At 71.8% G+C, this 115,343-nt stretch carries 93 protein-coding genes, 2 tRNA genes and 1 riboswitch (2 of these 96 only partly in view); of the genes, 37 read left to right on the forward strand and 58 right to left on the reverse strand.

Annotated elements, in window-relative coordinates; all coding sequences use genetic code 11:
* The 3 genes in view from H4687_RS19390 to H4687_RS19400 are tightly spaced (at most 51 nt apart) and all read right to left on the reverse strand, a layout consistent with a single transcriptional unit that may run on beyond the window.
* On the reverse strand, positions 1 to 272 hold the start of the coding sequence (locus H4687_RS19390) for a dipeptidase (RefSeq protein ID WP_107082321.1). Its footprint begins 916 nt before the window's first position; only the first 272 of its 1,188 coding nucleotides appear in the window; the start codon lies at positions 270 to 272; its stop codon lies beyond the left edge, outside the window.
* Positions 273 to 323: 51 nt separating this feature from the next.
* Positions 324 to 848, reverse strand: coding sequence for a 5-(carboxyamino)imidazole ribonucleotide mutase (purE, locus tag H4687_RS19395; RefSeq protein WP_046914459.1), 525 nt, complete (start codon positions 846 to 848; stop codon positions 324 to 326).
* Complete coding sequence (locus H4687_RS19400) at positions 845 to 1,984, reverse strand: 5-(carboxyamino)imidazole ribonucleotide synthase (protein WP_046914460.1); 1,140 nt, start codon at positions 1,982 to 1,984, stop codon at positions 845 to 847. Before H4687_RS19400 ends, purE begins: the two co-directional genes overlap by 4 nt.
* 263 nt (positions 1,985 to 2,247) lie before the next feature.
* On the opposite strand from H4687_RS19400, the gene H4687_RS19405 reads away from it, so the two are divergent.
* The gene (locus H4687_RS19405) at positions 2,248 to 2,790 is read left to right on the forward strand and encodes a GtrA family protein (RefSeq protein ID WP_046914461.1); all 543 of its coding nucleotides are present in this window, start codon (positions 2,248 to 2,250) and stop codon (positions 2,788 to 2,790) included.
* Positions 2,791 to 2,875: 85 nt separating this feature from the next.
* On the opposite strand, the gene H4687_RS19410 is transcribed toward H4687_RS19405, so the two are convergent.
* Positions 2,876 to 4,144 carry an ATP-binding protein gene (locus tag H4687_RS19410; RefSeq protein ID WP_046914462.1) on the reverse strand — a complete coding sequence of 423 codons (1,269 nt, stop codon included), beginning with the start codon at positions 4,142 to 4,144 and terminating at the stop codon, positions 2,876 to 2,878.
* A 202-nt stretch (positions 4,145 to 4,346) separates the two neighbouring features.
* Positions 4,347 to 5,024 (reverse strand): response regulator transcription factor, encoded by a 678-nt coding sequence (locus tag H4687_RS19415; RefSeq protein WP_050398378.1) that lies wholly within the window; start codon positions 5,022 to 5,024, stop codon positions 4,347 to 4,349.
* 729 nt (positions 5,025 to 5,753) lie between these two features.
* Here H4687_RS19415 and H4687_RS19420 point away from each other — a divergent pair.
* Entirely contained in the window at positions 5,754 to 7,298 is a 1,545-nt protein-coding gene (locus tag H4687_RS19420; RefSeq protein ID WP_046916576.1) for a peptide MFS transporter, read from the forward strand.
* A gap of 63 nt (positions 7,299 to 7,361) precedes the next feature.
* Here the strand turns inward: H4687_RS19420 and H4687_RS19425 are convergent, their stop codons facing one another.
* The 4 genes from H4687_RS19425 to H4687_RS19440 form a co-directional block, all read right to left on the reverse strand.
* A complete protein-coding gene (locus H4687_RS19425) occupies positions 7,362 to 8,558 on the reverse strand; it encodes a hypothetical protein (protein WP_050398369.1) in 1,197 nt (398 codons plus the stop codon).
* 13 nt (positions 8,559 to 8,571) lie between these two features.
* Complete coding sequence (locus H4687_RS19430; protein WP_046919208.1) at positions 8,572 to 9,306, reverse strand: hypothetical protein; 735 nt, start codon at positions 9,304 to 9,306, stop codon at positions 8,572 to 8,574.
* Between the two features lie 352 nt (positions 9,307 to 9,658).
* Complete coding sequence (locus tag H4687_RS19435; RefSeq protein WP_020115596.1) at positions 9,659 to 10,174, reverse strand: ATP-binding protein; 516 nt, start codon at positions 10,172 to 10,174, stop codon at positions 9,659 to 9,661.
* 480 nt (positions 10,175 to 10,654) lie between these two features.
* Positions 10,655 to 11,023, reverse strand: a complete 369-nt coding sequence (locus H4687_RS19440) for an STAS domain-containing protein (RefSeq protein ID WP_005485726.1) — start codon at positions 11,021 to 11,023, stop codon at positions 10,655 to 10,657.
* A gap of 234 nt (positions 11,024 to 11,257) precedes the next feature.
* Between H4687_RS19440 and H4687_RS19445 the strand changes: the two genes are divergently transcribed.
* Entirely contained in the window at positions 11,258 to 12,172 is a 915-nt protein-coding gene (locus H4687_RS19445) for an RNA polymerase sigma factor SigF (protein WP_046920016.1), read from the forward strand.
* A 296-nt stretch (positions 12,173 to 12,468) separates the two neighbouring features.
* Positions 12,469 to 14,703, forward strand: coding sequence for an RICIN domain-containing protein (locus H4687_RS48080; protein ID WP_050398368.1), 2,235 nt, complete (start codon positions 12,469 to 12,471; stop codon positions 14,701 to 14,703).
* A gap of 32 nt (positions 14,704 to 14,735) precedes the next feature.
* Here the strand turns inward: H4687_RS48080 and hutI are convergent, their stop codons facing one another.
* The 4 genes from hutI to hutU are packed head-to-tail and all read right to left on the reverse strand — an operon-like array spanning position 14,736 to position 20,345.
* A complete protein-coding gene (gene hutI, locus H4687_RS19455; protein WP_050398367.1) occupies positions 14,736 to 16,037 on the reverse strand; it encodes an imidazolonepropionase in 1,302 nt (433 codons plus the stop codon).
* The gene (locus H4687_RS19460; protein ID WP_046912846.1) at positions 16,034 to 17,383 is read right to left on the reverse strand and encodes a formimidoylglutamate deiminase; all 1,350 of its coding nucleotides are present in this window, start codon (positions 17,381 to 17,383) and stop codon (positions 16,034 to 16,036) included. The genes hutI and H4687_RS19460 overlap by 4 nt, the downstream gene beginning before the upstream one ends.
* On the reverse strand, positions 17,380 to 18,684 hold the full coding sequence (locus H4687_RS19465) for an allantoate amidohydrolase (RefSeq protein WP_046912847.1): 1,305 nt from the start codon (positions 18,682 to 18,684) through the stop codon (positions 17,380 to 17,382). Before H4687_RS19465 ends, H4687_RS19460 begins: the two co-directional genes overlap by 4 nt.
* Complete coding sequence (gene hutU / locus H4687_RS19470) at positions 18,681 to 20,345, reverse strand: urocanate hydratase (protein ID WP_046912848.1); 1,665 nt, start codon at positions 20,343 to 20,345, stop codon at positions 18,681 to 18,683. The genes H4687_RS19465 and hutU overlap by 4 nt, the downstream gene beginning before the upstream one ends.
* 156 nt (positions 20,346 to 20,501) lie before the next feature.
* Here hutU and H4687_RS19475 point away from each other — a divergent pair, with 156 nt between their 5' ends.
* The 6 genes from H4687_RS19475 (at position 20,502) to H4687_RS19500 (ending at position 25,715) form a co-directional block, all read left to right on the forward strand.
* Positions 20,502 to 21,995, forward strand: coding sequence for a type III PLP-dependent enzyme domain-containing protein (locus tag H4687_RS19475; protein WP_046912849.1), 1,494 nt, complete (start codon positions 20,502 to 20,504; stop codon positions 21,993 to 21,995).
* 391 nt (positions 21,996 to 22,386) lie between these two features.
* A complete protein-coding gene (locus tag H4687_RS19480) occupies positions 22,387 to 22,785 on the forward strand; it encodes a hypothetical protein (protein WP_037692967.1) in 399 nt (132 codons plus the stop codon).
* Positions 22,782 to 23,795 carry a hypothetical protein gene (locus H4687_RS19485; RefSeq protein ID WP_050398366.1) on the forward strand — a complete coding sequence of 338 codons (1,014 nt, stop codon included), beginning with the start codon at positions 22,782 to 22,784 and terminating at the stop codon, positions 23,793 to 23,795. The genes H4687_RS19480 and H4687_RS19485 overlap by 4 nt, the downstream gene beginning before the upstream one ends.
* Positions 23,796 to 23,832: 37 nt before the next feature.
* Complete coding sequence (locus H4687_RS19490) at positions 23,833 to 24,429, forward strand: roadblock/LC7 domain-containing protein (protein ID WP_050398365.1); 597 nt, start codon at positions 23,833 to 23,835, stop codon at positions 24,427 to 24,429.
* 13 nt (positions 24,430 to 24,442) lie between these two features.
* Positions 24,443 to 24,817: a roadblock/LC7 domain-containing protein gene (locus H4687_RS19495; RefSeq protein WP_005485738.1), complete on the forward strand. Its 375-nt coding sequence runs from the start codon at positions 24,443 to 24,445 to the stop codon at positions 24,815 to 24,817.
* Positions 24,818 to 24,995: 178 nt separating this feature from the next.
* Complete coding sequence (locus H4687_RS19500; protein ID WP_046918888.1) at positions 24,996 to 25,715, forward strand: lipoprotein; 720 nt, start codon at positions 24,996 to 24,998, stop codon at positions 25,713 to 25,715.
* An 89-nt stretch (positions 25,716 to 25,804) separates the two neighbouring features.
* Here H4687_RS19500 and H4687_RS19505 read toward each other — a convergent pair whose 3' ends face one another.
* The 3 genes from H4687_RS19505 to H4687_RS19515 all read right to left on the reverse strand — a co-directional run bounded on the left by H4687_RS19505 (position 25,805) and on the right by H4687_RS19515 (position 28,958).
* Complete coding sequence (locus H4687_RS19505; RefSeq protein ID WP_192781695.1) at positions 25,805 to 26,371, reverse strand: hypothetical protein; 567 nt, start codon at positions 26,369 to 26,371, stop codon at positions 25,805 to 25,807.
* 116 nt (positions 26,372 to 26,487) lie between these two features.
* Complete coding sequence (locus H4687_RS19510) at positions 26,488 to 27,348, reverse strand: MurR/RpiR family transcriptional regulator (protein WP_046918886.1); 861 nt, start codon at positions 27,346 to 27,348, stop codon at positions 26,488 to 26,490.
* On the reverse strand, positions 27,348 to 28,958 hold the full coding sequence (locus tag H4687_RS19515) for an aromatic amino acid ammonia-lyase (RefSeq protein WP_050398364.1): 1,611 nt from the start codon (positions 28,956 to 28,958) through the stop codon (positions 27,348 to 27,350). The genes H4687_RS19510 and H4687_RS19515 overlap by 1 nt, the downstream gene beginning before the upstream one ends.
* A 285-nt stretch (positions 28,959 to 29,243) precedes the next feature.
* On the opposite strand from H4687_RS19515, the gene H4687_RS19520 reads away from it, so the two are divergent.
* On the forward strand, positions 29,244 to 29,696 hold the full coding sequence (locus tag H4687_RS19520) for a hypothetical protein (RefSeq protein ID WP_050398363.1): 453 nt from the start codon (positions 29,244 to 29,246) through the stop codon (positions 29,694 to 29,696).
* Between the two features lie 527 nt (positions 29,697 to 30,223).
* On the opposite strand, the gene H4687_RS19525 is transcribed toward H4687_RS19520, so the two are convergent.
* Positions 30,224 to 31,612, reverse strand: a complete 1,389-nt coding sequence (locus H4687_RS19525) for a cystathionine beta-synthase (RefSeq protein WP_046918796.1) — start codon at positions 31,610 to 31,612, stop codon at positions 30,224 to 30,226.
* A gap of 157 nt (positions 31,613 to 31,769) precedes the next feature.
* Here H4687_RS19525 and H4687_RS19530 point away from each other — a divergent pair, with 157 nt between their 5' ends.
* The 3 genes from H4687_RS19530 (at position 31,770) to H4687_RS19540 (ending at position 35,568) form a co-directional block, all read left to right on the forward strand.
* Complete coding sequence (locus H4687_RS19530) at positions 31,770 to 32,861, forward strand: SGNH/GDSL hydrolase family protein (RefSeq protein ID WP_179860102.1); 1,092 nt, start codon at positions 31,770 to 31,772, stop codon at positions 32,859 to 32,861.
* A gap of 388 nt (positions 32,862 to 33,249) precedes the next feature.
* Positions 33,250 to 34,467 carry an acetyl-CoA C-acetyltransferase gene (locus tag H4687_RS19535; RefSeq protein WP_046915605.1) on the forward strand — a complete coding sequence of 406 codons (1,218 nt, stop codon included), beginning with the start codon at positions 33,250 to 33,252 and terminating at the stop codon, positions 34,465 to 34,467.
* Positions 34,468 to 34,785: 318 nt separating this feature from the next.
* On the forward strand, positions 34,786 to 35,568 hold the full coding sequence (locus tag H4687_RS19540) for a hypothetical protein (RefSeq protein WP_046915604.1): 783 nt from the start codon (positions 34,786 to 34,788) through the stop codon (positions 35,566 to 35,568).
* Positions 35,569 to 35,587: 19 nt separating this feature from the next.
* On the opposite strand, the gene H4687_RS19545 is transcribed toward H4687_RS19540, so the two are convergent.
* A complete protein-coding gene (locus H4687_RS19545; RefSeq protein ID WP_028797029.1) occupies positions 35,588 to 35,899 on the reverse strand; it encodes a hypothetical protein in 312 nt (103 codons plus the stop codon).
* A gap of 103 nt (positions 35,900 to 36,002) precedes the next feature.
* On the opposite strand from H4687_RS19545, the gene H4687_RS19550 reads away from it, so the two are divergent.
* On the forward strand, positions 36,003 to 36,233 hold the full coding sequence (locus tag H4687_RS19550; protein ID WP_046915603.1) for a DUF4287 domain-containing protein: 231 nt from the start codon (positions 36,003 to 36,005) through the stop codon (positions 36,231 to 36,233).
* 99 nt (positions 36,234 to 36,332) lie between these two features.
* Here the strand turns inward: H4687_RS19550 and H4687_RS19555 are convergent, their stop codons facing one another.
* Both H4687_RS19555 and H4687_RS19560 read right to left on the reverse strand, forming a co-directional pair.
* The gene (locus tag H4687_RS19555) at positions 36,333 to 37,214 is read right to left on the reverse strand and encodes a Bax inhibitor-1/YccA family protein (protein ID WP_046915602.1); all 882 of its coding nucleotides are present in this window, start codon (positions 37,212 to 37,214) and stop codon (positions 36,333 to 36,335) included.
* Positions 37,215 to 37,505: 291 nt separating this feature from the next.
* Positions 37,506 to 37,588 (reverse strand) — tRNA-Leu (locus H4687_RS19560).
* A 643-nt stretch (positions 37,589 to 38,231) separates the two neighbouring features.
* Between H4687_RS19560 and H4687_RS19565 the strand changes: the two genes are divergently transcribed.
* Together H4687_RS19565 and H4687_RS19570 are read left to right on the forward strand one after the other, a co-directional pair.
* Entirely contained in the window at positions 38,232 to 39,002 is a 771-nt protein-coding gene (locus H4687_RS19565) for an ABC transporter ATP-binding protein (RefSeq protein WP_020115605.1), read from the forward strand.
* A gap of 83 nt (positions 39,003 to 39,085) precedes the next feature.
* The gene (locus tag H4687_RS19570) at positions 39,086 to 41,623 is read left to right on the forward strand and encodes an ABC transporter permease (protein ID WP_046915601.1); all 2,538 of its coding nucleotides are present in this window, start codon (positions 39,086 to 39,088) and stop codon (positions 41,621 to 41,623) included.
* 103 nt (positions 41,624 to 41,726) lie between these two features.
* Here H4687_RS19570 and H4687_RS19575 read toward each other — a convergent pair whose 3' ends face one another.
* The 15 genes from H4687_RS19575 to H4687_RS19645 all read right to left on the reverse strand — a co-directional run bounded on the left by H4687_RS19575 (position 41,727) and on the right by H4687_RS19645 (position 60,336).
* Positions 41,727 to 43,028, reverse strand: a complete 1,302-nt coding sequence (locus H4687_RS19575) for an SAM-dependent methyltransferase (RefSeq protein WP_050398362.1) — start codon at positions 43,026 to 43,028, stop codon at positions 41,727 to 41,729.
* 299 nt (positions 43,029 to 43,327) lie between these two features.
* Positions 43,328 to 44,710, reverse strand: a complete 1,383-nt coding sequence (locus H4687_RS19580) for an NAD(P)/FAD-dependent oxidoreductase (RefSeq protein ID WP_050398361.1) — start codon at positions 44,708 to 44,710, stop codon at positions 43,328 to 43,330.
* 438 nt (positions 44,711 to 45,148) lie between these two features.
* A complete protein-coding gene (locus H4687_RS19585) occupies positions 45,149 to 46,090 on the reverse strand; it encodes a Ppx/GppA phosphatase family protein (protein ID WP_046913106.1) in 942 nt (313 codons plus the stop codon).
* Positions 46,087 to 46,629: a DUF501 domain-containing protein gene (locus H4687_RS19590; protein ID WP_046913107.1), complete on the reverse strand. Its 543-nt coding sequence runs from the start codon at positions 46,627 to 46,629 to the stop codon at positions 46,087 to 46,089. The genes H4687_RS19585 and H4687_RS19590 overlap by 4 nt, the downstream gene beginning before the upstream one ends.
* Positions 46,630 to 46,657: 28 nt before the next feature.
* Positions 46,658 to 47,170 (reverse strand): FtsB family cell division protein, encoded by a 513-nt coding sequence (locus tag H4687_RS19595; protein ID WP_005485763.1) that lies wholly within the window; start codon positions 47,168 to 47,170, stop codon positions 46,658 to 46,660.
* 127 nt (positions 47,171 to 47,297) lie between these two features.
* Positions 47,298 to 48,578 carry a phosphopyruvate hydratase gene (gene eno / locus H4687_RS19600; RefSeq protein ID WP_013003053.1) on the reverse strand — a complete coding sequence of 427 codons (1,281 nt, stop codon included), beginning with the start codon at positions 48,576 to 48,578 and terminating at the stop codon, positions 47,298 to 47,300.
* 423 nt (positions 48,579 to 49,001) lie between these two features.
* Positions 49,002 to 49,706, reverse strand: coding sequence for a LysM peptidoglycan-binding domain-containing protein (locus H4687_RS19605; protein ID WP_046913108.1), 705 nt, complete (start codon positions 49,704 to 49,706; stop codon positions 49,002 to 49,004).
* Positions 49,707 to 49,710: 4 nt separating this feature from the next.
* A riboswitch (cyclic di-AMP (ydaO/yuaA leader) is annotated at positions 49,711 to 49,910 on the reverse strand.
* Positions 49,911 to 50,092: 182 nt separating this feature from the next.
* Entirely contained in the window at positions 50,093 to 51,151 is a 1,059-nt protein-coding gene (locus H4687_RS19610) for a LysM peptidoglycan-binding domain-containing protein (RefSeq protein WP_046913109.1), read from the reverse strand.
* Between the two features lie 227 nt (positions 51,152 to 51,378).
* Complete coding sequence (locus tag H4687_RS19615) at positions 51,379 to 52,644, reverse strand: cytochrome P450 family protein (RefSeq protein ID WP_225967661.1); 1,266 nt, start codon at positions 52,642 to 52,644, stop codon at positions 51,379 to 51,381.
* Between the two features lie 180 nt (positions 52,645 to 52,824).
* A complete protein-coding gene (locus tag H4687_RS19620) occupies positions 52,825 to 53,964 on the reverse strand; it encodes a nucleoside triphosphate pyrophosphohydrolase (protein WP_046913111.1) in 1,140 nt (379 codons plus the stop codon).
* A 102-nt stretch (positions 53,965 to 54,066) separates the two neighbouring features.
* Positions 54,067 to 54,744, reverse strand: coding sequence for a SurA N-terminal domain-containing protein (locus H4687_RS19625; protein ID WP_046913112.1), 678 nt, complete (start codon positions 54,742 to 54,744; stop codon positions 54,067 to 54,069).
* A 193-nt stretch (positions 54,745 to 54,937) separates the two neighbouring features.
* Entirely contained in the window at positions 54,938 to 55,804 is an 867-nt protein-coding gene (locus tag H4687_RS19630) for a glycoside hydrolase domain-containing protein (RefSeq protein WP_046913113.1), read from the reverse strand.
* Between the two features lie 141 nt (positions 55,805 to 55,945).
* On the reverse strand, positions 55,946 to 57,439 hold the full coding sequence (locus tag H4687_RS19635; protein ID WP_264086539.1) for a serine/threonine-protein kinase: 1,494 nt from the start codon (positions 57,437 to 57,439) through the stop codon (positions 55,946 to 55,948).
* A gap of 44 nt (positions 57,440 to 57,483) precedes the next feature.
* The gene (locus H4687_RS19640; protein ID WP_046913114.1) at positions 57,484 to 58,089 is read right to left on the reverse strand and encodes a hypothetical protein; all 606 of its coding nucleotides are present in this window, start codon (positions 58,087 to 58,089) and stop codon (positions 57,484 to 57,486) included.
* Between the two features lie 219 nt (positions 58,090 to 58,308).
* Positions 58,309 to 60,336 (reverse strand): N-6 DNA methylase, encoded by a 2,028-nt coding sequence (locus H4687_RS19645; RefSeq protein WP_046913115.1) that lies wholly within the window; start codon positions 60,334 to 60,336, stop codon positions 58,309 to 58,311.
* A 212-nt stretch (positions 60,337 to 60,548) separates the two neighbouring features.
* Here H4687_RS19645 and H4687_RS19650 point away from each other — a divergent pair, with 212 nt between their 5' ends.
* The gene (locus H4687_RS19650) at positions 60,549 to 60,695 is read left to right on the forward strand and encodes a hypothetical protein (protein ID WP_167358631.1); all 147 of its coding nucleotides are present in this window, start codon (positions 60,549 to 60,551) and stop codon (positions 60,693 to 60,695) included.
* 119 nt (positions 60,696 to 60,814) lie between these two features.
* On the forward strand, positions 60,815 to 61,549 hold the full coding sequence (locus H4687_RS19655) for a lipoprotein (RefSeq protein ID WP_046913116.1): 735 nt from the start codon (positions 60,815 to 60,817) through the stop codon (positions 61,547 to 61,549).
* A gap of 33 nt (positions 61,550 to 61,582) precedes the next feature.
* On the opposite strand, the gene H4687_RS19660 is transcribed toward H4687_RS19655, so the two are convergent.
* Entirely contained in the window at positions 61,583 to 62,305 is a 723-nt protein-coding gene (locus H4687_RS19660) for an HNH endonuclease family protein (protein ID WP_046913117.1), read from the reverse strand.
* A gap of 161 nt (positions 62,306 to 62,466) precedes the next feature.
* Positions 62,467 to 66,000: a transcription-repair coupling factor gene (mfd, locus tag H4687_RS19665; protein ID WP_050398360.1), complete on the reverse strand. Its 3,534-nt coding sequence runs from the start codon at positions 65,998 to 66,000 to the stop codon at positions 62,467 to 62,469.
* A gap of 197 nt (positions 66,001 to 66,197) precedes the next feature.
* Here mfd and H4687_RS19670 point away from each other — a divergent pair, with 197 nt between their 5' ends.
* On the forward strand, positions 66,198 to 67,658 hold the full coding sequence (locus H4687_RS19670; RefSeq protein ID WP_046914319.1) for a DUF2079 domain-containing protein: 1,461 nt from the start codon (positions 66,198 to 66,200) through the stop codon (positions 67,656 to 67,658).
* Between the two features lie 106 nt (positions 67,659 to 67,764).
* On the opposite strand, the gene H4687_RS19675 is transcribed toward H4687_RS19670, so the two are convergent.
* Positions 67,765 to 70,344: an ABC transporter permease gene (locus tag H4687_RS19675; RefSeq protein WP_046914318.1), complete on the reverse strand. Its 2,580-nt coding sequence runs from the start codon at positions 70,342 to 70,344 to the stop codon at positions 67,765 to 67,767.
* On the reverse strand, positions 70,341 to 71,129 hold the full coding sequence (locus H4687_RS19680; RefSeq protein ID WP_028797030.1) for an ABC transporter ATP-binding protein: 789 nt from the start codon (positions 71,127 to 71,129) through the stop codon (positions 70,341 to 70,343). The genes H4687_RS19675 and H4687_RS19680 overlap by 4 nt, the downstream gene beginning before the upstream one ends.
* 547 nt (positions 71,130 to 71,676) lie before the next feature.
* Between H4687_RS19680 and H4687_RS19685 the strand changes: the two genes are divergently transcribed.
* The 3 genes from H4687_RS19685 (at position 71,677) to H4687_RS19695 (ending at position 75,754) form a co-directional block, all read left to right on the forward strand.
* Entirely contained in the window at positions 71,677 to 73,458 is a 1,782-nt protein-coding gene (locus H4687_RS19685; RefSeq protein ID WP_404819313.1) for an MFS transporter, read from the forward strand.
* Positions 73,459 to 73,628: 170 nt separating this feature from the next.
* Positions 73,629 to 74,099: a DUF485 domain-containing protein gene (locus H4687_RS19690; RefSeq protein WP_046914316.1), complete on the forward strand. Its 471-nt coding sequence runs from the start codon at positions 73,629 to 73,631 to the stop codon at positions 74,097 to 74,099.
* Positions 74,096 to 75,754, forward strand: coding sequence for a sodium/solute symporter (locus tag H4687_RS19695; RefSeq protein ID WP_046914315.1), 1,659 nt, complete (start codon positions 74,096 to 74,098; stop codon positions 75,752 to 75,754). The genes H4687_RS19690 and H4687_RS19695 overlap by 4 nt, the downstream gene beginning before the upstream one ends.
* 288 nt (positions 75,755 to 76,042) lie before the next feature.
* Here the strand turns inward: H4687_RS19695 and H4687_RS19700 are convergent, their stop codons facing one another.
* From H4687_RS19700 to H4687_RS19710, 3 genes are all read right to left on the reverse strand, one after another.
* Entirely contained in the window at positions 76,043 to 76,918 is an 876-nt protein-coding gene (locus H4687_RS19700; protein ID WP_046917029.1) for a V-type ATP synthase subunit E family protein, read from the reverse strand.
* A gap of 307 nt (positions 76,919 to 77,225) precedes the next feature.
* Positions 77,226 to 79,910 (reverse strand): SUKH-4 family immunity protein, encoded by a 2,685-nt coding sequence (locus H4687_RS19705; RefSeq protein ID WP_046917030.1) that lies wholly within the window; start codon positions 79,908 to 79,910, stop codon positions 77,226 to 77,228.
* A 7-nt stretch (positions 79,911 to 79,917) separates the two neighbouring features.
* Entirely contained in the window at positions 79,918 to 80,928 is a 1,011-nt protein-coding gene (locus H4687_RS19710) for an SMI1/KNR4 family protein (RefSeq protein ID WP_005485797.1), read from the reverse strand.
* Between the two features lie 324 nt (positions 80,929 to 81,252).
* Between H4687_RS19710 and H4687_RS19715 the strand changes: the two genes are divergently transcribed.
* Both H4687_RS19715 and H4687_RS19720 read left to right on the forward strand, forming a co-directional pair.
* Positions 81,253 to 81,753, forward strand: coding sequence for a YwqJ-related putative deaminase (locus H4687_RS19715; RefSeq protein ID WP_046917031.1), 501 nt, complete (start codon positions 81,253 to 81,255; stop codon positions 81,751 to 81,753).
* A gap of 214 nt (positions 81,754 to 81,967) precedes the next feature.
* Positions 81,968 to 82,462 carry an SUKH-3 domain-containing protein gene (locus H4687_RS19720; protein WP_046917032.1) on the forward strand — a complete coding sequence of 165 codons (495 nt, stop codon included), beginning with the start codon at positions 81,968 to 81,970 and terminating at the stop codon, positions 82,460 to 82,462.
* Between the two features lie 266 nt (positions 82,463 to 82,728).
* On the opposite strand, the gene H4687_RS19725 is transcribed toward H4687_RS19720, so the two are convergent.
* Complete coding sequence (locus H4687_RS19725; RefSeq protein ID WP_046917033.1) at positions 82,729 to 84,072, reverse strand: sensor histidine kinase; 1,344 nt, start codon at positions 84,070 to 84,072, stop codon at positions 82,729 to 82,731.
* 499 nt (positions 84,073 to 84,571) lie between these two features.
* Between H4687_RS19725 and H4687_RS19730 the strand changes: the two genes are divergently transcribed.
* From H4687_RS19730 to H4687_RS19755, 6 genes are all read left to right on the forward strand, one after another.
* Positions 84,572 to 84,646: transfer RNA gene (locus tag H4687_RS19730), tRNA-Gln, on the forward strand.
* A 122-nt stretch (positions 84,647 to 84,768) separates the two neighbouring features.
* Positions 84,769 to 86,217, forward strand: a complete 1,449-nt coding sequence (glmU, locus tag H4687_RS19735; protein WP_078907209.1) for a bifunctional UDP-N-acetylglucosamine diphosphorylase/glucosamine-1-phosphate N-acetyltransferase GlmU — start codon at positions 84,769 to 84,771, stop codon at positions 86,215 to 86,217.
* A gap of 110 nt (positions 86,218 to 86,327) precedes the next feature.
* Positions 86,328 to 87,302: a ribose-phosphate diphosphokinase gene (locus H4687_RS19740; RefSeq protein ID WP_005485805.1), complete on the forward strand. Its 975-nt coding sequence runs from the start codon at positions 86,328 to 86,330 to the stop codon at positions 87,300 to 87,302.
* A gap of 220 nt (positions 87,303 to 87,522) precedes the next feature.
* On the forward strand, positions 87,523 to 88,113 hold the full coding sequence (locus H4687_RS19745) for a 50S ribosomal protein L25/general stress protein Ctc (protein ID WP_046917035.1): 591 nt from the start codon (positions 87,523 to 87,525) through the stop codon (positions 88,111 to 88,113).
* A gap of 73 nt (positions 88,114 to 88,186) precedes the next feature.
* Positions 88,187 to 88,789: an aminoacyl-tRNA hydrolase gene (gene pth / locus H4687_RS19750; RefSeq protein WP_046917036.1), complete on the forward strand. Its 603-nt coding sequence runs from the start codon at positions 88,187 to 88,189 to the stop codon at positions 88,787 to 88,789.
* A 90-nt stretch (positions 88,790 to 88,879) separates the two neighbouring features.
* Positions 88,880 to 89,401 (forward strand): hypothetical protein, encoded by a 522-nt coding sequence (locus H4687_RS19755; protein ID WP_225966745.1) that lies wholly within the window; start codon positions 88,880 to 88,882, stop codon positions 89,399 to 89,401.
* 179 nt (positions 89,402 to 89,580) lie between these two features.
* Here H4687_RS19755 and ppc read toward each other — a convergent pair whose 3' ends face one another.
* Positions 89,581 to 92,322, reverse strand: coding sequence for a phosphoenolpyruvate carboxylase (gene ppc / locus H4687_RS19760; RefSeq protein ID WP_046917038.1), 2,742 nt, complete (start codon positions 92,320 to 92,322; stop codon positions 89,581 to 89,583).
* Between the two features lie 380 nt (positions 92,323 to 92,702).
* Between ppc and H4687_RS19765 the strand changes: the two genes are divergently transcribed.
* Entirely contained in the window at positions 92,703 to 93,737 is a 1,035-nt protein-coding gene (locus H4687_RS19765; protein WP_046917039.1) for an acyl-CoA desaturase, read from the forward strand.
* Positions 93,734 to 94,411, forward strand: a complete 678-nt coding sequence (locus H4687_RS19770) for a TetR/AcrR family transcriptional regulator (RefSeq protein WP_020115615.1) — start codon at positions 93,734 to 93,736, stop codon at positions 94,409 to 94,411. The genes H4687_RS19765 and H4687_RS19770 overlap by 4 nt, the downstream gene beginning before the upstream one ends.
* 227 nt (positions 94,412 to 94,638) lie before the next feature.
* Here the strand turns inward: H4687_RS19770 and H4687_RS19775 are convergent, their stop codons facing one another.
* From H4687_RS19775 to H4687_RS19790, 4 genes are all read right to left on the reverse strand, one after another.
* The gene (locus tag H4687_RS19775; RefSeq protein WP_046919023.1) at positions 94,639 to 96,732 is read right to left on the reverse strand and encodes a glycosyltransferase family 4 protein; all 2,094 of its coding nucleotides are present in this window, start codon (positions 96,730 to 96,732) and stop codon (positions 94,639 to 94,641) included.
* 518 nt (positions 96,733 to 97,250) lie between these two features.
* Positions 97,251 to 98,117, reverse strand: a complete 867-nt coding sequence (locus H4687_RS19780; protein WP_046919022.1) for a PaaX family transcriptional regulator — start codon at positions 98,115 to 98,117, stop codon at positions 97,251 to 97,253.
* A gap of 117 nt (positions 98,118 to 98,234) precedes the next feature.
* Complete coding sequence (locus H4687_RS19785) at positions 98,235 to 99,596, reverse strand: MFS transporter (RefSeq protein WP_050398359.1); 1,362 nt, start codon at positions 99,594 to 99,596, stop codon at positions 98,235 to 98,237.
* A gap of 145 nt (positions 99,597 to 99,741) precedes the next feature.
* On the reverse strand, positions 99,742 to 100,575 hold the full coding sequence (locus H4687_RS19790; protein WP_050398358.1) for a trans-aconitate 2-methyltransferase: 834 nt from the start codon (positions 100,573 to 100,575) through the stop codon (positions 99,742 to 99,744).
* A gap of 129 nt (positions 100,576 to 100,704) precedes the next feature.
* On the opposite strand from H4687_RS19790, the gene H4687_RS19795 reads away from it, so the two are divergent.
* Complete coding sequence (locus H4687_RS19795; protein ID WP_046917448.1) at positions 100,705 to 101,202, forward strand: MarR family winged helix-turn-helix transcriptional regulator; 498 nt, start codon at positions 100,705 to 100,707, stop codon at positions 101,200 to 101,202.
* On the opposite strand, the gene H4687_RS19800 is transcribed toward H4687_RS19795, so the two are convergent.
* Positions 101,161 to 101,943 carry a response regulator transcription factor gene (locus tag H4687_RS19800; protein WP_046917449.1) on the reverse strand — a complete coding sequence of 261 codons (783 nt, stop codon included), beginning with the start codon at positions 101,941 to 101,943 and terminating at the stop codon, positions 101,161 to 101,163. The genes H4687_RS19795 and H4687_RS19800 overlap by 42 nt on opposite strands.
* A gap of 249 nt (positions 101,944 to 102,192) precedes the next feature.
* Here H4687_RS19800 and H4687_RS19805 point away from each other — a divergent pair, with 249 nt between their 5' ends.
* Entirely contained in the window at positions 102,193 to 102,648 is a 456-nt protein-coding gene (locus H4687_RS19805; protein ID WP_179860291.1) for a GNAT family N-acetyltransferase, read from the forward strand.
* A gap of 45 nt (positions 102,649 to 102,693) precedes the next feature.
* On the opposite strand, the gene galK is transcribed toward H4687_RS19805, so the two are convergent.
* The 9 genes from galK to H4687_RS19850 form a co-directional block, all read right to left on the reverse strand.
* The gene (gene galK / locus H4687_RS19810) at positions 102,694 to 103,854 is read right to left on the reverse strand and encodes a galactokinase (RefSeq protein WP_046917451.1); all 1,161 of its coding nucleotides are present in this window, start codon (positions 103,852 to 103,854) and stop codon (positions 102,694 to 102,696) included.
* 101 nt (positions 103,855 to 103,955) lie between these two features.
* Complete coding sequence (gene galE, locus H4687_RS19815; RefSeq protein WP_046917452.1) at positions 103,956 to 104,918, reverse strand: UDP-glucose 4-epimerase GalE; 963 nt, start codon at positions 104,916 to 104,918, stop codon at positions 103,956 to 103,958.
* Entirely contained in the window at positions 104,915 to 105,976 is a 1,062-nt protein-coding gene (galT, locus tag H4687_RS19820; protein WP_046917453.1) for a galactose-1-phosphate uridylyltransferase, read from the reverse strand. Before galT ends, galE begins: the two co-directional genes overlap by 4 nt.
* A gap of 198 nt (positions 105,977 to 106,174) precedes the next feature.
* Entirely contained in the window at positions 106,175 to 109,558 is a 3,384-nt protein-coding gene (locus tag H4687_RS47535) for a S8 family peptidase (protein ID WP_046917460.1), read from the reverse strand.
* Positions 109,559 to 109,651: 93 nt separating this feature from the next.
* Positions 109,652 to 110,662 carry an ABC transporter permease subunit gene (locus H4687_RS19830; RefSeq protein ID WP_046917454.1) on the reverse strand — a complete coding sequence of 337 codons (1,011 nt, stop codon included), beginning with the start codon at positions 110,660 to 110,662 and terminating at the stop codon, positions 109,652 to 109,654.
* Complete coding sequence (locus H4687_RS19835; protein WP_046917455.1) at positions 110,659 to 111,606, reverse strand: ABC transporter ATP-binding protein; 948 nt, start codon at positions 111,604 to 111,606, stop codon at positions 110,659 to 110,661. Before H4687_RS19835 ends, H4687_RS19830 begins: the two co-directional genes overlap by 4 nt.
* The gene (locus tag H4687_RS19840) at positions 111,603 to 112,121 is read right to left on the reverse strand and encodes a GntR family transcriptional regulator (protein WP_078907208.1); all 519 of its coding nucleotides are present in this window, start codon (positions 112,119 to 112,121) and stop codon (positions 111,603 to 111,605) included. The genes H4687_RS19835 and H4687_RS19840 overlap by 4 nt, the downstream gene beginning before the upstream one ends.
* A gap of 700 nt (positions 112,122 to 112,821) precedes the next feature.
* The gene (locus H4687_RS19845; RefSeq protein ID WP_046917456.1) at positions 112,822 to 113,712 is read right to left on the reverse strand and encodes a hypothetical protein; all 891 of its coding nucleotides are present in this window, start codon (positions 113,710 to 113,712) and stop codon (positions 112,822 to 112,824) included.
* A 32-nt stretch (positions 113,713 to 113,744) separates the two neighbouring features.
* Positions 113,745 to 114,161, reverse strand: a complete 417-nt coding sequence (locus H4687_RS19850) for an ATP-binding protein (protein ID WP_046917457.1) — start codon at positions 114,159 to 114,161, stop codon at positions 113,745 to 113,747.
* A 221-nt stretch (positions 114,162 to 114,382) separates the two neighbouring features.
* On the opposite strand from H4687_RS19850, the gene H4687_RS19855 reads away from it, so the two are divergent.
* Together H4687_RS19855 and H4687_RS19860 are read left to right on the forward strand one after the other, a co-directional pair.
* Positions 114,383 to 115,234, forward strand: coding sequence for a helix-turn-helix domain-containing protein (locus H4687_RS19855; RefSeq protein WP_046917458.1), 852 nt, complete (start codon positions 114,383 to 114,385; stop codon positions 115,232 to 115,234).
* An 8-nt stretch (positions 115,235 to 115,242) separates the two neighbouring features.
* On the forward strand, positions 115,243 to 115,343 hold the start of the coding sequence (locus H4687_RS19860; protein ID WP_046917459.1) for a DUF397 domain-containing protein. Its footprint extends 103 nt past the window's final position; the window shows 101 of its 204 coding nt (coding positions 1-101); it begins with the start codon at positions 115,243 to 115,245; the stop codon falls past the right edge of the window.

Below are 115,343 nucleotides of genomic sequence, written 5' to 3' on the forward strand. Positions count from 1 at the left end.
CGTACGCAGTCGATCTGTTCGAGGGTGGCGGACACCGCTCGGGGCAGGAACGCCGTGTCCGAGGGCACGTAGACCGACCAGAACTGCGCACCGACCCCGCCCGCGCGCAGCCGCGCCAGGTCGGTGTGCAGGAACGCGCTCTGGTCGATGGCGATGTCCCGCGCGTCGAGGTCGTAGCGGACCTGCTCGCGCAGCGCCCAGGGCAGGTCGTTGTGCCCGTCCGCGACCGGGAACTCCCGCAGCAGCTCCCGGGCCGCCTCCAGTGATGCCATGTCCATGCCCCTATCCCCCGTGTCCCCCGTGGTCCCCGTCATCCCTGGTGTCTACTTCCCGAAGCCGAAACCGCCGCCGGCTCCCTCGACCTTGCTGCGCAGGCGCTTGCCCTTCTCGGTGGCCTGGTCGTTCAGCTCCTGCTGGAACTCCCGCATGCGGCCGAGGAGTTCCTCGTCCTGCGTGGCCAGGATGCGCGCGGCCAGCAGACCGGCGTTGCGTGCCCCGGCGACGGAGACGGTGGCGACGGGCACACCGGCCGGCATCTGCACGATCGACAGCAGGGAGTCCATGCCGTCGAGGTACTTCAGCGGCACGGGCACGCCGATGACCGGCAGCGGGGTCACGGACGCGAGCATGCCGGGCAGATGGGCGGCACCGCCCGCACCCGCGATGATCACCTTGACGCCCCGGCCCGCGGCCTCCTCGCCGTAACGGATCATCTCGCGCGGCATCCGGTGCGCGGAGACGACGTCGACCTCGTACGCGATCTCGAACTCGTCGAGGGCCTGCGCGGCGGCCTCCATGACGGGCCAGTCGGAGTCCGACCCCATGACGATGCCTACGACCGGGCTCATTCTGTGATCGTGCCTCTCAGGTAACCGGCGGCGTGACGGGCGCGCTCCAGCACGTCGTCGAGGTCGTCGCCGTAGGTGTTCACGTGACCGACCTTACGGCCGGGCTTCACGTCCTTGCCGTACATGTGGATCTTGAGCTTGGGGTCGCGGGCCATGCAGTGCAGGTACGCGGAGTACATGTCGGGGTAGTCGCCGCCGAGGACGTTGACCATGACGGTCCACTTCGCGCGCGGGCGCGGGTCGCCCAGCGGCAGGTCGAGGACGGCCCGTACGTGGTTGGCGAACTGCGAGGTGATCGCGCCGTCCTGGCTCCAGTGGCCGGAGTTGTGGGGGCGCATGGCCAGCTCGTTGACGAGGATGCGTCCGTCGCGGGTCTGGAACAGCTCGACGGCGAGGTGGCCGACGACGTCCAGTTCCTTGGCGATGCGCAGGGCCATCTCCTCGGCCCTGAGGGCGAGTGCCTCGTCCAGGTCGGGGGCGGGCGCGATGACGGTGTCACAGACGCCGTTCACCTGCCGCGACTCCACGACCGGGTACGCGACGGCCTGGCCGTGCGGCGACCGTACGACGTTGGCGGCCAGCTCCCGTACGAAGTCGACCTTCTCCTCCGCGAGGACCGGGACGCCGGCGCGGAACGGGTCGGCGGCGTCCTCGACGGAGCGGACGACCCAGACGCCCTTGCCGTCGTAGCCGCCGCGGACCGTCTTGAGGATGACCGGAAATCCCTCGCCCTCGGCGGCGAACGCGGCCACGTCCTCGGGGTCCGCGACGATGCGGTGCCGTGGACAGGGCACGCCGATCTCCATGAGCTTCGCCCGCATCACCCCCTTGTCCTGGGCGTGCTGGAGCGCGTCCGGGCCGGGGCGCACGGGGATGCCGTCCGCCTCCAGAGCCCGTAGATGCTCGGTGGGTACGTGTTCGTGATCGAAGGTGATCACGTCGCAGCCCTGCGCGAACGCACGCAGCGTGTCGAGGTCGCGGTAGTCGCCGATGACGACATCGCCGACGACCTGCGCCGCGGAATCCTGAGGGGTGTCACTGAGGAGCTTGAACCTGATGCCGAGCGGGATGCCCGCCTCGTGTGTCATACGAGCGAGCTGCCCCCCGCCGACCATGCCGACTACCGGGAACGTCACGCCCCCAGGGTATCGGCCATGGAATCGGCCACTCCCGGGTGCCCGATTTCCCCGCCCATTTCCCCACCGGACCGCCCCAGGACCGGCCCCGGACCTCCTCGGCACCCCGGCTGTGAGCTTCCGCACAGGCATTGCCCAGGGGCGCTGGTTAGCATGACTGAACCAGTGGATTTCGACCGAAGATCAACTCATTTCGGACGGGGCAGCGACCGGCTGACCACCGGCACGACACCGACCGGACCGAATGACGGGGGCCGCACACGATGGGAAGTACCAGCTCGGGGCCTGATACGAAGCCCCGCGGCGCCCTGCGCCGCCGGATCGACCTGCTCGTACGCGAGGTCGCCAAGTTCGGCGCGGTGGGCGGTGTGGGGCTGCTGGTCAACCTCGCGGTGTTCAACCTCGTACGGCACACCACCGACCTGCAGGTCGTCCGGGCCAGCGTCATAGCCACGGTCGTCGCGATCGCGTTCAACTACGTCGGGTTCCGTTACTTCACCTACCGGGACCGCGACAAGAGCGGCCGTACGAAGGAGATGTCGCTGTTCCTGCTGTTCAGCGCGGTCGGACTGGTGATCGAGAACGGCGTGCTCTACACGGCCACCTACGGCTTCGGCTGGGACAGCCCGCTGCAGTCCAACGTCTTCAAGTTCCTCGGCATCGGCGTCGCGACGCTGTTCCGGTTCTGGTCGTACCGCACCTGGGTGTTCCGGGCGCTCCCGGCCCGCGAGGCGGTGGCGAGCGCGGAGTCGTTCCTGGAGGCGGAGGCCACCCACCCGCCCGCGGTCACGGGCAAGCGCCGCTGAGACCACGGAGGGCCACCGAAGGCCGCTGAGACCGCCGAAGGCCGTTGAGAGCCGCCGAGGGGCGCACCCGAGCGGGCGCGGCGCCCTACCGCACCGGCCGGTCGTCGCCGGACGGCGTGCGCACCGGCGTACGGGACAGGAACAACCCGAAGACCGGCGGCTGCGCCTGGAGCATCTCCAGGCGCCCTCCGTCGGCCTCCGCGAGGTCACGCGCGACGGCCAGCCCGATGCCCGTGGAGTTGCGGCCGCTGATCGCCCGCTCGAAGATCCGCGCCCCGAGGTCGGCGGGCACGCCCGGCCCCTCGTCGGTGACCTCGATCACCGCCTGGTTCCCGATGACGCGGGTGCGCAGGGCCACCGTGCCGCCGCCGTGCATGAGCGAGTTCTCGATCAGCGCGGCCAGCACCTGCGCGACCGCGCCCGGCGTGCCCACGGCCTGCAGATGCCGCTTGCCCGAGCTGACGACGGCCCGCCCGGCGCTGCGGTAGGCCGGCCGCCACTCCTCCAGCTGTTGCTTGATCACCTCGTCCAGCTCGAAGGAGACGGCCGAGCCGTTGCGGGGGTCGCGGGAGTTGGTGAGCAGCCGTTCCACGACGTCCGTGAGGCGCTCGACCTGGGTGAGCGCGATGTGCGCCTCCTCCTTCACCGTGGCGAGGTCGTCGGTGAGGGTGATCTCCTCCAACCGCATCGACAGCGCGGTCAGCGGCGTACGCAGCTGGTGGGAGGCGTCCGCCGCGAGACGCCGCTCGGCGGTCAGCATGCGGCCGATACGTTCGGCGGAGGCGTCCAGGACGTCCGCGACCCGGTCCAGCTCGGGGACGCCGTACCGCTTGTGGCGGGGACGCGGGTCGCCGGAGCCGAGCCGTTCGGCGGTCTCGGCGAGATCGGTGAGCGGGGAGGCGAGGCGGTTGGCCTGGCGTACGGCGAGCAGGACCGCGGCGATGACGGCGAGCAGGGCGACCGCCGCGATGATCAGCAGCGTACGGCCGACCTCACGGCTGACCGACGAGCGGGACTCCTCGACGGTGACGGTCTCGTCCTTCTCGCCCCGGGCCTCGTGACGGATGACGTCGCCGACGGGCTTCTCGCCGATCTCGATCGTGCTCTGGCCGGGAATCTCGATGCGGGCGTAGCGCTGGTCGCCGACCTGGTCCCGCAGGACCTCGGCGGTGATCCGCTCGTCGCCGATGATGCGGCTGTCCACGATGCTCGTCAGCTGCACCGCCTCGGACTCCACCCGTTCCTGGGCGCTGTTGCTGATGGTGCGGGTCTCGACGATGACGAGGGAGACCCCGAAGACGGCGATGACGACGAGGACCACGGCGAGGGTGGACTGGATGAGACGGCGGCGCACGGTGCCCTCCGGACGGGGCGGGGTGTTTACGTGGTCCGATGTGCCGCTGCCTTGGGCGGCACCCGGGCCGGGGGCGGGGGCTGGACGGGGGCGGGTGGCGCCCACCGGCGGGGACGGGGTGATGCTCGCGCCCCCGTGGCGCCCCGGCGACGCGCGGGCGCGCGGCCGGGACGACGGGGTGGGCGTCCGCCCCGTCCGGGTCTCAGTTCTTCTCGAACCGGAACCCGACGCCTCGCACGGTCGCGATGTACCGCGGATTGGCCGCGTCGTCGCCCAGCTTCTTGCGCAGCCAGGAGATGTGCATGTCGAGGGTCTTGGTCGAGGACCACCACGTGGTGTCCCAGACCTCGCGCATCAGCTGGTCGCGGGTGACGACCCGGCCCGCGTCGCGCACGAGCACCCGCAGCAGGTCGAACTCCTTGGCCGTGAGCTGGAGCTCCTCGTCGCCCATCCACGCCCGGTGCGACTCGACGTCGATCCGCACCCCGTGGGTGGCGGGCGGCTGCGCCGGCTCCGCGGCGCCGCGCCGGAGCAGGGCCCGGACACGGGCCAGCAACTCGGCGAGCCGGAAGGGCTTGGTGACGTAGTCGTCGGCGCCCGCGTCGAGGCCGACGACGGTGTCCACCTCGTCGGCGCGCGCGGTCAGGATGAGGATCGGCACGGTGTGGCCCTCGGCGCGCAGCCTGCGAGCCACCTCCAGGCCGTCCATGCCGGGCAGCCCCAGGTCCAGGACGACCAGGTCGACGCCTCCTTGTATACCGGCGTCCAGCGCGGTGGGGCCGTCCTCACGGACCTCCACCTCGTACCCCTCCCGGCGCAGTGCGCGAGCCAACGGCTCCGAGATGGACGCGTCGTCCTCGGCGAGCAGTACACGGGTCATGGGGTGATGGTAGTCCGCCGAGAACCGCAGGTGGAGGGTGATCGGCAAGCACGATTCACACCTTGCCCGAGGGTTCTCTTACCTGCCCCGGGCATGATCCACGGCGGCGGGCGTTTCGTCCCGCGATCGCATGAAGATCCGCACCGCCGCGCGGCGTCGCGTGCAGGGTGTACGGCGTCGCGTGCGGAGCGCGTGGCGGCATGTGCAGGATGCGTGGCATCACGTGAAGGGTGCGTGGGGTCATGGGGAGAAGGCGCCCGGACCCGGTGCGGATCACGCGCCGATCTTGTGGGGATGACACCCCGGCGCCACCCGGTGTCCGGCCTCAGCCTGCGTCTGCGCGCCCCCAACCCTGCCATGACCTTCGAATGGCCTCGCACGGTTGCGTTCTTACCTGTGATCCGCCTCTCAGGCACTTCCGTTTCCCGCAGTCTTCTGACGTATGGTGACGGAACGCCTGTAGCAACACGAGGGGACCTTTGGCGGCATATCCGTGCTGAAGGTCTCCTTCCTGTGCGTAATGACCTGTGGCCGGGCCCCTCACACGCGGGACGCGTAGACGCGTCAACGCGCGTAGAGGGGCGTGGATCCCGGTGGTCGCCGTCCGCCGCCCCGTGACCCGGGGCGGACTTCCCCGGCTCGGGGCGGACGTTCCGGCCGACCGGTGCCGGCCGCCCCTCCACCGGGCGCGCGCCCCACGTGCGCCGTCCCGACCTGCAAGGAACGACCATGGCGTCCAGCCTGACGAAGGACTCGGCCGGCCGGGGAACCCCCGGCACCGAGGGCACCTTCTTCGGCCACCCCCGCGGACTGGCCACTCTCTTCATGACCGAGATGTGGGAGCGGTTCTCCTACTACGGCATGAAGGCCCTCCTCACCGTCTACCTGCTCTCCGGCGGCCCCGACGCCGGCAAGGGGAGCATGGGCGGCGGCCTGGCCATGGACCTGGCCACCACCACCACGATCGTCGCCGTCTACTCGGCGATGGTGTACCTGCTCGCGATGCCCGGCGGTTGGCTCGGCGACCGGGTCTGGGGTCCCCGCAGGACGGTGGCGATCGCCGCCGTCACGATCATGTCCGGGCATCTGGTGCTCGCCCTGCCCGGCGGTCAGGCACCGTTCTTCGCGGGCCTGGCGCTGGTCGCGGCCGGTTCCGGTCTGCTGAAGGCCAACATCTCCACGATGGTGGGCCACCTGTACGACGGCCCCGGTGACCCGCGGCGCGACGGCGGCTTCACGATCTTCTACATGGGCATCAACGCGGGCGCCTTCTTCGCCCCGCTGGCCATCGGCACCGTCGGCCAGGAGGTCAACTGGCACCTCGGCTTCGGCCTGGCGGCGGTCGGCATGGCCATCGGTCTCGCCGTCTTCCTCGCCGGCAGCCGGACCCTGAGCCCCACCAGCGACCTCGTCCCCAAGCCGCTGGCGGCCGAGGAGCGTGCCGCCTGGCTGCGCAAGGGTCTGCTCTGGCTGGCCGTCGCGGCCGTCTTCTACGGCGCCGTGGGCCTCAGCGGGCACTTCACCCTGAACTGGGCGATGATCCCGCTCACGGTCATCGGCCTGGTCGTCCCGGCCGGTGTGCTGCTGCGCATCAAGCGGGACAAGGAACTGACCACCGCCGAGCAGTCGAAGATGACCGGCTACATCTGGTTCTTCGTCGCCGCCGCCGTGTTCTGGATGATCTACGACCAGGGCGCCTCCACGGTCCAGGCCTTCGGCTCGAACGACCAGAAGGTGGCCGGCTCACTGCTCGGCTTCGAGTTCCCGACCTCCTGGTACCAGTCGCTGAACCCGCTGTTCATCATGGCCCTGGCCCCGGTGTTCGCCTGGCTCTGGCTGTGGCTGAACCGGCAGGGCAGGGAGCCGAGCACGGCCGTGAAGTTCGCGATGGCGCTGGTGCTCATCGGCGTCTCGTTCTTCTTCTTCCTCATCCCGCTGGGGATGGCGGCGGACGGTACCCTGGCCGGCCCGATGTGGCTGGTGGGCATCTACTTCATCCAGACCGTCGGTGAGCTGTGCCTCTCCCCGGTCGGCCTGTCGGTGACGACGAAGATGGCCCCGGCCAAGTACGCCAGCCAGATGATGGGCGTGTGGTTCCTCGCCGTCACCGCGGGCGACTCCATCACCGGCCTGCTCTCCAACCCGGCCGTCGGCGGCTTCGACCTCAGCGGCACGGGCATGGTCGCCGTCGAGGCCACGCTCGCGGTCCTCGCCGGTCTCGCGATCTACATGTACCGCAGGAAGGTCAGGGCCCTCACGGGCGACGTCAACTGACCCCGCATCGGCCGATCCACGGAAGGGGCCGCCGCACCTCCGGGTGCGACGGCCCCTTCCGTGTCACTGACGTGTCGCCCCGGGGCGGATGGCCGTGCCGGCTTCGGTTTCCGTGCCGGCTTCGGTTTCCGTGCCTGTGCCTGTGCCCGCGCCCGTGTCTGTGCCCGTGCCCGTGTCCGTGTCCGTGTCGGGTGTGAACCATGGCAGGGCCGGGGTCGGGGTCGAAGCCGGGGCCGTACGTGAGGGGGAGCGCGTGCGGGGGTGTGCGTGGGCGGCGGTCGAGGGGCTCGGCCGGGGCACCCACGCGGGGAGCCTCGGTCGGCGCCTCCGCCCCTCGGGAGCCTTGCGCGCCGGGCGTGCCCGGTCGACCGCCGCCATCCCGATCCGGAACAGTGTCGCCGGGACGACGAGGCAGAGCATCAGCCAGAAGAGGGTGACGCCCCAGGGGCGGCCCACGGTCCACGGCTGTTCGGCGAGGACCCTGCCGCCGTACTTGAGGGAGACGGCGTAGTCACCGTGCGCTCCGGCGGCGAGGTCGACGGGCAGGGTGATCCGGGCCTTGCCGCCCGGCCGGATCGTCCCGCGCCAGCGCTGTTCCTCCCAGCGTGGCGCGAACACGCCGTGGGAGGTGCCGACCTGGAAGACGGGGTTCCTGACCGGTGAGGTGCCGACGTTGCCGACGGTGAGGACCAGTTCACGGGCGGGCGGCGCGCCGAACCAGGTCAACAGCCCGCCGGAGCCCCTCAGTCGAGCCTCCCTCAGCAGCGAGAGCTGTCCGCCGGTCGCCTCCCTCGGCAACGGTTCGACCGAGTGCCCGGCGACCTGGAAGGCAGCGTCGGCCGCCGCCTTCGGGCCCGTGATGGTGGAGACGTGCACGACGCACGGACACGGCACCGGGGGCTCGGACACCGGCAGTTCCCGGCGGAAGCGGCCCTCGTCGTCGGCGGTGACGGCCCGGCCGTCGGCGTTGGCACAGGAGTCGGTGCCGTCGGGCACCCCTCGCGCCGGCGTGGACCGACCGCAGATCAGCACCATCAGGATCGCCTTCGGCCGCCAGCCACCACCGGTCACGGTGACCGAACCGCCGGTCCCGGCCTGCGTCCTGGACAGCTTCACGGTCGGCTTGTCCGCGGCCTGCGCGCTGCCGCCGAAGGGCGCCAGGAGCACGACGACGAGGGCGAGCACCACCGTGAGCGCCGAGATGCGCGGGGTGGGGTCGTGTGTCGGGTGCGCCGCCGTGACCGGCCGCCTTCTGATCACGTTCCGGCTCCCGTCAGCGACGTACCGCCTGGTTCCTGCGTGTCACCCACAGAGCCCCCGCCGCGCCCGCGAGCAGCACCGTGCCGCCGAGCGTGCCGAGCGCGACCACGGAGTCCAGCGGGCCGGTCTGCGGAAGCTCACCGCCCGAGCCCCCCGTACCGCCCGAGCCGCCGGTGGCGGACCCGCCCCCCGTACCGCCCGAGGTGCCCCCGCTTCCGGCGGTGACGTCCAGGGTCAGCGAGGGGCCGGGGTCGTTGCCCGGTGTGCAGGTCGTCACCGTGCCGAGGGCCTTGATGGTGAGCACACCCGCGGTGAAGTCGACCTTGCCGGTCTTCTTCGGGGTGTACGTACCGCTCAGGTCATTGATCTTGATCGGTGTGTTGGCCGGGATCGCCTCCTGGTTCGCCGGCCCCGTCACCGTGAGCGTCCCGCTGTCGGCCCCGCCCAGCACGATCGTGGCGCTCGGCGTCATCGCGCCCTTGCCCAGCTCGACCGGGCTGGACGACACGCCCTTCTGCCACGACATCGTGATCTTGTAGCCGTCGCCGCTCTCGACACCCTTGATGTCGATCGGCGACACCGCGGACTTGTCCCCGATGGGCGTCTTGCAGTTGTACTCGACGTCCACGACCTCGGCATGGGCCACCGGGGCGGCCATCAGCACCGCTGAGCCGACCAGGGCCGCGAGGGACGCGAGCGCGGCGGTTCGTTTCTGGTACGTCCGGTACGACACCTCGGCACCCCACATTTCTGACGGAACATCAGATCGGCGGCTCAAGGTACGCCGGGGCCCGTGGAGAAGGAAGACACACGCAGGTGTCGGATGAGTGTCGATGAACCGGGGAGGCTCCACGCCGAAGAAAGTCCGCCGGTTCACCGGGGACGGGTTCGCCGATCCATGGCGACGGGCTCGCCGACCCGTGGCTTCACCGATCCATGGCGACGACTTCACCGAACCACGGGGACAGGTTCGCGGGTACGCGGTGACGGGTCGGCAGGTCCACGGGGGTGGACTCGCAACGCCCTACGAGGCGCCCCGCGCACCGATCGCCGACCCCCACGACCTTCGCGGCCGCCGGCGCGTCACACCCCCACGGCGCTCAGGCCGGCGCCCCCAGCTCCGCCCACACCGTCTTCCCGGACTCCCCGGGGGCCCGTACGACCCCCCAGTCCAGACACAGCCGCTGCACGATGAACATCCCGTGCCCACCCGGGCGGCCCGCCCGGTGCGGCGTCCGGGGCGCCGGATTGCCCGCGCCCCGGTCGGACACCTCGATCCGCAGCACCTTGTTGTCGCACGCGATCCGCAGCTCGGCCGGGCCCTCCGCATGGAGGCACGCGTTGGTGACCAGCTCGGACACCACCAGCAGGACGTCCTCCGCCGCCGCCCGCTGGTCCGCGGTCGCGGCGGGCAGCCAGCCCCACTCGTGCAGCGCCTGGCGGGTGAAGTCACGGGCGAGCGGCACCACCCCGCTCTCGCCCTCGAAGCTGAGCCGACGGGACTGACGACCCGTGGAGGGGGCAGCGGGCGGGTCCGCCCCGGGCACCCCCGAAGCGCCGCCGGCACCCGGTTCCGGGCCGCGGTCGCCCGGCGAGAAGGGCCGGGTGGTGCTCATCAGCGCTTCACCTCACCGATTCACCGGTACACGATTCAGGACTCATCAAGGGTGCGGGGCGGGGCCCCGCGGTACGTGCTGTCTTCTGCTGTCATCCGTTGCGCCATCCGTACTTCCCGTCACACTTCGCCGTACTGCCGAGCCGTCGTCGGCTCTCCGCCGCGCCGCCGTCGGGTCTCCGCCGGACCGTCGCCGGGCCGCTGTCGGAGCACCGCCGTCCGCCCCACCGCCCGTCCACGCCGCCCCGCCACCGAGCCTCCCGGGTCACGGCCGACCCGTTCGCCGACACGTTCAGGATGTCTCCTGCCCGAGCGAACCGTCAGAACACCCATGTTTTCGGCACAGAAGCTGTGACGCGAACAACCAACGGGTGGGGACGGGAGCCCGGGGCCGACCTCGCAGGCCGGACGGGCCGGTCCGACGGCACCGGCGACCGGAGCGACGGACCCCTTGGACAGGAGCGCGGCCGACAGGCCCGGGCTAGTCGCCCAGGGCCGCTTCGAGGGTGTCGTGCACGGTGAACACCGCGTCCGCCCCGGTGATCTCGAAGACCCGCGCCACCGCCGGGAGCATGCCCGCCAGATGGACGCCACCGCCCCCCGCCTCCGCCCTGAGCCGCACGCCCAGCAGGACGTTCAGCCCGGTGGAGTCGCAGAACTCCAGCAGTGAGCAGTCCACCACCAGACGCGTGAATCCCTTTTCCAGGCAGCTTTCGAGTGGCTCGCGCAACAGATCGGCGGTGTGGTGATCCAGCTCACCCGCCGGCGTCACGACGGCACTGGAGCCCTCTTCCCGCACCTCGACCCGTAGCCGGCCCGACTGTGCGCTGCCGACCGTCCCACGGTCCATGCCGTCTCTCTCCCGACCGTTGTGACTGCTGACTCGGCCTCGAACACTACGCCTTCTCCACACTCTCCGACACCCGAACAATCCCCCGAAAAGGGACATTTCAGTACACCACGCACTTGCGACGACGTCCTGAAACCGGGTAGGGCTAGTAGTGCACCAAACGACACGGCCGGCTTTGGAGGCGCCGCACACCGCAGTGCACGTACAGGCATCGGCGGCCATATGCCGAGAACGATGGAGGACATCATGTCACCCCGGCTCGACGCATCGCATACCCAGAGGGCGACGTCGGCATCCGCCCCGGAAGAGGCTCAGGACGACCTCGCCCACGATCCGGGCGACGGGCTCGCCGACCTGCCGGAGATCCCCCCGTTCGACGAGGTGGGCCCGGTGGACGCTCGGGCGCTGTCCAAGACCCTCTTCGAGCGGCTGGAGTCCCTCGAGGAAGGCACGTACGAGTACTCGTACGTGCGCAACACGCTCGTCGAACTCAACCTGGCCCTGGTGAAGTTCGCCGCCTCCCGGTTCCGCTCCCGCAGCGAGCCCATGGAGGACATCATCCAGGTCGGCACGATCGGCCTCATCAAGGCGATCGACCGCTTCGAACTGAGCCGTGGCGTCGAGTTCCCCACGTTCGCGATGCCGACCATCGTCGGTGAGATCAAGCGTTTCTTCCGTGACACGAGCTGGTCCGTGCGGGTGCCGCGCAGGCTGCAGGAACTCCGGCTGGACCTCGCCAAGGCCGGCGACGAGCTGGCCCAGAAGCTCGACCGCGCCCCCACCGTGGGCGAGCTGGCGGAGCGTCTGGGGCTGACGAACGACGAGGTCGTCGAGGGCATGGCCGCGTCGAACGCATACACCGCCTCGTCGCTGGACGCCCAGCCCGAGGAGGACGACTCCGAGGGCGCGCTGGCGGACCGGATCGGCTACGAGGACCACGGGCTCGAAGGCATCGAGTACGTCGAGTCCCTGAAGCCGCTGATCGCCGGACTGCCGCCGCGCGACCGGCAGATCCTCTCCCTCCGCTTCGTGGCCAACATGACGCAGTCCGAGATCGGGGACGAGCTGGGCATCTCCCAGATGCACGTCTCCCGGCTGCTGTCCCGCACGCTGGTACGGCTGCGCAAGGGACTGACGCTGGAGGAGTGAGCGCGGGCGGGCGCCACCGCCGACGAGCACGATGACCGTGACCGTGACCGTGACCGTGACGGCGACAGTGGCAGTGGCAGTGGCAGTGGCAGTGAATGAAGTCGGCCGGGTGCGGCAGGAGTTCCGACACTCCTCCCGTACCCGGCCGAACCGTTTCCGGCCTGCCCACTCTCTCGCCCCCTTACCGCAAGAAACCCCTTCCCTTCGGTTCACCTTCCGTCACTATGGTCACGCGCCAGACTGTTCGGTATCCCAGAAGCCGACTGGCGGACACGGGGGTGCGAGGAGGCACGAGGATGACTCGGGCTCGGGACGAGCGCCCCGACGACGACAGCCATGAGAACCGGCAGGGCACCGGCGCGCCGGGCGCACGCCCCGACGACGGGTCCGAGCACCGGCACGCGAACGCGTCCGACGCGCGGCTCACCGCTCTGTTGCGCACCGACTCGCCGATCGCCTACACGGCCCTGCGCGAGCTGCGCGAGCGCCACCACCCGTCGGTCCTCGCCTATGCCCGGCTGTGTGCGGCGAGCGAGTCCTCGGCCCGGGAGCTGGCGACGCAGGCGTTCACGATCGCCACCCGGGAGACGGCGCGCGGCTCCGAGGCGGCCGTCCCCTGGCGCCATCAACTGCTCCTGCTGACCGTCCGGGTGGCCGCCACCTGGACCACGGACGAACACGCGACCGGTCTCGCGCCCGCCCTGCGCCCCGTGCTGGCCACGGCGGGCCCCGACGGCCCCGTCCCGCCCCTGCTCGCGGCGTTCCGGTCCCTGGCGACCAGGCCCCAGGGGCTCATCTGGTACGGCGTCGTGGAGCAGGAGCCGGAGAACCGTACGGCCGTGCTGCTCGGCCTCACCGCCGACGACGTGACGTACATGCGCGAGTCCGCGCTCCAGGCCCTGCGCCAGGCCTGTCTGCGCGGGCGTCTCGCCGCCTCCGACGACCCGCGCTGCCAGGACTTCCGGCGGCTGATCGAGGAGTCCGTACGGCCGGACTCCCCTCGCCACAGCACCGATCTGCGCGCCCACATGGAGCACTGCCCCTACTGCTCGGGCGCGTACGAGGAGCTGTGCGCCCTGCGCGACAGCCCGCGCGCGACGCTCGCGGAGGGGTTGCTGCCCTGGGGCGGTACGGCGTACACGCGGGGCGGAGTCGGCGGGCGGGCGGGCGCCGGCGCGGCGGCGGACTTCTCGGAGCCGGAGAACGGTGCGGACGGCACCGGCGGGGCGACCGGCGGGACTTGGGGGGGCTCCGGAGCGGGCGGGTGGGCGGGAGCCTCCGCCGCGACCGCCACCGCGGCGGGGACCTGGACGGGGTCCGGCCCGGGCGACGGGTCCGGCGGGGGCGGGGCGCCCGGGTCGGGCATGGGGTCCGGCTCCGGCTCCGGCCCTGTCGGGTCAGGGTCCGGCGCCGACCGCGGCGGACCCGGTGCCGGTCCCCGTTTCGGATCCGGTGCCGGTGCCGGTGCCGGTGCCGGTGCCGGTGCCGGTGCCGGTGCCGGTGCCGGGGATCGTTCCGTGGACGGGGCGGCTGCGGAGCCTTCGGGCGGCGCGTCGGCCTGGGCGGAGGCATGGGCGGGGCCCGGGGACGGGGCCTGGGCAGGGGCGGGGGACGGAGCCGGGGCGGCAGCCGGGGCCGATGGGGAAGCCGTGGCCGGGAAAAGGGGCGGGCCGGGAACGGCCGCCGGGTCCTGGGCGGCGGGACCCGAGACGGAGTCCTTCGCCGCGAGCGGGGCCGGGCCCGCCACTGGGTCCTGGGCGGCGGAGGGCGGCAGTGGGGGCCGGGTGGCGGGGGCCAAGTGGTCCCGGTCCCGGCGGATCGTGCTCACCTCGGTGGCCCTCGGGGTGGCGCTGGCGCCGCTGCTGGCCTTCCTGGTGTTCTCGGGGTCGGTCGGCTCGTCGTCCTCCGACGACGCGGCCGGTTCCGGCGGCACGCCCGCGGCTCCGCCGTCGGGGGCGGTGACCCCCACGGTCCCGCCGAGCCCGACGCCGTCCCCGACCCCCTCGGAGACCGCGAGCCCCTCGAAGCCCCCGCGGAAGGAGAAGCCGACGCGGAGCCCGAGCCCGAGTCCGTCCGACACGGGCTCGCCGACGCCGTCGTCGCCGTACGGGCCGCCGCTGAGCGGTGCCTACACGCAGGTGGTGAACATCGCCTCGGGGCTGTGCCTGGACATCCGGGGCGAGCTGGCGAAGGGCACCGACGTCGTCACTGCCACCTGCTCCTCGCGCGCCACCCAGCGCTGGCGTGTCGACTCCGGGCGCGACGCCCTGCAGTCGTTCGCCGACCCCGACCTGTGCCTCGACAGCCGTGGGGCGATCGACGACGGCGTGGGCGTCTGGGAGTGCGACTCGCTCGACGGGGACAAGGGCGACAACCTCAGGTTCGAGGTCGACTCCCGGGGAGTGATCCGCCCGGCGATCGCGGGGCGGTTCGCCGTGACGCCGGACGCGCTCGGTTCCGTCGGCTTCGCCGTGGCGTCGGGGCGCGACGGGCAGCGGTGGCGGGCCGGGTCCGGACCGGCCTCTGCCTGAGACCGGTCCGAGCCTCCTGCGCTCCGTACCGGTCAGACGACGCGGACGCCCCTGCGCCACACACCCGTGACCAGCGGCACGCCGGGCCGGTAGGCGAGGTGGACGTGGCTGGGCGCGTCCAGCAGGGCGAGATCGGCGTACGCGCCCGGCGTGAGCCGGCCGACGTCATCACGGCGGAGCGCCCGCGCGCCCCCCGCCGTGGCCGACCAGACCGCCTCGTCCGGCGTCATCCCCATGTCCCGCACGGCGAGCGCGACGCAGAAGGGGACGGACGAGGTGAAGGACGACCCCGGATTGCAGTCCGTGGAGAGGGCGACGGTGACGCCCGCGTCGAGGAGCCGGCGCGCGTCCGGCCACTCGGCGCGGGTGGAGAACTCGGCGCCCGGGAGGAGGGTGGCGACCGTCCGGCCGTGCGCGAGGGCGTCCACGTCTGCGTCGGTGAGGTGGGTGCAGTGGTCCGCGCTCGCCGCGTCCAGTTCCACGGCGAGCTGGACGCCGGGGCCGTACGACAGCTGGTTGGCGTGGATGCGCGGGTGCAGACCCCTGGCCCGGCCCGCCGTGAGGATCGCGCGGGCCTGGTCGCCGTCGAAGGCGCCCTTCTCGCAGAAGACGTCGATCCAACGGGCGTGGGGCGCGCAGGCGTCGAGCATCTCGCCGGTGACGAGGGCGACGTAGGCGGCGGGGTCCTCGGCGTGGTCGGGGGAGACGATGTGGGCGCCGAGGTACGTCACCTCGTCCGTGTGCCGGGCGGCGATGCGCAGTGCCCGCGCCTCGTCCTCGACGGTCAGGCCGTAGCCCGACTTGGTCTCGAAGGTGGTCGTGCCCTGACGGAGTGCCTCGCGGAGGTAACGGGTGAGGTTGGCCTCCAGTTCCTCGTCGGTGGCGGCGCGGGTGGCGGCGACGGTCGTACGGATGCCGCCCGCGCTGTAGGCCCGGCCGGACATGCGGGCGTTGAACTCGGCGGTCCGGTCGCCCGCGAAGACGAGGTGGGAGTGGGAGTCCACGAAGCCCGGGATCACCGCCCGTCCACCGGCGTCGACCCGATTGTCAGTGGCGGGTGCTTTGCTCTGATCACCGGTCCACGCGATGCGGTCGCCGTCGATGACGACGGCCGCGTCCTGGACCAGTCCGAGGGGGGAACCGTCGCCGAGGGAGGGGTCGTTGGTGACCAGGGCAGCGATGTTGGTGATGAGCGTGCTGGCGGTGCTCACCGAGTGGGCGGGGCTGTCGGTCGTCGGGCTGCTCATGGCGTCCTTGGTTGCCTGGTCGGCGGTCGGTTCGGGATCGGGGTCCGGGTCGGGGGCCGGGCGCGCGGGTGGTCGGGCGGGTTTCATCCGCGCAGTGCCGCGACGGCGTCGGCGAGGGCCTTCGGCACATCCGGTACGAGCGTGTGCGCCCCGTCCCGTACGACGTGCCGACCTCCCACCACCGTGTGCGACACGTCCGCTGCCGACGCGGCGAATACCGCCGTCTCCGCGCCCAGTCGTGGCAGCGGCCCCGCTGTCCTGACCGAGTCGAGCGCGATCGTGGTGAAGTCGGCGAGCGCGCCCGTCTCCAGGGTGCCGGCGTCGTCCCAGCCGATCGCCGCGTGGCCGTCGGCCGAGGCCGCCCGCAGGAGGGCCGCCGCCGTCCAGTGACCGCGCGTACGGGTGCGCAGCCGCTCGTTCAGCTCCATCGCGCGCGCCTCTTCGAGCAGGTCGATGACGGCGTGGCTGTCGGAGCCGAGGGAGAGCGGGGAGCCCGCGCGTTGCAGGGCGACAGCCGGTCCGATGCCGTCCGCGAGGTCCCGTTCGGTCGTGGGGCACATACAGGTTCCGGTGCCGCTGTCGCCGAGGAGGGCGATGTCCTCGTCGGTGAGGTGGGTGTTGTGGACGCCCGTCGTACGGGGGCCCAGCACACCGTGGTCGGCGAGGAGCTGGGCGGGGGTGCGGCCGTGTGCCGCGTGGCAGGCGTCGTTCTCCGCCGTCTGCTCCGACAGGTGCACGTGCAGCGGGGCCCGCCGCTCCTCGGCCCAGCGCGCCACGGTCGCCAACTGGGCGGCGGGGACGGCCCGGACGGAGTGCACGGCGGCGCCGATCCGCGCGTGATCCCGGTCCTTGAGAACTGAACAGCGTTCCGCCCAGGCCTCCGCCGTGCCGTCGGAGAAGCGGAGCTGGTGGTGGCCGGGCGCCTTGCCGAAGCCGGCGGAGAGGTAGGCGGTGTCGAGGAGGGTGATCCGGATGCCCGCCTCGGCGGCCGCCTGGACGAGCGCCTCGCCCATGGCGTTCGGGTCGGCGTACGGGGTGCCGCCGGGGGCGTGGTGCACGTAGTGGAACTCGCCCACCGCCGTGATCCCGGCCAGCGCCATCTCCGCGTACACGGCCCGCGCGAGGGCGAGGTAGGTGTCCGGGGTCAGCCGGTCCGCCACCCGGTACATGACCTCGCGCCAGGTCCAGAAGGTGCCCGAGCCGACCTGGACGGTGCCGCGCAGGGCCCGGTGGAAGGCGTGGCTGTGGGCGTTGGCGAGGCCGGGCAGGGTGAGGCCGCGCAGGACGACCGCGCCCGGGGGCGGGGTGGGCGTCGAGGTGCGCACGGCGGTGATGCGGCCGTCGGAGCCGCCGGTGGTCACCGTGAGGGTGACGCCCGGCTCGACGTGCGTGCCGAGCCAGGCGTGTTCGAGCCAGTAGGTCGTCTCCGTCACCTGCGGGCCAGCCCTTCCAGTACGTCGGCGAGCGCGGTCACCCCGGCCAGGCAGTCGTCCTCGGCGGCGTGCTCGGCCGGGGAGTGCGAGACGCCGGTGGGGTTGCGCACGAACAGCATGGCGGTCGGGACGGTCCCGGAGAGGATCCCGGCGTCGTGTCCGGCTCCGGTTCCGAGCACCGGCACCTTCAGATCGGCCGTGTCCCGGCCCAGGATGCGGGCGATCTCGTCGCGCAGCGCGTGTTCGAACTCGACGACGGGCGTGAAGGACTCCCGGACGACGTCCAGTTCGATCCCGTGCTCCTGGGCGTAGTCGCGGGCCGCCTCCTCGATCGCGCCGACGACCGTGTCCAGCGTCGCCTGGTCCTCGGCGCGGGAGTCGAGCCAGCCGCGCACGAGGGAGGGGATGGCGTTGACGCCGTTCGGCTCGACGGAGATCTTGCCGAAAGTGGCGACGGCGCCGGCCAGCCGGGCCTCGCGGCGGGCCGCGAGGACGGTCTCCGCGTACGACAGCATGGGGTCCCGGCGGTCGACGAGGCGGGTGGTCCCGGCGTGGTTCGCCTCGCCCCGGAAGTCGAACCGCCATCGCCCGTGCGGCCAGATCGCACTGGCGATCCCGACGGCGTCCCCGGACAGGTCCAGGGCCCGCCCCTGCTCGACGTGCAGTTCGACGAAGGCCCCGATCCGCGCGAGGCGTTCGGGATCGGGCCCGATGCCGTCCGGGTCGTAGCCGGCGGCCTCCATCGCCCGGGGCAGGGTGACGCCGTCCCCGTCGGTCAGCCGTCCCGCCTGCTCGGCGGTCAGCTGCCCGGTGGCCAGCCGTGAGCCGACGCAGGCCAGCCCGAAGCGCGCGCCCTCCTCGTCACCGAAGTTGACGATGGCGAGCGGTTTGTCGAACCGGGCGCCCCGGGCGCGGAGTTCGTCGAGCGCGGCGAAGGAGGACACCACGCCGAGGGGCCCGTCGAAGGCCCCGCCGTCGGGCACGGAGTCGAGGTGCGACCCGGTGACCACGGCGTCCCCGGCGGCGGGGTCGCCGAGCCAGGCCCACTGGTTGCCGTTCCGGTCGACCTCGTGGTGGAGTCCCCGGTCCCGGGCCTGCTCCTCGAACCAGGCCCGGCAGTCGGCGTCGGCGGCGGTCCAGGCGAAGCGGCGGTAGCCGCCGGAGCCGGGGTGGCGGCCGATGGGCCCGAGGTCGCGCCACATCTCGTGGAAGGAGGCGCCACCGGTGACGGGCCGGGGGGAGCGCTCGGCGTCGGTCCCCGTCGGGGTGCTGCCGCCGCGCCCCCCTGCGCGCTGGGTCACGCGTCCTCACCCTCGCGCATCGGCACGCGGACGCCCCGGTCGTCGGCGACGGACTCGGCGATGTCGTAGCCCGCGTCGACGTGCCGGATCACGCCCATCCCGGGGTCGTTGGTGAGCACCCGGCGGAGCTTCTCGCCGCCCAGCTTCGTGCCGTCGGCGACCGTGACCTGCCCGGCGTGGAGGGAGCGGCCCATGCCGACGCCGCCGCCGTGGTGGATCGACACCCAGGACGCGCCGGAGGCGACGTTGACCATGGCGTTCAGCAGGGGCCAGTCGGCGATCGCGTCGGAGCCGTCGAGCATGGCCTCGGTCTCGCGGTAGGGGGAGGCGACGGAACCGGAGTCGAGGTGGTCGCGGCCGATGACCAGCGGGGCCGCCAGCTCGCCGCTCGCCACCATGTCGTTGAACCGCTCGCCGGCCTTGTCCCGCTCGCCGTAGCCGAGCCAGCAGATGCGGGCCGGCAGGCCCTGGAAGTGGACGCGCTCGCCGGCCATCCTGATCCAGCGGTGGAGGGACTCGTTCTCCGGGAACAGGTCCAGGAGTGCCCGGTCGGTCTTGGCGATGTCGGCGGGGTCGCCGGAGAGGGCGGCCCAGCGGAAGGGGCCCTTGCCCTCGCAGAAGAGGGGCCGGATGTAGGCGGGGACGAAGCCGGGGAAGGCGAACGCCCGCTCGTAGCCCGCGAGCTGGGCCTCGCCGCGGATGGAGTTGCCGTAGTCGAAGACCTCGGCGCCGGCGTCCTGGAAGCCGACCATGGCCTCGACGTGCCGGGCCATCGACTCACGCGCGCGGGTGGTGAACCCGGCCGGGTCCTTCGCCGCGTAGGACGCCATGTCGTCGAAGTCCAGGCCCGTGGGGAGGTAGGACAGCGGGTCGTGGGCGGAGGTCTGGTCGGTGACGATGTCGATGGGGGCGCCCATCGCGAGGAGCTGGGGGACGAGGTCGGCCGCGTTGCCGAGGACGCCGATGGACAGCGGGCGGCGGGCGTCACGGGCCTCGACGGCCAGCTGGAGGGCGTGGTCGAGCGAGTCGGCCTTCACGTCGAGGTAGCGGTGCTCGATGCGGCGGTCGATGGCGCGCGGGTCGCAGTCGACACAGATCGCGACGCCGTCGTTCATGGTCACGGCGAGGGGCTGGGCGCCGCCCATGCCGCCGAGGCCGGCGGTGAGGGTGATCGTCCCGGCGAGGGTGCCGCCGAACTTCTTGGCGGCCACGGCGGCGAAGGTCTCGTAGGTGCCCTGGAGGATGCCCTGGGTGCCGATGTAGATCCAGGAACCGGCGGTCATCTGGCCGTACATGGTCAGCCCGAGCTGTTCCAGCCGGCGGAACTCCTCCCAGTTGGCCCAGTCGCCGACGAGGTTGGAGTTGGCGATGAGGACACGGGGCGCCCACTCGTGGGTCTGCATGACACCGACGGGGCGGCCCGACTGGACGAGCATGGTCTCGTCCTGCTTGAGGGTCCGCAGGGTCCGGACCATGGCGTCGAAGGAGCGCCAGTCACGGGCGGCCTTGCCCGTGCCGCCGTAGACGACGAGCTTGTCGGGGTGCTCGGCGACCTCGGGGTCGAGGTTGTTCTGCAGCATGCGCAGGGCGGCTTCCTGCTGCCAGCCCAGGGTGCTGAGTTCCGTACCACGCGGCGCTCGGACGGGGCGGGGTCCTGACACGGTCTGCCTCCTCGCTATACAGCAACTATTCACATCCTGACTTGCTGAATAGAGCTAGTCAATACAGCCGTAGGGCCAGCGACGGCACGCCAGGGGTGTTTGGCTGGAGACAGTGGCCCTCTGGGCTCGGACGACGACACGACAGCGGGGGACGGGATGGGAGACGTGACGAACGGGACCGGTGGGGAGAGGCCCACCACCCGGCACGAGGGGGCGGCGGGGAGCCGCCCCCGGCACCGGAGCGAGGCACAGGAGGAGCGCATCGACGGGCAGGACGGGGACGGCGAGCCGACGCTGCGGCTGTTCGACACCGACGGCGAGCGGGCCGCCCGGCGGGACGAGGCCGTGCGGGCGGCCGTGGAGCAGGGGCTGCTCTCCCCCGGCACCCCGGTCGTCGCGCTCCTCGACGTCACCGGGATCCGGGCCTCGGCGGGAGCGCTGCGCAGGGCGTTCGACGCGGTGACGGCACCCGGGACGCCCGTGCTGCACGCGTTCGCGGTGAAGGCGACGCCGCTGGTGCCCGTGCTGCGGCTGCTGCGCGAGGCGGGCATCGGCGCGGAGGTGGCGAGCGCCGGGGAACTGGCCCTGGCGCGGGCGGCCGGGGTGTCGCCCCGGCACACCGTGCTGGACTCACCCGCCAAGACCCCGGCCGAGCTGCGGGAGGCGCTGGCGCTGGGCATCGCGGTCAACGCCGACAATCCGCAGGAGCTGGACCGGATCGACGCGCTCGTCCGGTCGGCCCCCACCCGCTCCCCCGTCGGCATCCGGGTGAACCCGCAGGTCGGCTCGGGCGCGATCGACGCGTTGTCCACGGCGACGGCCACCTCCAAGTTCGGCGTGGCGCTCCGGGACGAGGGCGCCCGGGAGTGGGTCGTCCAGGCGTGTCTGGACCGGCCCTGGCTGAGCCGGCTGCACGCGCACAGCGGGTCCCAGGGGATGCCGCTGTCGCTGATGACACGGGGGATCACCGAGACGTACGAACTGGCGGAGGAGATCAACCGGCGGATCGGGCGGCGGCAGATCGACACGATCGACATCGGCGGCGGGCTGCCGGTGAACTTCGCGTCGGAGGCGGCGACACCGACGTACGAGCAGTACGCACGGCTGCTGGCGGAGGCGGTGCCCGGGCTGTTCGACGGGCGGTACGGGCTGGTGACCGAGTTCGGGAGGTCACTGCTCGCCAAGCACGGGACGATCGTGGCCCGCGTCGAGTACACCAAGCGCGCCGGCGGGCGCGCCATCGCGGTCACGCACGCCGGGGTGCAGGTGGCGACGCGGACGGTGTACGCGCCCGGCTCCTGGCCGCTGCGGATCGCCGCGTACGACGCCAAGGGCCGGGTGAAGAGCGGGCCGGTGGCGGTGCAGGACGTGGCGGGGCCCGCCTGTTTCGCGGGGGACCTGCTGGCCGAGGGGCGCTCGCTGCCGTTGTTCGAGCCGGGTGACTACGCGGCCGCGCTGGACACCGGCGCGTACTACTTCGCGCACCACTACGCGTACAACTCCCTGCCCCGGCCCGGGGTCTACGGGTACGCCCCCGGGGAGCCCGGGGAGGGGGAGACGCGGTTCGCGGTGGTGCGCCGGGCGCAGACCGTGGAGCAGATCGTGGCCGAGGCGGGCGGAGCGGAGCGGTCGGGGCTGCTGGGGCTCTGACCGGCGCCCGCCGGCTCGGATGACCGTGGTGCGGCAACCGCGCGGGCCGGCCGTGGCGATCGCGCGGTCCCCCGCGCCCCTGGACCGCCCGGGGATACCTGGGGGTGCCCGGCCGAGAGTCGCGCACCCGCTCGTGCGCCCCTCACGCCCCCCAGAATGAGGGATGCCCGGCGCCTCGTCCGCGCCCCGCATGCGGGCCTGCCGCATAGGCGCACCTCAGCGCACCGGCGTACCGCCCGGCTCCCAACAGCGGTGAAAAGCAGGCAAGTCGACCCACCTTAGTGGCCCCTCCGCATGTTCCGCTGGAAAATGCCAGATCGCTCACCCCTCGCGCACACGTTGCGTAGCGTCTGCGTCACTCAGCCGAACCGCAGGCAGGAGGGGAGCCACGGTGCCCGGAATCGACGAGTGTCTGGTGGAGGCCATGAGGCTGCCCGGTGCCCTGGGCGCCGCGGTGGTCGACTGGACCAGCGGGCTGGCGCTGGGCACGGTCGGGGAGGCACCCGGCGGTGACCACGAGACGACCGCGGCGGAGGCGGCGGAGCTGGCGCGGCTCGCGGCGGAGCACCGGGCGTTCGCACCGGAGGAGGGTTCGGACTGGTCCGGGGCGGATCTGCCGGTCGAGGACCTGATCGTCAGCAACCGGGACACATACCACGTGCTGCGGTTCGTGCGGACGACCTTCGACAGCAGTGTGTTCCTGCACCTGTGGCTGGCCCGTTCGGACGGCAACCTCGCGCTGGCCCGGATCCGGCTCGGCGAGATGGCGGGACGGCTGGTGCTGGCATGAGCGTGATCACCACACCGGCGCCGCCGCTGCCCGTGCGCGGCGAGCACTTCCGGCAGGCCGTCTCCCCGATGCTGAGCCGCCTCGCCGCCGAGCGGGCCACCGGCGTACTGCTGCGCGAGACCGGCTCGCTGTACCTGTCCGAGGGGGAGGTCGTGCACGCCGAGAGCCCCCGCTCCCCGGGCCTCGACGTGCTGCTCGCCACCGGCGGCGTCCTGGACCGTGACGGCTGGCGGGAGGCGGTCGACACGGCCGGGGCCGGGCTGCAGGTCGGGCGCTTCCTCGTGGACAGCGGCCGGGTCGCGCGGGGCGCGCTGGAGCTGTGCCACATGGGGGCCCTCTTCGACGCGGCGTACTTCGTGCTGGGCCCGAGCAGCGCGCCGGCCAGCTTCCGCTACGGGGCCGCGCACTGGCTGGGGCCGATCCGTCCGGTGCCGGTGGCCGCCGTGGAGCGCGAGGCCCGGCGCCGCCGTGACCTGCTGCACCGCATCTGGCCCGACCCGGAGACGGACGACGCCCCCCTGACCAGGGCCGCCGACCGGCACGTCCCCCCGGTCCCGGCCCGCCAGGGAGCCGTACTCGGCCAGGTGAACGGCCTGCGCACGGCCGCCGAGATCTCCCTCACCCTGGGGCGCCCGGCCTTCCACACCCTCGTGGACGTCCGGCGGCTGGCGGCCGCGGGGCTGATATCCGCGACCCGGGACAGCCCGGCGAGAACCCCACCGGTTCCGGCCGACCCGGACCACCCCACCCGCATCGGCCACCCCGAGCACTCCCCCACCGCCCACCCCGCCCACACCACCGCGCAGCCCGGCCCGGACCACCTCGCCCCGCCGCTCGGCCCGGCCGGCCCGGACCACCTCACCCCACCGATCGACTCCGGCCGTCACGCGGCCGCCGGACCCGCGGCCGTCGGCGAGATCCCACCCGTCGCCCCACCTTGGCCCCTCACCACCACAGACCCCGACGTGGCTCTACTGCAAAGGCTCAGGGATGCGCTGGAGGCCCTTTGAGCGGCAGCGGGAGCGTCCCGCCGAGAGGAGACTGCTCATGGCCGCGGAGGCCGAAGTCCTCGACGAACTGCACCGGTTGAGGGCTCGTGTACCCCAGCTGACCGGCGCCCTCGCGGCCAGCGTGGACGGGCTGGTCCTGGCCCACGACACCCCCGGCGTGGAGCCGGAGGGCCTGGCGGCGCTCACCGCCGCCGCGCTCGGCGTCGCCGTGCGGATGACGGACACCGCCGGCCGGGGCGAGCTGCGCGAACTGCTGCTGCGCGGCGACCACGGCTATGTGGCGACGTACGCGGCGGGCTCCTCCGCGGTGCTGACCCTGCTGGCCCAGGACCGGGTCAACGTGGGCCGGCTGCACCTGGAGGGCCGCCGGGCCGGCGGCCGGATCGGTGAGCTGATGGACGCCGCGCCCCGGCCGGACGAAACGGCCACGACCGAAGCCCGGCCGGTCACCAGGAACCCGGCCCGTGCGGTGGCCCGGACCACGAGCACGAGCGCGGCCACGGCCGCCGCCTCGTCCGCGACACCGGCCAAGGCCACGGTCAGGTCGACCATGCCCCGCCGCACCCCCCGTGCCACCCCCTCACGCACCACCCCCCGAACCACTCCCAACGCACCTACCACCACTGAGAGTTGAAAGGACACACACCATGGCCAACACCGAGACCGCGCTGAAAGAGGCCCTCGCGTCCATCGAGGGCGCGACCGGCGCCGCCCTGGTCGACTACACCAGCGGCATGGCACTGGGCACGATCGGCGGCAGCAAGGGGTTCGACCTCACCGTCGCCGCCGCCGGGAACACCGACGTCGTCCGCGCCAAGCTGCGCACCATGGAACACCTCGGCCTCAAGGGCGAGATCGAGGACATCCTGATCACCCTGTCCGACGCGTATCACCTGATCCGACTGATCACCGGCCGCGGCGGCAACGGCCTCTTCCTCTACCTGGTCCTCGACGCCAAGCGGGCCAACCTGGCGATGGCCAGGCACCAGCTGAAGCGGATCGAGGCGGAGTTGGAGGTCTGACCCGGCCGACCCTGCCGACATCGGGCTCCGGCGGCGCACCCCACCCGGGGAGCGCCGCCGAGCACGTTCCCGGGCGGCGGCGAGCCGCCACCGCCCGGGCCCACCTCATCCCGCACACCCGTGCGAACACCGCCCGTCCCTCTCCGTTACCGTGTCCGCCCTGGACCAGGAGAAGAGGATGACAGTGGGTAGAGCGGTACGGGGGACGGCGCTGGCACAGTGGGCGCTGCTGGCCGGAGTGCTGACGGGGTGCTCGGACTCGGCGGGGGACGGCGGCGAGAAGCCGTCGGCGAGCGCCGGCAGGTCGGCGGACGCGGGGTCCGAAGCGGGGGCGGAGTCGTCGGCGGACGCCGTCGAGAGCGGCGGCAGCGTCGGCGCGGCCGGTTCGGCCTGCGCACTGCCGGTCACCTTCGAGACCGCCGAGAAGTGGCGGCCGGAGGCCGTCGAGACCGGCGCGCCCGACGGTGGGAGCGGCTCCGAGGAGGACGAGCCGGCGGCCGAGCTGGCCGAGGGCCTTCTGCATCAGGGCCCGTTCACCGCCGCGTGCGAGATCGACGCCAAGCCCGCCGGGAACATCGGCTTCATCCGCGTCTGGACCGGCGAGGCCGGTGCGAAGGGCGGGGACGCGGAGGCGCTGCTCAAGAAGTTCGTGGCGGCCGAGGGCGACACCAGCAAGGCCCGGTACCGCGCGTTCTCCTCGGACTCGGGCGTCTCCGGCGTCGAGGTCGAGTACCTCTACACCAGCGAGGCGCTGGAGGAGACCAAGAAGGAGCGGGCCTTCCTCACGGTCACCCCGAAGGGCCCCGTCGTCGTCCACCTCGGCGGCCTCGACACCGAGGAACACGAGGAGATGCTCCCGGCGTACGAGCTGGCCAGGCGGACCCTGAGCACCGGCTGACGAGCCGCCCGGGGGGTTTCGGGCGGAGCCGCGGCGCGGCGCGTCCTGACACCCGGGTCCGGGCCGGGTGGGCGCCCAGCGGGAGCGGTCTACCGCCGCCCGCCGCCGGGCGCCGCGTCACCCGCGCCGAGCCCGGTGACCCGGTATCCGCCCACCCGGGCGCCCGTGGGCCTGCCGCCCCGCGCGGACAGCCGGTCCACGGGCACCCAGTGGAGCCGGCCCGCGGCGAGTTCACGGCGGCCGAGCCAGGCCGCCTTGAGGCGGAGGCCGGTGCCGAGTCCGGTGAGGAGCAGGCCGCCCGCCGCGGGGAGCGCGAAGGACGAGCCGAGGGCGAGCGCGAAGGCGAGCAGCAGCCACCAGCGGTGACCTCGGCGCCAGTTGCGCAGGGTCACGGCACGGTCCTGGAGGACGTCGTGCTTGCCGGCGCGCACGGCCGCGCGCTCCGGCGCGAGATACCGGCCGCGCCGGGCCCACGCCACCGCGCCGGCGGCGACGAGGAACAGCGCCGCCCCGGCCAGCACACCGATCCGCCGGCCGCTCAGCCCCGGCGGCACCACCCCGGCCCCCGCCGCGACCACTCCCAGCCACCACAGCGGCGCCGCCCCGGCCCGCACCACCACGGCCACCCGACCAAGCCCCTGCCCTCCGCGCGCCACGCTTCCCCGCCTCCCGCGAACCCGACGTCGTACGACAATCGCCGGCACGCTATCCGGCGAACGTGAAACACGTCTGAGAATCGCCGGAATCTCCCGGCCGGGAGCGGCCGGGAGGGCTACTCGACGAACAGGCCCCTGCTCGCCGCCCTCGCGTCGAACTCCTCCAGCCGGGCCTGGGCCTCCGGCAGGTCGTCGCACATGGCCTCCAGGAGCACCCGACCCAGCAGCATCGGGGCGCAGGCGGTGTCGAAGGCGAGCCCGGTGCCGACGGCGGCGGGCAGCAGCAGGTCGGAGACCTTGGCGACGGGCGCGAACGCGGAGTCGGCGACGGTGACGACGAAGAGGCCCGCCTCCTTGGCGTACGCCAGGGTCTCGACGACCTCGCGCGGATGCCGGGGCAGCGCGAAGCAGAGCAGGGCGCTCGCGCCCGCGCGTACGGCCGCGTCGATACGGTCGTGCAGCATGCTGCCGCCCTCGTGCAGCAGCCGTACGTCGGGGTGGACCTTGGCGGCGAAGTAGCCGAAGCCGTACGCCTGGGAGGCCGCGGCCCGCAGTCCGAGCACCGGCAGCGGGCGGGACGCGGCCAGCAGACGCCCGGCCCGCGCGACCGGCCCGGGGTCGGCGAGCACCTCGGCCAGATGCCGCAGGTTCTCGATCTCGGCCTCGACGGCCTGCTGGTACTCGTTGTACGCGGTGGTGTCCGGGGCGGGCTCGGCGGGCGCGACGTCCCGCAGGTGCCGGCGCAGCGCCGGGTAGCCGTCGAAGCCCAGCGCCACCGCGAAGCGGGTCACGGACGGCTGGCTGACCCCGGCCAGCTCCGCCAGTTCGACGCTGGACAGGAACGGCGCGTCGGCCGCCCGTCGCACCATGCTGTGGGCGATGCGCCGCTGCGTGGGCGTCAGCCGGTGGCCCTCGAAGAGCGCCTGCAGCCGCGCGGCGAGACTGTCCGTCACGCCCGTGCCCTTGTCCGCGCTCATCACGCGCTCCCCCTCGGTGGATCCGCCTGGACGTCCGTCCAGATCTCGGTGAACCGGTCGAGCAGTACGGCCGCCGCGCTCACGTCGGCCGTCAGCGGCCGGTCGGCCGGGTCCGCGTCGAGCACGGTCTCGGCCAGTTCCAGCGCCCGTCCGACGGGCAGTGCGGGATCAGGCCGCAGGTCCCGTTGGCGCAACGCCCGCACCGCGGCGACCAGTTCGCAGCCGACGACCAGCCGGTACGCGCCGCACGCCCGCAGCGTCTGCCGGGCGGCGAGCGAGGCGAAGCTGGCCTGTTCCTCGACGCCCCGGGAGAGTACAGCGTGCCCGAGCGACGCGGGAGCGGAGAAGGCGCGCAGATCACCGAGGGCGGCTCCGGCGGCGTACTCCAGGATCATCACGCCCGAGGAGGCGGGCTCGTGATCGGCGAGGAAGGGGCGCAGCCGGGTGTAGGCGGGCTCGTTGAGCGAGGAGAGCCGGGAGGTCGACAGCCGCGCCACCTGTGTCACGGCGAGTCTGAAGTGGTCCAGGGCGAGGGCGAGTTGGGCCTGGTAGAAGCCGCCGTGGTGGTAGGCGGCCATGTCCTCGGGGCAGATCAGCGGGTTCTCCGCCGCCGCGTTGATCTCCACCTCCAGGACGCCTTCCAGCGCGTCCGCCGCGTCCAGCGCGGGCCCGTGGATCTGCGGGAGGCACCGGAAGCCGTACGGGTCCTGGATCCGGCCCAGCGGGGGCGTGGGCCGGTCGGACGCCCCGATCAGCTCCCGCATGCGCCGGGCCACTTCGCGCGACCCCCGGTGGGGGCGCGCGAGGTGCACGGGCGCCGCGTACGCCTCGTGCGAGCCGTCGACGGCGAGCAGCGACAGCGCGGCGACGACCTGCGTGGCGGCGATCAGGCCCCGCAACTCGTGGAGCGCGAGCGCGGCCTGTCCGAGGGTGAGCGCGTTGCTGCTGATCAGCGCGAGGGCGTCGTTGTTGTCGAGCGGCTGCGCCTCGGGCACCCCGGAGCCGGCCTCGAACCGCGCCCCGGCCGCCCCGCCCGCCCGCGCCCCGCCCACTCCCGGCCCGCGCCACGGATGCTCCCCCGCCAGTGCCAGCCCCATCTGGGCCAGCGCCGCGATGTCCCCCGTACCGACGGACCCGAACTCGTTCACCACGGGGTACGCCCCGCTCTCCAGCGCCTCGCAGAGCGCCGTGACCACGCTCGGCCGCAGCCCGGCGCCGCCCGCGAGCAGCTGGTTGGCGCGGACGGCGAGCATGGCCCGGACCTGCCGGGCGGGCAGCTCCTCCCCGATGGCCCCCGCGTGGCTGCGCAGCAGCCGCAGACCGTGTTCGGCGGCGGCCTCGGTGGGCACGTCCTCGCTGCGGTTGGCGCCGACGCCGGTGGAGCGGCCGTACACCCGTCCGGTCGCCGCGATCTGCCGGGCCGCGTCCCAGGACTCCTCGACCCGGCGCATCGCCTCACTGCCGGGCACGGGCCGCGCGCTCCCGTCGGCGAGCCGGACGATGTCGGCGACCTTGACGGCATGCCCGTCGAGGACGACGAGACCGGCCGGAACGGCCGCCACGGCGACGGCGGGGGCGTCCGACGCGCCCACGATCGGAGAGGACTTCACCGCAGCCTCCAGCCCCGTACGGACACCGGGCGCCCAGACGCCGGATATTCAGACACTGAGAACTCTGCATGAGGCTATACAGGCTGGGCAAGAGATGCCGGGCAGTGATTGCCGGACACCAGGAACCCGGCACAGGGACGGGCGCACAGGAAACGGGCGGGGAGGGACGGGCGGGAGCGACGACGCGCCGGGAGGGCGGGGCCGGGGCCACGGCGGGAGACCGGTGCGCCAACAGGGGGGCTAACCCCAGTGCCAGGCGCCCCCCGGCTCCCTACCGTGAAGAGCATGACCGGTATGGATGCTCGTGACACCCGGCTCGGGGACACCGAGCTGAAGAAGGAACTCTCCGCCACCCTGCACGCCCGCCGGGAGCTGGGCGAGGACTACGAGTCCGCGCTCGTCGACTCGTTCCTGGAGAAGGTAGACCAGCGCATCGACGCGGTGGTGGACCGCCGGGTCCGGCGTCAGGTCGCCGAGCAGCAGATGGTGGTGGCCCGGGGCAGCGGCGCCCCCAAGTCGACGTCGACCGACGGCTGGGGCGAGCGCTACGGCTTCGGGGTCGTCTCGCTCGTCGTCGCCATCCCCCTGTCGGGCATCGGCGGCGGCGTGGCCGACCTGCGCGGCCTCTTCGTGACCTGGGCGGGCATCGTGGGCGTGAACCTGGCCTGGGCGCTGCGCGGTTCGTCGGTCCTGCGCCGGCGCGGAGGAAAGGGCGGCGACCCGGACTGGGAGGGGTGACCCGCACAGGGTTTCCGGAAGAGCCCGGAAGAGATCTGCGCGGGGACCGCCGCACCCCCGTGTGACGGGGGGCGGGACGACGGCGGTCCCCGCGGGGGACGCGGGCCGGGTCAGGACCGGGCTTACGCGTCCGTGGCGTCCATGGAGGTCCGGGAGCCGCTCCGGAGGTCCTTGACGCCGTTTCGGTCGTCGGCCGGGGCGGGGAGCCGCTCCCGCCCTGCCGACACCCACCAATGTGCCGGACCCGTGTTAAGCGAGTGCTGCGCGGACGTGACGCGCTCGTACCACTTCTGCGAAGTCAAACCCTCACCTCGCAACAATTTTCGACACAGGGGGCCCTTTGCGGGCATTTCGCCTCCGCGGCCGGGGTTCGGCACATCCGGCGTCCGGCGTCCGGCGTCCGGCACGTCCCGCGTCCGGCGTCCGGCGTCCGGCGTCCGGCACGTCCCGCGCCCGGCGTCCGGCACGTGGGGCGTCGGGCGTCCGGCACGCCGCCGCCGACGCAGCCGCCGGCGGCGCTCCTGCCGCTACACCCCGCCCTTGGCGAGGAACGCGAGCAGGTCCTGCCGGCTGACGACACCGGTCGGCTTGCCCTCGACCAGCACGATCGCCGCGTCCGCCCTGCCGAGCACGGACATCAGGTCGCCCACCGGCTCACCGGAGCCGACCTGCGGCAGCGGTGCCGACATGTGCTTCTCCAGCGGGTCGTCGAGCGAGGCGCGCTGGGTGAACAGGGCGTCCAGCAGCTCCCGTTCGACGACGGACCCGACCACCTCGGCGGCCATGACGTCCGGGTGACCGGCGCCCGGCTTCACGATCGGCATCTGCGAGACGCCGTACTCGCGCAGCACCTCGATGGCCTGGCCGACTGTCTCGTCCGGGTGCATGTGGACGAGAGAGGGGATGGCGCCGTGCACCTTGTCGTTCAGGACGTCGGCGACGCGCGCGCTCGGACCCTCGTCCTCCAGGAAGCCGTAGTCGGCCATCCACTCGTCGTTGAAGATCTTGCTGAGGTAGCCGCGCCCGCTGTCGGGCAGCAGGACGACCACGACGTCGTCCGGGCCGAGCCGCCCGGCGACCTCCAGCGCGGCGACCACGGCCATGCCGCAGGAGCCGCCCACGAGCAGACCCTCCTCCTTGGCGAGGCGGCGGGTCATCTGGAACGAGTCCTTGTCGGACACGGCGACGATCTCGTCGGCGACGGTCCGGTCGTAGGCGGTCGGCCAGAAGTCCTCACCGACGCCCTCCACGAGGTACGGCCGTCCGGAGCCGCCCGAGTACACGGACCCCTCGGGGTCGGCGCCGATGACCTGGACGCGGCCGTCGCTGGCGTCCTTCAAGTAGCGGCCGGTGCCGGAGATGGTGCCGCCGGTGCCCACGCCCGCCACGAAGTGCGTGATCCGCCCCTCCGTCTGCTCCCACAGCTCAGGGCCGGTCGAGTGGTAGTGGGAGAGCGGGTTGTTCGGGTTGGAGTACTGGTCCGGCTTCCAGGCGCCGGGCGTCTCGCGGACCAGCCGGTCGGAGACGTTGTAGTACGAGTCGGGGTGCTCGGGGGCGACCGCCGTGGGGCAGACCACGACCTCGGCGCCGTAGGCCCGCAGCACGTTGATCTTGTCGGTGCTCACCTTGTCGGGGCACACGAAGATGCACTTGTACCCCTTCTGCTGGGCCACGATGGCGAGCCCCACGCCGGTGTTTCCGCTGGTGGGCTCGACGATCGTGCCGCCGGGCTGCAGCTCCCCGCTCTTCTCCGCCGCCTCGATCATGCGCAGCGCGATGCGGTCCTTCACGGAACCGCCGGGGTTGAAGTACTCGACCTTGGCCAGGACGGTCGCCTGAATGCCCTCGGTCACGCTGTTGAGCCTCAGCAGCGGGGTGTTGCCGACGAGGCTGATCATCGAGTCGTGAAATTGCACCGTTGTCTCCGGAGCCGCAAAAAGGGATGGTCGTAATGTTCCGCCAGCCTAAGCCCCACCCTCACTCTTCTCCTCCCTGTTCACCCGTCGTCGGGATTGACCGAGGGCCGGTACGGGGCAATGAGTGGGTACGGGTACGAGGAGGTGGCGGCGACGCATGACGAGCATGTCGAGAGCACGGGTGGCCCGCCGCATCGCGGCGGGCGCGGCGTACGGCGGGGGCGGCATCGGGCTGCTGGGCGCCGCCGCCGTGGGCGTGGTGCTTGCCGAGGTACGGATGGCCAAGCGGGTCGTGGGCAACGGGCACAGCCCCCACCCGCCGAGCGCGGAGGGTGTGTACGGCCACACGCACGGCAGCCGGTACGGCCGCGCCTACGGCTACGACTCGTACGGCAGTTCGTACGACGCCCCTGACGATCCCCCGCTCCGCCTCGTCATGCTCGGCGACTCCACGGCCGCCGGCCAGGGCGTGCACCGCTCCCGGCAGACTCCGGGGGCCCTCATCGCCTCGGGGCTCGCGGCGGTGGCCGAGCGGCCGGTGCGGCTGCGGAACGTGGCCCTGCCGGGTGCCCAGTCGGACGACCTCGACCGCCAGGTCGCGCTGGTGCTGGAGGATCCGGCCCAGGTTCCCGACGTGTGCGTGATCATGATCGGGGCCAACGACGTGACCCACCGGATGCCCCCGACCCGGTCCGTCCGTCACCTCTCGGCGGCGGTACGGCGGCTGCGGACGGCCGGGGCCGAGGTGGTGGTCGGCACCTGTCCCGACCTCGGCACGATCGAGCTCGTGCAGCAGCCGTTGCGCTGGCTCGCCCGCCGGGCCTCGCGGCAGCTGGCGGCCGCCCAGACGATCGGAACCGTCGAGCAGGGCGGCCGCACCGTGTCGCTGGGCGACCTTCTCGGCCCCGAGTTCGAACAGAACCCCCGGGAGTTGTTCGGCCCCGACAACTACCACCCCTCCGCCGAGGGCTACGCGACCGCCGCGATGGCCCTGCTGCCGACGGTGTGCGCGGCGCTGGGCCTGTGGCCGGCGGACGAGGAGCGGCCGGACGTCAGCCGCCGCGAGGGTTTCCTGCCGGTGGCCCGCGCGGCTGCGGAGGCGGCCTCCGAGCCCGGCACCGAGGTGACGGCCGCGATGCCCACGGGGCCGCGTGGGCCATGGGCTCTGCTCAAGCGGCGGCGTCGGCGGCGGGTGCCGGTGTCGGACCCGGCGCCGGACGCCACGGCGGAGGCGCAGCCGGGCGCCTAGTGGGTCGGGGCGCGCGCGGTGGCCGGGCAAGTGCGGTGGCCTGGCGCGCGCGGTGGCCGGGCGAGTGCGGGTGCGTGGGGGCTTCTCGCGCAGTTCCCCCCGCCCCTGAAGGACCAGGCCCCTGCGGGCCTGAAAGCATCAGGCCCGGTCGACCTGAAAGCACGGGGCGCAGCCCCTGCTTTTCAGGGGCGCGGGGACTGCGAGAAGCCCCACCGGACCCGCGCCCGCCGACGAACCCGCACCCCCGAGCCATGAGGCGCCCCAACCAAAAAAGCAAGCGCTTAGAAAAGTGCGGTCGGAGTCACACCCGACTACCCGTGACCCCGCCCATACGTACGGGTAACTTCCCCCACAGCCCTGCTTTCCGTCGCATGCCAATGGAGCCGTGATGCCCGAAGCCGTGATCGTCTCAGCCGCCCGCTCCCCCATCGGCCGTGCTTTCAAGGGCTCGCTGAAGGACCTGCGCCCGGACGACCTGACCGCCACGATCGTCGCCGCCGCCCTCGCGAAGGTCCCGGAGCTGGACCCGAGGGACATCGACGACCTGATGCTCGGCTGCGGCCTCCCCGGCGGCGAGCAGGGCCACAACCTGGGCCGTATCGTCGCCGTACAGCTGGGCATGGACCACCTGCCGGGCTGCACGGTCACCCGTTACTGTTCCTCCTCGCTCCAGACCTCCCGCATGGCCCTGCACGCCATCAAGGCCGGCGAGGGCGACGTCTTCATCTCCGCGGGCGTGGAGGTCGTCAGCAGCACCGCGCGCGGCACGAGCGACATCCCCACGGCCCGCAACCCCCTCTTCGCCGAGGCCGAGGCCCGCACGGAGGCCGTCTCGAAGTCGGTCGGCGCGTCCTGGCACGACCCGCGCGAGGACGGCCTGCTCCCCGACCCGTACATCGCGATGGGGCAGACCGCCGAGAACCTGGCCCGTCAGTGGGGCGTGACCCGCGAGGACATGGACGAGTTCGGCGTCCGCTCGCAGAACCTCGCCGAGGAGGCCATCGGCAAGGGCTTCTGGGAGCGCGAGATCACCCCGGTGACCCTGCCCGACGGCACGGTCGTCAGCAAGGACGACGGCCCGCGCGCGGGCGTCACCCTGGAGGCCGTGCAGGGCCTCAAGCCGGTCTTCCGCGAGGACGGCCTGGTCACCGCCGGCAACTGCTGCCCGCTGAACGACGGCGCCGCCGCGCTGGTCATCATGTCCGACACCAAGGCGCGGGACCTCGGGCTCACCCCGCTCGCCCGGATCGTCTCCACCGGCGTCTCCGGCCTCTCCCCCGAGATCATGGGCTACGGCCCGGTGGAGGCGTCGAAGCAGGCCCTGTCCCGTGCGGGTCTCACCGTCGGCGACATCGACCTGTTCGAGATCAACGAGGCCTTCGCCGCCCAGGTGATCCCCTCCTACCGCGACCTGGACATCCCGCTGGACAAGCTGAACGTGAACGGCGGCGCCATCGCCGTCGGCCACCCCTTCGGCATGACCGGCGCCCGCATCACCGGCACGCTCATCAACTCCCTCCAGTTCCACGACAAGCAGTTCGGCCTGGAGACGATGTGCGTCGGCGGCGGTCAGGGCATGGCGATGGTCATCGAGCGCCTCAGCTGAGACCGGCCCGCACCTGAGACCGGCCCGCCGCCCGCACGCGGAGCCGTGACCGTTCGAACGCGCACCGCGATGCCATGGCCCGGAGTCCCGATGTCCCAAGGGCTCCGGGCCGTTTTGTGATCCAATCTCCCCCAGGATGTGACCTATCTCCCTTCGGGGAGGGATTTACGCAGGTCAGAGTCGTTTCACCACCAAACATCGAGCCCAGATTCCTGCCCGATTCGTGACGTTACGCACTGACAGCTGGTTAGTCCGCCCTTCAAGCTGATGTAGGAAGTCGGGGGTCGACTTTGAACCGGGAGTACGTCAGTGAGCGCTATGCCGATCGCCTTGCTGCTCACCACGGCCGCCACCGCGGCCGTGGGCGTCGCCGTCCTGCGCAGCCTCACGGGGCTGCGCCGACAGGTCGCTGCCCTGCGCACCGAGCTGGCCGAGAGCCGGGCCGCCGGGGTGCGCGCGCCGGTGCCGGCCGCCCGGCCGGCCGGCGACACGGAGGAGATACGCGCCGCCGTCGCCGAGGCACTCGCCGAGGAGCGGGAGCGTGAGCTGGCCGAGGCGAGGGCGTTCTGGGCCGCCCAGGAGTCCCGTGACGTCTCCGACGCGCCCTCCCTGCTGGGACTGCCCGACAGCGACCTGTTCATGCCTCGGCAGTCCGACTTCGCGGGCCTGGAGCACCTGGAGCCGGTGATCGAGCAGAGCCTGGAGGGCGACGAGTACGCCCCGGACTCGGCGGAGCTGGCCGCGGCCCGCCGCCGGCACCCCTCGCACCCCGACTTCGTGCCGGTGCAGTCGCCCGTCACCAACGACCACGAGCGCACGGTCGCCTGCCTGGAGGACCTCGCCGCCTCCCGCACCGAGCTGGCCGACGTCCGTCCCGGCCCCCTCGGCACCCTCGACGTCTACGTCTTCGCCGACGGCACCACGCTCTGCATGACCCCCGGCCACCGCGAGACCGCCGAACGCCTGGCCACGGCCCTCCAGAGCGGTGCCACCCCGGTCCTTCTGGGCGGCTCGGGCATCTCGGGCGCGTACACCCTCACGTTCGAGTGCGGCGACGACATGGTCTACATCCTGGCGGACCGGGTCATCGCGTCGCTGTAGAGGGCACCGCGCCCGCGCCTCACACCCCGGCGCGCCGCTGAGCCTCCTCCACCAGCGCCACGGCCTCCGCCACCGCGTTCTCGTCGCCGAGCACCAGCGCGAGATCGTTCCCGGCGACCATGACCTGATCGGCCGCAGCGAACATCCCCACGTCCGGCATCTGGCGGGCGTCCGTGCCCGGTGCCTCCAGCCGCTGGGCCCGCAGCGCCATCTCCCGGGCCAGCGCCAGCGCCTCCGCGGCGGCCCCCCGCTGCAGCCGGCTCTGCGGCGCTGCCCGCAACCGGTCGGCGAAATGGTCCACGGCACGGGTCAACGGCGTCGTATCAAGCACGCCGCGAGAGTACGCGCCCTCACCGGACTGTTGCCAACAGGCCGCCACTCAGGCAACGTGACCTGAAGGACCGGCTTACATTCCCTTTCGTCCGGAGGCGCCGATGTCCCAAGTCTTCTCCGAGGAGACCCATCGCAACCTGCTCGCCCGCATCCCCCATTGCACCGGTCGTGAAGTCTCCGACTGGCTCCGCAAAGTCGACGAAGGCCCCGCTCTCCCCAACTTCGAGGAGAAGGTCAGCTGGCTCCGGCACGAGTACGACCTCGCGTACGGGCACGCCAAAGCGATCGTTCACGAGTACGACCTGAGGAGGGCCGCGCGGAAGCTCCGTTGAAGCCGCCGAGAACCTGTGAAGGGCCCCCGAACCGGCTGGTTCGGGGGCCCTTCGACGCGCGGGTGGGGACGGATCAGTCCCGGCCCCAGAGCGTCACTCCTAGTCGTCGCCGCTGAAGATGGCGACCAGGCGGAGCATCTCGACGTAGATCCACACGAGGGTCATGGTCAGGCCGAACGCGGCCAGCCAGGCCTCCTCGCGCGGGGCGCCGTAGGCGATGCCGTCCTCGATCTGCTTGAAGTCGAGGGTCAGGAAGAAGGCGCCGAGCAGGATCGCGAGGATGCTGACGGCCGCGCCGAGCGCGCCCATGTTGCGCAGTCCGCCGTCCGGGGCGACCCCGAAGACGACGAGCAGCAGGTTGACCGCCATGACCAGCACGAAGGCGATCGCGATGGTCATACCGATACGGGCGTACCGCGCGGTCACCCGGATCCAGCCCGCCCGGTAGACCAGGAGGGTGGCGCCGGAGACGGCCATGGTGCCGAGCACGGCCTGGAAGGGCGCGCCGTTCCACCGCGAGTTGAACATCTCGCTGAGCACGCCGAGGAAGACACCCTCGAAGGCCGCGTAGGACAGGATCAGCGCGGGCGAGGCCTTGCGCTTGAAGGACTGCACCATCGCCAGGACGAAGGCGACGAGCGCGGCGCCGATGGCCAGGCCGTAGCTCGTGGACGACACCGGCAGGAGGGCCCAGGCGAGGACCGCGCCGACGACGACCGTGCCGAGCGTCATGGCCGAGCGCATGACCACGTCGTCCATGGTCATGGCGCCCGTGCGGGCCGGAGCCTGCGGCGGGACGCCGTGCTGCACGTCCTGCTGGGCGTACGGGTTGGTCGCGTACGGGTTGCCGCCCTGCTGGGCGTAGGGGTTGCCCTGGGTGCCGACAGCTGCTCCCCCGGCCTGCGGCGCGGTGTTGAAGCCCGCGTAGCCGTTGTCGCGGCTGAACCCCCGTCGCGAGAAGACCGGGTTGCTGCTCCTCATTTCACTCCTCCATGGCCACCCTGCGTGGCCTTGGCTCAAGAGTAATAGGTAGGCAAAGGATTGACTCTACTGCTTGGGGAGGATCTTTCCCTGCCCTTGTCATCGAACACGCTACGCGTCCAGGTGATTCCCCGGCCCGCCCGCCCTCACCCATGACCAACCCGGTACGGGCCCGCAATCGTCCGGAGATCAACCACGGACGCGCCCACACCGTCACGCGCCTCCCGGGCGCGGCCCACCCGAGGGCGGCATGTGAGGATATGAGCGAAAATGTGCGATTTTGGTCGGAGGTGCCCGGAACCGGACTTGAACCGGTACGCCCGCGAGGGGCAGCGAGGTTTAAGCTCGCCGTGTCTGCATTCCACCATCCGGGCAGGCCATGGGCTCCGCGCTGAGCTTCCGAGCCTATCGGGAGGCTTCCCCCGAACAGTCGACCGGCGGACCGATGTTGTCTTATTTTATTGACGTCTGAGGGTGCATCAGCCCACGGAACGCGCCATCCGCACTTGCCAGTAGCCTTCCCGACGGTCCGACCGGGCGTATGCGGAATGACGGAATTTCACCGCCCGAACGAGCGCCCCACCGAGGACACGCGCGGTGACGCGACGACTCTGGTCGGTCATGACGGTCCGCGAACGGGATCTGACGGCCCCTCGAATCGGACACGAATCCCCAGCGGGCCGGCCACAGCGGCCCGGCGGCGCGTCGGCCAGGTCACAGCGGCCCGGTCACAGCGGCCCGGTCACAGCCGCCCGGCGCGCGCCGGTGGTCACGGCGGACGGCCCGCTCTCCGGTCGGACCCGGCCGTCATCCCCAGGTATGACGCGCCGCCCGGCCGTCCGTCAGAAGTCTGCCCCCGGAACCAGGACAGCGGCTGACTACACGGCGCCCTCGCGTCGGGACGATGGAGGCATCACGAAGCGAACGGCTTCCGGCATGCCGCGCGGCACGACCCGGCGCGCGCCGGCCGTCTCTCCGCCTCCTCGACCGTCGCCGCCCCGCAAGGAGTTCCCACCCGTGACCACCACTCCCCTCGCCGACCGGGCCACCGTCGTGGCCGCCCGCGCCACGGAACTGTCGAAGGTCTACGGACAGGGCGAGACCCGGGTGGTCGCGCTGGACCAGGTCTCCATCGACTTCCGGCAGGCCCAGTTCACCGCGATCATGGGTCCCTCGGGCTCCGGCAAGTCCACGCTGATGCACTGTGTCGCGGGCCTGGACACCTTCTCGGCCGGGTCCGTCCGCATCGGCGACACCGAGCTGGGTTCGCTGAAGGACAAGCAGCTCACCAAGTTGCGTCGGGACAAGATCGGCTTCATCTTCCAGGCGTACAACCTGCTGCCGACGCTGACGGCGATGGAGAACATCACCCTCCCGATGGACATCGCGGGCCGCAAGCCGGACAAGCAGTGGCTGGACACCGTGATCCGGATGGTGGGCCTCGCCGACCGGCTGAGCCACCGGCCCGCCCAGCTCTCCGGCGGCCAGCAGCAGCGCGTGGCCGTCGCCCGGGCGCTCGCCTCCCGCCCGGACATCATCTTCGGGGACGAGCCGACCGGGAACCTCGACTCGCGGTCGGGTGCCGAGGTGCTGGGCTTCCTGCGCAACTCCGTACGGCAGTTGGGGCAGACCGTGGTGATGGTGACGCACGACCCGGTGGCCGCGGCGTACGCGGACCGGGTCGTCTTCCTCGCCGACGGACGCCTCGTGGACGAGATCCACGAGCCGACGGCCGACTCCGTCCTGGACCGCATGAAGAAGTTCGACAGCAAGGGCCGTACGAGCTAGGGGAGTTCGGAGAGTCCGCCCGGCGGACAGCGCTCGACCACACCCCGTCCTCACCCCTCCGACCCCTGACAGGGAACCCACTCATGTTCCGTACCGCCCTGCGCAACGTGCTCTCGCACAAGGCCAGGCTTCTCATGACCGTGCTCGCGGTGATGCTCGGCGTCGCCTTCGTGTCGGGCACGCTGGTCTTCACGAACACCATCTCGGACGCGCTGCAGAAGAGTTCGGCCAAGGGCTTCGACCACGTGGACGTCGCGGTCCAGTCGGGGTACCGGCCGGACGAGGGCGACACCGTCGCCGAGCAGCCGAAGCTCACGCCCGAGCTGCTGAAGAAGGTCGAGGGGGTGCCCGGCGCCGAGTCGGCCATCGGTGTGGTGAGCGGGTTCGCCGCCCTCGCCGACAAGGACGGCGAGCTGATCGGCGGCGGCTTCCAGTCGCAGGGCGGGAACTTCTGGGGCACGGACGACCCCCGCTATCCGATCGAGGACGGCGCCGCGCCCAAGGGCGCGGACGAGGTCGCCATCGACGCGGAGACCGCGAAGCGGGCCGGCTACGAGGTGGGCGACACCATCCGGATGTCCGTCGACGGTCCGGTCCTCACCCCCACCGTGGCCGGGATCTTCACGACCGACGACGGCAATGTGGCGGCCGGCGGCAGCCTCGCCCTGTTCGACACGGCGACCGCGCAGAAGCTGTTCCACGACGAGGGCGAGTACGACGAGATCGCCGTCACCGCGGCGGACGGCACCAGCCAGACCCAGCTGCGCAAGGCCATCGACCAGGTGCTCCCCGAGGACACCGCGTCCACCATCACCGGCCGGCAGCTCGCCGACCAGCAGGCCACGCAGATCGCCGCCCAGATGAGCGGCATGAAGAACGCGCTGCTGGTCTTCGCCGGGATCGCCCTGTTCGTGGGCACGTTCATCATCGCCAACACCTTCACGATGCTCGTCGCCCAGCGCACCAAGGAGCTGGCGCTGCTGCGCGCGGTCGGCGCCTCCCGCCGCCAGGTGACGCGGTCCGTGCTGATCGAGGCGTTCGTGGTGGGCACGGTCGCCGCGGTCACCGGTCTCGCCGCCGGTGTCGGCATCGGCGCCGGGATGCGGGCCCTGATCAGCACGCTCGGCGAGACCGTCCCGGACGGCCCGCTGGTGGTCTCCCCCGGCACCGTCGTCACCGCCCTTCTGGTCGGCGTACTGATCACCATGGTGGCCGCCTGGCTGCCGGGCCGCCGCGCCGCGAGGATCCCGCCGGTCGCCGCCATGAGCAGCGTCCACGCGAAGGCGACGGCCAAGTCGCTCGTCGTGCGGAACACGATCGGCGCGCTGCTGGCGGGCGCGGGCGTGGCCACCGTCCTGTACGCCACCACGATGGACGGCTCGGACGGCCAGGCGCCGATGGGCATCGGCGCGGTCCTCCTGATCATCGGTGTCTTCGTCCTCACGCCCCTCCTCTCCCGCCCGCTGATCGCCGCCGCGGCACCCCTCATGCGGGTCTTCGGGATCTCCGGCAAGCTCGCCCGGCAGAACTCCGTGCGCAATCCGCGCCGCACCGCAGCGACCGCCTCGGCGCTGATGATCGGCCTGACGCTGATCACCGGGATGACGGTGATGGCGGGCAGCCTGCAGCAGGCCATCGCCAGGATGGCCGCCGACGCGATCAAGGCGGACTACGTCGTCTCGATGACCAGCGGCAGCTTCCTCTCCCCGGACGTGGAGAAGAAGCTGTCCGCCACCGAGGGCGTCACCGCCGTCTCCCCGCTGCGCAACGCCGAGTCCCGCATCGGGGACGAGACCGAGTACCTCACGGGCGTGAACGGCGCGGCCATCGGCAAGGTCACCGACCTGCCCGTCGACGAAGGGACGTTCAGGGTCGGCGGCTCGGACGTCGTCGTGGACGCGGACACCGCCGCCCGGCGCGGCTGGAAGGCCGGCTCGGAGTTCACCGCCGGCTTCGAGGGCGGCGAGAAGCAGAAGCTGACGGTCGCCGGGGTCTACGAGAGCAACGAAGTGATCCGGGGCATCCTCCTGGACAACGCCACGCTCTCCGGGCGGCTGCCGGCCTCCGCCGACCCGGCCGACATGATGGTCATGGTCAAGACCTCGGCGGGCGCCTCCGACGCCACCAAGGACCGGCTGGAGAAGGCCCTCGGCGAGAACCCGGCGATCAAGGTCCAGAGCGGCCAGGACCTCTCCGACGACATCGCGCAGATGTTCACGCTGATGCTGAACATGCTCTACGGCCTGCTGGCCATGGCCGTGATCGTCGCCGTCCTCGGGGTCATCAACACCCTGGCCATGTCGGTCTTCGAGCGTTCGCAGGAGATCGGCATGCTCCGCGCGATCGGTCTCGACCGGCGGGGCATCAAGCGGATGGTCCGTCTGGAGTCGCTCGTCATCTCCCTCTTCGGCGGTGTCCTCGGCATCGGCCTCGGCGTCTTCTTCGGCTGGGCCGCCGGCGAACTCCTCGCCAGCAGGATGCCGACGTACGAACTGGTCCTCCCCTGGGCCCGGATGGCGATCTTCCTCCTGCTCGCCGCCACGGTCGGCATCCTGGCCGCGCTGTGGCCGGCCCGCCGCGCGGCGAAGCTCAACATGCTCTCGGCGATCAAGGCCGAGTAGCCGCGCGGGAGAGGTGGTGACCGCGTGAAGGGCCCCCGTTCCGGTGCGGAACGGGGGCCCTTCACGCGCCCCTGGACGGCCGTTCACGCCCCCGTACGGACGGTCAGGCGCCCCAGGTCCGGGCCCTGAGCGGGAGCCCCGACGCACCCCCTTCCGGGGGCCGTACGGCCAGTACCTGGTTGACGCCGAGGCGGTTGCGTTCGAAGCCGAGGGCGCAGGCGGCCATGTAGAGGCGCCAGACGCGGGCGCGGCCGGGACCGGCGAGGGCGACCGCCCGGGGCCAGCCCGCTTCGAGGCGGCCGACCCACGCACGCAGGGTGAGGGCGTAGTGCTCGCGCAGGGACTCCACGTCCCGGACCTCGAACCCGGCGCGTTCGAGCTGGGTGACGGTGGTGCCGACGGGGGCGAGTTCGCCGTCGGGGAAGACGTACGCGTCGATGAAGCCGTCGAGGGAGTACGTGTTCTCGTCGGGCTGCGGGCGCCGTGAGATCTGGTGGTTGAGGAGCCGTCCGCCGGGGGCGAGGAGCCGGTACAGGTTCTCGGCGTACTCCAGGTACTTCTCGGCGCCGACGTGTTCGGCCATGCCGATGGAGGAGATCGCGTCGTAGGGCCCGTCGCCGACGTCGCGGTAGTCCTGGACGCGGATCTCGACGCGGTCGGTCAGGCCCGCGTCGGCGACGCGCTTACGGGCATACGTCGCCTGTTCCTGCGAGAGGGTGACGCCGACGACGTGCACGCCGTACTCGCGGGCCGCGTGCAGGGCCATGGAGCCCCAGCCGCAGCCGACGTCGAGGAGGCGCTTCCCCGGGGCCAGAGCGAGTTTGCGGCAGACGAGATCGAGCTTGTCGTGCTGGGCGGCTTCGAGGGTGGTGGTGTCGTCGGGGGCCGCCCAGTAGGCGCAGGAGTACACCATCGACGGGCCGAGGACGATCTCGTAGAAGTCGTTGCCCACGTCGTAGTGGTGGCTGACGGCCCGTCTGTCGGTGCGTCTGGTGTGCCGGTGGCGGGCGCGGACCTCCTCGCCGGGGGGTTCGGGCGGCAGCAGGACGGCCGGGCCGGCCAGCCTCAGCAGGTCCTTGACGGCCGCGCGGGACTCCGGATCGCGCAGGGTACGGGTGAGGCTCCGGGTGCCCTCGTCCCGCTCCCAGACGTGCTCGGCCACGAGGTCCAGCAGGGCGTAGAGGTCCCCTTCGACGCCGAGGTCGCCGGCGACCCAGGCGCGGGCCAGGCCCAGTTCGCCCGGCTTCCACAGCATCCGGCGCAGGGCCCGGCGGTTGCGTACCACCAGGGTGGGGGCGTCCGGTGGGCCCGCCGTCGATCCGTCCCAGGCCCGCAGCCGGACCGGGAGCGGTTCTCCCGACAGCTGCTCGAACAGGTTCTTCAGCCGCGACGCGGCGTCCTGCATGGCGCACACCTCCGTGACAAGAGATCCCGGAATGTCCAACGCCACGGTAATCACCTGCGGGGCTGTGCCGTATTCCCGCCGGGAGGTGTGTTCTTCGGGTGGGGGTGTGTGGGGCGGGTCGCGCAGTTCCCCGCGCCCCTGAAAACATCAGGCCCTGCGGGCCTGGAAGACACGGCCCTGCGGCCCCGCCCCCACCCACCCGCACCCGCCCACGAACCGAACCCGCCGCCCCCTGCCGCGCACGCCGAAGGGCCCCCCGCACCACGGATGGCGGGAGGCCCTTCGGATGGGTCAAGGTGTCAGGAGGCCTTGGCCTTTTCCCCTGTCTTGCTCGCGGCAGCGACCGGCGCCGGCTTGGCCGCCTCGTAGAACTCCTCGCGAGGAGTCTCGATGGCGCCCAGGGAGACGACCTCACGCTTGAGGAACATCGCGAGGGTCCAGTCCGCGAAGACCCGGATCTTCCGGTTCCACGTCGGCATGGCGAGACCGTGGTAGCCGCGGTGCATGTACCACGCGAGACGGCCCTTGAGCTTGATCTTCATCTTGCCCATAACGATCATCGCGACACCCTTGTGGAGGCCGAGGCCCGCCACCGCACCCTTGTTGGAGTGCGCGTACTCCTTCTGCGGGAAGCCCCGCATGCCGGAGACCACGTTGTCGCCGAGGACCTTCGCCTGACGCAGCGCGTGCTGCGCGTTCGGCGGGCACCAGGCGTTCTCGACGCCGGCCTTGCGGGCGGCGACGTCGGGGACCTGGGCGTTGTCGCCCGCGGCCCAGATGTAGTCGGTGCCGGTGACCTGGAGGGTCGGCTGGGCGTCCACGTGGCCGCGGGGGCCGAGGGGGAGGCCGTAGCGCGAGAGGACCGGGTTCGGCTTGACGCCGGCGGTCCAGACGATCGTGTTGGAGTCGACCTCCAGGCCGTTCTTCAGCACGACGTGGCCGTCGACGCAGGAGTCCATGGAGGTGTTGAGGTAGACCTCGACCCCACGGCCCTCCAGGTGCTCCTTGCCGTACAGACCGAGCTTGGGGCCGACCTCGGGGAGGATCTTGTCGGCGGCGTCGACGAGCACGAAGCGCATGTCCTCGCGGGACACGCTCTTGTAGTACTTCGCGGCGTCGCGGGCCATGTCCTCGACCTCGCCGATGGTCTCCGCACCGGCGAACCCGCCGCCCACGAAGACGAAGGTCAACGCCTTGCGGCGGACGTCCTCGTCGGTCGTGGAGTCGGCCTTGTCGAGCTGCTCCAGCACGTGGTTGCGCAGGCCGATGGCCTCCTCGATGCCCTTCATGCCGATGCCCTGCTCGGCGAGGCCGGGGATCGGGAAGGTGCGGGAGACCGCGCCGAGCGCGATCACCAGGTAGTCGAAGGGCAGCTCGTACGCCTCGCCGACCAGCGGGGCGATCGAGGCGACCTTGCGGTCCTGGTCGATGGTGGTGACCCGACCGGTGAGGACCTCCGCCTTCGGCAGCACGCGTCGCAGCGGGACGACGACGTGCCGGGGGGAGATGCTGCCGGCGGCGGCTTCGGGGAGGAAGGGCTGGTAGGTCATGTACGACCGGGGGTCGACGACCGTGACGGTCGCCTCGCCGTAGCGCATCTTCTTGAGGATGCGCCGAGCTGCGTACAGGCCTACGTACCCACCGCCTACTACGAGGATCCTGGGACGCTCCGTGGTGCTCATGCCATCGAGTATGTACCCGCCATCCGGGGGTCGCTCGTGCGCCCCTTCACAAGCTTCCTCGCACCCTCTGCTACACTGCGCGACCCCTTTGGCCCGGACCATGGCCCGCCAGGGGTACCGGCCGGGGGGTTTGCCCGTTGTCAATGCCGCGTGAACTGCCGTTCCGGCTTCCCGGAGGCCCTGGACCACCCCCTCGGTTTCACACGGACGAGACCCCTGCGAAACCCCTGCGGGAACACCCTGTTGACCCCTCGGAGCCCTGGAAGGCTCTGCCCAGCCTCAAAACATCGCTCAACAGGGGCGATTCTCTTGTGAAGAACTTCACGAAGTTTCTCGGCGCCTGCTCGACGAGGGGTGCCGGGGCACCCCTCGGACGCGCTCATACGTTATCCGAACAGCTCAAGCGAGGCTACCGGTGAGTAGCAAAACCGTGCCGGGCTACGCCACGGACCAGGCGATTCCGTCCAGAATGTCGTGTTCGCTCACCACGACCTCCGGCGCGCCGATCCGCTCCATGATCGAGAGGAGGACCAGGGCGCCCGCGGCGATCACGTCCACCCGCCCGGGATGCATCGAGGGGACCGCCGCCCGCTCGGCGTGCGTCGACCGCAGCAGCCACTCGGTGATCTCGCGGACACGGTCGTGGGAGACCCGGGAGTGGTGGATGGCCACCGAGTCGTACGCGGGCAGGTCCTGGGCGATCGCGGAGATCGTCGTCACCGAACCGGCGAGCCCCACGAGGGTGTGCGCCTCCCGCAGGGGGACGTCCCGCTCGGCGAGGTCGAGGGCCGCCTCGATGTCGGCGCGGATCGCGGCGATCTCCTCCGGCCCGGGAGGATCCACGACGGCGCCGTCCCGGACGAGGTGCCGCTCGGTCAGCCGTACACAGCCGACGTCCACGGAACGGGCGCCGCGCACCCGGTCGTCCCCGACGACGAACTCGGTGGAGCCGCCGCCGATGTCCACGACCAGGTACGGCCGGGCCAGGTCGGCCCGCCCCGTCAGCTCCTTGGTGGCGCCGGTGAAGGAGAACTCGGCCTCCCGGTCGCCGGAGATCACCTCGGGCTCGACACCGAGGATGCCGAGGACCCCGCGGACGAACTCGTCCCGGTTCTCGGCGTCGCGGGACGCGGAGGTGGCCACGAAGCGGACCCGCTCGGCGCCCAGTTCCTTGATGACCGCCGCGTACTCCCGGCAGGCCGCGAAGGTCCGCTCCAGCGCCTCGGGCGCCAGCCGGCCCGTGCGGTCCACGCCCTGGCCGAGCCGGACGATGGTCATCCGCCGGTCCAGCTCCACCAGTTCACCGGTGGCCGGGTCGCAGTCCGCGACGAGGAGCCGGATGGAGTTCGTGCCGCAGTCGACGGCGGCGACCCGGGTCACTGGTCGTCCCCCTCGGAGGTCTCCGGCGCGGGCACCACGCACGGGCCCTTCGCCCACCACTGAGGCAGCATCGCGATCGCCTCGTCGCCCAGCGGGTTGACGCCGGGGCCGGCGGCCAGCGAGTGCCCCACGAGGACGTGCAGGCACTTCACCCGGTCCGGCATGCCGCCGGCGCTCGGGAAGCCCTCCAGGACCTCGATCTCGTCACGCCGGGCGATGTAGTCCTCGTGCGCGGCCCGGTAGGCGGCGGCCAGTTCGGGGTCCGTGGCCAGCCGCTGCGTCATCTCCTTCATCACGCCGTTGGCCTCCAGCGTGCCGATCGCGGAGGCCGCGCGCGGACACGTCAGGTAGTACGTCGTGGGGAAGGGTGTGCCGTCCGGCAGGCGCGGGGCCGTCTCGACGACGTCCGGCTGCCCGCAGGGACAGCGGTGCGCGATCGCGCGGAGGCCGCGCGGGGGGCGGCCGAGCTGCTGCTGGAAGGCCTCGACGTCGGCGTCGGTCGGCTCGGTGCGCGGGGTGGTCGGCGGAGGGGTCTGCATATCCTGCTACTCAAGTCCTCGGTGTGGCTCATCGGTTCACGGTCACGAAGGTGGCCGCTCGGCTGTCGGCGGCGTCGGCCTTGTCGACCCCGTCCCAGACATTGGTGTACCAGGGGCGGTCGGCCGCCCCCTGTGTCGTACGGGACTGCTTCGCCGCGTCCGGGTCGATCATGGTGTAGCCGGTCTCGCCCGGCATCACATAGTGCAGCCGCTCCCGGATGCGCTGCTCGGCGTACGCGTCGTCCTGCCAGCGCGCCTTGAGGTCGCGCAACTCCTCGACCCGCTCGCGCGCCTCCTGGCGCTGCCGCTGTGTGTCGGCGATCTCGGCACGCTGGGAGACGTACTGCCTTATGGGATAGGCGAGCGCCACGATCATCGAGCAGAGGACGAGGGCGAGCAGCGCGGCCCGGCCGGTCAGCCGGGAGCGACGGGCCTGGCGTTTGGTCTGCGAGCGGTAGACCCGGGCGGCCGTCTGCTCGCCGAGCACCTTCAGCCGGGTCGCGGTGGAGAAGCGGTCCCGGTCCCGGTCCTTCACGGCCATGTCCCGCGCCCCTTCTTCTGCCTTCTCCCACGCGCACGCGCGTACGTCCCCGCACACGGTACGGGACCGGTACGGGGACGTACGTACGACTGGCGCGGGCTTCGCCCTCAACGGGTCAGCCGGCGGCTCAGCCCTTGAAGCGCGGGAAGGCGCTGCGGCCGGCGTAGACCGCGGCGTCGTCGAGGATCTCCTCGATGCGCAGCAGCTGGTTGTACTTGGCGACGCGGTCCGAGCGGGCCGGGGCGCCGGTCTTGATCTGCCCGCAGTTCACGGCGACGGCGAGGTCGGCGATGGTGACGTCCTCGGTCTCGCCGGAGCGGTGGGACATCATGCACTTGAAGCCGTTGCGCTGGGCCATCTCGACGGCGTCCAGGGTCTCGGTCAGCGAGCCGATCTGGTTGACCTTGACGAGCAGGGCGTTGGCCGAGCCCTCCTCGATGCCGCGGGCGAGGCGCTCGGGGTTGGTGACGAAGAGGTCGTCGCCGACGATCTGGACCTTGTCGCCCAGCTTCTCGGTGATGGTGTTCCAGCCGGCCCAGTCGTCCTCGAACAGCGGGTCCTCGATGGAGACGAGCGGGTACGACGCGACGAGGTCGGCGTAGTACTCCGTCATCTCGGCGGCGGAGCGCTCCTTGCCCTCGAAGGTGTAGACGCCGTCCTTGTAGAACTCGGAGGCGGCGACGTCCAGGGCGAGGGCGATCTGCTCGCCGGGGGTGTAGCCGGCCTCCTTGATGGCCTCCAGGATGAGGTCCAGGGCGGCGCGGTTGGACTCCAGGTTCGGGGCGAAGCCGCCCTCGTCGCCGAGACCGGTGGACAGGCCCTTGGTCTTCAGCACCTTCTTGAGGGTGTGGTAGACCTCGGCGCCCCAGCGCAGGGCCTCGGAGAAGGACTCCGCGCCGATGGGGGCGATCATGAACTCCTGGATGTCCACGTTGGAGTCGGCGTGCGAGCCGCCGTTCAGGATGTTCATCATCGGAACGGGCAGCAGGTGCGCGTTCGGGCCGCCCAGGTAGCGGAAGAGGGGCAGGTCGCTGGCCTCGGAGGCGGCGTGGGCGACGGCGAGGGAGACGCCGAGGATGGCGTTGGCGCCGAGGGAGCCCTTGTTGTCGGTGGCGTCCAGGTCGAACATCGCCTGGTCGATCAGGCGCTGCTCGGTGGCGTCGTAGCCGACGAGCTCCGGGCCGATCTGCTCGATCACGGCGAGGACGGCCTTCTCGACGCCCTTGCCGAGGTAGCGGTTGGGGTCGCCGTCACGCAGCTCGATGGCTTCGAAGGCACCGGTGGAGGCGCCGGACGGAACGGCGGCACGACCCGTGCTGCCGTCGTCGAGGCCGACCTCGACCTCGACGGTGGGGTTGCCTCGCGAGTCGAGGATTTCCCGGGCTACGACGACGTCGATGGACGGCACGAGCATCTCCTTCATGGGATGTGACGCTGGTTGTGCGGGGCCGCTTGGGGCCTGGCGACTAGAGCCTAACCGTCCCCGGGCCGTCGGCAGCCGACCGACCGTCCCGTGGACAGACAGACCGTACCCATTGTTCCCGTTCGGAACAAAGGGGGGTGGTCGAGAAAGTGAACAGAAGGAGGAGGCGGGCACGAAAAAGCCCCGCCCCGGTGCGTACGGGGGAATGCGCACCGGGGCGGGGAGCCCGTGGGGACGGGGGGACGGCCCTCACGAGGTCTTCACTCTGGAGGACACGGATGTGAGCGGGCCGTGGTTCAGCCGGGGAGCGGCCTGTTTTCCGGCCCGGCTGAACCTGCCCCGCCTGCCCGGCCGTGGGGGCGGCCGTGGGGTCGGCAGGCGTGTGGCGGCCGTCGTGGTCGCCGTGGGTCAGCTCAGGTGGAGCTGCTGGCCCGGGTAGATGAAGTCGGCGTCGTCGATGATGTCCTTGTTCAGCTCGAAGAGCTTCTCCCAGCCACCCTTGACGTTCTTCTTCGCGGCGATGGCGCTGAGGGTGTCACCGGTGACGACCTTGTACTCGCCGTCGCCCTTCTTGACCTTCTTGCCGGTCGGGGTCTTGACGGTGGCGCGCTCGGAGGAGCGGGAGGAGCGGGTGTCCTCGGTCTTCTTGGTGCTCTCCTGCGTGCTCTCCTGGGTGCTCTGCGAGGAGGAGCCGGAGGAGTTGGCGTTGCCGCCGGAGGCGGCGGCGCCGTCGTAGGAGGCGCCGGACAGGCCGGTGCCGCAGACCGGCCAGGCACCCTTGCCCTGGCCGGCGAGGACCTTCTCGCCGATGGCTATCTGCTGGGCCTTGCTCGCCTTGTCGGCGGTGGAGGCGTACTGCGTACCGCCGTAGGCGGCCCAGGTGGAGGCCGCGAACTGCAAACCGCCGTAGTAGCCGTTGCCGGTGTTGATGGACCAGTTGCCGCCGGCCTCGCACTGGGCGACGGCGTCCCACTCGGAGGCGGTGGCGGCGGAGGCGCTGCCGGCGGCCATCAGCGGGGCGGCGACCGCGGCGGCGCCGGTGACACCGACGACGGCGATGGCGCGAGCGGCCTTGGACGGACGACGGTGCTTGCCCTTGCTGGAAAACAGCATGGAGAGATCCCCTCACCGACGCCTGCGAGGTGAGCTGTCGGGTTCGGGCCGGTTGAGTTGCCCGGCCGCGCACGCTCGCCTCTCGGCTCACGTCGCGCGGCTTCACCCCCAGCCGGTTCCGGTCGTGCGCCCCCGAAGGGCCGCAACCGCCGGACCCGGCACTTACCTTGGGTCCCCCGCTCCTGCCTACGGCGCTTGACGCGACGACTGTTCCTCACGGCCGCTGGCAGGATTCGGCGTGCCGACCGCAAGAGCCCGCTGTGGCGAGCGGTCACGACCGTAAACAGGTGATTGCCCGAATTTCAAAGACGATCAGGGGGTCTGTGATTCATCTCCCACAATGATCAAAACGGGCATTCAGGGTCGAACCATGACGCGAACTGCCGCTACTTTTCGCCCGTTTCGGCACCGACTTCGAGGGTCTGACCGGGAAGGATGAGGTCCGGGTCGGTTCCGACCGTGCGCTCGTTCTCGGAGTACAGCGTCCGCCACCCGCCGTTCAGGCCGAGCGAGTCCACGATGCCGGTCAGGCTGTCGCCCACGCGGACGGTGTAGGCGCCCTCCGTGCTCTCGCTCGAGGCGCCGCTGTCACGCGAGGCGTGACGGCCGGAGGTGGTGCCGTCGGCCCGGTCCGCGCCGGAGCCGGTGTCCGCGCCCTCGTCGGCGCTGGCGCCGCGGTGCCGGCCGGTGCCGCCGTCGGCGTCATCGCCGGTCGCGGAGCCGTCCGCCTGACTGGAATCGTCCGTGTTTGCGCTGCCGGATTCCTTGGAGTCGGCGCCGGTGCCGCTGTCACTGTCGCTGGAATCGGTGGAGTCCGCGTCCGGTTCGGTGGTCGCCTTCGTGGAGCCGTCGAGGGCCTTCGCGGACGCGTCCGACGACTCGGTCGAGTCGGAGGAATCGGCCGAATCCTTCGACCCGTCGGTGCGCGTGGAGTCGGTGCCGTCGGCCGACTCGGCCGAGCCTTTGGACCCGGTCGAGTCGGAGGAGTCCGGCGAACCGGACGAACCGGATGCGCCGCCGGAGTCGGACGAGTCGCCCGCGACACCCGTGTCCACGTCGGCGGGACCCGAGTCGCCGCCGAGGTTGTGGAGCAGTCCGCAGGTGGACCAGACGCCGACGCCCTGGTCCGCGAGGACCTTCTCGGCGACGGCTATCTGCTGCGAACGGCTGGCCTGGTCCGCGGTCGTCGCGTAGTCGAGGCCGCCGTACTTCTCCCAGTTCTCCTGGGTCAGCTGGAGGCCGCCGTAGCGCCCGTTCCCGGTGTCCGCGCTCCAGAAGCCACCGCTCTCGCACTCCGCCACCTGGTCCCAGGTGGTTCCGCTCGCCGCGCTCGCGCCGGTGGCGCCGAGGAGCGGGATCGCGATGGCCGACCCGGTGACTCCCGCCGCGACGAGGAGAGCCGGAGCCTGACGGGGGCGACGGTGACGACCGTTCCCGGAGAGCATGCGGTTGCCTTTCACACGACAGCGGTGGTCTGTGCGACGGGCGTGGTGCCCCCTTCGCACTGACGTGTGAACGTATCGGCAGTCGATCAGTTGTCACAAGTTAATGCAGCGCAGATCACGTGAAGATCACAGAGTTGAGGGAGCGTCAACTTCTGGCTCGGAATGGGGTAGTGCTACGGCCCGTCGGGGTACAACTACGGGCCGCTCACGGCGCGATCACCACGCACTCACGGCCGCTTCCGTGGGGTGAATTCCACCGGAAGCGTGCGCAATCCACGCATGATGAGACCTCCCCGCCACCTCAAATCGGCCGAATCCCCTGCGAGTCGCAGATCGGGGAGCCGGGTGAGGAGCGTCGCCAGCGCGGTCTGGCCTTCGAGCCGGGCGAGCGGCGCGCCGAGGCAGTAGTGGATGCCGTGGCCGTAGCCGAGGTGCTGGTTGTCACGACGGGAGAGGTCCAGGGTGTCGGGGTCGTCGAAGCGGGCCGGGTCGCGGTCGGCCGCCGCGAGGACGACGAGGACGGGGTCGCCGACGGCGATGTGCTGCCCGCCGAGCGTGAGGGGCTCGGTCGCGAAGCGCCAGGTGGCGAGTTCGACGGGGCCGTCGTAGCGCAGGAGTTCCTCGACACCGGTTTCGAGCAGCCCGCTCTCCCCGGCGGCGAGGGAGGTCTGCAGGCGGGCCCGCTGCTCGGGGTGGGTGAGCAGGGCGTACGTGCCGTTCCCGATGAGGTTGACGGTGGTCTCGAACCCGGCGAACAGCAGGATGAACGCCATCGCCGCGGCCTCGTTCTCGGTGAGGTGCTCCCCGTGGTCGGAGGCGCGGATGAGCGCGGAGATGAGGTCCTCGCCCGGGGCGGGGTGCTCGGTGAGCGCTTCCCGCTTGCGGTGGATGAGGTCGGCGAGGTAGCCGCGCATCTTCTTCACCGACCGCGCGACGCCGCCCCGCGGGCCACCGCCGTGCCGGATCATCATGCCCGCCCAGTCCCTGAAGTCGTCCTGGTCCTCCCGGGGGACGCCCAGCAGGTCGCAGATCGCGTAGATGGGGAGGGGGAAGGCGAACTCGTGGATGAGGTCGGCCTCGCCCTTCTCCGCGAACCCGTCGATCAGCCGGTCGGTCAACTCCTGGACCCGGGGGGCGAACTCGGCGACCCGCCGGGGCGTGAACGCCTTCGACACCAGGCGGCGGAGCCTGGTGTGGTCCGGCGGATCGATGTTCAGCAGATGCGTCATCAGCTCGGCCTTGCGCTCACCGGGGATACCCGTCTTGCCCTTGGCGTGCGCGGGCTCGGCGTGATGCGCCGGGTTCTTCGACAGGCGCCCGTCGGCGAGGGCCTGCTTGGCGTCGCCGTAGCGGGTGACCAGCCAGGCCTCCACGCCGCTGGGCAGGCGCGTGCGGTGAACGGGGGCGTGCTCACGGAGCCAGGCGTACGCCGGGTAGGGGTCGGTGGCGAACTCCCAGGTGAAGAGGTCGGGCGCGCCGGTTCCCGTGGGCATGGCGGAGCTGGATGCGGGCTGGTTGGTCACCCGCCGACGGTATCCGGCCCGGCGGGGGCTTCCGGCCCGGCCGTCGCTTCCGGCCCGGCCGTCGCTTCCGGTCCGTGCGTCGCTTCCGACCCAGCCGAGGCTTCCGGTCCGGCCGTCGCTTCCGGCCCGTGCGTGCGGATGCCCGTCGGGTCAGCTCCCGTCGGCGTCCTCGTCACCCTCCTCCCCCTCCTCCTCGGGCTCCTCCCGGCCGGCCGTCTCCTCCGGCCCCGTCGGCAGGCCCTCCGCGATCCTGATCGCGTCCCGGTACGCGCGGGCCGCCGCCCGGAGGGCCGCCTCGGGGTCGACGCCCCGGGACTCGGCGTCGGCGGCGAGGGTGAGGAGCGCGTGACCGAGGTCGTCGCCGGGGGGTATCGGGACGTCGAGGCCGGCGGTGCGGGCGCGGGAGGAGAGCTTGGCGGCGAGGGCGAGTCCGGGCTGGCCGAGGGGTACGCCGTCGGTGACCGACGCGCGCTGCTTCTCGACGGCCTTGGTGCGCAGCCAGTGCGCCTTGACCTCCTCCGGGGTCGTGGCCGTCGCGTCACCGAAGACATGGGGGTGGCGGTGGATGAGCTTGGTGACGATGCCGGCGGCCACGTCGTCGATGGAGAAGGGGGTGTCGGGGTCGTCCTCGGCGATGCGGGCGTGGAAGACGACCTGGAGGAGGACGTCGCCCAGCTCCTCGCGGAGTTCGTCGCGCTCACCCTCCTCGATGGCCTCGACGAGTTCGTACGCCTCCTCGATGCCGTACTTGGCGAGGCCCTGGTGCGTCTGGCGGGAGGACCAGGGACACTCCGCGCGGATCCGGTCCATGACCTGGACGAGGTCGAGGAGACGGGCGCCGGGGAGGTCGTAGGAGGCGGGGAGCAGCTCCAGGAACGGCATGTGGACGCGGCCGGAGCCGGCCAGGCGGGCCAGGCCGTCGGTGAGGCGGGGTTCGCCCTCGGCGGTGGCCACCACGACCACCGTGCGGCCGCCGGCGCAGTCGTCCACCAGTTCCTCGGCCGTCGGGGCCGCCCGCTCCACCGTGATGCCGGCCTCGCGGAGATAGGGGAGCTGGGGGTGCGCTCCGTCCGCGCACAGGACGCGGTCCGCCCCGTGCAGTGCCTGCCAGGCCGGCCAGGACAGCAGACCGGGCGCGACCCGGTGGCTGGTGGTGAGCAGGACGACCCGGCCGGGGCCGGGGGTGGAGGCCGCGGTCTCGGAGGCCGCGGTCTCGGGGGCGGTGGCCTCGGGGACCGTGCTCTCGGGGACCGTGGTGGCGGAGGTGCCGTCGGGGCGGTGTGCGTTCACCCCACGAACGTAACCCACGTCACGGACGGCCCCCGGAGTTGTCCACAGGCAGGCGGCCGGGGCGGCTGCGACGGACGCGGCCCGGCCGTCCCGCCCGCAAGCTCACCCCTGCGCCTGCTCCGGCGTCGCCGCGCGGGTGACCTCCTTCAGCCACGGTGTCTTGGCGTCCAGCAGCCCGACCCGGCCGGAAGCCGGGTCGACGCCCCAGCTGCCGTAGCGGGGGTTCAGGTCCACGTCGAGTTTCTTCGAGGCCGCGGAGAGGGCCTTCCAGAAGACGGCGCCGCCCTCCTGGGTGTTGAGGTCGGCGCCGAGGGAGGCGGCGAGTTTCTGGACCTCGACGTCGCTGCGGAGGCTTTCCTCCAGCTGTTCCGGGGCGACGCTGTAACGCTGCAGGTAGGCCGTCTCCAGAGCCTCGGCGCCGCCGGCCTCCGCCTCCAGGTCGGTCCGGTACTTCTGGACCTCCTTGCGGGTGACGGTCACACCGGCGTCCTTGAGGGCCTGGTCGAGGACCTTCTCCAGGACCATGCCGTTCAGGGTGTTGCGGGTGAGGGCGCTGCTCTGGGCGACGGCCTGCTGGTACTGGCTCTCGTCCGTGCTGACGGCGCGCTGGGCGGTGCGCACCTCGTTCACCCGGTTCTCCAGTTGCGCGACCGTGATCCGGTCCTGGCCGACGACGGCCGCCGCGCCGGGATGCGCGTCGCTTCCGCAGGCGGTGAGGAGCGGGGCCGCGGCGACGATCGCTGCGGAGAGGAGGAGCGCGGAGCGACGGCGGCGGTGCAAGTGAGCCTCCCGAGGAGATTGTGCGGCGGTGCACAAGGTCTTGCGGTGATCGATGGTAGGCAGTGGCCCTGCTCTCGGCCAGCCATTCGACCAACGATTCACGCCGACTTCGGGCACCGTCGCTCCCGGACCGCGCCGCCACCGGCTCCGCCCCGGCGTCCACGACTGTGCCGGGGCGTGGCCGTCGCCCGTTTCACCCCACGATCGCCACCGGGGCGTCCCACGCGCTGCGGTCCACGGTGATCGTGTGGCCGCCGCGGCTCTCCTTGCTGTTGACCATGTACTGGTGGGCCCGGTGGTGCCCGGTGTACAGCTTCGGGTCGAACGGCCAGTCGGTGGTCGTCGTGTTGACCTTGTCCCACTTGGCGTACCAGAGGTTGCCCGGCAGGTTCGTGCGGTCGGTGGCGGTGGCGACGGCCTTGGCGCTGGAGCTGCTGAAGCCATAGAACCCGGAGCGGTACTGCTGGGCGCCGAGCGCCTTGTGCCAGGCCCTGATGTAGGTCAGAACGGCGTTGTCGCAGGCCGTGTCCGTCGTGTCGTACGCCTCCATGTCGAGGTAGAGCGCGCTGCCGGGCTTCATGCCGAGGGCGGCGGCCTTGGTGACGGCGTCCGTGCCGTCGGCGGCGCCCTGGGCGGCGGCGGTCGAGGCCGTGATCACCTCGGGACTGGAGCCGCTCTGGCAGGGCGGCTGGGCGCCGACGTAGAGCGGGACCAGTTTCCAGCCGAGGGTGTTGACGGACTTCACCCAGGAGGCGGTGAGGTTGGGCTGGGAGCAGCCGCGGTTCCTGCCGCCGACGTAGACCGCCGCCGCCCCGTAGAAGCCGGTGTTCCAGGCCTTCATCGCGGACAGGGAGGGGGCCGTGCAGGTGTCGAAGGCGCGGCCGGTGTAGACCTTGGCGGCGGGCCAGGCGGTGGTCGTGGCCAGGGAGTTCTGCGCGGCGAGTCCTGCTCCGGCGAGGACGGCGGTGCCGGCCACCGCCCAGGTGAGGTGTCTGCGCCTTCTGGAGCGCCGGTGGCCGGCCCTGCCGGACGGCCGGTCGCCGGTGGTGTTGTCGGACATGCGTGGTCCCGCCCCTGGATTCGCCGATCGTTGTGTGCCCGAACAGCTAAGCGGGGGTGCCTCCGTGTTCGGGAAACCCTGGCTCTCGGCCTGGGCAAACTTCGGCCAAGGTGGCGCAAAGCAGAGGAGCCGTCGTCCGCGTCAGCCGCGTACCTGTCCCAGCCACTGCAGCGTGCGCCGGACCTCGCCGGCGAGGGGATGGGCGGGCCCGCGCAGCCGTTCGACGTCGACCAGCAGGCGGCCCAGGGTCTCGTGGGCGGCGCCCCGGTCGCCGAGGGCGAGGAGCAGGTGGCCTATGCGGCGGCGGACGTCGAGGGCGAGTTCGGGGTCGCCGCCGACGTACTGGTTCTCGTAGTACGGCAGCAGGGAGCGGTACTCGGCGAGGGCCGCGGCCGGTTCGCCGAGCTGTTCCAGGCACTGGGCGGAGTCGTAGCGCCAGCGCAGTGCCTGGGGGTCGGCCTGGCCGGCCTCGGTGGCCCGCTCGTCGGCGAGGCGGCGCAGCTCGGGCAGGGCGCGGCGGTACTGCCCGTCGTCCATGAGGGTGGCCGCGTACTGCTTGCGCAGGGTGCGGACGACGGGTGAGTGCTCGCCGTGCTGGGCGGCGGCGGCCGGAAGGATCGCCCCGAGGATGTCAACGGCCTGGGTGATGCGGCCCTCGCCGAGCAGCCGCTTGACCTCGTCGACGGCCCCCGCCACGTCGGGCTTGTCGGCCGCGGGCGCGGGGGCGGGCGCGGCGGACGGCTGCGGCGCGGGGATCCGGGCGCGGTCCGGCCAGGGGGCGTGCGGGCGCAGGAAGGGGCGCGTGGGGTCGAGCGGGGAGCCGGTGGGCATACCGCGCGCCGGGAGCAGCGGGAGGAGCTGTTCGTACGTCTCCTGTGCGGAGGACGGGCGGTGCTGCGGGTCCTTGGAGAGCAGCCGCAGGACCAGGGCCTCCAGGGACTCGGGGACCTCGGGGCGCAGTCGGCGGACGGGCACCGGCGGCTCGTAGAGGTGGCGGTGCAGGACGCCGAGGGCCGTGGAGCCGGTGAACGGGACGTTCCCGCTGAGCAGTTCGTGTATCAGCACACCGAGGGCGTACAGGTCGGTGTAGGGGCCGACCGCGCCGCCCATGGCCTGTTCGGGGGCCATGTACGCGGGGCTGCCGATGGGCGAGCCGGTGTGGGTCAGGCGGGTGGTGTCGGTGTCCATCACGGAGGCGACGCCGAGGTCGAGGACGGTGACCGTGCCGTCCTGCTTGACCATGACGTTCCGCGGCTTGAGGTCGCGATGGATGATCGGCACCGCGTGCACGGCGGAGAGCACGGCGCACAGCTGGGCGGCGACCGAGACGGTCCACTGCCACGGGTAGGGGTCGTGCTCGGCGAGATGGTCGGCGAGGTCGGCCCCGTCGACGTACTGCATGACGAGGAACAGCTCCTCGCCCTCGCTGCCCGCGTCGTGCACGGTCACCAGGCCGGGGTGGTCGACCTGGGCCGTCACCCGGCACTCGCGCACGAAGCGGCGGCGCAGCTCGTCGGCCTCCTGGCCCGCGACCTTGTCCGGGCGCAGCAGCTTGACCGCCACGCGCCGGTCGAGGCGCTGGTCGTACGCCGTCCACACCTGGCCCATGCCGCCCTGGCCGATGAGCGTGGACAGTTCGTAGCGGCCGGTGATCAGGCGGCCGGTGCCCTTCCCCGAGGTCACCGGTCTCCTTCGTGATTGCGGAGATAGTCACTGAGCTCGTCCAGCTCGGCGCGCACCTGGTCGATGCGGGCGGGGCCCGGCCGCTGCGGCTCCGGCTCGGGCCGGCGCGGGGGCTGCGGAGGCTGATGCTGGACGGGGGGCTGCGCGACGGGCGGTGCGGGGATGTAGGGCTGCGGGACCTGGACCGGCGGGTAGCTGTACCCGCTCTGCTGCGAGTACGCGGTGGTCTGGGCGTACGGCGACGAGAGGGCCGTCCGGGCACGGTTGAAGTGGGTGATGTCCGCGTACAGGTAGTACGCGACGATCGCCACGAGACCGCCGAAGAGCATGCCCATGCCGACGTCGCCGCGCCAGGTGGTGAACTCCTTCTCGCCCGGGTCGGTGCCGATGATGTACAGCGTCGCGATGATGTGGACGAGCGCCAGGGCGAACAGCCACCAGTCGCGGGGCCTGCGGGTCACCGAGGCGAGCCGCAGCAGGCACGCCCAGGCGAGCAGGCCACAGCTCATGACCGCGACCACCACGAAGATCACACGGAGTGTGACCTGGCCCCCCTGGTCGGGGCCGGGGGGCGGTGTCGGCGCATAGCCGTGGCCTTGCATGGCTGCTCCTGAGGGCCTGGTGAGAGTTGACGTGCGATGTCGTCCCGAGGGTATCGGTCGTTGACGACAAGAGGTCCAGGGTTGTGGACAACCGTTGTAGTACCGCAGTGCTGGTCACGCCGCCGAGGGCGGAGCGGTTCCGTCCGGTAAGGCTGATCGTAGAGGGAGTTGGCCGGGCCGGGCCGGGCGCCCGCCGGTTCGCGGGCCCGCGGCGCGGGTTCAGTCCGGGGCGACGGAACCGTCCGTCAGTCCGTCGTACATGCCCCGCACCAGGCGTTCGCCGAGGCGGCCGGCCTGGCGGAGGGCGTCCTCGAAGGCGGCGAGTGCGCGGAAGCGTTCGCCGTAGCGGCGCTGCTGGTCCAGCGGGAGCCGGGGCAGTTGGAGGCGGCGTACGTCGAGACGGGTCGCGGTGGAGGCGTAGCTGCTGGCCTGGCGGCTGTTGGCGGTGCCGCGCAGGAAACCGGCGACGAACCACGCGTCGAGCGCGGCCCGGTCGGGGCGCAGCAGCGTGAGGTTGCGGCCGAGGGCGGCGCCCGCGGTCGTCTCGTCGACCACCCGCGCGACCCCGCCGCCGCCGAGGACGGGGACGACGATGTCGCCGGGCTCCACGAGCACGGGGTCCTCGCCCGCCTCGGGCAGGGTGCCCGAGGGTGCCGTGCCGGCCAGGACGTCGTGGTCGGTGAGCACGCGCGCGTGGGGACCGTTTCCGCCGGTACGCAGCACCAGGGCTCCCCCGCGCGCGAGTTCACCGACCGTGGTGAGCGGCCAGCGCGCCGGCCCCGCCTGCCCGGCGGGCGGGGGCGTGAGGTCGGCGGTCAGACGGAGGGTCTCGCCGAGACGGTCGCGTACGGCGGTCAGCTGCTCGGCGCCGCCGCCCGCGGCCGGGGGCGGCAGATGCCGGGCGGGGGCCAGGTCCACGTCGTCGTCGAGCAGTTCGATGACCGGCAGCGAGCGGCTGAGCCCCGGCCGTTCCGTCACCTCGCCTGCCCGGTCGAAGGGCCGCCAGGCGTCGAGCACGGCGGCACGCACCCCCGCCCAGTCGAATCCGCTCCGCCCCTCGTGGACGAGCCGCCCGGTGTCGACGAGCAGCAACTCGGGCGGCACGGACGCCCTGCCGGGCCTGCGCAGCACCCACAGGTGCAGCGGGATGTTGTACGGGGGTGCCGCGCCGACCGGCAGGGCGATGACGGCGCGCAGGGCGCCCCGGCGCAGCAGGTCGGCGCGGATACGGCGCCCGGAGCGGCGGCTCGCGACGGCCGGCGGCATCAGCAGCACGGCGGTTCCGCCGTCCTCCAGCCGGGCCAGGGCGTGCTGCACCCAGGCGAGTTCGGATTCCGTACGGGCCGGGAAGCCGTACTCCCAGCGGGGGTCGTAGGCCAGTTCGTCGTGGCCCCAGTTGCGCTCGTTGAACGGCGGGTGGCACAGGACGGCCTCGGCCCTGAGCCGCTCGTGGGCGTCCGCGCGGAGGCTGTCGCCCGGGGCGGTACGGACCGTGCTCCCGGTGTTCAGGGCGAGGCGCAGCGCGGTGAGGGCGGCCAGTTCGCGGGAGCTGTCCTGGCCGTACAGCTCCTGGCCGGGGCGGGCGGGGACGGCGTGCAGCAGCGCGCCGGTGCCGCAGGCCGGGTCGAGCACCGAGCGGGCGGGCCCGGCCAGTTCGGCCATCAGCTCGGCGAGGTCGCCCGGAGTGAGCGTGTACTGGCGCGGGTTGGCGTCGAGGTGCCGGGCGAGCAGGAACTCGAAGGTCTGCCGCGCTCCCAGATCGGCCGCCAGTTCGGTGGCGCCGCGCAGCAGCGGGACCGAGGGCAGCAACCCGGCGGGTGTCGGCCGGAGTACGGCGCTCTCGCGGGCGGCACCGAGGCGGGGGGCGAGGACCTGCCACAGCGGCTCGGGCAGGTCCCGGGCCAGCCGCGCGTCGTCGGGGCAGGCGCTCGACTCCAGCCAGGCCAGGGGCCGTTCGTGGAGGTACAGCAGGGCGCAGCCCACGTGCACCAGCGCGGTGACAGGGCCCTCCGGGTGCCCGGTGACCTGCTGCCAGACGCGCTCCTTCAGGGGGACCTCGGCGAGCTTGCCCTGGTGGCGCAGCCACTCCTCGACCTCCCCGAGCGCGAAGGCCGGACTGGTCTCGGTGCCGCCGACCGGTTTGGGGAAGTCGGCATGCCGTCGGCGCCAGTTGCTGACGGCGGCGCGACCCACGCCGGCGAGCCGCGCGATGTCCGCGGCGGTGACCTCTGTCCCGTTCCCCTGCACGCGCCCGGCTCCCCTCGTACCTGGTGGTGTGACGTCGAGCATACCGACGCACGCAAGATCTACCCCTTCACGCCGTGTACAAGCACAATCCCGTGAACCGTGTTGACTCGGTTCACAAGCTCTGCTGTGATTGACCCATCGAACGACGGGCCACCCGATCCGGGTGGTCACACGTCGGCCGCACTGTCGTACACCGGGGGGAGAAGCACGCCATGGACGAAGACGGTGACTTCACCGTGGACGGCGACGGCCCCGCCCGCCTCGACTCCCCGGTCCACGCCGGCCGGAAGCCCGACGAGCGAGGCCGCGTCACGGTTGACGAACCCGCGGACGACGTACTCGACACCCACGCACGCTGACGCCACCACCCGGCGCTCACCACACCGCTCTCGGACCGGCGCCACACCACCGCTCGTTCCACGCACCACACCACCGCTCGTTACACGCACCACACATCGATTCCCAGGGGGGAACTCCCATGCGTCGCACCGCACTCGCCGCTCTCTGCATCGCCGCCGCGGCCACCTTCTCGCTCACCGGCTGCATGTCCGAGGACAAGGCCGACGGCCCCTTCGCCGGACTGTCCGGCGGCGAGATCGCCGACAAGGCCGTGAAGGCCACCTCCGGCGCCGAATCGCTCCGGATGAAGGGCGAGATCGAGGACGAGTCCGCCGGCGGCACGGTCCAGATGGACATGGCGATGAACAAGAAGGGCGACTGCGCCGGCACCATGAGCATGGGCGGCGAGGGCCAGGCCGAACTGATCAAGGTCGGCGACACCCTCTACATGAAGTACGACGAGGCCTTCCTGCGCGCCCAGTCGAAGGACTCCTCCAAGGAGGAGGCCGACATGGTCGTCGACATGCTCGCCGACAAGTGGACCAAGACGTCCGCGGCCGGCGAGGACTCCAAGGACATGGCGAGCTTCTGCGACCTCGACACGGTCCTCGCCGACTTCGAGGACGTCGACTCCAACGCCACGCGCGGCAAGACCTCCGAGGTCGAGGGCACCCCCGCGATCGTCCTCGACGAGAAGGACGGCAAGGACCGCTACACCCTGTATGTCGCCACCGAGGGTGAGCCGTACCTCCTGCGGGTCGTCAGCAAGTCCGCGAAGGAGCCCGGCGACCTGGTCTTCACCGACTACGACAAGCCGGTCCCGGCCAAGGCCCCCAAGGGCAAGGTCATCGACATGGACAAGGACTTCGGCTGACGCGCCGCGCCGCCCGGCGGCACCCCGACGGCCTCAGTCCGCGTGAAAGCGGGCCGGGGCCTTCGTCGGGTTGCCGCCGGTGGGGAGCTTCTGTTCCGGACAGGTGATCAGGACACGCTTCATGGCGGCCTGTTCGGCGGAGGTGACCCAGAGGCCGTACTTCGTCTTCACGGCGACCTGGGCGGCCACGTAGGTGCAGCGGTAGGCCTTGTTCGGCGGGAGCCAGGTGGCCGTGTCACCGTCGCCCTTGCCGCGGTTGGTGCCTGAGTCGACCGCGAGCAGGTTGAGCGGGTCGTTGGCCAGGGCTATGCGCTTGCTGTCGTCCCACTGCTGGGCGCCCTTCTGCCAGGCGTCGGAGAGGGCCACCATGTGGTCCACGTCGATCTTGCTGCGGCCCCGTACGTACGGCACGTCCTTCCCCGTGTACGGGTCCGGGTCGAGCACACCGGAGACCACCGTGCAGTCCCCGTCCCGGAACTTCACGTCGTCCAGGTCGCGTTTGAGTATGTCGTCGCGGGTGTCGCAGCTGTTGGAGTCCGTGTCGGCCCAGGCGCTGCCGAACTCGCCGCGGTCGTAGTCGTTCTTGGGCGCCCGTCCCTTGACGGTCAGCGCCTCCGCGGCGGCGTAGGCCGCGCCCCCGCCGCCTGCCGGGTTCTCCTGCGGTCCGGCCGAGCCACCCGTACTGCCCGGTTCGCAGCCGGTCGCGGCGACCAGCACCAGAGCGACGGCGGCGACCCCACCCCTCAGACGCACCACGCGACACCCCTCTCCTTCGTCTGCAGCCGTTCGGCGGTCCCGCTCGGGGTTCCCCGTCCTGCCTGCTCAACACCGTAGCGGCCGCCGGGAACACGACGACAGTGGCCCGGACGGCACCCTCTGCCGCGCCGGGCCGCTGTCGTCGGTGCGCCACTACGCCACTACGACCCGAGGATCGAAGCCAGGAACTCCCCGGTCCACCCCAGCAGATCCCGCCCGACCAACGGCTTCCCGCCCACCTTCGCCGTCTTCGGGCGAGGCACCAGCACCTGGTGGGCGGCCGGCTTGATGACCGTGCCCGGGTACAGACGCTTGAGGCGGAGCTCCTGGGACTCCCGCAGTTCCACCGGCGCGAAGCGGATGTTGGTGCCCTGCAGCACGATCTCGCCCACCCCGCAGGCCCGGGCGAGCATGCGCAGCCCGGCGACGAGCAGCAGGTTCTCCACCGGCTCCGGCAACTTGCCGTAGCGGTCGACGAGTTCCTCGCGCACGGCCGCGATGTCGGCCTCGGTGTTGACCGAGGCGATCGCCCGGTACGCCTGCAGGCGCAGCCGCTCGCCCGGCGCGTAGTCGTGCGGGACGTGCGCGTCGACCGGCAGCTCGACCTTCACCTCCAGCGGCGGCTCCTCCTCGATCCCGCCGCTCTCCAGCTGGCGCCGGTAGTCCGCGACGGCCTCGCCGACCATCCGCACGTACAGGTCGAAGCCGACGCCCGCGATGTGGCCGGACTGTTCGCCGCCCAGCAGGTTGCCCGCGCCCCGGATCTCCAGGTCCTTCATCGCCACGTACATGCCCGCGCCCATCTCCGTGTGCTGGGCGATGGTGGCGAGGCGCTCGTGGGCGGTCTCCGTCAGCGGCTTCTCGGGCGGGTACAGGAAGTACGCGTAGCCGCGTTCCCGGCCTCGGCCGACCCGGCCCCTGAGCTGGTGCAGCTGCGACAGTCCGAAGGTGTCCCCCCGCTCCACGATCAGGGTGTTCGCGTTGGAGATGTCGATGCCCGACTCCACGATCGTCGTGGAGACGAGGACGTCGAACTTCTTCTCCCAGAAGTCGACGACGACCTGCTCCAGGGCCTGTTCCGACATCTGTCCGTGGGCCGTCGCGATCCGCGCCTCGGGGACGATCTCGCGCAGCCGGGAGGCCGCGCGGTCGATGGACTCCACCCGGTTGTGGATGTAGAAGACCTGGCCCTCGCGCAGGAGTTCACGGCGGATCGCCGCACCGATCTGCTTCTCCTCGTACGGGCCGACGAAGGTCAGCACCGGGTGGCGCTCCTCCGGCGGTGTGGTGATCGTCGACATCTCGCGGATGCCGGTGACCGCCATCTCCAGGGTGCGCGGGATCGGGGTCGCCGACATCGTCAGCACGTCCACGTTCGCGCGCAGCTTCTTCAGCTGCTCCTTGTGCTCGACGCCGAACCGCTGCTCCTCGTCGACGATGACCAGACCGAGATCCTTGAACTTGGTCTCGGAGGAGAACAGGCGGTGGGTGCCGATGACGATGTCGACCGCGCCCTCGCGCAGCCCCTCCAGGGTGCCCTTGGCCTCGGTGTCCGTCTGGAAGCGGGACAGGGCCCGCACGTTGACCGGGAACTGCGAGTACCGCTCGCTGAACGTGCCGAAGTGCTGCTGCACCAGGAGGGTCGTGGGCACGAGCACGGCGACCTGCTTGCCGTCCTGGACCGCCTTGAAGGCGGCCCGGACCGCGATCTCCGTCTTGCCGTAACCGACGTCGCCGCAGATCAGGCGGTCCATGGGGACCGTCTTCTCCATGTCCTCCTTGACCTCGGCGATCGTCGTCAGCTGGTCGGGCGTCTCCGCGTACGGGAAGGCGTCCTCCAGCTCACGCTGCCACGGGGTGTCCGCGCCGAACGCGTGGCCGGGCGCCGCCATCCGGGCGCTGTAGAGCTTGATGAGGTCGGCGGCGATCTCCTTGACCGCCTTCTTCGCCCGCGCCTTCGTCTTCGTCCAGTCGGCGCCGCCGAGGCGGTGCAGGGTCGGGGCCTCGCCACCGACGTACTTGGTGATCTGTTCGAGCTGGTCGGTGGGGATGTAGAGGCGGTCGCCGGGCTGGCCGCGCTTGGCGGGGGCGTACTCGACGACCAGGTACTCGCGGGTCGCGCCCTGCACGGTCCGCTGGACCATCTCGATGTAGCGGCCGACGCCGTGCTGCTCGTGGACGATGTAGTCGCCCGCCTCCAGGGTGAGCGGGTCGATGGTCTTGCGGCGGCGGGCGGGCATCCGGGCGCCGTCCTTGCCGGCCGCCTTCTGGCCGGACAGGTCGGTCTCGGTGAGGACCGCGAGCTTCAGGGCGGGGTCGACGAAGCCGTAGTCGATCGAGCCGCAGGCCACATGCACGACGGACGGGGCGATCTCCCCCAGCTCGGCCTCCAGCCGGGCCGGGATGCCCTCACCGCCGAGCACCTCGACCGTGCGGGCGGCCGGGCCGTGGGCCTCGGTCACGAACACCGTGCGCCAGCCGTCGGCGAGCCAGCCCTTGGTGTCCGCGAGCGCCTTGGCGGTGTCGCCGCGGTAGGTCTCGGGGGCGTGCATGCCGAGCTTGAGGGTGTCCGCGTCCAGCTCCTCGTCGGCCGCGAACGGCGACACCGACCACCACATCATGTCCAGCTCACGGGCCCGGTCGCGGACGTCCGCGATGGACCGCAGGGAGGCCGCGCCGACGTCGATCGGCGCCTCGCCGCCACCGGCGGTCGCCGCCCAGGACGCCTGGAGGAACTCCTGCGAGGTGGCCACCAGGTCGGCCGCCCGCGTCCGCACCCGCTCCGGGTCGCAGACGATCGTCATGGCGCCCTTCGGCAGGACGTCGATCAGCAGTTCCATGTCGTCGACGAGGACCGGAGCGAGGGATTCCATGCCCTCGACGGCGATGCCCTCGGCGATCTTGTCGAGGAGTTCGCCCAGCTCCGGGTGGCGCTCGGCCAGCACCCGCGCCCGCTCCCGGACCTCGTCCGTCAGCAGCAGCTCACGGCACGGCGGCGCCCACAGACCGTGCTCGGCGACCTCCAGGGAGCGCTGGTCGGCGACCTTGAAGTACCGGATCTCCTCGACGTCGTCGCCCCAGAACTCCACCCGCAGGGGGTGCTCCTCGGTCGGCGGGAAGACGTCCAGGATGCCGCCGCGTACGGCGAACTCGCCGCGCTTCTCGACCAGCTCCACGCGGGAGTACGCGGCTGCCGCGAGCGCCTCGACCGTACGGTTCAGGTCGGCCGCCCCGCCCGAGCGCAGGGCGACCGGCTCCAGGTCGCCCAGGCCCTTGACCTGCGGCTGGAGGACCGAGCGGACGGGCGCGACGACGACCGAGACCGGGCCTGTCTCCGGGTCGTCGGGGCGCGGATGCGTCAGGCGGCGCAGCACGGCGAGGCGGCGACCGACGGTGTCGCTGCGCGGGCTGAGGCGCTCGTGCGGCAATGTCTCCCAGGCCGGGTACTCCACGACGCCGTCCGGGGGGAGCAGGGAGCGCAGAGCCGCCGCCAGGTCCTCGGCCTCGCGGCCCGTCGCCGTCACGGCGAGTACGGGGCGGCCGGCGTCCCGGGCGAGGGCGGCCACGGCGAAGGGGCGGGCCGCCGGGGGGCCCACCAGGTCGATGTGGGTGCGGTGGCCGTCTGATGCCGCCCTGATCGCTTCCGCGAGAGGGGCGTCCTTGACTACGGCGTCTAGCAGGCCGTGGAGGCTCATTCGGGGTGTTTCCCGTCCGGGTGGGCAAGGGGGTGGAGTCGGGGGTGGGGCAACACGAACGCCCGGACTCGTGTGACGGGCCGGGGGTGTCCAGGGTACGACGTGGGGGCCGGCGACGGCTTTCCCCGCCCCCGCCGCCCCAAGCGTCCCTCGCCTAGTCTCTGTAGACCCCTGTCCCCGGTCGAACGTGAGCCCCCATGGCATCGAGCGCCCCGTCCACGGCACCGTCGGCGCCGTCGCTCATACCGGGGCCGGTCGCGGCTTCGCCCTCGCCGCGGGACCGGCGTCTCACCCTCCGGGGCCGGGAGCCGTACGTGCTCGCGGGCGTGTTGTTCGTGGCGTACGCGGCGGTGTCGGTGGGGCGGTACCGGCGGCTGGGGACCCGGTCGTACGACCTGGGCATCTACGAACAGACCGTGCGGGCCTACGCGCACCTCCAGGCGCCGATCGTCGAGCTGAAGGGGCCGGGGTACAACGTCCTCGGGGATCACTTCAGCCCGGTCACGATGCTGCTCGCGCCGTTCTACCGGGCGTTCCCCTCGTCCATGACGCTGCTGGTGGTGCAGGCGGCGCTGTTCGCGCTGTCGGCGGTGCCGGTGACGCGCGCGGCCACGCGGATGCTGGGGCGGGCGCGGGGGCTCGCCCTGGGGGTGGCCTACGGGCTGTCGTGGGGGCTGCAGAACGCCGTGGACTTCGACTTCCACGAGATCTGTTTCGCGGTTCCGCTGATCGCGTTCTCCCTGGAGGCGCTGCTCGCGCGGCGATGGCGTGCCGCGCTGCTCTGGGGACTCCCGCTGGTCCTGGTCAAGGAGGACCAGGGGCTGACCCTGGCGGTGCTCGCGGCCGTCGTCGCGCTGCGGGCCCGGCGGCACGGCGCGTCCCGCGTGGTGGCCTACGCCCTCGCGGTCTCGGCGTTCGGCGCGCTCGCCACACTGCTCGCCTTCACCGTGCTCATCCCGGCCTTCAACACCGCCGGAGCCTCCGACTACCTCGCCAAGGTCGGCGGCGACGGCCCCCTCGACGGCCTGGACGTCAAGATCCGTACCGTCCTGTGGCTGGTGATCCCGACCAGCGGACTGCTCGCCCTGCGCTCCCCGGTCGTCCTCGCCGCCCTCCCCACCCTCGGCTGGCGGTTCGTCTCCTCCGACCACAACTACTGGGGGACGGCCTGGCACTACAGCGCCGTCCTGATGCCGATGGTCTTCCTCGCGCTCGTCGACGCGATCCCCGGCGCCCGCCAGAGCCCGCGCCCGTGGCTGCGCTCGTACACGCTCCATCTGCCCGCCGCCGTCCTCGCGGCCTCCGTCGCGCTGACGACCTCACTGCCCGTGGGCACCCTGACCGAGGCCTCCGCCTATCGGGTCCCGCCCGAGGTCAGGGCCGTGGAGAAGCTGCTGGGCAGCATCCCGGACGGATCCACCGTCGAGTCCAACATCGGTCCCATCAGCCGGCTGACCTCCCGCTGTCGCGTCTTCTGGATCGGCCGGACCGGGGGCCTCGCGCCCGACTACATCGCCTTCAACAACAACTCGCACTGGGTGAGGGACGTCCCCGCGTACGCCCGTCAGCTCCATCCGCGCGACACGTATGCGCTGCGGGGCGTCATCCAGGGGTACGTCCTGCTGAAACGCACGTCCCCCGAGCGGGCGTCCTCCTGACGGCGCCCCCGGCAACGCGTGGAGCCCGGCGCCCGGAAGCCTCCGCCTCCGGGCGCCGGGCTCTCCCCCGGCTACCCCCGTGTCCCCGCTCCCCCGTGGCGGGTGGCTACTCGGTGGCGATCGCGTTCAGGACGTTCATGCGGCCTGCCCGGAACGCCGGCACCAGCGCGGCGAACAGGCCCACGAAGGCCGAGCCGATGAAGACCCCGATGATCGTCGGCCACGGGATGTCGAGGACCTTCAGGCCCTCCAGGGCGAGGAGCTGCTGGGCGGTGGCGCCCCAGCCCATGCCCAGCCCCAGGCCGAGGAGCGCGCCGAAGAGGGCGATGACGACCGACTCCAGGCGGATCATGCGCCGCAGCTGGCGGCGGGAGAGGCCGATGGCGCGCATCAGGCCGATCTCACGGGTCCGCTCGACCACCGACAGGGCCAGCGTGTTCACGACTCCCAGGATCGCGACGATGATCGCCAGGGCGAGCAGGCCGTAGATCATGTTCAGGAGCTGGTCGATCTGGCCCTTCAGGGCCTCCTTGTAGTCGGTCTGGTCGCGGACCTCGTACTGCGGGTAGTCGTGCAGCGCGGCCTTGAGGGACGTGTACGCGGCCGCGTCCTGGCCCTCCTTCGCCGAGGCGAAGAGCAGCTGGTCGAGGGGCATCCTGTCGGCCGGGACGTACTTCGCCATCGTGTCGATGGAGGTGTACATGGCCCCGGCGTCGATGACGACGTCGCTGCTGGTGATCGCGCGGACGGTCAGGTCGGCCGTGCGGCCGTCCTCGAAGGCGACGGCGATCTTCGAGCCGAGCCGGATGCCGTGGTCCTCGGCGAACTTCTCGTGCACGGACATCGAGTCGGGCTTGTAGGCGTCCGGCAGCTTGCCCGCGACGACCTCGGTGGCGAGGTCGGTGGCGTAGCTCGGGTCGGCGGCGGTGATCGCCGTGTCCTTGAGCGTCTTGCCGTCGGGGGTGGTGAAGTCGGCCTGGGTCCACTTGTACTCGGTGAGGCTCTCGATGCCCTTCGCGGAGCGCGCCGCCTCGACGGCCTGCGGGGTGATCAGCTGGCCGGTGTCGGACTGGATGATGAAGTCGGTGCCGACGGTCTTGTCGAGCTGTTCCGTGGCCGAGGCGACCATGGAGGAGCCGACGACCGACAGGCAGGCGACCAGCGCGAGCCCGATCATCAGGGCGGCGCCGGTGGCCCCCGTACGGCGGGGGTTGCGCAGTGCGTTGCGCTCGGCCATCCGGCCGACCGGGCCGAAGGCCCGCAGGACGACCGCGCCCAGCACCCGCACCACGGCGCCGGCGAGCAGCGGGCCGATGACCACGAAGCCGACGAGGGACAGGACGACCCCGCCGCCCAGCCACATGGACCCCTCGCTCGCCTTGGCGGCGGTGGACGCCAGGTACAGGCAGTACCCGCCGGCGCCGGTCAGCAGGAGGCCGATCACGGCCCGGACGATGCCGGCCTTGGCGTCCAGCGGGGCGCCGGCGTCGCGCAGGGCGGCCATCGGGGAGACCTTGCCGGCGCGCCGGGCGGGCACGTAGGCGGCGAGGACGGTGACGACGATGCCCAGGAGCAGACCGACCGCCGGGGTCGTCCAGGCGATGGTGAGGTCGTCGGTGGACAGGTTCATCCCGGTGGCGCTCATCAGCTTCATCAGACCGATGGCGAGGCCGACTCCGCCGGCGACACCGAGGATCGAGCCGAAGACGCCGAGGAGCAGCGCCTCGACGAGGACCGACCGGTTGACCTGGCCGCGGCTGGAGCCGATGGCCCGCATCAGGCCGATCTCGCGGGTCCGCTGGGCGACCAGCATCGAGAAGGTGTTGATGATCAGGAAGATGCCGACGAGGAAGGCGATCCCGGCGAAGCCGAGCATCGCGTACTTCATGACGCCCATGAACTCGCCGACGTCCTTGGCGTTGGCGTCCGCGACCTCCTTGGCGGTCTGCACCTTGTAGGCGCCGCCCAGTTCGGCGGAGACGTTCTTCTTCACCTGGGCGTCCGTGAAGCCGCCGGCGGCGGTGACGTTGACGTTGGTGTACACGCCCGTCTCGCCGACGAGGGTCTTCTGGGCGGTGGCGGTGTCGAGGTAGAAGATCGCGGCGCCCGGGTTGGTGACCTGGAAGTCGGCGATGCCGGAGACCTTCGCCTCGTGCGTGCCGACGGCGCTGATCACGCCGATCTCGTCGCCGAGCTTCAGGCCGTGCTTGTCGGCGGTGTCCGCGTCGACCATGATCTGGTCGGGGCCGCGCGGCGCGCTGCCGGAGGAGATCTTCATCGTGCGGGCGTCGTTGGCGTTCCAGTTGCCGACGATGGTCGGGGCGCCGCTGGTGGGCGAGAGGCTGTCCTTGTCGGCGTCGACGACCGTCACCGAGGTCGAGAAGACCGTCCCCTCGGCCGACTTCACGCCGTCCGCGCCACCCACCTTGTCGACGACGGAGGCGGGCATGACCGGCGGCTTGCCGGTGTCGGACTGTGTCTCACCGCTGTCCGAGGCGCCCTTGGCGCTGACCGTGACGTCGGAGGAGGTGGCCGCGAACAGCTTGTCGAACGTGGTGCCCATCGTGTCGGTGAAGACCAGGGTCCCCGTCACGAACGCCACCGACAGCATGACCGCGATGGCGGAGAGCGCCATCCGCCCCTTGTGCGCGAAGAAGTTGCGCATCGAGGTCTTCATGACGGTCATGACGTACGCCCCCGGGCGTCGAAGTCCTTCATGCGGTCCAGCACGGTGTCGGCGGTCGGCTTGAACATCTCGTCGACGATGCGGCCGTCCGCCAGGTACAGCACCCGGTCCGCGTAGGAGGCGGCCACCGGGTCGTGCGTGACCATGACGATGGTCTGGCCCAGCTCGTCGACCGACGTGCGCAGGAAGCTGAGGACCTCGGCGCCGGCCCGCGAGTCCAGGTTGCCGGTCGGCTCGTCACCGAAGATGATCTCCGGCCGGGCGGCCAGCGCCCGGGCCACGGCGACGCGCTGCTGCTGTCCGCCCGAGAGCTGGCTGGGCCGGTGCTTGAGCCGGTCGCCCAGGCCGACGGTGTCGACGACCCGCGCCAGCCACTCCTTGTTCGGCTTGCGCCCCGCGATGTCCATCGGGAGCGTGATGTTCTCTATCGCGTTCAGCGTGGGCAGCAGGTTGAACGCCTGGAAGATGAATCCGATGCGGTCCCGGCGCAGCTGCGTGAGCTTCTTGTCCTTGAGGCCGGTGATCTCGGTGTCGTCGAGGTAGATCTGACCCGACGTCACGGTGTCGAGTCCGGCGAGGCAGTGCATGAGGGTGGACTTGCCGGACCCCGAGGGGCCCATGATCGCGGTGTACTGTCCCCGCGCGATGTCCACGTCCACATGGTCGAGGGCGACGACACGGGTCTCACCGGACCCGTACGCCTTCACGACCTGCCGCGCCCGCGCGGCAACGGCCGTAGTCCCTCCAGTACCCCCGTGCCTGGTGATGGTCACAGCCGATGTCACGGTATGTCTCCTAAGTCGGGCAGCGGATGGTTCCGTTGCTCAGTGGACGAGCCGTACGAAGCGAGGTGCCCAGCCGTACGCGGTGCGGTGCTGCTGTGCTGTGGCGCTGTGCTGCTGAGTCTGGTCCCCGGAGGGGGCCCGGCGCGCTGGTGCCCAGCGCAGTCTTCTGCTGGGGAAAACCCCACCCCCGCCGGTCCGGTACACCGCCCCCCAGCGGCGTAAAGCCAGGTTAAATACGGCAGGCCCCCCGTCTCGTCCTCCGTCGGTACGACCCCGCCCCCGGCCGTAGTGCGGAGATACCCCTAAGGGATGTCGCCCCCCGGGAGGAGACGGCCTCGGGGTCGGCCTCCGCCCCGGGGTGCGACCAGGCTGCACCCTGCCGTGGCGTGAGGGTCAATGGCATGGTGGTCGGCGGCAGATAGGTGCAAGGGGAAGGCATTTGGTGGACGAGAATCCGGTGGGCGGGAATCCGGTGGGCGGGAATCCGGCGGGCGGCGACTCTCCTGGCGGCGATGGGGTGGGCAGGAAGCCTTCGGGCGGCGACCGGATGGACGACGGCCCGGCGGGAGACCACCCGACGGACGGCGATCCGGCGGGAGACCACCCGACGGACGACGTTCCCCCTGGCGGCGCCCCCTTGGGCGGCAACCCTTTGGGCGGCCATCCCTTGGGCGGCACCCCCTTGAACGCCGTACAACCGGACGCCGTCAAGACAGACGCCGTACAAGCAGACGCCGTACGACCGGACGCCGTACGACTCGACGCCCTTCGACCGGACGCCGCGGAACTCGACGCCGCCCGACCCGCGATACCCGACCCGTCCGGGCGGCACGATTCGTCCGGGAGGCACACCGGATCCGGCAGACGAAGAGCCGTGACCGCCGCCCTGATGCTGGCCATGGGTCTGGCGGCGCTGGACTCCACGATCGTCTCGACCGCCGTCCCGCAGATCGTCGCCGACCTCGGCGGCTTCTCCGTCTTCTCCTGGCTGTTCTCCGGCTATCTGCTCGCCGTCACCGTCACCCTTCCCGTCTACGGCAAGCTCTCCGACACCTTCGGCCGCAAACCGGTGCTCGTCGTGGGCGCGGCCTTGTTCCTGCTGGGCTCCCTGCTCTGCGCGCTGGCCTGGAACATGGGCTCCCTGATCGCCTTCCGTATCGTCCAGGGCCTGGGCGGTGGGGCCCTTCAGGGCACGGTCCAGACGCTGGCGGCCGACCTGTACCCCCTGGAGGAGCGACCCAAGATCCAGGCCAAGCTGTCCACGGTGTGGGCGGTGTCGGCGGTCGCGGGCCCCGGAGTGGGCGGTGTCCTGGCCGCGTACGCGGACTGGCGCTGGATCTTCCTCATCAACCTCCCGCTCGGCGCGGTGGCGTTGTGGCTGCTCGTCCGTCATCTGCACGAGCCCCGGCGGGAGTCGACGGGCCGGCCCCGGGTGGACTGGGCGGGCGCCCTGACCGTCTTCGCGGGCGGCGGGGCCCTGCTGCTGGCCCTGGTGCAGGGCGGGGTGGCCTGGGACTGGCTCTCGCCGCCCTCGGTCACCCTGCTGGGCACGGGAGTCGCCCTGATCGCCCTGCTGGTGCTGATCGAGCGCCGGGCGGCCGAACCGATCATCCCCGGCTGGGTGTGGCGCCGCCGCACGATCGCGGCGGTGAACCTGGCCCTGGGCGCGCTCGGTCTGCTGATGGTCGCGCCGACCGTGTTCCTCGCGACCTACGCGCAGTCGGTGCTGGGCCTGGCACCGGTGGCCGCCGGGTTCGTGGTCTCCGTCTGGACGCTGAGCTGGCCCGTGTCCGCGGCCCTCAGCCAGCACGTCTACCGCCGGATCGGCTTCCGGAACACCGCGATGCTCGGTATCGCCGCGGCCGCGGCCCTCCTCTTCGCCTTCCCCTTCCTCCCCTACCCGGGCGAGGCCTGGCAGCCGATGCTGCTGATGCTGCTCCTGGGCGCCGCGCTGGGCCTCTTCCAGCTCCCCCTGATCATCGGCGTCCAGTCGACGGTGGCCTGGGAGGAGCGCGGCACGGCCACCGCGTCGATCCTCTTCTGCCGCCAGACCGGCCAGACCCTGGGCGCGGCGGCCTTCGGCGCGGTGGCGAACGGGGTGCTGGCCTCCCGGCTCGGCGGCGCGGGAGACCTCGACAGCGTCACCCGGTCCCTCGACGCCGGCACGGCCGCGGAGCCGGTCCGCCGCGCGGTCGCGGACGCGGTCCACGCCGTCTACCTCGGCGCGGCGTGCGCGGCGACGGTGGCGTTCCTGGTGCTGCTGGTCGTGGCACCGCGCAGGTTCCCGGTACTCGCCCCCAGCACTCCTGACCCTCGTTCAAAAATCTGAGTTAATCCGGGTAACACCCCAGGTCAGCGTGAGATACGTCAAGTAAGCGCATACCGACCGATCAGTTTGTCGAAAAGCTCGCACACCGCCGCACCCACGAGTAGCGTTCACGCCCGCCCCCCGCTCCCTGCGGTCCGCACCGGACCCGAGCCGCGCAAGGAGACAAAGGGATGACCGACGCTTTCTCGTCACCCCCGCACCAGCCCCCGCACCGACCGCCTCACCGACCGCCGTACCCGCAGCACACCTCGTCCCCCTCCTACCAGACCTATCCCTGGGTCCCCCAGGAACCGGTCACGGTCCCGGCCCCCCGGTCCGCCCGCACGCCCTCCTCCCTCGGTCACCACAGCGACCTGCGGGTGCTGCGCAGCGCGTACCGCTGGCAGCGGCGGGTGGCGACGCTGGCCGCGCTGGGGTACTTCGTGCTGTTCCTCGTCCTGTCGGCGTTCGCCCCGTCGTTCATGACCAGCGAGGTCAGCGGCGGACTGTCCACGGGCCTGCTGCTCGGCCTGCTCCAGGTCCCGGTGACCTGCCTGGCCATCTGGCTGTACGAGCACACCGCGCGCCACCGGGTCGATCCGCTGGCCGACCGCATCCGCGACCTGGCGGCCGTGGACGCGCGGCGGGGGGCCACCCGATGACCTCCCCCACCCCCCTGACCACCGCCGCGGGCGGCCTCGCCGAGTTCAGCGGGTCGGCCCGGGCGATGTCGCTCGTCGGATTCACGGCGGTCGCCACGATCACCCTGCTGCTGTGCGTGATGACGGGCCCGGACCGGGACGACCTCGACGAGTTCTACACCGGCTACAGCGCCCTCTCCCCCATGCGCAACGGCCTCGCCATCGCGGGCGACTACATCTCGGCGGCGACGGTGCTGGGCACCGGCGGAGTCATCGCCCTGTTCGGCTACGACGGCGTCGTCCTCGCCCTCAGCACGGCCCTGTCCCTGATGCTGCTGATGTTCCTGCTGGCCGAACCCCTGCGCAACGCGGGCCGGTTCACCATGGGCGACGCGCTGGCCCGGCGGATGCCCGGCCGGTCCGTACGCATCGTCGCCTGTGTCGTCACCATCGCCGCGCTGATGCCGATGATGCTGGTCCAGCTGGCCGGCACCGGCGACCTGCTGGCCTTCGTCCTCGGCTTCTCCAGCGAGAGCCTCAAGACCGGCGTCGTGGTGATCGTCGGCGCGCTGATGATCGGCTACGCGGCGATCGGCGGCATGAAGGGCACCGCCCTCATCCAGATCATCAAGATCGTGATGCTGCTCGGCTCCGGCGCGCTGGTCGCCGTACTGATCCTGAACAAGTTCGACTGGGACCCCGGCCTGCTGCTCGGCACGGCGGCCGAACGCAGCGGCATCGGCACCGGCTACCTCCACTCGGGACTGCAGTTCTCGAGCGGCCCGCACCCCGAACTCGACATGATCAGCGCCCAGTTGACGGTCGTCCTCGGCGGCGCCTGCCTCCCCCACGTCACCATGCGCATGTACACGGCGAACAGCGCCCGTCAGGTCCGCCGCTCGCTGTCCTGGGCGGTCCCCTCCGTCGCCCTCTTCGTCCTGATCATCTCGGTGATCGGCTTCGGCGCGACGGCCCTGATCGGCCGCGAGGTGATCGCGGCGGCCGACCCGCAGGGCAACACGGCCTACCTGCTGGGCTCGATGGCGGCCTTCGGCACCGAGGTGTCCACGGCGGAGACCCTGCTCTTCACCACGGTCACCACGGCGGTCTTCCTGACCCTCCTCGCCTCCGTGGCCGGCATGATCCTCGCCTGCGCCAACTCCCTCGCCCACGACGTCTTCGCGGCCCGCGCCGCCGGGCCCCTCAGCCAGCGCCGCGAGATGACCGTCGCCCGGCTCTCGGCCTGTGCGGTCGGCACCGCCGCGATCGTCCTGGCCACGATGGTCCAGCACCGCAACCTCCAGCCCCTGGTCACCCTCTCCTTCTGCCTGGGCGCCTCCGCCATCGCCCCCGCCCTCGTCTACGGCCTCTTCTGGCGCCGCTACACCCGTACGGGCCTGATGTGCACCCTCGTCGGCGGCAGCCTCTCCGTCCTGATCCTCATGACCGGCACCAACCTCGTCTCCGGCTCCCCCTACGCCGCCTTCCCCCGCGCGGACTTCAACTGGTTCCCCTTCACCACCACCGGCCTCGTCTCCATCCCCCTGGGCTTCCTGGCGGGCTGGCTGGGCACACTCGCCTCCGGCCGGACCCGGGCCGCGGAGCAGCGTCGGCAGTACGAGGCGGTGGAGGGCCGGATCCTGGCGGGCGCGACGAGGGGGGCGGACCAGGGGTGAGGGAAGGCGCCCAGTGACTCGGGGGTACGGGGCGGGTGGCGGGTGCGGGCTGGTGGCGGGTGCGGGTCCGGTGGGGCTTCTCGCGCGGTTCCCCGCGCCCTGAAAGACCAGGCTCTGCGGGCCTGGCAGGCGGCGGGGGCGAAAAGCCCGGGGCGCGGCCCCGGCTGCTCAGGGGCGCGGGGAACCGCGCGACCAGCCCCCACTCACCCTCACACGAAAAGCCCACCCGAGATCGCGCCACGGACGCGCCACGGACGCGCCACGCACACCTGGAGGGCCCGGCCGCCCCTAGTCCGTCAACGCCGACAGACTGTCCCGGATACCGTCCATCTGCGCCCGCACCTGATCCCACCTCTCCCCGTGCTCCCGCAACACCCTCTCCGTCTCCCGAGCCACCCACTCCTCCCGCCGCCGCGCCTCCGCCAGCGCCTCCGCGGCCCGCTCCTCCGCGTCGTCCTGCATCCGCGCCGCCCCGGCCTCCGCGTCCGCGAAATCCTGCTCGGCCTCGGCGAGGGCGGCCTCCGCCCGGGCGAGCCGTTCGGCCTGCCCCGCATCGAACGCGGCCTCCCGCTCGGCCTCCTCCCGCTCGATGCCGGCCACCCGCTCGTCGTACTCCTTGACCAGTTCGGTGAGCATCCCCTCGGTCCGCTCCCGCACCTCCCGCAGCGCGGCCAGCGCCTCGCCCCGCCCCTCCTTCACTCCGCGCCGGGCCTCGATCCGCAGTTCGTCGGCCTCGGCCCGGGCGGCCAGCAACACCTGCCGGGCCCGTTCCTCGGCCTCGCCCCGCACCTCGTCGGCGTACGCCTGCGCGGCCTCCCGCAGCCGCAGCCCGGCCTCCTCCGCCTCGGCGACGATCCGCAGGGCACCCACACGGCCGCCCTCGCGCACGGCCGCGGCCTCCTCGACACCGAGGGCGAACAACTGCCGCGCGCCCTCGCCGAGCGCCTCGTACGTCTGCGGGGTCAGCCCGGCGACCGTCTCGCGCAGCCGGTCGAGTTCCATGCCCATCTCCCGGGCCAGCACGGTCAGCCGGGCGGCCCGCTCCCACGCGGCGTCCCGGTCCCGGGAGAGGGCCGCCGCGTGGACGTCGACCTGGTCGGTGCGGTAGCCACGCCGTACGACGTCGAACTCGAAGTCATGGGGTGCCGTCGGTGCGCTGCTCATGCTGGGCCCTCTCCGCCGGACGCACACGAAATGATGATTTCGCGCACATCTTGATGTATGGGGCAGAAGTGTTCATAACGCGACACTCCGTGCGGGGGTCACGGGAGAGCCCGACGGGCACGGGAAACCGGCGCGGGAACAGGCGCAACCGACGGCCACGGGCAGCGGACGCGGGCGGCGGACAGCAAGCGCGGGCAGCAGGCAGCAGGCAGCAGGCGCGCACGCGAAGGGCCCGGGCCGGTCTCGTACGAGACCGGCCCGGGCCCTTGCCACACGCGCGTGACGCGGCAGCGTCAGCCGCGACGGATCACAGCAGTCCGTCCCACATCTGCTCCAGCAGCACCGACCACCAGCTCTCCGGCGAGGCGAGCGCCGCCGGGTCGAGGGCGGCGAGCTGCGCCTGGAAGTCGACGGTCCAGCGGCCCGCCTGCTCCTGGTTGAGCCCGAACCGCAGCCGCCACATACGGCCGAGCAGGGCCAGGCAGCGCGCGAACTCCGGCAGCCCGGTGTTCACGAACTGCGGCGGCACGGGCGCCCCGCCCGGCCCCGCCTCCACCGGCACGGCCACGATGTTCGCCGTGCCGTACTGCACACACAGCGCCTTGCCGAAGTCGCTGCCCATCACCAGGTACGAGCCCGCGTCGGCCGCCGGCTGCACCCCCCGCTCCTGGGCCAGCTCCGCCAGCGTCGGCACCGGACGGCCCGGCTGGGCCTGCGCCCAGAAGAACGGGCCCATGTCGACCGGCAGTCCGGCCACGACCAGCGTGTGCGCCACGATCGGCGGGACGCCCTGCCGCGACACCGCCTGCTGGTCGAACCGGAACACCCCCGGCCCGAACGCCGCCGCCAGCTCCTGCCCGATCGCCTCCGGCGGGATCGGCGGCGCCGGCTGCACCGGATGCAACGGCGCCCGCACCGGCGCGTGCCGGGCCGGACCGTCCGCCACCTGGTGCAACTCGCCCTGGTGCGCGATGAGCTGGGCCATGCCCTGCTGCCGGCTCGCGTGGTCCTTGCCGTACGGGGCGATGGACGTGATGCGGGCGTTCGGCCACTGCTCACGGATCATCCGCGCGCAGTACGCACCCGGCAGCTCGCAGGACTCCAGCTCCGTGTGCAGCTCCAGCACCGCCTCCGGCGGGATGTTCATGCCGCGCAGCTCATGGAAGATCTGCCACTCCGGGTGCGGCGTGCCCGGCGCCGAACGCCGGATCACCTGCTGCTCGGAGCCGTCCGGCGCCCGGAACCGCAACACGGCCTGGTAGCCGGGCCCGACGGTCGGCTGACCGGCGGGCGGCTGCGGATAGCCGTACGCCGGCGGCGCGCCCATCGGCGGCCCGGGCACCGGCCCCGGCTGCCCCGGCATCCCGGGAGGGGCCCCCGGCGGCATCCCGGGCGCCCCCGGACCGCCGACCGCCGGCCCGGCCAGCATCGTCTCGGCGTGGTGCACCGGACCGCGAGCACCGGACCCGCCCGGCTGACCCGGAGCACCGGGGTGACCGGGAGCGCCGGGCATACCAGGGGCGCCCGGCTGGCCCGGAGCCCCGGGCGGACCCGGCGGCTGCGGCGCGCCCGGACCGCCCACGGCGGGCCCGGCGAGCATCGTCGCCGCGTGGTGCATACCGCCGGCGGGCGTACCCCCGGGCGGATTCGGCAACCCGGGGGCACCGGGCGCGCCCGGCCCACCGGGCTGCCCCGGAGCACCGGGAAGACTCTCGGGCCCGTTCGGGCCGAGCGCGGAGACCATCTGGGTCGGCACGTACCCGCCCGCCGGGGTGCCCGGCGCACCGGGCCCGGACGGCGGCGGAGGCGTACCGCCCGGACGGGCACCCGGAGTCCCCGGGGTACCGGGCGGAGCCGGGGGCGGCGGCGCACCGGCCCCACCGCCCCGGCGCGGCGGCGGCGCCGCCTTGCTCGTGGCGGCGTCGGCGATGTCACCGGCATGCGGCGGCAGCGGACGCCCCGGCGGCGGAGTACCGGGACCCTGCGGGCCACCCGGCCCCTGCGGATACCCGTACGACTGCGCGCCCGGCGGCGTCCCCGGACCCGACGGCGGTTGCTGCTGCTGGTGCTGCTGCGAAGGGGCGCCCGGCGCGGAGCCGGGGCCACCGCCCAGGACCGGCGACACGGTCGTCCGGGGAAGCTGGCTGCCGCCGGAGATCAGCGCGGTCTGCGCGTCCGGCAGCGCGTTGGGCGCCGGAGCGTCGTCCTCGTCGCTCACCTCGGTCAGCTGCCGCGCGAACACCGTCTCCGGCAGCGGCACCGAACGGTCGTCCTCGGCATCGGCGTTGGTGTCCGTACCGGCCCACGGGGTCGCCCCGTCGGGCACCCCCGGCACCGCGTCGTGCGGCTCGGTCACCCTCGGCGGCGGCACCGCGTCGCGCACCTCGTCCTCCGGTGACGCGGCGGCCGGCCACGGCGTGGCGTCGGCGGGCGGGGCAGGCACCCCACGACCGGCCGAGGGCGCCTGTCCCACCGGCCCCGCCATCGTCTCGGGCAGCGAACCACCGCCCCCGGACGCCCCGTTGGCGCCCACGGACCCGCCCGTACCGTCGGCCGCGGCGGCCGCCGCACGGGACCCGGCGCCGTCGGACGCGCCCGCACCCGTGCGGTGGTCCGGAATCCCCAGCCTGTCCGCCGCGTCCTGCAACCACTCCGGCGGAGTCAGCAGGAACGACGTCTGGTTCAGATCCACCCGGGCCGCGGGTGCCGGCGCGGCGGCCGGAACCTCGTCGGCCCGGCCGTACTCCTCCTCGAACCGGCGGATCACCTCACCCACCGGCAGCGACGGCCACAGCGTGGCGTCCCCACTGTCCCGGGCGATCACCAGCCGCTGCGCGCCACCGTCCGAACGCGGACCGTCCGCCCGGTCCTCCGCCCACACCACGAACCCGAGCTCGAACTCCCGCACCCGCACCTCACGGTGCTGATAGGCCGGCAGATCTCCGTTGATCCACTCCTCGGCGCGCTCCTGCGCCTGAGCGAACGTCACCATCGAAAACTCACTCCCCCACCGAAGACACGGCAGCGCCCGCGGCGACCGGCACGGCATGTGCGAAGCCACCGTCCACCATCAGGTTCGCCACCGTCTCCAACTCCGGCGGATTGCCCGCCAGCCGGGACAGGAACGCGTCGAAGTCCGCACCCGCGGGGAGCAGCAACCGCTCCACCCGCTCGGCCGGCGGCCACGACGGATCGACGTCACGGGCGTCGTCGTACGCGCAGAACCAGACCGACCCGATCCGGTCGCCCTTCACCTTCACCGCGAGAATCCCGCCCTGCGCGAACGCGACCGCCAGGTAGTCCTTGGTGAGATGGTCCCGCAGGCACTTGTTGACGTACACCAGGTCGTTGACCGCGGCCTCGTCCCGCACCGTGAAGAACGGCTGATCGACCAGCAGCCCCAGCTCCGCGTCCAGCGCCGCCCCGACCGGGGCGCAACCGCCCGCCGCCTTCAGGAACGACCGGTACGCACCCGGCAGCCGGTACCCGAGATCCTCCTCGACCCCCTGCACCTGCGCCTCGGTCACCGCCACCGCCGACGACTTCGGCAGCCCGAAGTGCGCCGGCCGGGTCTCCTGCAACGGCCTCGTGCCCCGCTTGTGCTGGTCCACGCGCGCCGTCGCGATACCACCGTGATGCCGCAACAGCGCCTTCACCTCGACCGGCACCAGCTCCAGCCGCCGGCCACCCGGCGCGTGATGCCACGTCCAGCCGTGCGGCGTCGCCACCGGCGGGATCGTGTCCCACAGCTCGTGCCCCGTCGCCGCCAGCGCCGCGTTCGCGGACACGTAGTCCGTCAACCGCAGCTCGTCCACCCCGAAACCCTCCGGGGGATCGGCGATCTCCGCCGCGGCGCGCGCGTAGGGCGAGAAGTCCGGATAGCCGTGCGCGTCAACACGGACACCCCTCGGATGACGCGCGGCCCGGACGGGGTCCGGAAACTGCACGACCTGCCCGGCGTAGGCCGCGTTCGGCGGCGCGGCTTGCTGCCCGAGCCGACCTGTCGTCATGGCGGTAGCCCCCTGCGGCGTTCTGTGTGACCTGCTCTGGCTGTGATGTCGCTCTGTCGTACCGCTCCCCGACAGCGGAAAAGACCCCGATACGGCCCCTTCCGCCCGCCCTCGATCGCAAGACCGAATGGATCGCGGTTGTCGACAGCCTATGCGGTACGGCGACACCGGTCACCGGGCCTCTGCTTCCGTGACCAGCCGTCACGCCACCCTCACGGAACGCCGAAGCCCGGGCGTGTCGAACTGCCCCAGCTTCCGCACGGGCCACGCCGTTTGGCACTCTGTGTCCCCTGGCGGGGTAGGTAACAGGAGGGGATCACGTTCATGAGCGCGACGCAGGCGGGACCTTCGGGCGACCCCCGCATCGGCTGGAGCACCGCGGAACAGCCGCACGCCCCCGCCCTCCTCCACCGCCGCGACGGCATCCTGCCCACCGTGGCCGCCGCCCTCTCCGTACGCGGCGAGACCCTCACCGGCACCGCCGCCCGCGGCGACCACGCCCCGCCGCTGCACCCCCTGGTCCAGGAGTTCCTCGACTCCCTCGCCACCGCACAGCGCGACCGCTTCACCGGCCGCTGCGCCGAGGCCATCCTGATCTCCCGCCACATCACCACCGCCGACGCGGCCCGCAGCAGGCGCGCCGCCCGCAGACCCATGTCCAACGGCGAGGCCCGCAAGGCCCTCAAGCAGGCCAAACTCACCACCCGCCACATCCGTGAGGACGGCGACCCCCTCCACGGCGCCTTCGCCACCCCCTGCCGCTCCTGCGCGGCGCTCAGCGCCCATTTCGGCGTCCGCGTCGTGGACCCGGCACGGGACAACTGAGCCCGGCCGCGGAGCCGGCGGGCCACCGGGAGACCGTCCCCGCCAGGAACCCCTCTCCCGGAGATCGCGTCAGAACACACGAACCGCTCCGGAACCCCGGGACCACCCGACGCGCCAGGACCCCGGCCGCTCCCCGACCCGAGTTCGAACCACCGCCGACCCCCCGACGAACCCCCGCAGAGCCGCCGACGAACCCCCGACGAACAAAGGGCAGATGCACACCGACCGCACCTCCACCACCCGCTTCTCCGTCCCCGTCGACGCCGCCCTGCGCGCCGCCGGATGGCAGCCGGGACGCTGGGACATAAAGCAGGCCGAGATCTGGGCCGACACCCTGCGCGAGCACACCTCCCCCGCCGGCCACCGCCACGCGGTCTTCCCGGCCGCGGTCGAGGCCTGGGCCGAATTCGGCGGCCTCCACCTCACCGCCCAGGGCCCCGGCCGCCGGCTCGCCCCCGCCGACCTCCACCTCGACCCGCTGCACGGCCTCCACATGGCCCGCACCCTCGGCGACCTCGGCCGCGCCCTCGACACCGAGGTCTGCCCCCTCGGCCACGAGACCGTCACCCGCGCCCTCGTCGCCATCGACGCCGAGGGCCGCACCTACGCCCTCGACCACACCGGCGACTGGTACCTCGGCCCCACCATCGACTCGGCGCTCACCACACTCCTGACCGGCACCGACCCCACCCGCCTCACCGCCACCTGAACACGCGGACACGCGGACACGCGGACACGCGGACACGACCGAACGAGCCACGCCCGCCCGACGCCCGCGAACAGGCGGCCGGTGGGCAGCGGGCAGCGGGCAGCGGGCAGCACGACTGTGCCGAGACGGCGCTCGCGGAAAGATCCACCGCCGGGACCGGAGACGATCCGCCGACGCGGCACGAACCGGCCCGGCGGGCACCCCACAAGCGCGCAAGCGCCGGCGCGCGCACCACGCGCCCCCACCGGCCACCCCGCACTGAAGCCTTACGACGCCGGAATCACCGCCGACACCCGGAACCCCCCGGCATCCGTGGGCCCGGACACGAAAACGCCCCCCAGCCCGGCCACCCGCTCCTTCATGCCGAGCAACCCGTTCCCCCCGCTCGGCAGCCGTGCCGCGCCCGCCGCACCCGGCACCGGCGGCGCCCCGTTCTCCACCTGCATCGCTATCTCCGCCGCCCGATGCGCGAGCCGCACCTGCGTCTTCGCCCCCGCCGCATGCTTGTGCACGTTCGTCAACGCCTCCTGCACCACCCGGTACGCCGTCTGCTCCACCTCCGCCGCGTACACCCGCACCTCCCCCTCCACCGACAGCTCGACCACCATCCCCGCCGCCGCCGACTGCCCCACCAACGCCTCCAGCTCGGCCAGACACGGCCCCTCACCGGCCTCGTCCTCGGCCCGCGAGGCCGCCGCCGCGGCAGCGGCCCCCACCGCCGCCAGCGGCACGGGCACCGGCGCCGGCTCCACCCGCGCCATCGACGAGAACCCCTCACCCGACCGCAGCACCCCGAGCATCTCCCGCAACTCGGTCAACGCCTGCCGCCCCATGTCCCCCACGAGCGCCGCGTTCCGCACGGCCTTCTCCGGATCCTTCCGCGCCACGGCCTGCAACGCCGCCGCGTGCACCACCATCAACGACACCCGGTGCGCGACCACGTCATGCATCTCCCGAGCGATCCGGGTCCGCTCCTCCCCCCGAGCCCACTCCGCCCGCTCCTCCGCCCGCTCCGCGAGCAGCTGCAACTCCCGCTCCAGCGAATCCGCCCGCTCCCGCAGACTCTCCATCAACCGCCGACGCGCCCCGACGTACAACCCCAGCAGCACCGGCGGCGCCGTCAGCCCGATGGCCATCGTCGACGCCAGGAACAGCGCGAACGCGTCCCCGCCACCGACCGCCCCGTCCCCCTGCAGATCGCTCTGCGTCGCCTGCACGAACCACACGATGAACACACCGGCGAACGCCATCCCCGACAACGCCCCGATGATCCGCCGCGGCGCCTCCGACGCCGCCAACGTGTACAGCCCCACGAGCCCCATCAGGTAGCCCATCTGAGCGGGCGCGACAGCGATGAAGACCAGCACGACCGCGACGGGCCACATCCGCCGCACCAACAGCACCGATCCGGCGAGCGCCCCGAACGCGACCCCCACGGCCTCCGGCAAGGCGGCGTTCCGCGCGAACGCGACACCCTCCACCGCGCACTCGACCGCCGACACCAGCGCCAGCCCACCGTCCAGCAGCATCCCCCGCCGCCGCTCCCACCACCACGGCCCGGCTCCATCCCCCGTCCCGGCCGCGGTGTGGTCTTCCCCCGTCGTGGTCATGACCCAAGCCTACGTTCGAGCGCCCCCGCTTTTCCGGCGAGTTTCCCGTACTGGCCTACACCACGCCACACATTCGAACAGAAGCGAAACCACCCGGTATCCCTCGAACTGCCGGATCGCCTACCGTTCGATCCCGGAACTCCCCATTCCGCCCTGCCGCGGTATGCCCACGACGCACTCACGCCACGTACGGAGATGGCGCATCAGGACCGCGAGCCTCAGGCCGCCCAGCAGACTGCGGCCACAGCGGTCAGCGCTCTCCCGGGCCGTGAGCTGTTCCTGTGGGCGTCGCCCCCTACCGGACCGAGGGCTCCAAGGACGGGCCCTGCCGCCGCACCGAGGTCCTGCGAGTCGGCACGGGCGCGCCCTATCATGGCCGCCTCGCCCTCTACGTCCGACAGAGCGCCGACCTATACCGACGCACGGAAGGTGCCTGGTACGGCATAGTAGAAGGCGCCACTCGGCGGCCTGACCAAATGTCCGGTTCAGTCGAAAACAATCCCCTGTGGTGTAATTGGCAGCACTGTGGCTTTTGGTGCCATATGTCCGGGTTCGAGTCCTGGCGGGGGAGCCAAACTCAGTTCGGGTCCTGACCCAGCGGCACGGGTCAGGACCCGACGCACATTTCCCCCTCACAACGCCCCGGTATCCTGCGGATGTCCACACCCCACACATCCACAGCCGAAGGGCATCCCCGTGAGCGCAACCCGCCCGGCAGCCGTCGTCGTACTCGCAGCGGGTGAGGGCACCCGTATGAAGTCGGCCACACCGAAGGTTCTGCACAGCATCTGTGGCCGCTCACTGGTCGGCCACGTCCTCGCCGCCGCGCGTGAGTTGGAGCCGGAGCACCTGGTCGTGGTCGTCGGGCACGCCCGCGAGAAGGTCACCGCGCACCTCGCCGAGGCCGACCCGGGCGTACGGACGGCGGTGCAGGCGGAGCAGAACGGCACGGGGCACGCCGTGCGGATGGGGCTGGAGGAGCTGGGCGGGGTCGTGGACGGGACCGTGGTCGTCGTCTGCGGCGACACCCCGCTGCTGACCGGGGAGACCCTGCGGGCCCTGGCCGCCACCCACGCGGCCGACGGCAACGCCGTGACGGTGCTGACCGCCGAGGTCCCGGACGCCACCGGCTACGGCCGGATCGTGCGCGACGGCGCCTCCGGCGCGGTGACGGCCATCGTGGAGCACAAGGACGCGACCGAGTCGCAGCGCGCGATCCGCGAGATCAACTCCGGGGTGTTCGCGTTCGACGGCCAGCTTCTCGCGGACGCCCTGGGGAAGGTCAGGACGGACAACAGCCAGGGCGAGGAGTACCTCACGGACGTCCTCGGGATCCTGCGCGAGGCCGGTCACCGGGTGGGGGCCTCGGTCGCGGGGGACCACCGTGAGATCGCGGGGATCAACAACCGGGTGCAGCTGTCCGAGGCCCGGCGCATCCTGAACGACCGGCTGCTGACGGAGGCGATGCTCGCCGGGGTGACCGTGATCGACCCCGCGACCACGTGGGTCGACGTCACCGTCACGTTCGAGCAGGACGCGCTGGTCCACCCGGGCACCCAGCTGCTGGGCGCCACGCATCTGGCCGAGGGCGCGGAGGTCGGGCCGAACACGCGGCTGAAGGACACGCGGGTGGGGGCCGGCGCGCGGGTCGACAACACGGTGGCGGACGGCGCGGAGGTCGGCCCGCAGGCGAGTGTGGGGCCGTTCGCGTACATGCGTCCCGGTACGCGCCTGGGGCCGAAGTCCAAGCTCGGCACGTACGTCGAGACCAAGAACGCGACCATCGGTGAGGGCACGAAGATCCCGCACCTGTCGTACGTCGGTGACGCCACGATCGGCGAGTACTCGAACATCGGTGCGGCGAGCGTGTTCGTGAACTACGACGGGGAGAGCAAGCACCACACGACCGTCGGGTCGCACTGCAAGACGGGTTCGGACAACATGTTTGTGGCGCCTGTCACGGTCGGGGACGGTGCGTACACCGCCGCTGGGTCCGTGATCACCAAGGATGTGCCGCCCGGTTCGCTGGCCGTGGCCCGTGGCCAGCAACGGAACATCGAGGGTTGGGTGGCCCGTAAGCGTCCGGGGAGCGCGGCGGCCAAAGCCGCCGAGGCGGCTGCCCGGGAGGACGAAAGCGCGAGCTGACCGGAAACAGGTGCGCCAAGGACGTCGTACCGTGATAGGTGCACACCCGCACCCCAGCTGAGTGAGCGGCTTCCGCGCGCCTGGCTGAGAACCTCTGAGGAGACAGTGCTGTGACCGGGATCAAGACGACCGGCGAGAAGAAGATGATGTTCTTCTCCGGCCGCGCCCACCCCGAGCTTGCCGAGGAGATCGCCCAGCAGCTGGGTGTCGACGTCGTCCCGACGAAGGCCTTCGACTTCGCGAACGGCGAGATCTATGTCCGCTACGAGGAGTCGGCGCGTGGTGCGGACTGCTTCCTGATCCAGAGCCACACGGCTCCGATCAACAAGTGGGTCATGGAGCAGTTGATCATGATCGACGCGTTGAAGCGTGCGTCGGCCCGTTCGATCACCGTGATCGTGCCGTTCTACGGTTACGCGCGCCAGGACAAGAAGCACCGTGGGCGTGAACCGATCTCGGCGCGCCTGATCGCGGATCTGATGAAGACGGCGGGTGCGGACCGGATTCTCGCGGTCGACCTGCACACGGACCAGATCCAGGGCTTCTTCGACGGGCCCGTCGATCACCTGTTCGCGCTGCCGCTGCTGGCGGACTACGTGGGCGCGAAGGTGGACCGGAACAAGCTGACGGTGGTCTCGCCGGACGCGGGCCGGGTGCGGGTGGCGGACCGTTGGTGCGACCGTCTCGGTGCGCCGCTGGCGATCGTGCACAAGCGGCGTGACAAGGACGTGGCGAACCAGGTGACCGTCCACGAGGTCGTGGGTGAGGTCAAGGGCCGGGTGTGTGTCCTGGTGGACGACATGATCGACACCGGTGGGACGATCTGTGCCGCGGCGGACGCGCTGTTCGCGCATGGCGCGGAGGACGTCATCGTGACGGCGACGCACGGTGTGCTGTCGGGTCCGGCGGCGGACCGGCTGAAGAACTCGAAGGTGAGCGAGTTCGTGTTCACGGACTCGCTGCCGACGCCGGGTGAGCTGGAACTGGACAAGATCACGGTGCTGTCGATCGCGCCGACGATCGCGAGTGCGGTGCGCGAGGTGTTCGAGGACGGTTCGGTGACGAGCCTGTTCGACGAGCACTGAGTCCCCGCCGTCCGGGTTGAACCCTTGCCGTCCGGGCTGAGTGCCTGCCCTCCGGCTTGATCGATTTTTCTCCGGCCTCCCTCGCCGAGTACTCTGTTGCAGTTGCTCGGCGAGGGAGGCCGTACCCGTGTGTACGGCGGTCCGTTATCGACGCGCTCTTCGTAGCAGGCCGATTGTTTGGCCGGGTGACCACCTTTCCCCCGTTCTACGAGGAGTGAACATGGCCGAGGTCAAGCTCGAAGCCGAGACCCGTACCGAGTTCGGCAAGGGCGCCGCCCGCCGCATCCGTCGTGCCAGCAAGGTTCCCGCCGTGGTCTACGGCCACGGTGCGGACCCCGTGCACATCACGCTGCCGGGCCACGCGCTCCAGCTCGCGCTGCGCACCCCGAACGTCCTGCTCAGCCTGGACATCGAGGGCAAGACCCAGCTGGCCATCCCGAAGGCCGTGCAGCGCGACGCGATCAAGGGCTTCCTGGACCACGTCGACCTGCTCCTCGTGAAGCGTGGCGAGAAGGTCAACGTCGAGGTCTACGTCCACACCGAGGGCGACCTGGCGCCGGGTGCCTACCTGCTCGAGCACGTGCTGAGCACGCTGACGGTCGAGGCCGAGGCGACGCACATCCCCGAGTCGGTCACCGTCTCCATCGAGGGCCTGGAGGCCGGTGCCTCCATCCTCGCCAAGGACATCCCCCTGCCGAAGGGCACCACGCTGGCGATCGACGAGGACGCGGTCGTCCTTCAGGTCCTGGCCGCGCAGGCGGAGGAGCCGTCGGAGGACGGCGCCGAGGGCGACGAGGCCGCCGAGGCCTGATCCTCAGCTCTGTCATCGGTTCGTCAGCCGCTGTTCCCCTCGGGGGGCAGCGGCTGGCGCGTATCAAGGAGAGATGCACGTGACGACCGATCCGAGTGCGCCCTGGCTGGTGGCGGGCCTCGGTAATCCCGGCCCCGAGTACGCGGCGAACCGGCACAACGTGGGGTTCATGGTGGCCGATCTGCTGGCCGAGCGGATCGGGGGGAGGTTCAAGCGGGCCGGGAAGGCGCAGGCGCAGGTCGTGGAGGGGCGGATCGGTCCGCCGGGGCCGGCGAACCGTCGGGTGATCCTGGCGAAGCCGATGTCGTTCATGAATCTCTCGGGCGGTCCGGTGACGGCTCTGCGGGATTTCTACAAGGTGCCGGTGGCGAACATCGTGGCGATCCATGACGAGTTGGACATCGACTACGGCACGCTGCGGTTGAAGCTCGGTGGTGGTGACAACGGTCACAACGGGCTGAAGTCGATGACGAAGGCGATGGGCCCGGAGTACCACCGGGTGCGGTTCGGGATCGGCCGTCCGCCGGGCCGGATGCAGGTCGCGGACTTCGTGCTGAAGGACTTTTCCGCCGCTGAGCGCAAGGAGTTGGACTATTTCGTGGACCGGGCGGCGGACGCGGTGGAGTGCCTGGTGATCGACGGGCTGGAGCGGGCGCAGGGGACGTACAACTCCTGAGCCGATCCGGACAAGTACCGATTCGTTCGGTCCTGGGCGCCGGCCTGCGGGAGTTGACCGACCGCAGGGGCATGGCCAATGATCCCCGCCATGCCTGCCACCAAAGCCCCCGCTCACCGCTCGCGGCGCCGTCCGCGCCCGGGCGGGGGTGGTGCGTCGGTCGCGCTGCGGTACGGGCGGCTGGCGACGATGGGCGCGATCGCGGTGGTGCTCCTGATCGCGGGGGTGTGGGGTTCCTGGGGCTGCGCCCAGCACGTGATGCTGAGCAAGGGGCGCGAGCAGGGCACGATGACGGTGTCCCGGTGCGCCGACGAGACCTGCTGGGGGCCGTACGAGCCGGTGTCGTCGGGGTCGCGGGCGCGGGACCGGGTCGACATCGAGCGGTCGGTGGCGGTGGAGACGGGTGAGACGTACACCGTCGTCGTGAAGCCGGGCAGCAGCGAGGTCGTACGGACGGGGCCGGCGGGCCTGCTGCATGCCTGGGCGCCGCTCGGTGGGGCCCTGTTGCTCGCGGCGGTGGTCGTGGCGGGCGGGTTGCGGATGGTGCGGTCGGCGTGGGTGCTGGGCGGGCTCGGCCTCGCGCTGATCACGGCGGCGTGGGTGGCGCTCTGACTGTGCGGCGGGTGAGCGGCTGACGGCCCGTGGGGGTTGCGCGCGTAGTTCCCCGCGCCCCTTGAAGCCCAGGCCCTGCGGGCCTGAGAAGCAAGGGGCGCAGCCCCTGCTTCTCAGGGGCGCGGGGAACTGCGCGGGAAGCCCCACCGGGCCGCCCGCCGCGTACGAACCCTGCGAAGTCAGCCCGTGTTGCGCAACCCCGCCGCCACCCCGTTGACCGTGAGCAGCAACGCCCGTGCGAGCAGCGGATCGGCCTCCTCCCCCGCGGCGGCAGCCTCCCGCTGGCGCTTGAGGAGGGCGACCTGGAGGTAGGAGATCGGGTCGAGGTAGGCGTCCCGGATGGAGAAGGTCTGCTGCAGGACGGGATTGGCGTCGAGCAGCTTGTCCTCGCCGGTGATGCGGAGCACCTCGCGGACGGTCAGTTCGTGTTCGGTCCGGATGGTGGCGAAGACGTGCTTGAGGTGGTCGGGGACGAGGGTGTCGACGTAGTGCTGGGCGATCCGCAGGTCCGTCTTGGCCAGCGTCATCTCGACGTTGGACAGGAAGTTGCGGAAGAAGTGCCACTGTTCGTGCATCTCGTCGAGCACGGTGTCCAGTCCCGCTTCGCGCAGTGCCTTCAGGCCGGAGCCGACGCCGAACCAGCCGGGCACGATCTGCCGTGACTGGGTCCAGCCGAAGACCCAGGGGATGGCGCGCAGCCCGTCGAGCGAGACGCCCGAGCCGGGGCGGCGGGAGGGCCGCGAGCCCAGGTGCAGGTCGGCGAGCTGGTCGACCGGCGTGGAGGCGAGGAAGTACGTCGGCAGGTCGGGGTCTTCGACGAGCTTGCGGTAGGCGGCGTGGGCGGCGTCGCTGACCAGGTCCATGGCCGCGTCCCAGCGGGCCAGGGCGTCCTCGGACTGGCGGGGGGCGGTGTGCAGGGCGGAGGCCTGGAGGGTGGCGGCGACCGTCAGTTCCAGGTTCTCGCGGGCCAGGGAGGGGACGAGGTACTTGTCGGAGATGACCTCGCCCTGTTCGGTCACCTTGATCTCGCCCTCCAGGGTGCCCCAGGGCTGCGCGAGGATCGCGTCGTGCGAGGGGCCGCCGCCGCGGCCGACGGTGCCGCCGCGGCCGTGGAAGAGGCGCAGGCGTACGCCGTAGCGGTGGGCGACGTCGCGCAGGCGGCGCTGGGCGCGGTGGATCTCCCACTGCGACGTCGTGATGCCGCCGAACTTGGAGGAGTCGGAGTAGCCGAGCATGACCTCCTGGACGTCTCCGCGCAGGGCGACGAGCCGCCGGTACGACGGATCGGCGAGCATCTCTTCGAGGATGGTGTCGGCGGCCTTGAGTTCGTCGGTGGTCTCCAGCAGCGGGACGATGCCGATCCTGGCCCAGCCGGCGTGGAGGTCGATGAGGCCGGCCTCGCGGGCGAGGACGGTGGCGGCGAAGACGTCGTCGGCGCCCTGGCACATCGAGATGATGTACGACTCGATGACCTCGGGCCCGAAGACGGCCAGTGCCTTCTTGACGGTCTCGAACACGCCGAGGGTCTTGACGCCGGCGGCGTCCAGCGGTGCGGGGGTGGGGGCCAGGGGCCGCCTCGACCTGAGTTCGCGGGCGAGGAGCTTGTGGCGGTACTCGCGGGGCATGTCCTCGTAGCGCCAGGACTCCTCGCCGAGCCGGTCGAAGAGCTGGCCGAGGGCGTGGTGGTGGGCGTCGGCGTGCTCGCGGACGTCCATGGTGGCGAGCTGGAGGCCGAAGGCGGAGAGGGTGCGGATGGTGCGGTTCATCCGGCCGTCGGCGAAGAGGCCGCCGCGGTGTTCGCGCAGGGAGGTCTGGATGAGGGTGAGGTCGCGCAGGAGTTCGGCGGTGCCGAGGTAGTCGCGGCCGTCCTCGTGCGGGATGCCCTTGGCGAGGCGCTGCTTGGTGTTCTCCAGCTTCTGCCGGATGCAGGTGGCCTTGAGCCGGTAGGGCTCCTCGGCGTTGAGGCGCTTGTAGCGGGGGCTGATCTCGGGGAGGGCTTCGAGGTCGGCCCGGAGGGAGGTCAGCAGTTCCTCGGTCGCGCCGGTGTAGCGGATGGAGTTGGAGAGGAAGCCGCGCAGTTCGTCGATGAGTTCGAGGGCGTCGTTGATGCCGTGCTCGTGCTGGAGGATGAGGACGTCCCAGGTCACCTGGGGGGTGACGTTGGGGTTGCCGTCGCGGTCGCCGCCGATCCAGGTGCCGAAGGTGAGGGGGCGGGTGGCGTCGGGGATGGTCACGCCGACGCGCTCCAGCTCGGCCGTGAGGTCCTCCAGGACGTCGCCGACGGCGCCGGCGTGCAGTTCGTCCAGGTAGTAGATGGCGTTGCGGGCCTCGTCGGCGGGCTCGGGGCGTACGACGCGCAGCTCGTCCGTCTGCCAGACGAGGTCGATGTTCTCGGCCAGTCGGGTGTCGTGGCGGCGGCGGTCGGAGTCGATGACGGGGGTTTCCAGCAGCGCGGCGATGCGCCGGAGCTTGTTGAGCACGGACCGGCGGGCGGCCTCGGTGGGGTGGGCGGTGAAGACGGGGCGGACGTTGAGGTTCCCGACCGTCTCGCGCAGGTGTTCGGGGTCGGCGTCCTTCAGGCGATCGGCCGTACGGGCGAGCAGTCCGCCCTCGGCGGCACGGCGTGCCCTCAGTTCGCGGCCGCGGTGCACCTGTTCGGTGACGTTGGCCAGGTGGAAGTAGGTGGAGAAGGCGCGGACGAGCTTGGCGGCGGTCTCCAGCTCGGTGCCGCGCAGCAGGTCGGCGGCGGCTTCGCCGTCCTCGCGGGTCAGGCTGCGGACGCGCTCGACCAGCTCCAGGAGTTCGGGGCCCTCCTGTCGTACGAGGGTCTCGCCCAGCAGATCGCCCAGACGCCGGATGTCGGCGCGCAGCTCGGCGTTGACCGTCGTGACGGCGTGGCCATGGTCGTCGGCACTGCTCACAGGTGCGGCTCCTTGCAGTGTTGAAGCTCGTCCGGAGGGGAACCCGGGCGGGGCCCGGTGGCCGGCGGCGCTTGCGGGCCTGGCGTCCGGGCGGGAATCGGAGCGGACCGCGCTGTCCGACCGAGTCCAGGATAGGCGTCCACCTGGGCGCCCCCGGCGACAGGTGCCACTTTTGCGGCACTGAGTGCCACCTGTCCAGTGAGCCCGTCCGTTACACCTGGACGCGCAGAGAGGTGGGCTCTTGCCGCCCGGCACCGCGCTGCCATACTTACGATGCCGTAGGTTACGGAACCGTAGGGACAGCCGTCAGGTGGCCCTCGCACGCTGTCGCCGCAGGCACTTCCCCCCTCTCTCCACCCTCGACCCCCCAGGGGACGCCCATGAGCACAAGGTCCGATGTGATCGACGACGCCCCGAACGCACACGGTTCGCCAGGTTCCCCGGCGGCCGGATCGCCCGCGCCGTCGGCCACGCTGGGCGGCGAACAGAAGCGTTCGATCGAGCAGATCACGCTGCTCCTCTTCATCATCGTCCCCTTCCTCGCGGTGCTCGCGGCGGTGCCGCTGGCCTGGAACTTCGGGGGCGTGAGCTGGCTGGACCTCGGCCTGCTGGTGTTCTTCTACTACCTGGGGTGCCACGGCATCACGATCGGCTTCCACCGGCACTTCACCCACGGTGCGTTCAAGGCCAGACGCCCGCTGAAGATCGCGCTGGCGATCGCCGGCTCGATGGCCGTCGAGGGCCCGCTGGTGCGCTGGGTGGCCGACCACCGCAAGCATCACAAGTTCTCCGACGCCGAGGGCGACCCCCACTCGCCGTGGCGCTTCGGCGAGACGCTGCCCGCACTGCTGAAGGGCCTGTGGTGGGCCCACATCGGCTGGATGTTCGACGAGGAGCAGACGCCGCAGGAGAAGTACGCCCCCGACCTGATCAAGGACCCGGCGCTCCGCGCGATCTCCCGCCAGTTCATCTTCTGGGCGATGCTCTCCCTCGCCCTGCCGCCCCTGATCGGCGGGCTGGTGACGATGTCCTGGTGGGGCGCGTTCACGGCGTTCTTCTGGGGCTCGCTCGTCCGGGTGGCGCTGCTGCACCACGTGACCTGGTCGATCAACTCGATCTGCCACGCGGTCGGCAAGCGCCCCTTCAAGTCCCGCGACCGCTCGGGCAACGTGTGGTGGCTGGCGGTCCTCTCGTGCGGCGAGTCCTGGCACAACCTCCACCACGCCGATCCCACCTCCGCGCGGCACGGTGTGGAGCGCGGGCAGCTGGACTCCTCCGCGCGGCTGATCCGCTGGTTCGAGGTGTTCGGCTGGGCGTACGACGTCCGCTGGCCGTCACGCTCGCGTATCGATTCCAGGCGCAAGACGGGTGAGGACGGCTCCGAGCACCGGAAGGCGTCCGCCGAGGCGGCATGATTGACGCCGTGGCGACCGACTCCAGCAGCACCCCGAGCAACGAGAAGCCGCGGCGTGTGCGCCGCACCCGGATGACGGGCGCCGAGCGCCGGGCGCAGTTGCTGGAGGTCGGCCGGGCCCTGTTCGCCGCGAAGGGCTTCGAGGCGACGTCGGTGGAGGAGATCGCGGCGAAGGCCGGGGTGTCCAAGCCGGTGGTGTACGAGCACTTCGGCGGCAAGGAGGGCCTGTACGCGGTGGTGGTGGACCGTGAGATGAGCCGGCTGCTGGACATGGTGACCAGCTCCCTGACGGCGGGGCACCCCCGGGAGCTGCTGGAGCAGGCCGCGTTCGCGCTCCTGGACTTCATCGAGGAGTACACGGACGGTTTCCGCATCCTGGTCCGTGACTCGCCCATCCCCCAGTCCACGGGTTCCTTCGCGTCCCTGATCTCCGACATCGCCACGCAGGTGGAGGACATTCTCGGCCGCGAGTTCAAGAGCCGCGGCTTCGACCCGAAGCTCGCGCCGCTGTACGCGCAGGCGCTGGTCGGCATGGTCGCCCTGACCGGGCAGTGGTGGCTGGACGTCCGGCGCCCGAAGAAGGCGGAGGTGGCCGCGCATCTGGTGAACCTCGCGTGGCACGGCCTGGACGGCATCAACCAGAAGCCGCGGCTGATCGGACACCGCAAGAGTTGAGCGGGGCGGGGGTGTGCGTTCTCGGGCGGGGGTGAGTGGGGCCTGGTCTTTCAGGGGCGCGGGGAACTGCGCGAGAACCCCCACCGGAGCCGCACCCACCGACGAACCGGGGACCTGAAGGCGACCGGCGCAGCCCCTGCTTCCGGGGGCGCGGGGAACTGCGCGGCCAGTCCCCACTCACCCGCAGCCGACCTCCGAGCCCCGAGCCCTTCCGGCGAAGGGGTGCCTCAGCCGTCCTCGCCCTCATCCTTCGCACTGAGCGCCAGCTCGTTGTTCACCGTGAAGTACGGCCGCACCCGAGTCCGCCCCCGCTCACCGTGCTCGAACACCCGCCCGGGCACCAGATCGGTCTTCCGCCGCTCCACCACGTCCCCGCCGATCCGCCCCACCGGCACACCCTCCACCCGCAGATCCCACAGATCGTGCTCGACCGCGCGCCGGGTCATGATCTCGCCGTACGGAACGGTGAACCGCAGCCCCCGCTCCCCCACGGCCCGCGCGGCCACGGCGAAGTCGTACGCGGGGTCGGTCCGGGAGACGACCCGGACCTCGGCGCCACCGGGCACCCGCATCGGCTCGGCGGCCCCGTACAGCGTCGCGGTCACCGTCACCGACTCCTCGCCCACCTCCACGGTGTCGATCTCCGCGTGGGCCGGCCGCAGCCACGTCCGCAGCGCGAGGAACCCGTCGGCGGTCGGGTACGGGATCCACGCCCCCACGCCCCGCCGGTCGACGCGGGGCGGACGCCCGACGAGCGCGGCCTGCTCGACCGTCCGCGCGGTCAGCCGCAGCCGCTTGTCCGTGCCGCGCGGCACGACATAACAGTCCCAGCGGCCCTCCGCGAGGGTGTGTTCCGCGGGGCGGATGACCGCCTGCACCACGCTGTCCGGCGCGTCGGCGCTCGGCAGGACCGGCAGGACCGGCACACCGATCTGCCGCTTGTCGGGGTCGCGGCGCAGCCGGGCGACGAAGTCGAGGGGCCCGGCGGGCAGCTCGGCCGGGTCCAGGCGGACGACGAACCCGCCGTCGGCGGTGGCGCGGGCGTGCGCCCCGACGGGCATGGGAGCGCTCCCCTCCGCCTCGGCGACCGGGACGGTCTGCGCGGGGCGCGACCGGACCGCCCGGGCGGCGCGTTGCGCCCACCGGGCCGCGCCGGCCAAGCGGCGGCGCCGGGCCCCGGCCAGGTCCTCGAAAAGGTTCTCGTAGCGGCGGGCGATCGCGGCCGGCGCGTACACGTCGGCCTTGTCGAGTGCCTTCTTGCCGAGCCGTTCGCGCAGGGGCTCGTCGGTGACGACGCGGTTCAGGGCGTCGGCATAGGCGTCGACGTCCCCGTCGAGCGGGACGAGGAGGCCGTCCTCCCCGTCGGTGATGATCTCGCCGGGACCGTGCGGGCAGTCGGTGGCGACGACGGGCACCCCGCAGTGCATGGCCTCGACGATGGTCATGCCGAAGGACTCCATGTCGGAGGAGACGGCGGCGACGGAGCCCTTGGCCCACTCGGTCTCGATCGGTGAGACCGCGCCCATGAGGAAGGCCCGGTCGTGCAGCCCGAGCCGGTCGATCTGCTCCCGCAGGTTCTCCTTCTGCGGGCCGCGCCCGTAGATCCGCAGGGTCCAGTTGGGGTGTTCGGCGGCCACCTTGGCGAAGGCGTCCACCAGCCGGTCGTACCGCTTGATGGGGATGAGCCGGCCGGCGGCGACGATGACCTGGGAGTCGAGGGTGGAGCGTGCGACGGCGGAGGCCCGGACGCCGTTGGGTACGCACACGACGGTGGTGTCGACGTGGGGCAGGGCGGCGCGGTACTGGGCGGCGTCGGCCTCGGAGACGGTGACGTAGGCGTCGAGTCCGGCGATGGCTTTCATCTGGTCGGTCCGCAGCGGTTCGCGGTACTGGTCGAGGCTCAGGTGCTCCTGTCCGACGCGGAGGTAGCGGCGGCGGCCGTCGCGGGCGAGGTAGCCGTTGAGGTCCGGGCGGGTGGCGATGACCACGTCGGCGTCGGTGCGGGCGAGGAAGCCGCCGATGCGTTCGTCCTGCAGTGCGGTGTAGGGCAGGTTCCCGGTGGCCCCGCTGTACGGGAACATCGTGCCGGGCCGGGTGGTGAGCGGGTGGTCGCCCTCGAAGCCGGGGGTTCCTTCCCGCAGGTCGATCAGCGAGGTCAGGCGGACGCGCGGGTCGAACGGGAGTGCCGGTTCGGCGCGAGAGCGGTGGACGCTGACGACCTCGACGTCGTGGCGGTCGGCGAACGCGGCCGACAGGTTGGTCGTCGAGCGGATGGTGCCGCCGATACCGAAGGCGTTGTTGATCAGAAAAGCGATCTTCATAGGTGTTTCCCCCTGGAAACCGCCCGGGCGCGCGCGGCATCGCGCCCGCGCCCCCTGGCGGTCAGGTCAGGAAGTGCGTGCGGGCACGGCTGTCACATGGCCGGCGATCGATGAATGAAAGATCGAATGACGAAATGAAGGAACGGGTAAATGAACGACTGAACAGTGAATGAATATATGAATGGGCGCAGCAGAAATCGACCGATCGGGAAATCCGCGAAAGGACGCGCACGCGGGCACACGGCCCGGAAGCGCATCACGCGATGAAGTCCCCGTCGGACGGCGAAAAGCCTATGCGGCGCGCGCCACGAATCCCGTCAAACGCGCCGGGTGGCTCAACAGATCCTCACTGGCCCCAGATCCCCCTGGTCACGGCCCCAGCCCCCGCAGTGCCGGTCAAACACGCGGGAGGCAACAAAAAGTGAACCGAGAGTATATCCATCAGAATGGAAAGCCCAAGAACAATCTCGGCCACTCTCGCACCGGGGGCATCGAGTGCGGAATTCCTGACTCCGTCCTTATGACGGACTTTCGATCGGAGCGGGTCGCAGCGGAGTCGTTTCCAGCACGTCCGCCGCCATTCGTGCGGCCGGGCCCGCCGTCCGTGCGGCGATGCGTCGGAACGTGTCCTGGGCCTGTCGCGCGGGCCATGCGGCGGGCAGATGCCGCACGGGCAGGCGCGGGTCGGTACGGATGATGCGCAGCCATTCGGCGACGAGCCGCAGCCGGGTGGCGATCGGGTCGGCGGCGGCGAGGTCGGCGGTGGTCCAGTGCTTGTCGAAGGCGACGTAGCGCGCGGCCAAGGTCTCCAGGTCCCAGCTCTCGCGGATCATCAGCCCGACGTCGGTGAACGGGTCGGCCTGCGCGTGGAACACCTTCACGTGGGCGTCCAGGCCCAGTTCGGAGACGATCGCCCGCACGTCCACCCGGCCCGGCGCGATCCACAGTCCGCTGTAGAGGGCGCCGAAGCCGGACCAGGTGAGCCGGGAGCGCAGATCGTGCCGTTGGCGCTGCCAGGACTCGGGGAGGGAGAAGCCGAGGAGGGTCCAGGTGCCGTCCCAGTCCTCGTTCACCGCGCCGTCGCGCCAGATGCGCTGTCCGCCGTCCCGCAGGATGTCCCCGGCGTGCGGGGTGAGCCCGAAGAACATCCGCCGGCCCTCGCGCTGGCGCCGCAGCAGGCCGCGGTTCACCATCCGTGTCAGCGTCGACCGCACGGCCTGTTCCCCCGTGCCGACCCGCCCGAGCACGTCGATGATGCTCCCCGAGTACACCCCGAGGTCGCCTTCACCCAGGTCCAGCACGTGGTTACCGAAAAAGGAGAGCACCAACGACTGCGGCCGCAACTGCGCGCCGACGACATCGACATCCAGGATCTCGTCCTCCACAGCGGCAAGGGTACGGGGGCTGCGCGGGCCTGGTCAGGTGTGTGCCGCTCGTGCCCGGTCGAGGGCCGGGCCCGGTGCGACGGGCTCTCGCGACCGGGCCCCGCGCAGGACCGCTCCCTACGAGGCGACCCCCTCCTTGGCCGCACCCTCCCGGACGGACACGTCACCGAGAGAGTCCCGGTGGGTCTCGCGGACGAACCACACCGTCACGGCGGTGATCGCCGCGCCCCCGCAGATCAGCAGTGAGATCGGCGTGCTGGAACCCCCGTTGGCGGCCACCAGGCTCCCCGCGATCATCGGCGAGAACCCGGCACCGATCAGGGTGGCGAGCTGGTATCCGAGGGACGCCCCGGTGTAGCGCACCTTGGTCCCGAACATCTCGGTGAGCAGCGCCCCCAGCGGCCCGTACATCACGGACTGGGCGAAGCCGTGGCCGAGGACGACCGCGAGGATGAGCAGGCCCGGTGACTTGGAGTCCACCAGCGCGAGCACGGGGAAGGCGAGTGCGACGGAGGCGATCGCCCCGACGAGGACGACCGGGCGGCGGCCGACACGGTCGGAGAGCGCCGAGGCGCACGGCAGGACGACCAGCGCGACGGACGCCGAGACGGTGAGCGCGGTGAGCACCTGCGGCCGGGGATAGCCGATTCCGGTGGCGTACGCGATGAGGTAGCTGGTCAGCAGCGACTGGGCCGTGAACGCGCCGATGCCGACACACGCGGCCAGTACCAGCGCCCGCGGGCGGCGCAGCACGTCCACGATCGGCAGCCGCGCCTCGGTCCGGTCCTTCTTCACCTGGGCGAAGAGCGGGCTCTCGACGACCTTCAGCCGGACGAAGAGGCCGACGCCGAGCAGGACGACGCTGAGCAGGAACGGCACGCGCCAGCCCCACGCGGCGAACTCGTCGCGGGGCATGGCGACGACGAAGGTCACGACGACCGAGGAGAGCAGGGAGCCGAGCGGGGCTCCCGTCTGTGTGAAGCTGGACCACAGTCCGCGCCGCTTCGCACCGGCGTGCTCGACGACCATGAGCGTGGCCCCGCCCCATTCGCCGCCGATGGCGATGCCCTGGAGCACCCGCAGGGTGATCAGCAGGACGGGCGCCCAGACGCCGATGGTGTCGTAGGTGGGCAGCAGGCCGATGAGGAAGCTGGCGCCACCCATCAGGCCCATGGTCAGCAGGAGCATGGACTTGCGGCCGAGCCGGTCGCCGAAGTGCCCGAAGACGATGCCGCCGAGGGGACGGGCGACGTAGCCGGCGGCGAACGTGCCGAACGCGGCGATGGTGCCGACGGCCGGGTCGGCGCCCGGGAAGAACAGTTCGCCGAAGACGAGCGCGGCGACCGTCCCGTAGACGAGGAAGTCGTAGAACTCGACGGCCGTACCGAGCAGCCCGGAGAGTGCGACGCGGCGCAACTGCTTGGTCCGCACGGCCTGTTCGGCCTGTTCGGCGGGGGTGGGGAGAGGGGACGGGGGCATGCGGGTCTCCCTGGAGCGATGGGGGGAACGAGGGAGGGAACACCGCGAAGGTAGGCGCGCATCTTCCTGCCGTCAATATTCTGCACAACATCGACATGGGCATCGGCACTCCGCGACGCCCCCGCACCCCTCGTCTCCCGCCGCCTCAGGCCGCCTTCGGGGACCGGTCCGCCTCCGGCTTGCGGGCGACGGCGAAGATGCGGCGGAACGGGAACGGGGTGCCGTGGGCGGTGGGCGGGTAGGCCTCGCGCAGGGCGGCCCGGTACTCGGCGACGAACGGTCCGGCGTCCGCGCCCAGCTCGGTGAGGACCGGCCGCAGCCCCGTCCCCCGCACCCAGTCGAGCACCGGGTCCTCGCCCTGGAGGAGATGGACGTACGTCGTCTCCCAGGCGTCGGCCTCGCAGCCGAGGTCGGCGAGCGCGGCGAGGTAGCCGGCCGGGGTGCGGACCGCGTCGTCGTGCCGGAGGGTCTCGCCGAGCCGGTCCCTCCAGCGGGCGGAGCGGGCGAGTTCGCGCATGAGGCGATGGCTGGGCGAGTCGAAGTTGCCGGGGACCTGGAAGGCGAAGGTCCCGCCGGGGGCGAGGGCGTCGACCCAGGCGGGGAAGCGGTCGAGGTGGCCGGGCACCCACTGGAAGGTGGCGTTGCTGACGATCAGGTCGTACGGCTCCGGGGGCTCCCAGGTGCGGAGGTCCGCAGCGGTGAAGTCGATGCGGCCGCCGCCCGGCGTGGGCCCCTCGTGGTCGACGTGGGCCCGGTCGAGCATCTCGGGCGAGTTGTCGTACCCGGTGATGTGCGCGGTGGGCCAGCGGTCGGCGAGGAGGCGGGTGACGTTGCCGGGGCCGCAGCCGAGGTCGGCGATACGGGGGTGCGCGGCGGGCGGGTCGGGGACATGGGCGAGCAGGTCCACGAAGGCGCGGGCGCGGTGGCCGGCGTGCCGCAGGTACTGCTGGGGGTCCCAGGTGGGGCTGGTGGCGGGCATGGGGATACCTCCTCGTGGATCCAGGGCGCCTTCACTCTCCCGGGCAGTTATCTCGAAGTCAAGAGACTCGACCCTAACTTTCTTGACCTCAAGAGACTTCACGTCGACACAACCACTACACTGATCGTCATGGAGGACGAGGTCGATCGGCTGGTCGCAGCGTGGCGCCGGGAGCGCCCCGACCTCGACGTGGAGCCGCTGGAAGTACTCAGCCGGGTGAGCAGACTCGCCCGGCACCTGGATCGCGCGCGCCGGCTGGCGTTCGCCGAGCACCAGCTGGAGCCGTGGGAGTTCGACGTGCTGACCGCGCTGAGGCGTGCGGGGAACCCGTATCAGCTCTCGCCCGGCCAGCTGCTGACGCAGACGCTGGTGACCTCGGGCACGATGACGAACCGTATCGACCGGCTCACGAAGAAGGGCCTGGTCGAGCGGCTGCCCGACCCCAGTGACCGTCGGGGCGTGCTCGTCCGGCTGACAAACGAGGGCCGGGACCGGGCGGACCAGGCGCTCGCCGGACTCCTCGACCAGGAACGGGCGATCCTGGCCGAGCTGTCCCGCGCCCAGCGGGGCGACCTGGCGGGCCTGCTACGCCAGTTGACCGCCCCGTTCGACAACATCCCCGGCTAGGTCGACCGGTCCGACACCCGCCCGGCGCGCGAGCGCGACGGCGGCGAGGGTGGAGTGGACGCCCAGCTTGCCGAGGACGTTCTGCATATGGGTGCGGACGGTGTGCGGGGAGAGGAACAGGCGCTCGGCGACAGCCTTGCGCCCCAGCCCCGCCACCATGCACCGAAGCACTTCGCGCTCACGCGGGGTGAGGGACTCGACGAGCCGCTCACTCTCCGTGCGGTGCTTGCGGGTGGCCGTCAACTCCCGCAGGACGCCCGTGAGCAGCGCGGGCGGCAGATGCGTCTCGTCGCGCAACACGCCCCGGATGACCGTGAGCAGCCGGGAGAGCGAGCAGTCCTTGGCGACCCATCCGGACGCGCCCGCCTGGAGGGCCAGTGCGGCGCGGCGCGGATCGTCCTTCTCGGCGAGGACGACGGTCCGTACGCTCGGCTGGCCCGACCGCACGCCCGCGACGAGCGATATGCCGTCCACGAGCCCGTCCTCGCCGCCGTCCGACACGGCGACGGGCACGGCGGCCGGACGCGCGCCGGCGACGTGGACGTGGGCCCCCAGATCGGCGTCGACCAGGAGCACGTCGAATTTGCGCCCCTCCGCCGCCGCGCGGTCCAGGCAGCGCAGCGCGGCGGGGCCGCTGCCCGCCGCGGACACGTCGACGTCCGGCTCGGCGGCCAGGGCCGCGGCGAGCGACTCGGCGAAGATACGGTGGTCGTCGACGACCAGTACTCGGATGCGAACCACTGAAACCCCCACTGGTCGGGGGACGACCGGCGCGAGTACGGCGCCCGAAGCGTGCCCCGGTGAACACCTGGGACGGGGCGTCGCAGCCGCACGGCCGCCGCCGTGCTGAACCGCTACCCCCACTCCGGGCGTCGTACCCGACTGTCTCGCCCCCTGATCAGCACCGGCCCCCACCGGCGCTGCTCATCAGGGTAAGGCCGGGGGGCAGGAGCGGAAGGTTATTTGCAGAACTGTTTGTCCAGCACGTTTATGGTGTGCCACATGTTTCGCATGGAGACAGAAGTCGACAAGGAACGAAGTCAATTACTCCTTTCCCGGCTGCGTGCCAGTAACACCGCCGCCTCGCCGATCCTCCGTGGCATGCGCGGGACCCCCGGTGAGCGCGAGTCCCCGCTCCAGGTGTGGGCCCTGGACGACTCGGGCGAGGTCGCCGGCGGGCTGGTCGGCCACACCTGGGCGACCTGGCTGCACGTCACCTACCTCTGGGTCGACGAACGCCACCGGGGCGAGGGCCTCGGCTCGCGGCTGATGGCGACGGCAGAACGCATGGCCTCCCGCGACCGCGCCTGCCGCTCCGCCCGCCTGGAGACCTGGGACTTCCAGGCGCCGGAGTTCTACAAGCGGCTCGGCTACGAGGTGGTGTGCGTGATCCCCGACTATCCGCCGGGGATCACCGAGTACACGCTGACGAAGAGGATCGGCTGACGGTCGGGACGGGCCCGGGGCCGAGGTCCGCCGGGGTGCGCGGGGTCAGCAGACCCGTCGCGCTCCCGCGGAAGGCACCGCGACGAAGACCCGGGGGGCCGTGAAGCCGGCCGCGGCGAAGGCCTCCTCGACGGCCTTGGTGACCGCGGCCGCGTCGGTCTCGTCGACGAGGACGATCGCGGAGCCGCCGAAGCCGCCGCCGGTCATGCGGGCGCCGAGGGCGCCGGAGGACAGAGCGGTGTCGACGACGAGGTCCAGTTCGGGGCAGGAGATGCGGAAGTCGTCGCGCAGCGAGGCGTGGCCCTCGACGAGGACGGGGCCGATCGCCCGGGTCCGACCCGACTCCAGCAGGGAGACCACGCGTTCGACGCGCTGGTCCTCGGTGACCACGTGGCGGACCAGGCGGCGGACCTCCTCCTCCTCGCCGAGGCGATCCAGGGCCGCGTCCAGCTCGTCGTAGGCGACGTCCCGCAGCGCGTCGACGCCGAGCAGGGCCGCGCCCTTCTCGCAGCCGGCGCGGCGCTTGCCGTACTCGCCCTCGCTGTGGGAGTGCTTGACCTGGGTGTCGACGACGAGGAGCTGCATGCCCTCGGCGGCCAGGTCGAAGGGGATCTGCCGCTGGGAGAGGTCGCGGGTGTCGAGGAACAGGGCGTGGCCGCTCTCGCAGCAGGCGGAGGCCGTCTGGTCCATGATCCCGGTCGGGGCGCCGACGTAGACGTTCTCCGCGCGCTGGCACAGACGGGCCAGCTGCCAGCCCTTGAGGCCGAGGCCGTAGAGGTCGTTGAGGGCGAGGGCGACGACCACTTCCAGGGCGGCGGAGGAGGACAGGCCCGCGCCCGTCGGGACCGTCGAGGTGAGGTGGATGTCGGCGCCGGTGACGGCCGTGTGGCCGGCCTCGCGCAGGGCCCAGACGACACCGGAGGGGTACGCGGTCCAGCCGCGGTCGGCCTCGGGGGTGAGCCCGTCCAGGGTCAGTTCGACCACGCCGCCCTCGACGTCGTCGGAGTGCAGGCGCAGGAGCCCGTCCGTGCGCCGGGACACCGCCGCGATCGTGGTGTGCGGGAGGGCGAAGGGCATGACGAAGCCGTCGTTGTAGTCGGTGTGCTCGCCGATGAGGTTCACCCGGCCCGGCGCGGCCCACACTCCCTCCGGCTCCGCCCCGTACAGCTCCTCGAACCGCTCGGCGACGACGACAGCCTCGCTCATCCCCTGACCCTGACCTTTCCGTACTCAACCGACGTTCTGGCTCGACCGTGCGAACAGGCCGCGCCGGCACACTACTTGGCGCCCGTGCGGGCGGGCCCGCCCTACTCGGCGTGCGCCTGCGCGAACTGCCAGGCGTCCGCGACGATCTCCGCGAGGTCCGCGCGGGACGGGTTCCAGCCGAGGCGTTCGCGGGCCGTGGCGGCGGAGGCGACCAGGGTCGCCGGGTCGCCGGCGCGGCGCGGGGCGACGACCTCGGGGATCGGGTGACCGGTGACCTGGCGGACGGTCTCGATCACTTCGCGCACCGAGAAGCCGTTGCCGTTCCCGAGGTTGCAGATGAGGTGCTCGCCGGGGCGCGCGGCGTCCAGCGCCAGCAGGTGGGCGTCGGCGAGGTCGGCGACGTGGATGTAGTCGCGGACGCAGGTGCCGTCGGCGGTCGGGTAGTCGTCGCCGAAGACGGAGATCGCGTCACGGCGGCCCTGTGCGACCTGGAGCACCAGCGGGATGAGGTGCGACTCGGGGTCGTGGCGCTCGCCGCAGGTGCCGTACGCGCCGGCGACGTTGAAGTAGCGCAGCGAGACGGCGCCCAGGCCGTGGGCGGCGGCCTCGCCGGTGATCATGTGGTCGACGGCGAGCTTGGAGGCGCCGTAGGGGTTGGTCGGCTTCGTGGGCGCGGACTCGACGATCGGGGTGGTCTCCGGCTCGCCGTAGGTGGCGGCCGTGGAGGAGAAGACCAGCTTGCGCACGCCCGTCTCGCGCATGGCGGCGAGCAGGGCCATGGTGCCGCCGACGTTGTTGTCCCAGTACTTCTCCGGCTTCACGACGGACTCGCCGACCTGGGAGAACGCGGCGAAGTGCAGGACGGCGTCGAAGGAGTCGTCGAGCCACTTGGCGGCGTCGCGGATGTCGCCCTCGACGAAGGACGCGTCGGCGGGCACGCCCTCGCGGAAGCCCGTGGAGAGGTTGTCGAGGACGACGACCTCGTGGCCCGCCTCCAGCAGATGCTGGGCGACCACGCTGCCGACATAGCCCGCGCCACCGGTGACCAGGTACTTGCCGCTCATGAACTCGCTACCTCTCGCAGTCGCTCGGCCGCGCGCTCCGGCGGCACGTCGTTGATGAACACGTTCATGCCGGATTCGGAACCCGCGAGGAACTTCAGCTTGCCGGAGGTGCGGCGGATGGTGAAAAGCTCGAGGTGGAGCGCGAAGTCCTCGCGCTGGACACCCTCGAAGTCCTCCAGCGTGCCGAACGGGGCCTGGTGCCAGGCCGCGATGTACGGCGTCGGAGGCTCACCCTCGCCGAAGATCCGGTCGAAGCGCCTCAAGAGTTCCAGATAGACCTGGGGGAATTCTGTGCGGGCGTCCTCGTCGAGCGCGAGCAGGTCGGGCACGCGGCGCTTGGGGTAGAGGTGGACCTCGTAGGGCCAGTGCGCCGCGAAGGGCACGAAGGCGGCCCAGTGCTCGGTCTCCAGGACCACCCGCTCGTCGGCCAGCTCGCTCCGCAGGACGGCGTCGAACAGGTTCTCGCCGCCGGTGGCGTCCTTGTGGGCCGCGAGCGAGCGCAGCATCAGCGCGGTGCGGGGGGTGGTGAAGGGGTACCCGTAGATCTGCCCGTGGGGGTGCCCCAGGGTCACGCCTATCTCGGCGCCCCGGTTCTCGAAGCAGAACACCTGCTCGACGGAGGGGAGGTGCGACAGCTCCGCCGTGCGGTCGGTCCACGCGTCCAGGACGAGGCGGGCCTGCTCGTCGGTCAGGTCGGCGAACGAGGCGTTGTGGTCCGAGGTGAAGCAGACGACCTCGCACCGGCCGGAGTCACCGGCCAGCGACGGGAAGCGGTTCTCGAACACCACCGCGTCGTACGACGAGTCCGGGATCTCGCTGAGCCGGTCGCCCTCGGAGGGGCAGAGCGGACATTCGTTCGCCGGGGGGTGGTAGATGCGGCCCTGCCGGTGCGAGGCGATCGCGACCGAGTCGCCGAGCAGCGGGTCCCGGCGCACCTCCGAGGTGGTGACGGTGCGGTCCAGGGGTCGCTTGTCCACCGCGTCGCGCACCGTGTCGTCGCGCAGGTCGTAGTAGATCAGCTCACGACCGTCGGCCAGCCGGGTCGAGGTCTTCTTCACGCCGGACTCCCCATCCCACCCATCAAACAGAACCAAACACATCAAAGCACAGGTTCCGACGTTCGTCACCATCACAAACAAACAAAGATCACCAGATTTGAACTAGTGACTACGTCGCCGACCGACCGCCGGTCCCGGCGCGACGCAGTCGGCCCCCGCCGGGGTGACCGGCGGGGGCCGACTGCGTCGTCCGTCGTCCTACTTGGTGGTGCGGTAGGCGCGGTGGATGGTCTGGGTCAGGGTGTTGCCGTCGGCGTCGGTGAGGGTGACGCGAAGGGAGACGGGGCCGGGCTTGGCGGGGCTGCGCAGCTTGAGCAGCTTGCCGTTCACGGGGGTGGTCTTCTTCCAGGTCCTGCCGTCGTCGTAGGAGACGGTGAAGGCCGGCTTGCGCAGCGTGCCGACCTTGGTGGCCGCGCCCTGGAGGGCGAAGGGCACGGTGAGGGTCGTGCCGGCCTTGGCGGTACTGGCCGTCGACAGCTTGGGCGTGTAGCGGACGACGGTCAGCGGGAGCCGCTTGGCGGTGTCACCGGGGACGTGGGCCGAGGTGAAGGTCCAGGTGGCGGTCGTACGGGTGCTGACGGCGGACTGTGCCGGGGCGCGGGAGACGTCCACGGCGAGCTTGTAGGTGCGCTTGCCCGCGGGAAGCGTGTACGACTCGCCGTCCAGCGGGGCGTTCACGGCGAAGATCTTCTTGCCGTCGGCGTAGAGGGAGCTCTTGGCCTTGGTGTGGTCGGAGGTCCCCAGGTTGCCGACGCCGTCGGAGAACAGCGGGACGTACGCCGCGAAGGTGTCGCCGACGCGTACCGCTTCGGGCCGGTCGAGGACGGTCGAGAGGGGGCCCGAGGGGAGGGACGGGCCGAAGACGCCGATGTTGAAGCGCTGCGTGTGGTCCTTGCCCGCCGCGTACGCCCTGGGGACGCCGGCCTGCGTGCTCTCCCACGTCGGCTCGCCCTCGGCGTCGGGGGCACCGTACTGGCTGGCCTGGTAGAACCACTTGATTCCGTTGGGCAGCACGTAGTCGGTGCCGGTCAGCGGCAGACGGCCCGCGGTCGAGTGCTGGTTGTAGAAGCCGCCGTACATCAGCGGTGCGGCGGCGATGGTCGTGGTCTTGCCCTTGACGGGCGTACCGACGACGACCTTGACCTTGGTGAGCTGCGAGCGCTTGACGTTCTTGGTGAAGCCGGACAGGTCACCCGTACGGTTCCAGGCCAGCCGGTAGTTGACGGCCTTGTGGGTCCAGATGCCGTGGTACATCGCGGACACCTCGGCGGCCGGCGCCGGGGCACCGAGCTGTCCGACGCGGATGCTGCCGAAGGAGCGGGCGTCGTACACGGAGGTGTACGGCTTGTCGTTGACGTCGACGTGGAAGAAGAACATCGCGCCCGCGGATTTGGCCGCGCCGTCCGGCACGGTGATCTTGACGGGCTTCGTCTTCCGGGCGTCCATGACCAGGGTCGTGTCCTTGGTCAGCGCGAACTTCGGGTGCAGCAGCACGGACCCTCCGGTGCTGACGGTGCGGAGCACGCCTTCCAGGGCGTAACGCCCCTTCGGCAGACGGATGGTGACCTCGCCGTCCTTCTCGTCGGAGGCCTCCGTCCAGACGTCGTTGTCCAGGCCGTAGATACTCGTCGAGGCGTTGCCGAGGGCCTTGCCCTTGAGGTCGAGGTGCTTGATGGTCAGGTCGTACGACTCGACCTCGCGGACCACGCCGAGTGAGGTGCGCGCGGTCGTCGTGCCGTCGGCGGTGGTGGCGGTCAGCGAGCCTCCGAAGCTGCCTTCGGCCGTTCCCACGCGGGTGTCGGTGGTCACGGTGGCGCTCGCCTCACCGCCCGCCGGGACGGTGAGCCGCTGCGGGGAGACCGTGAACAGGCCCTCGGCCGCGGGCCTTCCGTCGTTGCCGTAGGCCTCGGTGGCCAGGTCGAGGGTGACCGGCTCGGTGCCCGCGTTGCGGTAGGTGACGTCCTTGGTGACCGGCTGGTCGTCGGTGTGGGGGTACGCCTGTGTCCCGAAGCCCAGCGCGGTCGGACTGCTGGTGAGCTGCTGGGTGACCGCCCTGGCGACGTCCACCCGGCCGGTGCCCTGGATGTACGCGGAGGTGGCGGCGGTCGGCTTCGCGGAGGCGGTGAGGGCGGCCTTGATCTTCGTGCCGGTCCAGTCCGGGTGCTGCTGCGCCAGGATCGCCGCGGCGCCCGCCACGTGCGGGGTCGCCATCGACGTACCGCTCATGGAGACATAGCCGTCGGCGGCGGGGTCGCCCATGAAGCCCGCAGCGGCCTTGGCGGCGACGATGTCCACGCCCGGGGCGGTGACGTCGGGCTTGAGGAAGCCGTCGGCCGTGGGGCCGCGGCTGGAGAACTCGGCGATGGCGTCCTTGCGGTCGACCGCGCCGACGGTGAGCGCGGAGGCCGCGCTGCCGGGGGTGCCGATGGTGCCCTCGCCCGGGCCCTCGTTGCCGGCGGCTATGACGAACAGGGCGCCGGAACTGGCCGACAGGTCGTTGACGGCCTGCTCTACGGGGTCGATGCCGGGGGTGTCGGTGCCGCCCAGGCTCATGTTGACGACCTTGGCGCCCTGCGCGACGGCCCACTGCATACCCGCGATGACGCCGGAGTCGTCGCCCTCGCCGGAGTCGTCGAGCACCTTGCCGACCAGGAGCCGGGCGCCGGGCGCGACGCCCGCGTACTTCGCATCCGTGGGGGACGCGGCCCCGGAACCCGCGATCGTCGAGGCCACATGGGTGCCGTGGCCCGCTCGGTCGACCGTGTCCGCGGCGGCGGAGAAGTTCTTCACCGCGTCGATACGGTCCTTCAGGTCCGGGTGCGTGGCGTCGACGCCGGAGTCGAGGACGGCGACTTTGACGCCCTTGCCGTCGTATCCCGCCGCGTGGGCCGCGGGCGCGCCGATCTGCGGCACGCTCCTGTCCAGGGTCGCCTTCACCTTGCCGTCCAGCCAGATCTTCCTGACCTTCGCGGAGCCGGTCGCGCTGGTGAGGGTCTCCCACAGGGCGGATCCCTCGGACTTACGGGCGCGTACGGCGTCGCCGTTGATGCTCGGCAGGTCCCGCCGGACGGTCGCGCCCGCGCCGCGGAACGTGCTCGCCGACAGGGACGTGCCCTTGTCGTAGGTGACGATCAGCGGCAGGTCGGAGCGGCGGGCGTCGTCGTAGCGCGAACGCACCAGTCGCGTCACGTCGAACAGCCGCCGGTCGGCGGTCCCGTTCGCGATCAGCGGTTCGGCGTCGCGCGGCAGGACGTACGCGTGGCCCTTGGCCTGCTGGACGCGGAAGGCCATCCCCTCGCGGCCCTCGGCGGCCGTCACGCCGGTCACCTTGCCCTCGGCATCGAGGGTCACCCGGTCGCCGGTGACGAGGGTGACGGTCCTCGCGGGGGCGCCGGCCGAGGGCCCCGACCGGGCGGCCTCGGCACTGTCGGACGTGCTCACCAGCAGTCCGGCGCCGAGCGCCGCCGCCAGGGCGCCCGCCAACGGGACGGTGGTGACCACGCGTTTCCTGCGCTTGTGCGACTTCAACTTGGGCCTTTCGACATGGTTCATGGCGATGTGCTCACCGAATCGGGGCAGCATCGGGGCGCGGCGGAGCGACACTGTGGCCGCTCGGCCGCGTACGGGGAGAGAACTGCGAGGAGGATCGGGTCGGACGAGGCGCTCGGACGGATGTCAGACGAGGCGCTTGCGACCCCAGAGGATGACGAACACCGCGATACCGGCGGTCAGGGCCAGCAGGATCGAGGCGCCGAGCCACTGCATGGAGGACATCTGGGAGATCGGGATGTAGTCGACCGACCAGCCGACGACCTGCGCCTTGTCCAGGCAGGCGTTGGCGGCCTTCTCCGTCTGCTCGTTACAGCTGCCCCAGCCGATGAGGTCGCCGGAGGCGGTCAGGTAGGACTCGTCCACCTGGTAGGCGCCGTCGGGCACGTTCGGGGTGGAGTTGTCCCCGACACCGTTGTGGGTGGTGACCGTGATGACGTTCCCGAGAGACAGCCGGAAGTACGACCAGACCACCTGCAGCGCGACGGCGAAGCCCAGGGTGACGACCATGGACAGCAGGGTCCTGCGCAGCAGCATGCCGATCGCCACGCCACCGACGACGGTGAGCAGGGTGAGCGCCACGGGCACGGGTCCGGTGTTGTCGAAGGCGGTACCTTCGGTCCAACTCATGACGTACGACGACGACTTGAGGGGCGACCACCACCAGGTGAACGCGGCGGAGAGCGCCGTGGTGCACACCACGACCACGAGCGCGGTCACCCCGAGCTTGGTGGCGATCCAGCGAACGCGGCTGACGGACTGCGCGGTGACCAGTTTGGCGGTGCCGGTCTCCAGGTCACCGGCGAGCAGGGGCGCACCGACGAAGACACCGATCAGGACGGGCAGGAACCCGAGCATCATGGCGGCCACGTTGAGCGGATCCTGGTCGTACTTGTCTTCCCAGCCGGACTTGAGGTCGGGGTAGCCGTACCCCTCGAGGTACGTGATCAGCTGCTGGCGCTGGTACACGAGCACCGCCACGGTGACCGCGGTGGCGGCCAGGAGCGTCCAGTAGGCGGCGCGGTGCTGACGCCAGACGAGCCAGTTCATGCCGCTGAGCCGGAGGCCACGGCCACGGCCGACTTCGGCGGTGGCGGAGTCGTAAGAGGTGTTGTCGCTGCTGGTCATCGTGCTCATGCCGCCACCGCCTGCGGGGCGACGTAGGAACTGGGGCTGATCAGCGGCGGGGCTTCGGGCGAGCGCAGATAGGCGAGCAGGAGCTCCTCCAGGTTCGGGGTGCTCGCCTCCCACGGGCCGCCGGTGACCGGCCCGTCGGGGCGTACCAGCGAGGTGAACTGCCGTCCGCTGGTCCGGGTCTCGACCACGGTGTGGTACGCCAGCTCCGGGGGCGTCCGCCCGTCGAAGTGGGCCCCGGTCAGCACGGCGTGCGAGGTGCGGAGTTCGTCGACCTCACCGGCCAGGCGCAGCCCGCCGCCCGCGATGACCAGCAGGTAGTCGCAGGTGTTCTCCAACTCGGCGAGCATGTGGGTGGACATCAGCACGGTGGTGCCGCGCTCGGCGGCCTCGGCCAGCAGGGTGCCCATCAGCTCGTGGCGGACCAGCGGGTCGAGATCGGACATCGGCTCGTCGAGGAGCAGCAGGTCGGGGCGCTTGCCGAAGGAGACGGCGAAGGCCACCCGGGTGCGCTGGCCGCCGGAGAGTGTGCCGATCTTCGCGTCGAAGGGCACGTTGCCCGCGCGGACGATGTCCTCGGCGGCCCGCTGGTCCCAGCCAGGGTTGAGTTCGCGGCCCATGCGCAGGATCTCGGCGACGGTGAAGCGCCGGAACAGGGGCTTCTCCTGGGCGAGGAACGCGGTACGCCGGGTGGCCTCCGCGGACTCCGGGGCCGCGCCGAACACGCGCAGGGTGCCGGTGGTCGGCTCCAGCAGGTTGGCGGCGATGGCCATCAGCGTGGTCTTGCCGGCCCCGTTGGGACCGACCAGACCGCAGATCCGCCCGGCCGGCAGCCGGAAGGAGCAGTCCCGCAGCGCCCAGCCCCGGCGGTACTTCCGGCCCACCCCGCGGGCTTCTATCGCGGACGTGTCCGCCGGCCCCCCGTAGCCCGTCTCATAGCTCGTCATGCGTGTCCCCTCGTCCCCGTCGTTCCTGTGGTTCCTGTGGTTCCTGTGGTTCCTGTGGTTCCTGCTGGTTCTGTCGTTCCTGCCGGTCCCGCCGGTCCCGCGTGCTCGGCGGCAGGCCCGGTCCCGGCGTACCGCTCCTCCATCACCGACGTGACCAGAGCGGTCACGTCGTCCTGCTCAAGACCCGCCTCGCGGGCCCGGTCCATCCAGCTCTCCAGCTCACCGCGCAACGGCGAATCCACCGCCGCCTGCGGACGGGCCAGCGACTGACGCACGAACGTCCCCAGTCCCGGCCGCGCTTCGACCAGCCCCTCCCGCTCCAGCTCGCGGTACGCCTTGAGCGTGGTGTTGGGGTTGACCGCGGAGGTCTCCGCAACCGCCTTGGCCGTGGGCAACTGGTCACCGGGCCCGAGTACGCCGAGCCGCAGCGCCTGCTTGGTCTGCTGAACGATCTGCTGATAGGCGGCGACCCCGCTCCGCCTGTCGATGCGGAACTCCAACCCCTTCACCACCATTTCACTAGTCGACTAGTGAAATGATGATGGAGCACAGATCGCGAACCTGTCAAAGCCCACAGGTCGGGGCGGCGGTGGGTGGGTGAGTGAGGGAGCACGTTGCCGCGGCGGGGTCACCGCCGGAAAGGACCGGTGGATTCAGGGAGTCCGCTCCCCTGACTCGTGGGGGACGGTTCGAGGTCCGCGACCGGCCGTCAGGCGCGCGCCGGCCGACCAGGCACGACACCACGCCTCGTTCGCACCACACGACCAGCACCCGCTGGATGTGGAGGCGGGCGGTCGAGGGACGTGGGGGCTGGAGGCTTTCTGGCGTGGCTACGGCCGACACCTCACGGAGACGAGGGCCGGACTCGCCCTAACCCCTCGTGTGGGTTCGAGGTTGGGGTCATGGCTGATCACTCCCGCGATCACCGAGCGCTCGGAGCTCGTCGTCCTCGGGAGCATCGCAGGCGCCGAGGAAGGCAAGGACTACGGCGAGGAGGGCAAGCCCACGAACCACACGTCGAACCTCACCATCAAGGTGGAGCGGGCAAGCTCCCCCGATGTCTCCGAGGCCGTGGTGGAATTCACGCGAAACCCGGGATCAGGCCTGACCGACGTCGTCGACGACCTGCCGCACGGGTGCCGACCTTTTGCGTCTCTCACTGCCGCTGGTGCGCCCACGACCGCGACGCACCAGCGGGCAAGGACGCCAGCCGGGTCAGGCTTGGTCGTCGTCGAACAGTTCGGCGGCGTCGGTGACGTCGTAGGCCCGGTCCACCCAGATCTGGAGCCGGGCAGGGTCGGTGCAGTCGCGCACCCGCTGCCGGACGAATTCGGGTACCTCGACGTGACGTCGGTCCAGGGTGCGCAGGATGCTCGCGATCTGCTCCTCCGCCCTGCCTTCCTCGCGGCCTTCCTCGCGCAGCTTCACCGCGACCGGGTTCTTGAAGAAGTAGTTAACCGGCATCATCAGCTCCCTCCACACCTTCTTCGCCTGGGCGTCGACCAGGCCTGATTCGACCAGCTCCGCGAACACCGTCGCACTGTGAGGATCCACGGTGTCCAAAACCGCTGCGAGTGGTTCCGGTATCGCAGCGGCATCCGGACCCTTACCATGCGTGATCGCCGAGAACACGGCGAGGGTGACGTCCCGCGCCACCTCCGCCTCGTCCGTGATCACCGGCACGTTGTCCGGCCCGAGGACGAGCGGCCGTACGACCAGTGACGCAAAGTCCGGCAGACCGAAGCGGATGGGCTGGGCGGCCCACTTGGCGGTGGAGCGGTTCTGGGTCATGACGATCAGCACCGGCTGCACGCGGTACTTCTCGTGGAGGTAGGCGAGGTAGTACGGCCAACTGCCCCGCTTCCGCTCGTCCTGCCTCCCCTGTGATTCCAGGACCAGCAAAAAGGCACCCTCGTCGGTGTCCACGCGCACCAGGCTGTCCACCCGGCGCTCCACCGGAGCGATCTCCGTCAGGTCCGTGTTGACCACGGAGATCGAGCGGGGCTCCGGAAAGGGCACATGGAACAGCCTCCGGAAGCTGCGGATCATCCCCTCGGTGTCCTTCTGACAGATCTGATGCAACGCCTCGTGTGGCGAGCTGACCATGGGATCTCCTTGCTGTCGGGATGCTCAACGAGCTACGCGGCCATCAGTTCGCACCACACGTATTTGCCCGAATGCCCGAACCGGGAGGACGGCTGCCAGCCCCACACGTCCGTGCAGGCGCGTACGAGGGCGAGGCCCCGGCCGGTCTCCATCTCGGGCTTCGCCACGCCGTCCGGCGGCTCCGGGGGTTGCGGGTCGGCGTCCCAGGCGCCGATCCACAGGGTGTCGCCCGACCAGCGGGCACGGAGGGCTGCCGGGCCCTTGGTGTGGAGTACGGCGTTGGCGATCAGTTCCGTGGCCAGGAGTTCGGCGGGGTCCAGGAGGGCGGCCAGGCCGTGCGCGGTGAGGATCAGGCGGAGGGTGCGGCGGGAGACGGTGACGGCTCGGGGGTCGTGGGGGATGTGGAGGACGTACTCCCAGGGCTCGGGTGCGGGTGCGCTTTCGGGCATGGGTGAACTCCGTTCGGGGTGGGGTTTGAGGGGCCTCCGGTGGCATTGCCGCAGCCGTCGGGGCGTGACGGAGCGGTGCGCTTCCGGAGCAGCGGGCGACACCGCGCCGTATGCGGTTCATCACGGACGGTAGTTCCTAAATTTAGGATGCCGCAACCCGCTGCCGTACTCTGACCCCCGAAAGAGCGACGCGCGCAGGGCAGTTGGGACAGGAGGCACCGGTGCCGCCGAAGAGGCATCTCACGGCCCGCCGAGTGCGGCTGGGCTCCGAACTGCGCAAACTGCGCGAGGCGACGGGCATGAAGGCCCGGGAGGCGGCGGCACTCCTGGGGGCCGACTCGGTCCAGATGAGCCAGATCGAGTCGGGGGTCGCGGGCGTGAGCGCGGCACGCGTGCGCCGTCTCGCCGCGCACTACGCCTGCACGGACGAGGGGTTGATCGAGGCACTCGCGGCGATGGCGATCGATCGCACACGAGGCTGGTGGGAGGAGTACCGGGGTGTACTACCGCCGGTGAATCTGGACCTGGCCGAGGCGGAGCACCACGCGGCGTTCCTCCGAGAGGTGGTCATCACCTACGTTCCCGGCCTTCTCCAGACCCCGGACTACGCGCGGGCGGTGTTCGGGTACATGCGCCCGGAACTGCCCGACAGTGAGCTGACGCCCCGGGTGGAGCACCGCATGAGGCGACGCACTGTCATCGAAGGCAGGACCCCCACCCCGTACGAGGCGATCGTCCACGAGTTCGCCCTGCGCATCCGCGTGGCCGATCGCCGCGTCTCCCTCGCCCAGCTCCGGCAGATCCTGGACCTGACCGACCAGGGGCACGTCACCGTACGCGTCATCCCGACCGACCAGGACGGCTTCGGCGGGGCCGGCGCCTCGATGATGTACATGGGAGGTTCGGTCCCCCAACTCGACACCGGTCTCCGGGAAGCCGCCACCGGCACCGCGTTCATCGACGCGGAGCCCCAACTGAGAACGCTTCGAACACTTTTCCGTAAAGTGGAGGAGGCGACTCTGACCCCCGCCGCGTCCCGAGACTTCATCCACCGCTTGTCGAAGGAACTGTGAGGCACCTCATGGCCCACGCCCTGAACTGGCAGAAGTCCACCTTCTCCGGTGGCGCCGAGGGCAACGCGTGCCTCGAAGTCGCCGCCTCCCCCGAGGACATGCACCTCCG

It is taken from the genome of Streptomyces stelliscabiei, from assembly GCF_014873495.1.
GTDB classification, from domain to species: Bacteria; Actinomycetota; Actinomycetes; order Streptomycetales; family Streptomycetaceae; genus Streptomyces; species Streptomyces bottropensis.

Excerpts from the sequence above, each read along its gene's own strand:
- purE (WP_046914459.1), bottom strand. The coding sequence starts at position 848 with ATGAGCCCGGTCGTAGGCATCGTCATGGGGTCGGACTCCGACTGGCCC.
- H4687_RS19405 (WP_046914461.1), top strand. The coding sequence starts at position 2,248 with ATGGGAAGTACCAGCTCGGGGCCTGATACGAAGCCCCGCGGCGCCCTG.
- H4687_RS19415 (WP_050398378.1), bottom strand. The coding sequence starts at position 5,024 with ATGACCCGTGTACTGCTCGCCGAGGACGACGCGTCCATCTCGGAGCCG.
- H4687_RS19420 (WP_046916576.1), top strand. The coding sequence starts at position 5,754 with ATGGCGTCCAGCCTGACGAAGGACTCGGCCGGCCGGGGAACCCCCGGC.
- H4687_RS19430 (WP_046919208.1), bottom strand. The coding sequence starts at position 9,306 with ATGTGGGGTGCCGAGGTGTCGTACCGGACGTACCAGAAACGAACCGCC.
- H4687_RS19435 (WP_020115596.1), bottom strand. The coding sequence starts at position 10,174 with ATGAGCACCACCCGGCCCTTCTCGCCGGGCGACCGCGGCCCGGAACCG.
- H4687_RS19440 (WP_005485726.1), bottom strand. The coding sequence starts at position 11,023 with ATGGACCGTGGGACGGTCGGCAGCGCACAGTCGGGCCGGCTACGGGTC.
- H4687_RS19445 (WP_046920016.1), top strand. The coding sequence starts at position 11,258 with ATGGAGGACATCATGTCACCCCGGCTCGACGCATCGCATACCCAGAGG.
- H4687_RS48080 (WP_050398368.1), top strand. The coding sequence starts at position 12,469 with ATGACTCGGGCTCGGGACGAGCGCCCCGACGACGACAGCCATGAGAAC.
- hutI (WP_050398367.1), bottom strand. The coding sequence starts at position 16,037 with ATGAAACCCGCCCGACCACCCGCGCGCCCGGCCCCCGACCCGGACCCC.
- H4687_RS19475 (WP_046912849.1), top strand. The coding sequence starts at position 20,502 with ATGGGAGACGTGACGAACGGGACCGGTGGGGAGAGGCCCACCACCCGG.
- H4687_RS19485 (WP_050398366.1), top strand. The coding sequence starts at position 22,782 with ATGAGCGTGATCACCACACCGGCGCCGCCGCTGCCCGTGCGCGGCGAG.
- H4687_RS19490 (WP_050398365.1), top strand. The coding sequence starts at position 23,833 with ATGGCCGCGGAGGCCGAAGTCCTCGACGAACTGCACCGGTTGAGGGCT.
- H4687_RS19495 (WP_005485738.1), top strand. The coding sequence starts at position 24,443 with ATGGCCAACACCGAGACCGCGCTGAAAGAGGCCCTCGCGTCCATCGAG.
- H4687_RS19500 (WP_046918888.1), top strand. The coding sequence starts at position 24,996 with ATGACAGTGGGTAGAGCGGTACGGGGGACGGCGCTGGCACAGTGGGCG.
- H4687_RS19510 (WP_046918886.1), bottom strand. The coding sequence starts at position 27,348 with ATGAGCGCGGACAAGGGCACGGGCGTGACGGACAGTCTCGCCGCGCGG.
- H4687_RS19520 (WP_050398363.1), top strand. The coding sequence starts at position 29,244 with ATGACCGGTATGGATGCTCGTGACACCCGGCTCGGGGACACCGAGCTG.
- H4687_RS19530 (WP_179860102.1), top strand. The coding sequence starts at position 31,770 with ATGACGAGCATGTCGAGAGCACGGGTGGCCCGCCGCATCGCGGCGGGC.
- H4687_RS19535 (WP_046915605.1), top strand. The coding sequence starts at position 33,250 with ATGCCCGAAGCCGTGATCGTCTCAGCCGCCCGCTCCCCCATCGGCCGT.
- H4687_RS19540 (WP_046915604.1), top strand. The coding sequence starts at position 34,786 with ATGCCGATCGCCTTGCTGCTCACCACGGCCGCCACCGCGGCCGTGGGC.
- H4687_RS19550 (WP_046915603.1), top strand. The coding sequence starts at position 36,003 with ATGTCCCAAGTCTTCTCCGAGGAGACCCATCGCAACCTGCTCGCCCGC.
- H4687_RS19555 (WP_046915602.1), bottom strand. The coding sequence starts at position 37,214 with ATGAGGAGCAGCAACCCGGTCTTCTCGCGACGGGGGTTCAGCCGCGAC.
- H4687_RS19570 (WP_046915601.1), top strand. The coding sequence starts at position 39,086 with ATGTTCCGTACCGCCCTGCGCAACGTGCTCTCGCACAAGGCCAGGCTT.
- H4687_RS19575 (WP_050398362.1), bottom strand. The coding sequence starts at position 43,028 with ATGCAGGACGCCGCGTCGCGGCTGAAGAACCTGTTCGAGCAGCTGTCG.
- H4687_RS19580 (WP_050398361.1), bottom strand. The coding sequence starts at position 44,710 with ATGAGCACCACGGAGCGTCCCAGGATCCTCGTAGTAGGCGGTGGGTAC.
- H4687_RS19590 (WP_046913107.1), bottom strand. The coding sequence starts at position 46,629 with ATGCAGACCCCTCCGCCGACCACCCCGCGCACCGAGCCGACCGACGCC.
- H4687_RS19595 (WP_005485763.1), bottom strand. The coding sequence starts at position 47,170 with ATGGCCGTGAAGGACCGGGACCGGGACCGCTTCTCCACCGCGACCCGG.
- H4687_RS19605 (WP_046913108.1), bottom strand. The coding sequence starts at position 49,706 with ATGCTGTTTTCCAGCAAGGGCAAGCACCGTCGTCCGTCCAAGGCCGCT.
- H4687_RS19610 (WP_046913109.1), bottom strand. The coding sequence starts at position 51,151 with ATGCTCTCCGGGAACGGTCGTCACCGTCGCCCCCGTCAGGCTCCGGCT.
- H4687_RS19615 (WP_225967661.1), bottom strand. The coding sequence starts at position 52,644 with ATGCCCACGGGAACCGGCGCGCCCGACCTCTTCACCTGGGAGTTCGCC.
- H4687_RS19630 (WP_046913113.1), bottom strand. The coding sequence starts at position 55,804 with ATGTCCGACAACACCACCGGCGACCGGCCGTCCGGCAGGGCCGGCCAC.
- H4687_RS19640 (WP_046913114.1), bottom strand. The coding sequence starts at position 58,089 with ATGCAAGGCCACGGCTATGCGCCGACACCGCCCCCCGGCCCCGACCAG.
- H4687_RS19650 (WP_167358631.1), top strand. The coding sequence starts at position 60,549 with ATGGACGAAGACGGTGACTTCACCGTGGACGGCGACGGCCCCGCCCGC.
- H4687_RS19655 (WP_046913116.1), top strand. The coding sequence starts at position 60,815 with ATGCGTCGCACCGCACTCGCCGCTCTCTGCATCGCCGCCGCGGCCACC.
- mfd (WP_050398360.1), bottom strand. The coding sequence starts at position 66,000 with ATGAGCCTCCACGGCCTGCTAGACGCCGTAGTCAAGGACGCCCCTCTC.
- H4687_RS19670 (WP_046914319.1), top strand. The coding sequence starts at position 66,198 with ATGGCATCGAGCGCCCCGTCCACGGCACCGTCGGCGCCGTCGCTCATA.
- H4687_RS19675 (WP_046914318.1), bottom strand. The coding sequence starts at position 70,344 with ATGACCGTCATGAAGACCTCGATGCGCAACTTCTTCGCGCACAAGGGG.
- H4687_RS19685 (WP_404819313.1), top strand. The coding sequence starts at position 71,677 with ATGGACGACGGCCCGGCGGGAGACCACCCGACGGACGGCGATCCGGCG.
- H4687_RS19690 (WP_046914316.1), top strand. The coding sequence starts at position 73,629 with ATGACCGACGCTTTCTCGTCACCCCCGCACCAGCCCCCGCACCGACCG.
- H4687_RS19695 (WP_046914315.1), top strand. The coding sequence starts at position 74,096 with ATGACCTCCCCCACCCCCCTGACCACCGCCGCGGGCGGCCTCGCCGAG.
- H4687_RS19700 (WP_046917029.1), bottom strand. The coding sequence starts at position 76,918 with ATGAGCAGCGCACCGACGGCACCCCATGACTTCGAGTTCGACGTCGTA.
- H4687_RS19705 (WP_046917030.1), bottom strand. The coding sequence starts at position 79,910 with ATGGTGACGTTCGCTCAGGCGCAGGAGCGCGCCGAGGAGTGGATCAAC.
- H4687_RS19710 (WP_005485797.1), bottom strand. The coding sequence starts at position 80,928 with ATGACGACAGGTCGGCTCGGGCAGCAAGCCGCGCCGCCGAACGCGGCC.
- H4687_RS19715 (WP_046917031.1), top strand. The coding sequence starts at position 81,253 with ATGAGCGCGACGCAGGCGGGACCTTCGGGCGACCCCCGCATCGGCTGG.
- H4687_RS19720 (WP_046917032.1), top strand. The coding sequence starts at position 81,968 with ATGCACACCGACCGCACCTCCACCACCCGCTTCTCCGTCCCCGTCGAC.
- H4687_RS19725 (WP_046917033.1), bottom strand. The coding sequence starts at position 84,072 with ATGACCACGACGGGGGAAGACCACACCGCGGCCGGGACGGGGGATGGA.
- H4687_RS19745 (WP_046917035.1), top strand. The coding sequence starts at position 87,523 with ATGGCCGAGGTCAAGCTCGAAGCCGAGACCCGTACCGAGTTCGGCAAG.
- pth (WP_046917036.1), top strand. The coding sequence starts at position 88,187 with ATGCACGTGACGACCGATCCGAGTGCGCCCTGGCTGGTGGCGGGCCTC.
- H4687_RS19755 (WP_225966745.1), top strand. The coding sequence starts at position 88,880 with ATGCCTGCCACCAAAGCCCCCGCTCACCGCTCGCGGCGCCGTCCGCGC.
- H4687_RS19765 (WP_046917039.1), top strand. The coding sequence starts at position 92,703 with ATGAGCACAAGGTCCGATGTGATCGACGACGCCCCGAACGCACACGGT.
- H4687_RS19770 (WP_020115615.1), top strand. The coding sequence starts at position 93,734 with ATGATTGACGCCGTGGCGACCGACTCCAGCAGCACCCCGAGCAACGAG.
- H4687_RS19775 (WP_046919023.1), bottom strand. The coding sequence starts at position 96,732 with ATGAAGATCGCTTTTCTGATCAACAACGCCTTCGGTATCGGCGGCACC.
- H4687_RS19785 (WP_050398359.1), bottom strand. The coding sequence starts at position 99,596 with ATGCCCCCGTCCCCTCTCCCCACCCCCGCCGAACAGGCCGAACAGGCC.
- H4687_RS19790 (WP_050398358.1), bottom strand. The coding sequence starts at position 100,575 with ATGCCCGCCACCAGCCCCACCTGGGACCCCCAGCAGTACCTGCGGCAC.
- H4687_RS19795 (WP_046917448.1), top strand. The coding sequence starts at position 100,705 with ATGGAGGACGAGGTCGATCGGCTGGTCGCAGCGTGGCGCCGGGAGCGC.
- H4687_RS19805 (WP_179860291.1), top strand. The coding sequence starts at position 102,193 with ATGGTGTGCCACATGTTTCGCATGGAGACAGAAGTCGACAAGGAACGA.
- galK (WP_046917451.1), bottom strand. The coding sequence starts at position 103,854 with ATGAGCGAGGCTGTCGTCGTCGCCGAGCGGTTCGAGGAGCTGTACGGG.
- galE (WP_046917452.1), bottom strand. The coding sequence starts at position 104,918 with ATGAGCGGCAAGTACCTGGTCACCGGTGGCGCGGGCTATGTCGGCAGC.
- H4687_RS47535 (WP_046917460.1), bottom strand. The coding sequence starts at position 109,558 with ATGCTGCCCCGATTCGGTGAGCACATCGCCATGAACCATGTCGAAAGG.
- H4687_RS19830 (WP_046917454.1), bottom strand. The coding sequence starts at position 110,662 with ATGAGCACGATGACCAGCAGCGACAACACCTCTTACGACTCCGCCACC.
- H4687_RS19835 (WP_046917455.1), bottom strand. The coding sequence starts at position 111,606 with ATGACGAGCTATGAGACGGGCTACGGGGGGCCGGCGGACACGTCCGCG.
- H4687_RS19840 (WP_078907208.1), bottom strand. The coding sequence starts at position 112,121 with ATGGTGGTGAAGGGGTTGGAGTTCCGCATCGACAGGCGGAGCGGGGTC.
- H4687_RS19845 (WP_046917456.1), bottom strand. The coding sequence starts at position 113,712 with ATGGTCAGCTCGCCACACGAGGCGTTGCATCAGATCTGTCAGAAGGAC.
- H4687_RS19850 (WP_046917457.1), bottom strand. The coding sequence starts at position 114,161 with ATGCCCGAAAGCGCACCCGCACCCGAGCCCTGGGAGTACGTCCTCCAC.